A 112,323-nucleotide genomic window follows, 5' to 3' on the forward strand; every position below is an offset into this window, starting at 1 on the left:
GTTGATCCCGCTGACGGGTATGGCGATGCCGTTCCTGGCGCAGGGCGGCTCGTCGGTGGTCACCAACTGGATCATCGTGGCGCTGCTGATCCGGGTCAGCGACTCGGCCCGCCGCCAGGACGACGAGGGGGCCTCCGAGTGACCCGATACATCCGGCACACGGCGGCGTTCTGCTCGCTGCTGCTCGCCGCGCTGCTGCTGAACGCGGCCCGTGTCCAGGTCATCCAGTCGGGTTCCCTGAACGACAACCCGGCCAACCGCCGCCAGGCCATCGCCCGTTACGGAGTGCCGCGCGGGGACGTCGTCGTCGGCGGCCGTCCGGTCACCGGCTCCACTGACACCCGGGAGCAGCTCCGGTACGAACGCACGTACACGGATGGCCCGTTGTACGCGCCGGTGACCGGTTTCGCGTCGCAGGTGTACGGGACGACGTTCCTGGAGCACGCCGAGGACAAGGTCCTCTCCGGCACCGATCCGATGCTGGCGCCGCTGCCGCTGTGGAACGACGTGACGCGGGGGCGCAGTCCGGCGGGCAAGGTCGTCACGACGATCGACGCGAAGGCGCAGCGCGCGGCGTACGCGGGCCTCGCCGGGCGCCGGGGCGCGGTGGCGGCGATCCAGCCGACCACGGGCAAGATCCTGGCGCTGGTGTCGGCGCCCTCCTACGATCCGCAGCGGCTGTCCGGGACGGGCGACGCGGTGGAGGGCGAGTGGGAACGGCTGAACGCGGATCCCGGGAAGCCGATGCTGAACCGGGCGATCCGGCAGACGTATCCACCGGGTTCGACGTTCAAGGTGGTCACCGCTGCGGCGGCCCTGGAGTCCGGCGTGGTGCGGAACCTGGACCAGCCGACGTCGTCACCTGACCCGTTCCGGCTGCCCGGGACGACGACCACGCTCAGCAACGAGGTGGACGGCTGCAAGGACGCGTCGCTGCGGTTCGCGTTCTCCTGGTCGTGCAACACGGTGTTCGCGAAGCTCGGCGCGGATGTGGGGCTGAAGGCGATGACGGGCACCGCGCGGGACTTCGGGTTCAACGACAAGGAGCTGCGGATCCCGTTCTCGGTGGCGGCGAGCAGTTTCGACCGGCACATGGACCAGGCGCAGTTGGCGCTGTCGTCGGTGGGGCAGTTCGACACCCGGGCCACGCCCTTGCAGATGGCGATGGTCGCGTCGGCGGTCGCGAACGGCGGCACCGTCAAGTCCCCCTATCTGGTGGACCGTACGACCTCGCCCGACGGGGTCCCGCTCCGCACCACGGGCTCGAAGACCCTGCACCAGGCGATGAGCGCGTCCACGGCGTCCCAGCTGCGGGACATGATGAGAGACGTCGTCGAGGAGGGCACCGGCACCAACGCGGCCATCCCCGGCGCCACGGTCGGCGGCAAGACGGGCACGGCCCAACACGGCATCGGCAACGCCGGCACGCCCTACGCCTGGTTCATCGCCTGGGCCCAGGACAACCACGCGATGGACCCGGCGGTAGCGGTGGCGGTGGTGGTGGAGGACGCCTCGGCCATCCGAGGAGAAATCAGCGGCGGCGGCACAGCGGCCCCCATCGCAAAAGCAGTCATGGAATCAATCCTCAAACACCCTGGGAACGACCCGAACCGGACGGGCCGCTCACGCTGAGGTCGGTCCGTGGTGTGGCAACAAGTGGTGTTTGAGGGATTGACGGGCTTGCTGACAGGGAGTCTCATAAGGGGTGACCGCCGGTAACTCGTGCGTCTCTTCCGGGGCGTGCGGTGATGACGACAGGGGGACTCGCCATGACGACCACGAGGGAACCGGGGATGGCGCGGGACGCGCTCGGTCCGCTCAAGGACCGGGAGCAGGTGGCCGAGCGGCTGCTCGAATCCTCCGCCAAGCACTCCTTCGACCCGGACAAGGAGCTGGACTGGGACGCTCCGGTCGAGGACGGCAAGTGGTTCTGGCCGCCGGAGCTGGTCTCGCTCTACGACACCCCGCTGTGGAAGAAGATGTCCGATGAGCAGCGCCAGGAGCTGGCGCGGCACGAGGCCGCCTCGCTCGCCTCGCTCGGCATCTGGTTCGAGATCATCCTGATGCAACTACTGGTACGGCACATCTACGACAAGTCCGTGACCAGCGCACATGTGCGGTACGCGCTCACGGAGATCGCCGACGAGTGCCGGCACTCCATGATGTTCGCCCGCATGATCAAGAAGGGCGGGGCACCCTCGTACCCCGTGTCGCGGCTGAACCACAATCTCGCGCGGATCCTGAAGACGGTGTCCACCACACCCGGCTCGTTCGCGTGCACGCTGCTCGGTGAGGAGATCCTCGACTGGATGCAGCGGCTGACCTTCCCGGACGAGCGCGTCCAGACCCTGGTGCGCGGCGTGACCCGCATCCACGTCGTGGAGGAGGCCCGCCATGTGCGGTACGCGCGCGAGGAGTTGCGGCGCCAGATGGTCACCGCGTCCCGCTGGGAGCGCGAACTGACCCGGCTCAGCTGCGGCGAGGCGGCCCGCGTCTTCTCCATCGCCTTCGTCAACCCGCAGGTCTACGCGGATGTCGGCCTGGACCGCCGCGAAGCCGTCGCCCAGGTCAAGGCCAGCGGCCACCGCCGCGAGGTCATGCAGACCGGCGCCAAGCGCCTCACGGACTTCCTCGACGACATCGGCGTCCTCCAGGGCGCGGGACGTCGGCTGTGGCGGTCGTCCGGGCTGCTCGCGTAACCCGCCCGTCCACCCACCCGGGTTACGCTGCCGATATGACCTCGGCAGCCGGCACCCGCGCGTACCGACGCCTCAGCGTCGAGGAGCGGCGCCGCCAGCTCCTCGACGCGGCCCTGTCGCTCTTCGCGCAGCGCGCCCCCGAGGAGGTCGCGCTGGACGATGTCGCGGAGGCGGCCGGCGTCTCCCGGCCCCTGGTCTACCGCTATTTCCCGGGCGGCAAGCAGCAGCTCTACGAGGCGGCCCTGCGTTCGGCCGCGCACGAGCTGGAGCAGTGTTTCGCGGAGCCCCAGGACGGCCCGCTCACCCGCCGCCTGTCCCGCGCCCTGGACCGCTATCTCGCCTTCGTGGACGAGCACGACGCCGGATTCAGCGCGCTGCTCCAGGGCGGCAGCGTCGTGGAGACCTCCCGTACCACCGCGATCGTGGACGAGGTACGCCGCTCCGCCGCCGAGCACATCCTCGCCCACCTGGGCACCGAGGACCCGGGCCCCCGGCTGCGGATGACCGTACGGATGTGGATCACGGCCGTCGAAGCGGCCTCGCTCATCTGGCTGGACGAGGAGAAGCAGCCGCCGCTCGACGAGCTGCGGGACTGGCTGGTCGAACAGTTCGTGATGGCTCTCGCGGCGACGGCGACCCGCGACGAGCGGGCCGCGGAGGTCGTCCGGTACGCACTGTCCCTGGAGACCTCCGACGGCCCGCTCGGCGCCCTGGTCCGCCGGATGCTTCCGCTGGCGGGGGACGCGGCGCACCTCCTGTGACGGGTGCGCCCGGGTCCGGGCGCTCAGAGCAGCCGCACCAACTGGTCGCTGAGTTCGTACCGCGCGCCCACCACACCGAGCTTGCCCGAGGCGATCAGCGGGGCGAGATCGGGCTCGGCGGCGAGCCGGGACCGTACGAGCCGGGTCTGCGCGCTGATCGTGGCGTCGATCCGCGCGTTCCCGGTCTGGCCGTGGTCTATGGCCGGGCGTATCTGGTCCGCCAAGTACTGGATGTGCGCGGGCAGATGAGCGCCGGACTCGTCCGCCTCGACGGCCGCCTTGACCGCGCCGCAGGACTGGTGACCGAGCACGAGGACGAGCGGGATCCCGAGTTCGAGCACCCCGTACGCGACGCTGCCGAGTACGGCCTCGTCCAAAACCTCGCCCGCCGAGCGGACCGTCAGCAGATCGCCGAGCCCCTGGTCGAAGACCAGCTCGGGCGGCACCCGCGAGTCGACGCAGCTCAGCACCACCGCGAACGGGTGCTGCCCCGCGACCAGTTCCTGCCGGGTCACCCCGCTCTCGTGCGGATGCCGCTGCCGGAAGTCGTGCCAACGCTTGTTGCCCCGGACGAGTTCCCGCAGGGCGGCGTCGGGGGTGCTGACGTCCACGGGCGCGGGCCGGGACCCCGCACTCGCCGTGCCGGTCCCGAGGGCGGTGGCCGCGCCGACGGCGGCGGTCCCGCCGAGCGCGGCGCGCAGAAGGGTACGGCGCCTGGTGTCGCCGGAGCCGGAGGGGGCGTCGGATCGGCCGCCGCTCCGGAGAAGTTCACGGTTGAGGCTCACGGCCCGTGACCGTAGTCCTGGTGCTCCGGGGGCCTGATCCAACTTTGCGGCCCGATGGGAAACCTTTCACCAATGCCTGACTGTGCGTTGTGTCGACGGACCGCATATGACCCGGTACGCGCGTCCGGGCGCCGGTGCCCTGGGGCGGGTGGGTCTGGGTGACACTGGAGGGGTGAAGAGCGAAGACACCCCGTTCGTCGGAGGCCCCCTGGACGGTCGCGTCCTGCCCGTGCTGCTCGGCCCGACCGGACACCCGCCGAAGGTGTACCGGGTCCCGGTCCCGGACGCCGACGGCGGCCCGCCGACCGTGCTCGTCTACCGCAGGGTGTCCGTCACCGCGGGCCGCCGGTTCGCACTGCACCGGGGCTGGACGTACGAGTACGACCCCGAGGGCGACTCCGGCGGCGGCCTCCGCTGGCCGTGGTCGAAACCGCGACGTAGTCCTGCCGGACCGCCTCCGTAAGCGCTCGGCCGGAAGTGCCGCGCTATGCCGTCGATCGTCCGCGGCGCCGTCGTGGCCGGTCGCGCAGTTCCCCGCGCCCCTTCGGGGCACTGACCTCACCCCCGGCCCCCCGGTCGGACAATCTGCCCACCCGTATACCCGGACGAGTGAGGTCCTTGGGCCGAACCGCCCAGCGACAGGAGTGGACACGGCACGGTCCGGCCGATGCTCACCTTGCGGGGCCCACCCGGTGCCCCACGGCGGAGGTGACGACATGTCAGGCAGGCTGGTGCGCAAGGCGGGTACGGCGGTCGTGGCAGCGGTGACGGCGGGCACACTCCTCGCGTCGGGTACGGCGATGGCGGCGCCCGGACCCGGGGAGCGGCTCGAAAAGCGGTCCGTACCCAAGCTTCTGACCGATCTTCAGACGCTGTACCGGCAGACCGAGGAGGCCACCGAGCGGTACAACGGCACCGAGGAGAAGCTGAGACGGCAGCAGGAGCAGGTCGGCCGGCTGAACGCCCGGCTGGCCAAGGCACGGGTCGCGCTGCACGACAGCCGGGGCGCGGCGGGGCGGCTCGCGCGGCAGCAGTATCAAGGCAGCAGCGACTTCTCGTCCTATGTACGGCTGCTGCTCGCCCGTGACCCGCAGCAGGCCCTCGACCAGACGCATGTCCTCCAACGGGTCTCGCTGAATCGCGTCGAGACCGTGGACCGGCTGGCCGACGGCGAGAAGGAGGCGAACACCCTGGCGGCCTCGGCCCGTAAGGCGCTGGACGACCAACTCACCCTGGCCGAGCGGCAGAAGAGGGAACGGGACGATGTCCAGAAACGGCTGGGGGAAGTCGAGAAGCTGCTCGCCTCACTGACCGCAGGGCAACTCGCCGAACTGGCCCGTCTGGAGGCCGCCGGCACCGCCGAGGCCCAGCGGAAGTTCGTCGCGTCCGGCGCCCTGAGCAGCGCCCGGCCACCGTCGAGTGCCGGGAACGCGGCGCTGCGGTACGCGGTGGAGCAGATCGGGAAGCCGTACGAGTGGGGGGCCGAGGGGCCCGGAGCGTACGACTGTTCCGGGCTCACCTCGCAGGCGTGGGCGCATGCGGGGCAGGAGATTCCGCGGACCAGTCAGGAACAGTGGGATTCGCTGGAGCGGGTGCCGCTCGGGGAGCTTCGGCCCGGGGATCTGGTGCTCTATTTCCCCGGGGCCACGCATGTGGGGATCTATCTGGGGGACGGCATGGTGGTACAGGCACCCAGGCCCGGTGCGGCGGTGAAGGTGTCACCGATCGCGGCGAATCCCGTGCTGGGGGCTGTGCGGCCGGATCCCTCTGCCGAGGGGATGTCGGGGTACCGGCCGCCGGTGTTGCCCGCGGGGGCGCGGGACGGGTCTGACGCGGGGTACGGGTTGGATGTGGCACCGTCACCTTAGGCCGCACCCGGCACTTGGGGCTGTGCCCACCCGTCCCGCCCTGCGGGACACCTGCCCACAGCCAGGCAGGGTGAGGCGAGGGCTAGCCCGTGATGCTTGCCAAATATGCTTCCGTCTTCGCCGGGTCGTAGAAGAAGTTCTCGAAGTCCGACGGGTCGTTGAAGCCGTTGGCGAAGCGGTTGGCGGCCGGCTGGAGGGCGCCTGCCGCGCCGATGAGGTTGAGGACGTGCTCCGGGGGGACGCCCAGCATGGCGTTGGTCCACTTCGTGACGTGCTGGGCAGTCTCCCAGTAACCGTCGAAGGTGGCTCGCATCCACGCCTCGTCGAACGGCTCGTCACCGTGTTTGACGATCGACTCCAGATACGCGGCGGCACACTTGGACGCCGAGTTGGAACCCTGCCCGGTGATCGGGTCGTTGGCGACGACGACGTCCGCGACCCCGAGGACCGCTCCCCCGCCGGGCAGCCGCCCGATCGGATTGCGGACGGTCGGCGCGTACCGGCCCGAGAGCGTCGCCTGGGCGTCCGTCAGCTCGACCTTCGTGGCGCGCGCGTACTCCCACGGAGTGAACCGCTCCATCAACTCCAGTGTCAGGGACAGGTGTTCCGCCGGGTCCTTGACGCCCTGGAAGACATCGAGCGGGCCGCCGGGAACGCCCTCCCAGAACAGGATGTCGGCGCGGCCCGACGTGGTCACCGTCGGCATCACGAACAGCTCGCCGACCCCGGGCACCAGGTTGCAGCGGACCGCGTCGTAGTCGGGGTGCTCGGGCCGGACGCCGAGCCCGTGGACATAGGCGACGGCGAGTGCGCGCTGCGGCTGGGCGTACGGGGAGCGCGAGGCGTCACGGCCGAACATCGACACCAGCTCGCCCTTGCCCGCCGAGACCATCACCAGGTCATAGGTGCGCGAGAAGAAGTCCAGGTCGGAGACGGCGGCGCCGTGGATGACGAGCTGGCCGCCGCGCTGCGCGAACGTCTCCATCCAGCCGGCCATCTTCACACGCTGGTCGACGGACTGCGCGTAACCGTCGAGCTTGCCCACCCAGTCGATGACCCGCTGCGACTCGGGACCGGCGACGGAGACCCCGAGGCCCTCGATCTTCGGGGCCTGGGACTCCCAGAAGTTGATCTGGAGGTCACGCTCGTGCTGGAGCGCGGTGTGGAACATGCACTGGGTCGACATGACGCGGCCCGACCGGATCTCGTCGGCCGTGCGGTTGGACATCAGGGTGACCTCGTACCCCCGCGACTGGAGGCCGAGGGCGAGCTGGAGCCCGGACTGGCCGGCTCCGACGATGAGTATCTTCCGCATGCGGGTGCTCTCCTGTGGACTTATTCGGGACTGACGTGGAGGGCGTGACCGACCAGGGCGAGCAACGCCTCGACCACCGAGATCCGCTGCCGCGCGTCCATGATCAGCACGGGGACGTGCCGGGGCACCGTCAGGGCCTCGCGTACGTCGTCGGTCGCGAACCGCTCACTGCCGTCGAAGTGGTTGACGGCCACGACATACGGCAGCCCGCAGCTCTCGAAGTAGTCCAGGGCCGGGAAGCAGTCGTCCAGGCGACGCGTGTCCGCGAGGACGACGGCGCCTATCGCGCCGCGCACCAGGTCGTCCCACATGAACCAGAACCGCTGCTGGCCCGGCGTACCGAACAGATACAGCACCAGATCGTCATCGAGGGTGATCCGGCCGTAGTCCATGGCGACCGTGGTGGTCGTCTTCTCCGGGGTCGCCGTCAGATCGTCGGTGCCCTCGCTGGCCTCGGTCATCAACGCCTCCGTCTGGAGGGGCTCGATCTCCGAGACGGCGCCGACGAGCGTGGTCTTGCCGACGCCGAAGCCGCCCGCCACCACGATCTTCGTGGCGATCGGCGCGCGCGTCCGGTCCATCTGCCACGCCTGGAGCCGCTCCCCGGGCTTGGCCGCCCCTACGGTTCGGGCCATGTGATCCGCACGTGCCGCGTGATCGGACGGCAGCGGTTCAGAGACGACGGAGTCCACTCAGCACCCTTTCCAGCAGCGCGCGGTCCGGCTGTCCCGGGCCGTGACCGGTTCCGTATACACGGATTTTTCCCTGGTCCGCCAGATCACTGAGGAGTACGCGGACCACGCCGAGCGGCATCTTCAGCAGCGCGGCGATCTCGGCCACCGTGCGCATACGGCGGCAGAGTTCGACGATGGCCCGCATCTCGGGCATGACCCGGGTCGACAGCGAGCCGTTGGGCAGTTCAAGGCGCTCGTCCGGTGCCTCCAGGGCGGCGACGAACGTCTCGACCAGCAGGACGTGCCCGAACCGGGTGCGTCCGCCGGTGAGCGAATAGGGCCTGACCCGGGCGGGTTTTCGGTCGCCGCCGCGTACCGGCAGCCTGCCCGTGCCGTAGGGGGCCTCGGCGTTCGGCGTACTCACTGGGTGCTCTCCATCGACTGGCGCAGTTCGCTGCGGAGTTCGGGGGTGAGGACATGTCCGGCCCGGCCGACGAAGAGGGCCATGTGGTACGCGACGATGGTCATGTCGCAGTCGGGCGTGGCGTACACGCCGAGGAGGGAACCGTCGCTGATCGACATGATGAAGAGGGCACCTTCCGCCATCGCGACCATGGTCTGCTTGACACCGCCACCGTCCATCAGCTTGGCGGCGCCGATGGTGAGGCTACCGATCCCGGAGACGATGGTGGCGAGGTCGGCCGCCGAACCCTTGGGGCCCGTGATCCGTTCGGCGGGGCGCTCCGATCTGGTCCCGGGGTCGGAGGAAAGGATCAGCAGTCCGTCGGAGGAGACGACCGCGACCGAGAGCAGGCCGGGCACCTCCTCGATCAGGTTCGTCAACAGCCAGTGCAGATTGCGTGCTTCACTGCTCAGTCCACAAGTACTGGGCGCAGTCAACTGCTTGCCTCCTCGACAATGTCCCCCTCGACTTCCTCGGTGAGTTCGGCCGCCACATCGCGCCGCCCCGCCTTCGCCCCCTGATGAAACCCACCGAGCTTACGTCGCAACGCCTCGGCATCGACGCCACCGGCTCGCGGCGCGGGCACGGCTTCCGGTTCGGAAACCTTGGGCGTCCGCTTGGGCAACCCTTTGTCGGTGACGCGCGGAGCCTCGTCGGCGGCACGGTGATGAGCGTCGCCTTCCGGTTCCTGTCGGTCCGCGGCGGGCGGCGCCGTGAATTCCAGCGTCGTCTCGGACTCATGCTGATGAACGGCCCGTTCAGCCGCGGCGATCAGCGGATCAGGGCTCCTGCGCACAGGAAGAACGTTCGAGTTGGCCTCGGCCTCGGACCCGGGAAGACCGACCAGGGGAGCCGCCCCCGCGACCGGCGGAGCACTCCGCTGAGGCGCCATCGCGGCGGCGGGCTCGGCCGCCAGCAACGCCTTCGGCAGCACCGCTACAGCCGCCACCCCACCCTGCTTCTGCTCCCGCAACTGCACCCGCACCCCGTGCCGGTGCGCCAGCCGGGCGACCACGTAAAGACCGAGCCCGAGCCCGTTGTCGTCGTCCCGTGCCCCGGGCTCGCAGCCGGGGTCGTCGGGGTCGAACTCGGAGAGCCGTACGTTGAGTTCACGCAGCCGCTCCGAGGTCATCCCGATGCCCTCGTCCTGGACGGAGAGCATCACCTCGCCGTTCTCCAGGAGCCACCCGGAGACCTCGACGGTCGCGTCCGGCGGGGAGAACGAGGTGGCGTTCTCCAGGAGTTCGGCGACGAGATGGCTGAGGTCGTCGGCGGCGAAGCCGACGACATGGGCGTGCGGCGGCAGCGAGGTGATACGGACCCGCTCGTAGCGCTCGATCTCGCTGACGGCGGCCCGCGCCACATCCACGAGCGGTACGGGTCCCGCGTGCTGGTGGACATGCTCGGCACCGGCGAGGACCAGCAGGTTCTCGCTGTGCCGACGCATGACGGTCGCGAAGTGGTCCAGCTTGAACAGGGTGGCGAGCCGGTCCGGGTCCTGCTCGCGGTCCTCCAGGTTCTCGATGACGGCGAGTTGCCGCTCCACGAGCCCGAGGGTGCGCAGGGCGAGGTTCACGAAGGTGCCCTCGATGCTGCCGCGCGCCCGCTCCAACCGCTCGGTGGCGTCGGCGAGTTCGGCCCGCATCTCGGCCCGTTCGTCGGCCATGCCCGAGCGCTGGCCGACGAGGTGCTTGCGGTCGGACTCCATCGTGGTGAGCCGCTCGTGCAGGGACACGGCGTACGCGTGCAGGGCGTTGACGGAGCCGATGACCTGGGCGAACTCGTCGTTGCGACCGGTGAAGCGGATCGGCTCCTCGGTGCCCGGGTCGGCGGCGACGCGTGCGGAGCCGAGGCGCAGCACGGCGAGCGGACGGGTCAGCGAGCGGGCCATGCCCATGGAGACGCCGACGGCGAGCAGGAGCAGCGCTCCGGTGAGCGCGATCCGGATCTCAAGGGCGGTGACCGCGTCGTCGCGGAGCTGTTCGAGGTGCTTGACCCGCTGGGTGCCCAGCGACGCCTCGACGCCGCGCATCAGGTCGACCCGGGCGGTGAGCGCGGCGTCGATCTTCTGCGCGCTCAGCTCCAGGTCGTCGTCGCTGAGCGCGGGCTGGTCGGTGAGGTCGGCGAGGTACTTCTCGGCGGCGGTGACCGAGGGGCCGTTGACGGTGGAGTCGTACGACGCGGCGTCCGCGGTGGGCGCGGAGTCGTGGAAGTCGGCGAGCGCCGCCCGCTCGCGGACGTGGGCCTCCTGGGCGGCGGCGCTGAGCTGCCCGCGGGCGCGTTTGTCGGCGGCGGACTCGTTGGAGACGGTGACCGGGAGTCCGGTGATCGGGTCGATCGTGGTGGTGGTGCCGGTGGTGTGCGGCACGGCGTAGGCGGCGAGCAGCAGACCTCGGGCGGCGGACGCCTGTTCGACGGCCCGGTCGAGGTCGCCGAACGCGCGGATCCCGGCGCCGGCGTCCGGTGGCGCCAGTTCGGCGAGGTCCTCGGTGAGCTGGTGGAGCGCGGTGATGACCTTCGCGTACGCCTGGTGGGCCGCCAGGGCGCCACCCTTGCCGGTGAGGGCGGCGCGGCGGGCGGTGGCGACGGCGTCGAGGTCGTCGCGCAGCGGCGCGGGGGCCTCGACGCGGAGTTCCTGGACGCGCCGGTCGACGCGGGCGCTGCGCTGCTCGGACAGTCCCTTGCCGTCGGGGCGTCCGACGGCGATCCAGGCGGTGACCTCGTCGCGTTCGTCGGCGAGCGCGTTCGCGAGGGTGACGGCCTGCTGGGTGCGCTCGGCGAGCGTCACCAGGTTCTGGGCGTCGTTCACGTCCCCGGAGGCCGCCACGATCGCCGGGGCGCCGGCGCCCGCGATGGCGGCGGCCACCACGGCTACGGAGATGATCAGACGGTTGCGGACCCGCGCGCGGCGGGCCCGGGGCCCCGGCCGCGGTGACCCGCCCGACCCGCCGGGCGCGGCGGCTGTGCCGTCCGCTGCCCCTTCCGTGGCCGACTTCCTGCCCTTGCGCCGAGGCCGCAGTTTCTGCACCGGTGCTCGCATTCCTGACTCGTCATACCCATGGGCCCGGGTGACGATCCGTCAACTCAGGCGTCCCACCCGGTACGGCTCCAGACCATTCCAGTGCCGGTGAGCAGTGGTCGCGCATCGCCTCGCCCGCCACCCGAAGGAGTGAACATCGACGGGGAGTTGGGCGGCAAGTTCCCGTGGCACGCGCAAAGCGACCGTACGGGGCGCCGGTTGGACGTGATCGTCAGGCTTTGGCAGGATGCCCCGCCACGCCTCCCCCCGAGTTGATCATTACCGTCCAAAACCGGCGGGTGACCAGCAGGTACGGTCCAATGTCCGAGGGACACGCCGATGCTCCCGAGAGGCGCCGGGGGCTCGGGCAGACTGGCGGCATGCGCATCGACATCGCCACCGCTCCCGGTGACCCCGACCGCCCCAACGAGGACTTCGCATCGGTGGCGGTTCCGGCCTCCGGCCAAGGGGGATCGCTGGTCGTCCTGGACGGGGTGACACCGCCGTCCGGGGACGACGGATGCCGTCATTCGGTTCCGTGGTTCACGGCACGGCTGGGGGGCGCGCTCGGCGAACTGTCCGTTTCGCGGCGAGATCTGACGCTGCGGGAGGCCCTTTCGGCGGCGATTGTGCGTACGGCGGATGCACATCGCGCCACATGTGACCTTTCTCACCCGAGGACGCCTCAGGCAACGGTGGTCCTGGCGCGGTGGGACGCGGAGCGGGTGGAGCATCTGGTCCTGTCCGACTCGGCGCTGCTCCTGGAGCGGCCGGACGGGGGCGTGGACGCGGTGCTCGACGACCGGCTGGCGCGCGTTCCGAGGGCCGCGCTGGCGTCTGCGGCAAGTGTGGACACGACGCTGCGGAACCGTGAGGGCGGGTTCTTCACGGCGGCGGCGGATCCCTCGGTGGCCGGCCGTGCGGTGGTGGGGGTCGCGTCGCGGGACGAGGTCCGGTCCCTGACCGCCCTGACGGACGGCGCCACGCGCTGGGTGGAACGCTTCGCCTCCGGCGACTGGCAGGACTGCCTCACCGTCATCCGAAAGGAGGGCGCCCAGTCCCTGATCGACCGGGTCCGGGATCTGGAGTCCTCACCGGAGGGACGGGCGGTACTGGGCCGGAGCAAGCCGCATGACGACGCCGCGGTGCTGTACGTGGAGTTTTAGGCACCGTCACCTTTCACGGCACCCGGCGGTCCGCTCACTGCTCGGCGCGAGCGTTGAGGTGGTGCAGGAGGCGGGCCAGCTCCGCCACCTCCCCCCGGTCCCAGTCCGCCAGTTGGCGGACATACCGCGCGCGCCGGGCGTCCCGTACCGCGCGGAAGCGGGTGCGGCCCTCGTCCGTGAGCTGGATCAGATAGGCGCGCCCGTCCGCCGGATCGGGTTCGCGGGCGACCAGGCCGAGGTCTTCGAGGGCCCGCAACTGCCGGCTCATCGTGGCCTTGCCGACCCCGAAGTACGCGGCGAGTTCGGTGGCCCGCTGCCGCCCGTGTTCCTCCAGACGGACCAACAGCCCGTAAGCGGCCGGTTCAAGGTCGGGATGGACCTCGCGGGCGATCTCCCCGGACGAGGCCCGTGCCCTCCGCAGAAGGACCGTCAACTCCCGTTCGAGGGCGAGGAATTCGTGGTCCACACCACTTCCCGACGCGTCGATTTCGGCGATCTGCCGCTCTCCGTTCCCGCCCTCGTGCACGTCAGCAGCCATGACCCGGTTTCCCACCTCTGAAAGTTTCTTTCAAACGCGGCCATCGCCGCAGCTCCGTCAGTATTTCGTAGGAGTAGACCAACGGCAGCCATCGGACCCTCTTCCCACCCACCCGTTTACGTGCGTAGCTTCGGTACCAGTGACATGCATCCGACAATGTGACACATCGTCGGCCGCGCCCGCACCGCACCGCACCGCACCGCACCGCACCGCACCGCACCCACACCGTGCACCGTCACACACGGCACCCGCACTCCTCGCACCTGATCCCCCCACCCAGCCACATCAGGCCATCGGAGGCACGATATGCCCGTGCACAGATCCTTAACCGCCCGCCGTTCCCGTCTGTCCGTGATCGGAATCCTTCTCGCGGCGCTCAGCCTGCTGTTCGCCCTGCCCTCGGCCGCGCAGGCCGCCGACACCGACGCGACCCCGTCCCCCTCGACTCCCCCGCGCGGCTCGGCCCACTTGGGCATGGGCGTCATCGAACACGACGGCCAGGGCGGACTTCCCCGTGACAACCGCGCCGTCCAGACCGAGGGCGTGGACGTGAGCAGCCATCAGGGCAACGTCGCCTGGTCGACGTTGTGGGGCAGCGGCGTCAAGTGGGCCTACACGAAGGCCAGCGAGGGGACGTACTACACGAATCCCTACTTCGCGCAGCAGTACAACGGCGCCTACAACGTGGGCATGATCCGGGGCGCGTACCACTTCGCGACCCCCGACACCACGAACGGCGCAACGCAGGCCAACTACTTCGTGGACCACGGCGGCGGCTGGTCCCGCGACGGCAGGACCCTGCCGGGCGCGCTGGACATCGAGTGGAATCCGTACGGCGCCGCGTGCTTCGGCCTCTCGCAGAGCGCGATGGTGAACTGGATCCGGGACTTCGTGAACCAGTACCGCGCCCGTACCGGCCGTGACGCCGTCATCTACACGGCGACCAGCTGGTGGACGCAGTGCACGGGCAACTCGGCGGCGTTCGGCGCGACCAACCCGCTGTGGATCGCCCGCTACGCCACCGACCCGGGCGCTCTCCCGGCCGGCTGGGGCTTCTACACGATGTGGCAGTACACGTCGTCCGGCCCGACGGTCGGCGACCACAACAAGTTCAACGGCGCCCTGGACCGCGTCCAGGCCCTCGCCAACGGCTGACCCTCCGTAGGCACTCCGACGCGCGGAAGGCCCGGCACCCTCGCGGGTACCGGGCCCTTCCTCATCTCCCGTTCGCGTCCGTCACGCCGCGACCGGAAGCTCCGCGCCGTTCGTCGCCGGGGCGAGGGCGATGTCCAGGACCTGGCGGACGTCCGTCACCGGGTGAACGTCCAGCTTCGCCAGGACCTCGGCCGGCACATCGTCCAGATCGGCCTCGTTCCGCTTCGGGATCACGACCGTCGTGACACCGGCGCGGTGGGCGGCAAGCAGCTTCTGCTTCAGACCACCGATGGGCAGCACCCGGCCGGTCAGCGAGACCTCACCGGTCATCGCCACATCCGTACGGACCAGGCGTCCGCTGAGGAGCGAGGCGAGGGCGGTCGTCATGGTGATGCCCGCGCTCGGACCGTCCTTGGGTACCGCGCCCGCCGGGAAGTGGATATGCGCTCCCCGGTCCTTCAGATCGCCGACCGGCAGTTCCAGTTCGGCGCCGTGCGAGCGGAGGAAGCTCAGCGCGATCTGCGCCGACTCCTTCATCACGTCGCCGAGCTGACCGGTCAGGGTCAGTCCGGCCGCGCCGGTCTCCGGGTCGGCGAGTGACGCCTCCACATAGAGGACGTCTCCACCCGCTCCGGTGACCGCGAGCCCGGTGGCGACACCGGGGACGGCGGTGCGCCGCTCGGCGGGGTCCTGCGCGGACTCCGGCACATGGTGCGGCCGTCCGATCAGAGCGCGCAGATCGTCGTCCGTGACGGTGTACGGCAGTTCCCGCTGGCCCAGTTCGTGCTGGGCCGCGACCTTGCGCAGCAGCCGGGCGATGCCCCGCTCCAGGTTCCGTACGCCCGCTTCCCGGGTGTACTCGCCCGCGAGCCTGCGCAGCGCGCTCTCGGCGAGGGAGACCTCGTCCTGGGCCAGACCGGCCCGCTCCAGCTGACGCGGCAGCAGGTGGTCCCGGGCGATGACGACCTTCTCGTCCTCGGTGTAGCCGTCGAGGCGGACCAGCTCCATACGGTCGAGCAGGGCCTCCGGGATGGCTTCCAGGACGTTGGCCGTCGCCAGGAAGACGACGTCGGACAGGTCGAGTTCGACCTCCAGGTAGTGGTCGCGGAAGGTGTGGTTCTGCGCCGGGTCGAGGACTTCGAGCAGGGCCGCGGCGGGGTCGCCGCGGAAGTCGGAGCCGACCTTGTCGATCTCGTCGAGCAGGACCACCGGGTTCATCGACCCGGCCTCCTTGATCGCGCGCACCACCCGGCCGGGCAGCGCGCCGACGTACGTACGCCGGTGGCCGCGGATCTCCGCCTCGTCCCGGACACCGCCGAGCGCGACGCGGACGAACTTGCGGCCCATGGCGTGCGCCACGGATTCGCCCAGCGAGGTCTTGCCGACGCCGGGCGGGCCGACGAGCGCGAGCACCGCGCCGCCGCGCCGTCCGCCGACGACTCCGAGGCCCCGCTCGGCGCGCCGCTTGCGCACCGCCAGGTACTCGGTGATCCGTTCCTTCACATCGTCAAGACCGGCGTGCTCGGCGTCGAGCACGGCACGGGCGCCCTGGATGTCGTAACGGTCCTCGGTCCGCTCCTGCCACGGCAGTTCGAGGACGGTGTCGAGCCAGGTGCGGATCCAGGAGCCCTCGGGCGACTGGTCGCTCGCGCGCTCCAGCTTCTCGACCTCCTTGAGCGCGGCCTCACGGACGTTCTCGGGAAGATCGGCGGCCTCGACACGGGTCCGGTAGTCGTCGGACTCGTCCTCTTCCCCCTTCTCCCCGTTCAGCTCGCGCAGTTCCTTGCGTACGGCTTCGAGCTGGCGGCGCAGCAGGAACTCGCGCTGCTGCTTGTCGACGCCTTCCTGGACGTCCTTGGCGATGGACTCGGCGACGTCCTGCTCGGCGAGGTGCTCGCGGAGCTGCTCGGTGGCGAGCTTCAGCCGGGCCACCGGGTCGGCGGTCTCCAGCAGGGTGACCTTCTGTTCGACACTGAGGTAGGGCGAGTAACCGGAATTGTCGGCGAGCTGCGACACGTCCTCGATCGCCTGTACGCGGTCGACGACCTGCCAGGCACCGCGCTTGCGGAGCCAGCTCGTGGCGAGCGCCTTGTATTCCTTCACGAGCTCGGTGACGGCACCGGGCAGCGGCTCGGGCACGGTCTCGTCGACCGCGGTGCCCTCCACCCAGAGGGCGGCACCGGGTCCGGTCGTACCGGCACCGATCTTCACGCGGCCACGGCCCCGGATCAGGGCGCCCGGGTCCCCGTCGGCGAGTCGCCCCACCTGTTCGACGGTGCCGATCACGCCGGTGCCCGCGTACGTCCCGTCGATACGGGGGACGAGCAGCACCCGTGGTTTGCCGGGCGCCGAACGGGCGGCGGCCTGGGCGGCCTCCACCGCGGCGCGTACATCGGTGTCGTTGAGGTCGAGCGGAACCACCATTCCGGGCAGCACGACCTCGTCGTCGAGCGGCAGCACGGGCAGGGCGAGCGGTGTGGACTCAGCAGCCATGATCTCCCCTTTGGCAGTCAAGTTGAGCTATACCGACTCAATGCCAATCGCTCCGCGAATGTTCCCGAGCCTCTGTTCGCCCAGAGCGATAGCCCGCGGGGACACCCCCACACCCCTTCGAAACGACCCCGAGGCCGTCGCCCATTCCGCCGGACACACACCGTCGTGGCGCACCACCGCTGCGGCGGCAAAAGAGGTCCCCGCCTGCCCCCCCCTCGCCCCCCGGCCGGCGTCAGGTCCGGTAGTCCGGGGACACTCGGTTCAAGAGGCGGAGCATTGCTGACCAGGCCAGGGTGTAGGCGTCTGGGTCCTCCAGGTCTGTTTCCGCTTCGCCCGTTAGTTGGCGGGCCGTGTAGTCGCAGATCTCGGCCGGAGGGATCACCAGGGCGGCGCCGCCCGACTGTGCGGTGACCTGGATCTCGCATGCCTTCTCCAGGTAGTACATGCGCAGAAACGCCTGCGCCGCACTCTCCCCGACCGTCAGCAAACCGTGGTTCCGCAGAATCAGCGCCGGATGCCCCCCGATGTCCGCGACCAACCGCTTCTGTTCGTCCAGGTTGAGCGCCACGCCCTCGTAGTCGTGGTAGCCGACCCGCCCGTAGAACTCCATGGACATCTGGTTGAGCGGCAGCAGCCCGCCCTCCTGCGCGGCCACCGCGCACCCGGCCTTGGTGTGCGTGTGCAGCACGCACTGGGCGTCCTCCCGCGCGCGATGGATGGCGCTGTGGATGACGAACCCCGCCGGATTCACCGGATACGGGCTCGGCTCCACCGCCTTCCCTTCGAGGTCGATCTTCACCAGGTTGGACGCGGTGATCTCCTCGAAGAGGAGGCCGTACGGATTGATCAGGAAATGGTGGTCCGGCCCCGGCAGCCGCAGCGAGATGTGCGTGAAGATGAGGTCGGTCATCCGGAAGTGCGCCACCAGTCGGTACACGGCGGCCAGTTGGCACCGCAGTTCCCACTCCTCGGCACTCACCGGGACGGTCGGCTCCGCGGTACTCGTGACGGACGTCATGCTCGTACTCCTCACTCGGGTCAGGCGGTCGGATCGACAACGGGGGTCAGCGGACGGCCCGTGCGCTGCCAGGCCAGGATGTTCTCGGCCGGCCCCGTGACATAGGCGCGACGCGAGGCGTCGGAGAGGAACGCGCTGTGCGGGGACAGTTGGATACGCGGATGGGTGAGCAGCGGATCACCGGCGGGCGGCGGCTCGACGGGCAGTACATCGAGCGCCGCACCGGCCAGCCGCCCCTCGTCCAGCGCGGCGAGCAGCGCGCCGGGCTCGACGAGTTCCCCCCGGGACACGTTCACCAGGAAACCGCCAGGCCGCAGGCGCGCGAGGAGGGCCGCGTCGACCAGCCCCCGGGTCCCGTCGGTGAGGGGCACGTGCAGCGAGAGCACATCGGTGCGGGACGCCAACTCGTCCAGGGTGTCGACGCGTTCGACCCCGTCGGGCCAGTCGGCGGCCCGAGGGTCGTACGCCAGGACGGTCCCGAAGACGGGGGCGGCGAGTCGGGCCAGGGTGCGGGCGATCCTGCCCATGCCGACCAGCCCGAGCGTCACCTCGCTCGCACGCCGCGGCACCTCCCGGAAGTCGCCGCTCCAGCCCCCGCCGCGCACCACGGCGTCGGCCTGCGGCAGCCGGCGGATCAGCGACAGCGCGGAGGCGAGGGCGTGTACGGCGACGTCCTCGGTGGCCGCGCCCGGCAGATTGGCGAGCCAGCACCCCCGGTCCCGTACCGCGCGGGTGTCCACCATGTCGTGGCCCGCGGACATGGTGGCGATCACGCGCACCCGGGGCAGCCGGTCGAGGAGGGCGGCGTCCACGCGCGCGTACCCGACGACCAGCGCGTCCGCGTCGTGCGCGACCGACGCGATCACGTCCGGGTCGCCGCTGTTCGCGACCCTGACCTCGAACCCGGCGTCCCGGAGCAGCCGGACACCGGGGCCCGGATCCAGTTCCGCCGGGTCCGTGAACACCGCCACCGGACGACCCACAGCAACCTCCCACACAGACAGAACAACGGCCGATTCGTCTGCGAATAGTACCCTGCGCTTACGTTTCGACTGTACCGGCCTACGCTAGGAGACCCGTCCGGTGGATCTGGACCAGACCGACCTGTCCGTCGTCCGTGAACTCCAGGAGGACGGCAGGCTCACCTACGAGACGCTGGCGCAGCGCGTGGGCCTGTCCCGGCCCGCGACCCGCGCACGGGTGCAGCGGCTGCTGGCGTCCGGCGCGGTCCGGGTGGTCGCGATCGTGCACCCGGCGGTACGCGGACTGACCGCCTCCGCGCATCTGTCGATCGACGTCGAGGGCGCGGCGGCACCGGTCGCACGGGCCGTCGCGGCGCTGCCGCAGGCCCCGTTCGTCACGCTCACGGCGGGACAGCGCCCGATCATGGCGGAGCTGCGGACGGCGGGCTTCGGCGCCCTGGACCAGGCGATCGAGTCCGTACGGAGCCTGCCGGGCGTCACCTTCGTGGACCCCCTCCTCTCCACCGGCCAGGTCAAGGACCCCTATCTCCTGCCCGACGAACCGGACGCGCTCGACCTCGACGCCACGGACCACCGTGTCCTGGCGGAGCTGGAGCACGACGGGCGGCTGCCGTTCGCGGAGCTGGCCGAACGGGTCGGCCTCTCCCCCGGCGCCACCCGCTCCCGCACCCTGCGCCTCCTGGACGCCGGGGTCGCCAAGGTCGTCGCGCTGGTCAGGCCCGAGCTACTGGGGCTCGGCCACCTCTGCGGCTTCGCGGTCCGCCTGGACGGTCCGGCCGCACCGGTGGCCCGGCGCCTCGCGCGCTGGGAGCGGGTGTCGTTCCTTTCGACGTGCATCGGCCGCGCGCAGCTCGTCGGCACGATCACGGCGGAGTCGCTGGGCGCGGTCCTGGAGACCCAGGAGCGGATGCGGGGCGTGGCCGGGGTGCGGGGTGTGGAGAGCTGGCTGCACATGGAGCTGGTCAAGGAGCGGTACGACATGGGCACGCCCCACGCGCCGGGCACCTCAGACGATACGTAGGCGGGTACGCAGGAAGGGCCACGCGCAGATTCCCAACGTCAGGGCCAGCGGATGGCCCCAGTTGGATATGGGGTCCGAAAGGGTGACGAGGTCCTCCAGGAGGTACCAGCCGGCGACGGCCAGTACCGGCCACCTCAGCCATGGCCGGAGCAGACCCGCGAGGGCGCCGACACTGGCCGCGACGCCGAAGCTGATCCCGTAGTCCAGGCGGTGCAGTGAGGTGTCGGGCAGGTCGCCGGTGAGGACCGAGACGCCGACCGGCACCTCCGTCGCGAGGGTCGCGACCACGTGTCCCAGCAGGAACACTCCGGCCGTCCACCATGCCCCCACCCGCCGTTCGAGTGCTGTGAGCACCACCAGGAACGCGATCGTGTACGGCGAGGTGATCCCCCCGGCGATCCACAGCGCGCTGGATATCAGGACAAGCCCCGGCCGGGCCGCCAGATGCGCGACATCCGTACTGGAACCGTGCAGCAGCGCCGACACCAGCGACGGTTCCGCGTACTCCACGAAGAGGGAGGTCAGGACGAGTACGACGCCGTAGAAGAAGGTGAAAGGGGTGCCCGTGGGGGTGGGGAACAGGTGGCCGACCGCTCGGACCAGGGAAGGTCCCGTCGCCCCGGACGCCCGTACGGATCCCCGTACCGATCCCCGCGCAGGCGCCGCCACGGCACCCGCACCGGTGCCCATGGGCCCGGCCTGGCCCGGGATCGCGTCGAGGACCGGGATCGCGTCGAGGACCGGCACGCGCGCCCCCGATTCCTCCTCGGGTTCCGTCGCCGTGTCCGCCGCAGAGACAGTCGTCACCGTGAAGGACTCCTTCCGTTCAGGCCACCCTTCGCCTCCGTACCGCCCGGTGTCTATGACCGGCGCCACGCGCGAGGCGATTCACAGCAACCTCACAGACCACCCCCGCGTCCGCGCCGGGCCACCGTTCCCCCAGGATGAACCCCATGCCCACCCCGTACCACATCGAAGTCAGCGGCCAGGAGACCACGGGACCCGTCGTCCTCGACCGGCGCGAGGGGCCCTACGGCGAGGTCGTGCTGCGGCGCCACGGCGACCTGCTCCAGATCATCGCCAACGGATGCTTCCTGATGGACACATCGGACGGCCGCTCCGAACGGCTGCTCGTGGACGCCGCGCTGACCGCCCTGGACGACCGCCCCGCCCCGTCGCTCCTGCTCGGCGGCCTGGGCGTCGGATTCTCGCTCGCACACGCCATCGCGAACCCCCGCTGGGGCCGTGTCACCGTCGTGGAACGCGAGGCCGCCGTCATCGACTGGCACCGCACGGGCCCCCTGGCCACCATTTCCGCCGACGCCCTCGCCGACCCCCGTACCGAGATCGCGCACACCGACCTCCTCGCCCACCTGCACGACCCCGCGCACACGTACGACGCCCTGTGTCTCGACATCGACAACGGCCCCGACTGGACCGTCACCGACGACAACGGCGGCCTGTACACGCCGGCGGGACTCGCGGCCTGCCGGGCGAGGCTCACCCCGGGCGGTGTCCTCGCGGTCTGGTCCGCGCAGCCCTCGTCTCTTTTCGAAAGAACATTGCAGAATGCCGGATTCCAAGGGGTCCGTACCGAAGAGGTCCCGGTTGCCCGGGGCGTTCCGGACGTCGTGCATCTCGCGGTAAGACCTGGATAGCCTCCGCATGCCCCCTGCCCTTACGCTGCTGACCGGCACGCGGATCTTTCCCGTGCCGTGCGCAGCCATGGGATCACCCCACGGATTCCGGTACAGCACAGTAGGGGCGGGGCGATGGAGCAGACACACACCAGTACGTCGACAGCGACGGCGGGCGCGCAACGGCGGGTCCTGGTGGTCGAGGACGATCCGACGATCGTGGACGCCATCGCGGCCCGGCTCCGGGCCGAGGGATTCCTGGTGCAAACGGCCGTCGACGGCCCCGCGGCCGTCGACACCGCCGAGGCGTGGCAGCCCGACCTGCTGATTCTCGACGTGATGCTGCCGGGCTTCGACGGCCTGGAGGTCTGCCGCCGCGTCCAGGCACAGCGCCCGGTCCCGGTACTGATGCTGACGGCCCGCGACGACGAGACGGACATGCTGGTCGGCCTCGGTGTCGGCGCCGACGACTACATGACGAAGCCGTTCTCGATGCGGGAGCTGGCGGCCCGGGTGCACGTCCTGCTGCGCCGCGTGGAGCGCGCCGCGCTCGCCGCCACCACCCCGCGCAGCGGCATCCTTCGCCTCGGCGAGCTGGAGATCGACCACGCGCAGCGCCGGGTACGGGTCCGCAGCGACGATGTGCATCTGACACCGACGGAGTTCGACCTCCTGGTGTGTCTGGCGAACACCCCGCGCGCGGTGCTCTCCCGTGAGCAGCTCCTCGCCGAGGTGTGGGACTGGGCGGACGCGTCCGGCACCCGGACCGTCGACAGCCACATCAAGGCCCTGCGCCGGAAGATCGGCGCCGAGCGGATCCGTACCGTCCACGGTGTGGGATACGCACTGGAGACGCCGACGCCATGAGCGCGCAGGTCGGGCCCGACGGCACCGGGAGCACGGTCGGCGGCCCCCGGGGACACACCGGTGCGCGCGGCGCCCGTACCGCGCCGCCCGGCCGCCCGCACCGCCTGCGGCCGTTCTCCATCAAGACGAAGCTCGGCACGCTCGTCGTGGTGTCCGTCTTCATCACCACCGGTCTGCTGATGATCGCGGTGCGCACCGAGACCGAGCTGCGGTTCATCACCGTCTTCTCGGTGATCGCGACCCTGCTGATCACCCAGTTCGTCGCGCACTCGCTGACCGCGCCGCTCGACGAGATGACCACGGTGGCCCGCTCCATCTCGAACGGCGACTACACGCGCCGGGTGCTCGGCGCCGACCGCCGCGACGAACTGGGCGACCTGGCGATCACGATCAACCGCATGGCGGACGACCTGGAGGCCCAGGACCGGCAGCGCAAGGAGCTGGTCGCGAATGTGTCGCACGAACTGCGCACCCCCATCGCGGCCCTGCGGGCGGTCCTGGAGAACGTCGTGGACGGGGTCTCGGCCGCCGACCCGGAGACCATGCGGACCGCGCTGAAGCAGACGGAACGCCTGGGCCGCCTGGTGGAGACCCTGCTCGACCTGACCCGGCTCGACAACGGCGTGGTGCCCCTCAAGGCCCGCCGTTTCGAGGTGTGGCCGTATCTGTCGGGGGTCCTGAAGGAGGCCAACATGGTCGCCTCCTCGCGCGCGGGGATCGCGTCGGGCTCCGGCAGCCACACCCGTACAGACGTCCATCTGCATCTGGACGTGTCACCGCCCGAGCTGACCGCGCACGCCGACCCCGAGCGCATCCACCAGGTCGTCGCGAACCTCATCGACAACGCCGTCAAGCACAGCCCGCCGCACGGCCGGGTCACCGTGAAGGCGCGCCGGGGCGCCCACCCCGAGTCCCTCGACCTGGAGATCCTGGACGAGGGTCCGGGCATCCCGGAGTCGGAGTGGCACCGGGTCTTCGAGCGCTTCAACCGGGGCACCTACTCGAACACGGCACCGGGCGCCACCGCGTACCCGCACGGGCCCGGCAGCGACGGCGGTACGGGCCTCGGTCTCGCCATCGCGCGGTGGGCGGTCGATCTGCACGGCGGACGGATCGGCGTGGCCGAATCACCCAAGGGTTGCCGGATTCAGGTCCTCCTTCCGGGTCTGCCGCGTACACAGGGTTGACGCCGGACGGACACGTGGTGGACGTAGGGTTCCCGGTGAAAGGTCCGTGAACCGACGTACAGCTGTGTCCTGGCACGCCCCGACGCGCCCGAGCCGCACGGAACCCCGCTTGTTTCCCGCCAAATCCCGGCGCGAAACGCGGGATCCGATGTGACTTACGCGACGGAAGCCCGGCCCGGTCTGCATCTCCAGGCCAGGTGGGCGTAGCCTTGATTCCCGCTGTCCATCACCTTGTGAAGCGGAAGAGGGCGGTTGCCGCCGTGTCGCCACAGTCCCCCAGTAATTCGAGTCTCTCGACCGACCGAGCAGGGCAGGGCCAGGACCCTGCCGCGGCCTTCGGTCCCAATGAGTGGCTCGTCGACGAGATCTATCAGCAGTACCTCCAGGACCCGAATTCGGTAGACCGCGCCTGGTGGGACTTCTTCGCCGACTACAAGCCGGGCGGCGCGGTCGCCCCCGCCAAGCCGGGTGCCGCTGCCGCGGGGGTTGCGGCCACCACCGCGGGTACCTCTGCGGGCACCGGCGCGGGCACCACCGCGGGCGCCTCCGCGAACGGCGCGGGCAGCATCGCCCCCGCCGCCCCTCCGACCCCCCAGGCCGCTCCGGCCGCTCCGGCCGCGCCCGCCGCTCCGGCACCCAGCGCCCAGGCCGCCCCGGCGGCCCCCGCACCGGTCGCGCCCGCGGCCCCGGCCGCCCCCGCGCGGCCCGCGGCACCGGAGCGCCCTGCCGCGCCCGCCAGGCCCGCCGCCGCGGTCGCCCGCCCGGCGACCGCCGCTCCCGCCCCGGCCGCCACGACGGCCGCGGGTCCCGAGTACGTGACGCTGCGCGGCCCGTCCGCGGCCGTCGCGAAGAACATGAACGCCTCGCTCGAACTGCCCACGGCGACATCCGTGCGCGCGGTCCCGGTGAAGCTGCTGTTCGACAACCGCATCGTCATCAACAACCACCTCAAGCGCGCCCGGGGCGGGAAGATCTCCTTCACGCACCTCATCGGGTACGCGATGGTGCAGGCCATCAAGGCCATGCCGTCGATGAACCACTCCTTCGCGGAGAAGGACGGCAAGCCGACCCTCGTCAAGCCGGAGCACATCAACTTCGGTCTCGCGATCGACCTGGTGAAGCCCAACGGCGACCGCCAGCTGGTCGTGGCGGGCATCAAGCAGGCCGAGACGCTGAACTTCTTCGAGTTCTGGCAGGCGTACGAGGACATCGTCCGCCGCGCCCGGGACAACAAGCTGACGATGGACGACTTCACGGGCGTCACCGTCTCGCTGACCAACCCCGGCGGCCTCGGCACCGTCCACTCGGTGCCGCGTCTGATGCCCGGTCAGTCGGTCATCATGGGCGTCGGCTCGATGGACTACCCGGCGGAGTTCCAGGGCACCTCGCAGGACACCCTGAACAAGCTCGGCATCTCCAAGGTCATGACGCTCACGTCGACGTACGACCACCGCGTCATCCAGGGCGCCGCGTCCGGTGAGTTCCTGCGGATCGTGGCGAACCTCCTGCTCGGCCAGGACGGTTTCTACGACGAGATCTTCGAGGCGCTGCGGATCCCCTACGAGCCGGTCCGCTGGTTCAAGGACATCGACGCCTCGCACGACGACGACGTCACGAAGGCCGCCCGCGTCTTCGAGCTGATCCACTCCTACCGGGTCCGCGGCCATGTCATGGCCGACACCGACCCGTTGGAGTACCGCCAGCGCAAGCACCCCGACCTGGACATCACCGAGCACGGGCTCACGTTGTGGGACCTGGAACGCGAGTTCGCCGTCGGCGGTTTCGCCGGCAAGGCGATGATGAAGCTGCGCGACATCCTCGGTGTGCTGCGTGACTCGTACTGCCGCACCACCGGCATCGAGTTCATGCACATCCAGGACCCGAAGCAGCGCAAGTGGATCCAGGACCGGGTGGAGCGTTCGCACGCGAAGCCGGAGCGCGAGGAGCAACTGCGCATCCTGCGCCGGCTGAACGCCGCCGAGGCGTTCGAAACGTTCCTGCAGACGAAGTACGTCGGCCAGAAGCGGTTCTCGCTGGAGGGCGGCGAGTCCGTCATCCCGCTGCTCGACGCGGTCATCGACTCGGCGGCCGAGTCCCGCCTCGACGAGGTCGTCATCGGCATGGCCCACCGCGGCCGGCTGAACGTCCTGGCCAACATCGTCGGCAAGTCGTACGCGCAGATCTTCCGCGAGTTCGAGGGCAACCTCGACCCGAAGTCGATGCACGGCTCCGGCGACGTCAAGTACCACCTGGGCGCCGAGGGCACCTTCACGGGCCTGGACGGCGAGCAGATCAAGGTCTCCCTGGCGGCGAACCCGTCGCACCTGGAGGCGGTCGACCCGATCCTTGAGGGCATCGCCCGCGCCAAGCAGGACATCATCAACAAGGGCGGCACGGACTTCACGGTCCTGCCGGTCGCCCTGCACGGTGACGCGGCCTTCGCGGGCCAGGGTGTCGTCGCCGAGACGCTGAACATGTCGCAGCTGCGCGGCTACCGCACGGGCGGCACGGTCCACATCGTCATCAACAACCAGGTCGGCTTCACGGCGGCTCCCGAGTCGTCGCGCTCCTCCATGTACGCCACGGACGTGGCCCGCATGATCGAGGCACCGATCTTCCACGTCAACGGCGACGACCCCGAGGCCGTCGTACGGGTGGCGCGTCTCGCGTTCGAGTTCCGTCAGGCGTTCAACAAGGACGTCGTGATCGACCTCATCTGCTACCGCCGCCGCGGGCACAACGAGTCGGACAACCCGGCGTTCACGCAGCCGCTGATGTACGACCTGATCGACAAGAAGCGCTCGGTGCGCAAGCTGTACACCGAGTCCCTGATCGGTCGCGGCGACATCACCCTGGAAGAGGCGGAGCAGGCGCTCCAGGACTATCAGGGCCAGCTGGAGAAGGTCTTCACGGAGGTCCGTGAGGCCACCTCGCAGCCGTCCGAGGTGCACAGCCCGGACCCGCAGGCCGAGTTCCCGGTCGCGGTGACCACGGCGGTCTCGCAGGAGGCCGTCAAGCGGATCGCCGAGTCCCAGGTGAACATCCCGGAGCGGGTCACCGTGCACCCGAGGCTGCTGCCGCAGCTCCAGCGGCGCGCGGCCATGGTCGAGGACGACACCATCGACTGGGGCATGGGCGAGACCCTCGCCATCGGCTCGCTGCTGATGGAGGGCACCCCGGTCCGGCTGTCCGGGCAGGACTCGCGCCGTGGCACCTTCGGCCAGCGGCACGCGGTCCTCATCGACCGCAAGACCGGCGAGGACTACACGCCGCTGCTGTACCTCTCCGACGAGCAGGCCCGCTACAACGTCTACGACTCGCTGCTCTCGGAGTACGCGGCGATGGGCTTCGAGTACGGCTACTCGCTGGCCCGTCCCGAGTCGCTGGTGATGTGGGAGGCGCAGTTCGGCGACTTCGTCAACGGCGCGCAGACGGTCGTCGACGAGTTCATCTCGTCGGCCGAGCAGAAGTGGGGCCAGACCTCCGGCGTCACGCTTTTGCTTCCGCACGGCTACGAGGGCCAGGGCCCGGACCACTCGTCCGCGCGCCCGGAGCGGTTCCTCCAGCTCTGCGCGCAGAACAACATGACGGTCGCGATGCCGACCCTGCCGTCGAACTACTTCCACCTGCTGCGCTGGCAGGTCCACAACCCGCACCACAAGCCGCTGGTCGTCTTCACACCGAAGTCGATGCTGCGTCTGAAGGCGGCGGCGTCGAAGACGGAGGAGTTCACCACCGGCGGCTTCCGCCCGGTGATCGGCGACAACAGCGTGGACGCGGCGGCGGTCCGCAAGGTCGTCTTCTGCGCGGGCAAGGTCTACTACGACCTGGACGCCGAGCGGAAGAAGCGCGGCATCACGGACACGGCGATCATCCGGATCGAGCGCCTGTACCCGCTGCCGGGCGCGGAACTCCAGACGGAGATCTCCAAGTACCCCAACGCCGAGCAGTACCTGTGGGCGCAGGAGGAGCCGGCGAACCAGGGTGCCTGGCCGTTCATCGCGCTCAACCTGATCGACCACCTGGACCTGGCGGTCGGCGCCGACATCCCGCACGGCGAGCGGCTGCGGCGCATCTCGCGCCCGCACGGCTCGTCCCCGGCGGTCGGCTCGGCCAAGCGCCACCAGGCGGAGCAGCAGCAGCTCCTCGACGAGGTGTTCGACGCCTGATCCCGACCGTCCCCCCGCGCGCGGGGAGGTCGTTGTACGCGGTGGCCCGGTGCCCTCTTCGGAGGGTGCCGGGTCACCGGCTTTTCCGCCTACGCTGGGAGGAGAAGCCGATTCGTATCAGGAGCGAGAGTTGTACTTCACCGACCGTGGCATCGAGGAGCTGGCGAAGCGGCGCGGCGAGGAGGAGGTCACCTTCGAGTGGCTCGCCGAGCAGTTGCGTACCTTCGTCGACCTCAACCCCGACTTCGAGGTCCCGGTGGAGCGGCTCGCCACCTGGCTGGCACGGCTGGACGACGAGGACGACGACGTGTAGCGGGTCCGTGCGTCAGCGCGCGGACGCGTGCGTACGCGATCAGCGGTGCCGGTCGTCGCGGAAGCTGTCGCGGGCGAGGCCCAGCACACCGTGGGCGACGAGGATCAGTCCGGCGACGGCCCAGCCGGGACTGCGGCGGCGGGCGGCCCACACGGTGAGCGGCACTCCCACGGCGAGCTGCGCGGCGGCCAGGGCGGGGACGTGGGGGCCGGGGAGCCAGGGGCCGAGCGGGGTGCGGGCGACGACGTCGAGTTCCGTACGGGCGGTGTCCCGCCGGCTGGTCCATTCGGCCTGCCGCTGGTGCGCGTGCGTGCGGGCGGCCTCGCTCAGCCGCCCCGCCGGTTCACCGGGGGCCAGTCCGGGCGGCAGGTCCAGGCCCGTACGGGCGAGGACGGCGAGCAGGGCGACCAGGCGGGCGCGCGCGTCGGCGCGCGGATCGGGCCGGGTCAGCGCGTCCAACGAGTCCAGGGCGAGTACGGGGTCGAGGCCGAGGCGGGCCGCGAAGGTCCGCATCGCCTCGTCCTCGCCGACGGGTGTGCCGTTCGCCAGCCATACGTAGCCGACGGTGCGACGGAAGCCGGAGGCGAGCGTGTAGCCGCTGTGGCCGGTGTCCCACCACAGGGCGAGGACGGGCCAGGAGGCGCCCACGGCGAGCGCGCTGGCCCAGCCGGTGAGGACGCGGTCGACCGGTTCGCCGTCGTCCAGCCAGGGCCTGCCCTCGGGGACGAGCGCCGTCCACTCGGGGCCCGCCGGTGCGACCAGCATCCGCTCCCGCAGGAGATGGGCGGCGGGCGTGACCGTCGCGGGGGTCGCGCGGCACAGCAGCAGGGCGCCGGCGTCACGCGCCGATGCGCTGCGGGGGGTGGCGGTGGCGTCGGACGACATGGCCCCACGCTAGGACAATTCGGCACGATCGGCGCGCAGATCCGGTCCGGGACGGTACGGGTCTCGGATATGTCTTGACTTCCCGTATCCGCGATATATCGTGTATCTCGGGAGTCGCGATATGGCGCGTCACCCCGCAAGCAGCCCCGCACAGGGAGGTCGCACCATGTCCGAGTGGTCCGTCGCAGAGCCGAGGAAGCTCACCTTCGACGCCCCGGTGACGGCACTCCATGTGCGCATCGTCAACGGAACGGTGAACGTGGTGGGTACGGACGAGAGTTCCGCCCGCCTGGAGGTCTCACAGATCGAGGGCCCGCCCCTGGTCGTGACCCACCAGGACGGCACCCTGACCGTGGCCTATGAGGACCTGCCCTGGAAGGGCTTCCTGAAGTGGCTGGACCGCAAGGGCTGGCGCCGCAGCGCGGTGGTCTCACTGGCCGTACCGGCGCACACCCGTGTCGAGGTCGGCGTGGTGGGCGCGGGCGCGATGCTCTCGGGCATCGAGGGCCGCGCGGAGGTCAAGGGCGTCACGGGCGACACGACCCTGGTCGGCCTCTCGGGCCCGGTCCGCGCCGACACGGTCTCCGGCAACATCGAGGCACAGGCGGTCATAGGGGATCTGCGGTTCAACTCCGTGTCCGGGGATCTCACCGTCGTCGAGGGCTCGGGCTCGTCCGTGCGGGCCGACTCGGTCAGCGGTTCGATGATCGTGGACCTGGACCCGACGGCAGGGCCCACCGATGTCAGCCTGACGAGTGTCTCGGGCGAGATCGCGATCCGGCTGCCGCACCCGGCGGACGCGGAGGTGGAGGCGAACACCGCGAGCGGCGCTGTCTCGAACGCCTTCGAGGATCTGCGGGTCAGCGGTCAGTGGGGCGCCAAGAGGATCACGGGCCGCCTGGGCGCGGGGAACGGCAAGCTGAAGGCCACCACGGTCTCCGGCTCGATCGCCCTACTGCGCAGGCCGCAGACCGATCCGTACGACGCCCCGCCACCCGAGCCGCCCACGACCGCGGACGCCCCCAGCGGCCCGTCCGACAGGAAGGTGCTGTGACATGCCTCCCGTCTTCGCCCATGGCCGTCTGCGCCTCTACCTCCTGAAGCTCCTGGAAGAGGCCCCCCGCCACGGGTACGAGGTGATCCGTCTCCTGGAGGAACGCTTCCAGGGGCTGTACGCACCCTCGGCCGGCACCGTCTACCCCCGGCTCGCGAAGCTGGAGGCGGAGGGGCTGGTCACCCACACCACCGAGGGCGGCAGAAAGGTCTATTCGATCACCGACGCGGGCCGCGCCGAACTGGCCGACCGCAGTGGCGAACTGGCCGATCTGGAGCTGGAGATCCGCGAGTCCGTGGCGGAGCTGGCGGCCGAGATCCGCGACGACGTGCGCGGCGCGGCCGGTGATCTGCGCCGCGACATGCGGGCGGCGGCCCAGGCGGCACGCACCAAGACCGGGGAGAACGGGACGGCGCACGCCGAGGCCGCGGACTATCTCGACGGAAGCTGGGGCGACAAGGAGTCGTGGCGCCAGGCCAAGGAGGAGCTGAAGCGCGCCAAGCAGGAGTGGAAGGAGCAGGCCCGGCGGGCGAAGGACGAGAGCCGCCGCGCCCGCGAGGAGGCCCAGCGGGCCCGCCGCCAGGCCAAGGAAGCCACGGAGAACGCCCGGGTACTGGCCCAGGAGGAAATGCAGCGCATCGCCCAGAAGGTCCAGGACCAGGTGCAGGACCACTTCCAGCGGGGCGACTGGCCGACGGGCGTACGGGAGGGGCTGTCCGAACTCGCCAAGGAGTTCGGCGACTTCGGAAAGTTCTTCGGCAAGGACGCCCCCAAGGACAAGGCCACCCCCGCCACCCCCCAGGGCGCCGAACGGCCCGCGCCGGAGCCGGAGTTCACGGTCACCCCGGACGACTTCCCCGCGGGGTACGAACCGTCGTGGGCCCATGAGGACCCCACCGGCAACCCGTCCCGCGACCTGGACCGCCTCCTGGACCGCTTCCGCGACGACATCAGGGACGCGGCACGGGACGGCGGCGTCACGGACGACCAGCTACGGGAGACCCGCCGCCACTTGTCGGAGGCGGCGGCCCATATCGGAGTGGTCCTCCGCATGCCGAAGGCGTAAGCCCCGACCCGCAGCCCCGGGTGGGGTCTCTCACGGAGGGAGACCTCACCCGGGGTGTGCGTATCAGCTTGCCGCACGGCCCTCCCCCGGGGTGCCGTGCAGAACACGGTCCACCGAGGCCAGGGTCACACCGTGGTCGGCCAGGATCTCGGCGACCACTCCCCCGCGCGCGGACAGCGCCAGCAACAGGTGTTCGTCGCCGATGGAGCGGTGGCGCCGGCCGATGGCCATCCGCAGGGACGCTGACAGGGTGTCCTTGGCCTCGCGCGAGAAGGGCACCCCGCCACCCCACCGAGCGCGCCCGTTGGTACCACGGGCCCCGGCCATCGCACCGGCACCGTGCACCTCCTCCACCCGGGAGACGATCTCCGTGAGGTCGATACCGATCCCGGCGAGGGCGTCGGAGTCGGCCTGCGAGAGTCCACCGCGCCGCCGGACCTCCTCCAGTGCCCGTTCCACGGACTCGCGGCGATCCGCGGCCCCAAGAGCGGCCAGGGCGAAGGACCCGCGCGTGCCCTCCTGATCGAACAGGGCGAGCAACAGATGCCCGTCGTCCACCGAATCGGCGCCGAGCCGCTGTGCGTGCAGCACCGCACCCTTCACCACCGCGCGGGCACCCTGAGTGAACCGTTCGAACATCACTGCCTCCCGTACTTCTTGTGCACGGCCTGCCTGCTCACGCCCAGTTCGGCGGCGATCTCCTGCCACGACCAGCCCTGCACACGCGCACTGCGCACCTGCACGGCCTCAAGCTGCTCCAGCAGCCGCCGCAAAGCGGCGACGGCCCGCAGCCCGATCCGTGGATCACGATCACCCGCACGCTCGGCGAGATCCGTTGCCTCGGTCATGCATGTCAATGTACGTTGACACCGCCACGATGTCAACCACAGTTGACATGACAGCAGCGCGGAGGACGACTCGGACGATCAAACGGTGAGGACGATCTTCCCGAACTGCCCCCCGGACTCCATCCGTTCGAACCCTTCCCGGGCCCGGTCCAGCGGCAGCGTCTCGTCGATCACGGGCCGTACGCCGGTCGCCGCACAGAAGGAGAGCAGGTCCTCCAACTCGTCCTTGGACCCCATGGTGGAGCCGACGATCTTCAGTTCGAGGAAGAAGACGCGGGTGAGTTCGGCGTGCGAGGGCTGGTCGCCGCTGGTCGCGCCGGAGATCACGACGGTGCCGCCGGGCCGCAGGGACTTGATGGAGTGCGACCAGGTGGCCGCGCCAACGGTCTCGATGACGGCGTCGACCCGCTGCGGCAGCCGCGCCCCGGTCTCGACGGCCTCGACGGCACCGAGTTCCAGGGCGCGCTTGCGCTTGGCCTCGTCACGGCTGGTCGCGAAGACACGCAGTCCCGCGGCCTTGCCGAGCACGATCGCCGCGGTGGCCACGCCCCCGCCGGCGCCCTGCACGAGAACGGAGTCGCCGGGCCGTACGCCCGCGTTGGTGAACAGCATGCGATACGCGGTGAGCCAGGCGGTAGGCAGGCAGGCGGCTTCCTCGAAGGACAGCTCGGCGGGCTTGGGCAGCACGTTCCAGGTGGGCACGGTGACCTGCTCGGCGAAGGTGCCCTGGTACTTCTCGGTGAGGATGGAACGGCCCTCGCGCGGACCGACGCCGTAGCCGGTCTGGCCGATGACGGAGTGCAGGACGACCTCGTTGCCGTCCTCGTCGACTCCGGCGGCGTCACAGCCGAGGATCATCGGCAGCTTGTCCTCACCGAGCCCGACCCCGCGCAGGGACCACAGGTCGTGATGGTTGAGGGAGGCGGCCTTGACCTTCACGGTCGTCCAGCCGGACCGCACCTCAGGGGCAGGACGCTCCCCCAACTCAAGGCCGTTCAGAGGCTGATCACGGTCAATTCGGGCAGCGTAGGCAGCGAACATGCCCTTGACGATAGTGGGACGCGACACCAGCGCCCCGTGAGGGGCGCGGCGAACTGCACAAGCAGTGACCCGCACCCGACCACAAACCCACACCCCGAAAGGGGCGCGGCGAACTGCGCAATCACTGACCCACACCCGACCACGAACCCGCACCCCGCCAGGGGCGCGAGGAACTGCGCAAACAGCGACCCGCACCCCACCAGGGGCGCGGGGAACTGCGCAATCATTGACCGCACCCGACCACGAACCCGCACGGGTGGGCGGGTGGGAAAAACGGCGGGGCCCCGCCGCCAGGCGGGACCCCGAGGCAAGGGCGCGTTAGCGCCGAGCCACTCCCTCGGCACGCGCGGCCGCGGCAACCGCCGACGTCACCGCCGGTGCCACCCGCTCGTCGAACGGCGACGGAATCACATAGTCCGCGGCAAGATCGTCACCCACGACATCCGCCAACGCGTTCGCCGCCGCGATCTTCATGCCCTCGGTGATCCGCGACGCCCGCACCTGAAGGGCGCCGGCGAAGATCCCGGGGAACGCGAGGACGTTGTTGATCTGGTTCGGGAAGTCCGAACGCCCGGTCGCGACCACGGCCGCGTACTTGTGGGCGATGTCCGGGTGGACCTCCGGGTCCGGGTTGGCCATGGCGAACACGAAGGACCGGGGGGCCATCGAGGCGACGGCCGGCTCGGGCACCGTACCGCCGGAGACGCCGATGAAGACGTCGGCACCGGCCAGGGCGGACTCCAGGGAGCCGCTGACCCCGGCCCGGTTGGTGATCTCGGCGAGTTCCCGCTTGACCGGGTTCAGGTCGTCGCGGTCACGGCTGACGATGCCCTTGCGGTCGGCGACCGCGACATCGCCGATACCGGCCTCCAGGAGGAACTTGGCGATGGCGACCCCGGCCGCGCCCGCCCCGGAGATAACGGCCCGCAGATCGCCCAGGGACCGCCCGGTGAGCCGGGCCGCGTTGCGCAGCGCAGCGAGGGTGACCACGGCGGTGCCGTGCTGGTCGTCGTGGAAGACCGGGATGTCCAGGCGCTCCTGGAGCTTGCGCTCGATCTCGAAGCAGCGGGGCGCCGAGATGTCCTCCAGGTTGACCCCGCCGAAGGAGGGCGCGAGCCGCACGACGGTGTCGATGATCTCGTCCACGTCGGTGGTCGCGAGCGCGATCGGCACCGCGTCGACGCCGCCGAACTGCTTGAAGAGGATCGCCTTGCCCTCCATCACGGGCAGCGACGCCTCCGGGCCGATGTCGCCGAGTCCGAGGACCGCGGTCCCGTCGGTCACGACGGCGACGACCTGCGACTTCCAGGTGTAGTCGTGGACCAGTTCGGGCTGTTCGGCGATGGCGCTGCACACCTTGGCGACGCCGGGTGTGTAGGCGAGGGACAGGTCGTCCTTGTCACGGATGGGCACGGTGGCCTGGATGGCCATCTTGCCGCCCCGGTGCAGCGCGAACGCCGGGTCGAACGAATCGAGGGGTTCCGCGCTGCCCTCGGCTCCCGTGGTTTTGCCGACGGGTCCCGTGGTCCCGGCCGCCGCACCACCGGTGACACCCCCCGTCACGCTGTCCGTCGTGCTGTCGCTGCGAGGATTGACGATCTCCGCTGCCACTGGTTTACCCCTTAAATCTTCAAGGTTGAGGGTGACCACTCCTGGTTGAGGGGTGGGCGGGCACCGCGCGGGTCCCTGGGGTCCGATACGTAGCGGATCCTCGCGCGATGGGCGCGCCGCACACGCGCCCTGAGCCCCGGATGAGGGGTGTAAGGAACCTTCTTACCGGACGGACGGCGCCGCGGACGAGTCCGTATCGCCGCGGTGACATGACTCATAGCCGAATATCTGGACAAGTCATGGATAAATCCATGGAACGCCCGGTGTATACGACTTGGAGCGCCCGCATCCTGAGACACACCGTAGATCTTCCGGTACGCGGCGCCTCACCCCGCAGAAGGTCCGGCCTCAAGGGTCCGGCGTGTCGGGGTCCGGGGATCACCCGTTATCCGATTTTGACATAGCAGGCCCACTGAATGCGTCCGTCCGAATGGCAAGATGCCGTAATCACACGTGGTCGCGACACCCGAAGGTGTGTGCCCGCCGACCACCGGCATTTCCCTTACCCGCCGGAGGAAACCACCATGACCGCACGCTCCACCCGACGCCCGTTCGCCGCGAGGTCCGCGCAGTCCCGGCTCGCCGCGATCGGCGCCATCGCGGTCGCCGGCTCACTGCTGCTGGCCGGCTGTGGTGACCAGACGAAGAAGGACACCGGCAGCAGCGGCGGCAGCGGCGACTCCAGTGCCTCGGGCGCGCCGCTGGCGAGCAAGCTGCCCGCGGACATCCGTGACAAGGGCACGATCAAGGTCGGCTCGGACATCGCGTACGCGCCGGTCGAGTTCAAGGACAAGGCCGGCAAGACCGTGGGGATCGACCCCGATCTCGCGGACGCCATGGGCAAGCAGCTCGGTGTCACCTTCGAGTTCGAGAACGGCACCTTCGACACCCTGATCACCGGTCTGCGCTCGAAGCGCTACGACATCGCGATGTCGGCGATGACGGACACCAAGGACCGGCAGGACGGCGTCGACTCCACCACCGGCAAGAAGGTCGGCGAGGGCGTCGACTTCGTGGACTACTTCAACGCGGGCGTCTCGGTCTACACGCCGAAGGGCAAGACCCAGAACATCAAGACCTGGGAAGACCTCTGCGGCAAGAAGATCGTCGTGCAGCGCGGCACGGTCTCCGACGACCTCGCCAAGGCGCAGGCGAAGAAGTGCCCGGCGGGCAAGAAGCTCTCCATCGAGGCGTTCGACAACGACCAGCAGGCCCAGACCCGGCTGCGCTCCGGCGGCGCGGACGCCGGTTCGTCGGACTTCCCGGTCGCGGCGTACGCGGTGAAGACCTCGGGCGGCGGCAATGACTTCGAGATCGTCGGCGAGCAGGTCGAGGCGGCTCCGTACGGCATCGCGGTGGCCAAGGGCAACACCCAGCTGCGGGACGCCCTGCAGGCGGCGCTCGACGCGATCATCAAGGACGGCACGTACGACAAGATCATCGCCAAGTGGGGCGTCGAGGCGGGCGCCGTGAAGTCGGCGACGGTCAACGGCGGCAAGTGATCCGCAGACAACCGGTGGCGGGAAGTGATCCGCAGACACCCGGTTCGGCCCGTCCGCCGTGTGGCGGACGGGCCGTGGACTCACCGCCGGACAGACCCCAACTGTCGGCCAGACCCCAGCCGTTGAAAGGCAACACCCGTGTCCGTTGACATCGAGAAGGCGGGCGGCGTACCCGAAGACGCGCCGCCGTCCGCGCGACCGGAGGCCATCAAGGCCGTGCCGGTCCGCCACTACGGGCGGTATCTGGCCGCGGTGATCGCGATCGGCGTCCTGGCCGCGATCGTCTACGCCTTCGCCCAGGGCAAGATCAACTGGGGTGCGATCCCCGACTACTTCTTCGACGACCGCATCCTCAAGGGTGTCTGGAACACCCTCCTGCTGACCGTCATCTCCATGGTGATCGGCATCGCGGGCGGTGTGCTGCTCGCCGTGATGCGGCTGTCGAAGAACCCGGTCACGTCGTCCATCGCCTGGTTCTACATCTGGTTCTTCCGGGGTACGCCGGTCCTGGTCCAGCTCTTCGTCTGGTTCAACCTGGGTCTGGTCTTCGAGTACATCAACCTCGGCCCGGTCTACAAGGACTACTGGTCCTCGTTCATGACGCCGCTCCTGACGGCGCTGCTCGGGCTCGGCCTGAACGAGGCCGCGTACATGGCGGAGATCTGCCGCGCCGGTCTGCTCTCGGTCGACGAGGGTCAGACCGAGGCGTCCCACGCGCTCGGCATGAGCCACTCGAAGACGCTGCGCCGCGTCGTCATCCCGCAGGCCATGCGCGTGATCGTGCCCCCGACGGGCAACGAGGTCATCAACATGCTGAAGACGACCTCCCTGGTGTCGGCGGTGCAATTCGCGGAACTCTTCAGATACGCCCAGGACATCGGACAATCATCGGGCGCACCGGTGGAGATGTACTTCCTGGCCGCCGCCTGGTATCTGGTCATGACGTCGGTCCTGAGTGTGGGCCAGTACTACGTCGAGCGGTACTACGCGCGTGGCTCCAGCCGTCAACTGCCGCCCACGCCCTGGCAGAAGGTCAGAAGGAACGTGCTCTCCCTGTCGAGCCGGAAGGGGGCCACGGCATGACCGCGATGGTGAAGTCCGAGGGTGTCCACAAGTCCTTCGGTCCGGTCGAGGTGCTCAAGGGCATCGATCTGGAGGTCCAGCAGGGCGAGGTGTTCTGCCTGATCGGCCCGTCCGGCTCCGGCAAGTCGACCTTCCTGCGCTGCATCAACCACCTGGAGAAGATCAACGCCGGGCGGCTGTACGTGGACGGGGAGCTGGTCGGCTACCGGCAGAAGGGCGACAAGCTCCACGAGCTGAAGGACAGCGAGGTCGCGCTCAAGCGCCGTGACATCGGCATGGTGTTCCAGCGCTTCAACCTGTTCCCGCATCTGACGGCCGTCGAGAACGTCATGGAGGCGCCGGTCCAGGTCAAGGGCGTCAGCCGGGCGGCGGCGCGGGAGCGGGCGGCGCAACTGCTGGAGCGGGTGGGCCTCGCGGACAAGGCGGCCAGCTATCCCTCGCAGCTCTCCGGCGGCCAGCAGCAGCGGGTGGCGATCGCCCGCGCGCTGGCGATGGACCCGAAGCTGATGCTCTTCGACGAGCCGACGTCGGCCCTGGACCCGGAGCTGGTCGGTGATGTCCTGGACGTCATGCGGGACCTCGCCGAGTCCGGTATGACGATGATCGTGGTCACCCATGAGATGGGTTTCGCGCGTGAGGTCGGTGACTCGCTGGTCTTCATGGACGGCGGTGTGGTCGTCGAATCCGGCCATCCCCGCGAGGTGCTGACCAACCCTCAGCACGAGCGGACGCAGTCCTTCCTGTCGAAGGTGCTGTAGCGCCGGCGCGCGGGACGAGGGATGCGCGCGGAGGGGCGGTACGGGATGTTCCGTACCGCCCCTCCGACATGTTCCGTACCGCGTACGAGCTGTGGGGTGCGGGGGAGGCTACTTGATGGCCAGGACCAGCGCGTCCGACGGTGAGCGCCAGACCGGTCGGGCCTCCGCGAAGCCGTGTTCGCGCAGGACGCGGGCGTGCCACGCGGCCGAGGGGGTGTCGCCGTCCGCGTGCTCGCCGTAGATCTCGAAGCGGCGGGCCGTGGGCGCGGCGAGCAGCGGGTCCTGGGCGGCCAGCTCCCACCATTCGGCCCAGTCGAGCGCGCCCGCCGCCTTGGCCCGATCCATCTGGAGGTGCCGGTGCGCGCGCTCGGCGGCATTGATCCGGGGCGTGGACTCGTCGATCATGTGGTCGGCGTTCATGAAGACCCCGCCGTCCCGGACGACGGTGGCGAGCCGCCCGTACAGCGCGGCGAGCGGTTCCTGGTGCAGCCAGTGGAGGGCGGTGGCGGTGAGGACGGCGTCGTACGTGGGATACGGCAGCCGGTGCGTCCACTCCGGGTCGGCGAGGTCGGCGGTCACGAAGGAGACACGGTCATCCCCCGCGAAGGTGCCCTCGGCGATGGTGAGCAGCGCCGGGTCGAGGTCGACGCCGGTACTGACGGCGTTCGGGAACCTCGTCAGGAGGCGGTCCGTGATACTGCCCGTACCGCAGGCGAGGTCCAGTACGCGGGGTTCGGGGCCGACCGTCGCCTCGACCATGTCCAGCATGACCCGGAACCGCTCCTCGCGGTCCGGCATGTACCACTCCTGCTGGCGGTCCCAGCTCTCCTGCCAGGCCCGCCAGTCGGCACCGGCCGCCGCCTCGGTCGTCCCCGTCGTCTCCGTCATCGACACTCCTCATCCTCAGCACCTTGGGACCCGCTCGGCAGAACGCTCCACGTACTACGCTTGGCCACTCGGTAATACCCTGGTAGCAGATGCAGTCATTACTCACCGTTTTCCCGACGATAGACCGCCCCCGTAAGGACTACAAGTGGAACTGGCCTATTACTCGGACTACGCCGTACGTCTGGTCAACAGCGAGGAGCCGGGCCGGGGCAAGGACGCGCTGACGTCGGTCGACGCGGTACGTGACCTGTTCGGCGCCAATACGTCGGCGGCGCGGCGCACCACGGACGCCGATGTGACCCGCTTCCGCTCGGTGCGGGGACGGCTGCGGTCCGTCTTCGAGGCGGCGGACGGCGGCGACGAGACGCTCGCCGTGGACCTCCTCAACTCACTCCTCCTGGAGTTCCCGGTCAGCCCGCAGATCTCGGGGCACGACCACCGGGACGACGACGGTCGCCCGCTGTGGCACATGCACCTCGCCGACCACCCGTCGAACGCGACCGCCGGGTACGCGGCGATCGCCGCGATGGGGCTCGCCTTCCATCTCACCGAGTACGGCGTGGACCGGCTCGGCCTGTGCGAGGCAGCGCCGTGCCGCAACGCCTATCTCGACACCTCGACCAACCGGTCACGGCGGTACTGCTCGGACCGCTGTGCGACCCGTGCCAATGTGGCCGCCTACCGTGCGCGCAAGCGCTTGGAGGCGGACCGGGCGGACCGTGAGAACCAGGCGGATCGACCGGATCGTGCGGGGAGCGTCGGCCGGACGGCCGACACCGCCCACGTGACGACACCCGCCCACGGCCGCTGACCCGGCTCCCGGCGGCGCGGCCGGTAGCGGCCCAGGACCCGGCCCAGGACGAACTCCTCGGGCACGGAGCCGTACACCGTGCTGTCCGCGCCGGCGCCCGGATTGTCGGCGAGCACCCACCAGCCGCCGTCCCTGCGCTCCACCGCGCGTTTGACGATCAGCAGATTCTGCTGAAGCGGATGACGCAGGACGACCACGTCTCCGGGCTTCACCCGGGCGCCGTATCGCACGAGTACCTGGTCTCCCTGGTACAGCGTGGGCACCATGGACGGCCCCTCCACCTCAGCGATCCCGAACAGCGCGCGGACCTCCTGGTCTTCCGCTGTTTCCGGCATCAGCCACCTCCCGGTCCGTTCCTCCACCAGTCCCAGTCTCACCCTGGACTTTTGTCCTAAGCCCATGGGGGCACTCGCGAAAACCCGTCTCTCACGGAGTAATGTCCCACCTGAGAAGACGATCACGAGGAAGGACAGCTCAATGCTCTCCCGCCTGTTTGCCCCCAAGGTCAAGGTCAGCGCGCACTGCGACCTGCCCTGCGGTGTCTACGACCCGGCCCAGGCCCGCATCGAGGCGGAGTCGGTGAAGGCCGTGCAGGAAAAGATGGCCGCCAACGACGACCCGCACTTCCAGGCCCGCGCCACGGTCATCAAGGAGCAGCGCGCCGAACTGGCCAAGCACCATGTCTCGGTGCTCTGGAGCGACTACTTCAAGCCCCCGCACTTCGAGAAGTACCCGGAGCTGCACCAGCTGGTCAACGACACTCTCAAGGCCCTCTCGGCCGCGAAGGCGTCCACGGATCCGGCGACCGGCCAGAAGGCCCTGGACCACATCGCCCAGATCGACAAGATCTTCTGGGAGACCAAGAAGGCGTGACCCTGACCGGGCGGCCTGACCCGGACATCCCCCGGGTCACATCGCCTACCGGCCCGCACCTGCCCCGCACACATGACGGGGCGAGTGCGGGCTTCTTTTGTGGCCGTGGTCCTGTGGCAGTGGTCCTCCGTCAGCGGTCCTCTGTCAGCGGTCCTGTGTCAGCGGTCCGTCGACGGCTCGTAGGTCAGGAGGGCCCTGTTGTCGTGGTCGAGGAAGCGGTTGGCGATGTTGCGGATTTCCTCGGGGGTGATGTCGAGGAGGTTGGCCACGGTGCCCTTGGCGAGTTGGGCGTCGTCGAAGAGGACGGCGTAGCGGCAGAGTTCGTCGGCGCGGCCGGCGACGGTTCCCAGGCGGTCCAGCCATTCGCGTTCCAGTTGTGCCTGGGCCCGCTCCAGTTCCGAGGGGGTGGGGCCGTCGATGGCGAAGCGGGTCAGCTCCTCGTCGACGGCGGCCTCGATGGCGTCCAGGGTCTCGATGCCCGGGTGGCCGGCGGCCTTGATGTCCAGCCAGCCGAGCGAGGGCGCGCCGACGAGCCGTAGCAGACCGAAGCCGGCTGCGACGGCGAGACGGTCGCGGCGCACCAGCCGGTTGTAGAGGCGGCTGGATTCGCCGCCGCCGAGGACGGTGAGCGCGAGGTCCGCGGCGTCGGCCGCGCGGGTGCCGTCGTGCGGCAACCGGTAGGCGGCCATCAGGGCGGAGGCCGGTACGTCGTCGACCAGGTGCTCGCGCCGCTCGCCGGTCATCGCGTGGACCGTCAGCTCGCCGGAGCGCGGTACGGGCCGGTGGCCGCTCGCCGGGATGGAGCCGAAGTACTTCTCCACCCAGGCGAGGGTCTGTTCGGGGTCGATGTCCCCGACCACGGAGAGCACGGCGTTGTCGGGCGTGTAGTAGCTACGGAAGAACGCGCGCGCCTCGTGCAGCGTGACCGCGTCCCGGTCGGCGTTCGAGCCGATGGGCGAGTGGTGGTACGGGCTGCCCTCCGGGTAGGACAGGGCGACCAGTCGCTCGAACGCGTTGCCGTAGGGCACGTTGTCGTAGCGCTGTCGGCGTTCGTTCCTGACGAGGTCGCGCGCCCATTCCATCGACTGCTCGTCCATGCTGTCGAGCAGCGAGCCCATACGGTCGGCCTCCAACCAGAGCACCCGCTCCACCTGGTGGGCGGGCACGGTCTGGAAGTAGTTGGCGCGCTCGAAGCTGGTGGAGCCGTTGAGTGAGCCCCCGGCCTCCTGCACCAGTTGGTAGTGGCCGTTCCCCTTGACCTGGCGGGAGCCCTGGAACATCAGCATGCAGAAGAGGTGCGCCAGGCCGGTGCGTCCCTCGGGGTCGTGCTGGGAGCCGGCGTCGTACCAGATGTTCACGGCGGCGACCGGGGTGTTGTGGTCCTCGGAGAGCACCACCCGCAGGCCGTTGGGGAGCCGGTGCTCGGTGACGTCGATGCCCAGGACGGTGGAGACGGGGGACCGCTCGGCGACGTCCTTGCGGAGTTCCGCGGCGGCCTGCTCCCGCGCGGCGTGGACGGCGTCCTGCGCCGCGGTGGCGCCCTCCAACTCATGTTCGGCGGTACGGAGTTGCTCGGCGTCCGGTCCGCTCCTGGCAAGCCGGGCCTGTTCCCGCAGCAGTCGCACCTCGCGGTTGCGCTCCTCGGCCTCCGCCTGGAGGGTGAGTTCCCTGGCCTCGATCTCGGCGACCCGCCGCCGTAATCGGGCCAGCTCCTCCTCGGGGTCGACGATCGTCTCCGGTGGGGCGGCGTTGCGGGCGAACACGAAGTCCCGGGCCGCGTCGACGCTGCGTTCCTGAGGGATGGGCCGGCCGTCGCGCACCAGGTTGTCGTGCAGCCGGGTGAACAGCGGATGCAGCTTCAGCCCGGCCGGCTGACCGGGGATCCCGGCCTCGACCAGATCGGCGAGGTACTTGGTGAAATAGGTCTGAGGTTCGGCCAGTTGGCCGGTGGACTCGAACCAGGCGGTGTTGTCGGCGCTGCTGGCGGTCATGGTGTAGGCGCCGGTCCGCGATGCCCGTTCGAGTACGTCCGCCGCCGACCCGGCGAGGGTGTGTTCGCGGTGGGTGGCGAGACCGGAGAAGCAGCAGTCCAGCATGACCACCTTGGTGGCGGCGGCGCAGTGCACCAGGGCCCGGCGTACGGCCGAGAACGGCAGGCTGGTGGTGGCCCGGCGGTGCGCCTCGCGGCGGGAGCCGACCAGGCCCAGACAGAGCTGGTCCTCGTCATCGAGCTGACCGTGCCCGACGTAGTAGAACAGCGCCACATCGGTGATGTTCTCGAACAGGTCGAGCAGCCGGTCGGGCAGGTCGCCGGGGCCCGGCTCATTGGGCACCACGGTCACCTGTCGGGACGGCCAGCCGCACCGCGGACCGGTGAGCAGCCGGTACATACGGTTCAGGCTGTGCTCCGCGGCACGGACCGTGGGGAGATGGTCGTAGACCGAGGTACCGATCAGCACGGCTCGGGACCGCTCGTAGTCGTACAGCGGCCGGTCGGTCAGCGGTCGGTCAGTCATCGAGGAGCCGCTCCAGGATCGGCATGACCTCCTCGACATTGCGGGCGTCGACCGTCAGCTTCTTTCCGCGCACCTCCACGGTGACGGAGACATCGCTGCGCCTCGCCCGCAGATACTGCGGCAGGATCTTGATCGCGGCGACCAGTCCGGTACTGGCGGCCAGCACGCTCAGCACATCGAACGCACCCTGCTCCCCGGGACCGGGCGTACCGGGGATCTGGCGGATCTCCGCTTCCGGAATCGAGGCGAGTGTCAGCCATTTCCGCAGCGAGCCCAGCTCGGTGTGCGGGTGAACCGCCAGCTCGACACCGCGCTCTTCCCCGGTACCACCGCCGGCTTCCTCGGTGCTCATGACGCCCCCGCCATCCATCCCGCGTCCCGCGTTCCGCGTCCGTACCGGCGCCGACCGCATCGGGTATCGCATTGAAGTCGATCAGCGTACAGGAGTAAGTGGTCGGTTTCGTAGGTGAGTTGAGGCGTGTCACGGGCCGGTTTCGAGCCTGTTCGGAGGCGCGGTTAGCCTCGGTCCCATGAGTAGCTTGGTGACGGTCCATGACGTGCCGGTTCTGATGTGCCCTGCCGACGGTGAGCCGATCGGCAGTGAGAGGGATGCGCTGGATCTGATCGGTGACGCCGGGTATCAGGGGGCCCGGTGGGTCGTCGTTCCCGTCGAGCGGTTCGATCAGGCGTTCTTCGAGCTGCGTACGCGTGTCGCCGGCGACATCGTCCAGAAGTTCGTCAACTACCGCATGGGGCTCGTGGTTCTCGGCGACATCTCCGCTCATACGGCGGACAGTTCGGCGCTACGGGACTTCGTCCGCGAGTGCAACCGGGGGCAGCAGACGTGGTTCGTCACGGACGACGAGGAACTGGCGGAGCGACTCAAGGGCTGACGGGCCACGCGGGGGGCGTCCGCTTCGTCACGAAGGCGCGTCCGCTTCGTCACGAGCGCCGCTCTGCCCCTCGACACCGCTCCGCCCCTCGACGGCCCCGCACGAACGGCAGATCCCGCTCGGGTACGTCCTCGCGGGGACCGGCGGCGCGCAGCACCGTGTCCAGGGCCCGGTCCGGGTCGGCGGCGTAACAGGCGCTGAACCACGCCATGTTGGCCTCCACCACCCCCCACGTGTCGGCGGCGCCGTGGTCCGGTGCGGACCTCGCCGTCTACGACGAACAGCCGGAACTCGGCCGCCCAGGTGACCACTTCGCTGACCTGTACCGGGAGAGCGGAAGGCAGGTCAGGGGGAGGCCGGCTCCCTCGCCCCCGTAAATGCCCGCGCCTCCGTAAATCCCCGCCGCCGCGCCGCCGCCGCCAGCAGGTCCCGGGTCGGGGTGTACTGGGGCGCCACGGCCAGGAACCCTCGTACGGTCCCTCCGGTCGGTCCGGTCGGTGCGGTCACAGGCGCCGACGATACCGGCGCGGCCCCGACTCCCTCACGCCGTCCGGCTGTACGTCCGTACCAGCACCCCGTTGGCGAACGTCCGCACCGAGTCCAGCGTGAACGCGTCGACCGCGAGCGGTGAGCCGAACATCGGCATGCCCGAACCGAGGATCACCGGGTACGTCTTGAGGACGAGTTCGTCGATCTCGTCGACCAGTTCGCCGGCGATCTTCGAGCCTCCGCACAGCCAGATGCCGAACTCGCTGTCCTTCGCCTTGAGTTCACGGACCCTGCCGACCAGGTCGTCGGAGATGATCTCGACATTCGGGTCGGGCGACTTCTCCAGGGTGCGCGAGGCGACATACTCGCGCAGATGTCCGTACGGGCTGGTGATGTCGGTGGCCAGGGCCAGGTCATAGCTGGCGCGGCCCTGGACGACGGTGTCGAAGTGGCGGTTCTTCAGGTCCTGGAGGCCGAGGATCCGGCGCCCTTCGGCGGAGATCGTCTCCGGGTACTCCCCCTTGAGGAACCCGAGGAACTCCTCGTCCACATACGGCATGAACATCCCCGCGTCACCGTCGGGACCCCCGATGAACCCGTCGATCGACACGGCCACGAAATAGGTCAACTTGCGCAAAACAGTTCCCTTCACCGGCCCGACACCGCCCCCGTTCGGACGCTTACCACTTCAGTTATAGTGGTACGAGTGCAGTGGTTACAAGGGAATTAAGTCGGCGCCCCGAACCGGCCCGCCCGCTCAGCCCTCCCGCTCAGCCCGACCGCGGGGCCCGCCACATCGGCCACATCGGGGGTCCGTCCGGCAGGTCCACGGTCCGGCCCATGAAGCGGAAGCCGAGCTTCTCGTACAGCTCGCGACTGCGCTCACTGCTCGCCTCCAGATACGCGGCAACGCCGTCCCGGTCGCACCGGTCGAACACCGGCCGCATCAGCGCGGTCCCCAGGCCCTCGCCCTGCCGGTCCGGATGCACCGCGATGAGCAGCAGATACTCGTGCGCGGCGCCCTCCGGGTGGATCTCGCCGGTCAACCGGGCCACGATTTCCACGCGTTCGTTGTCCGGGTCGACCGCCGCCCGAAACTGCGCCGGACCGTCGTCCTCCGCACCGTCCGCACCCCCCTCGGTGTCCGGTATCGACAGCCACAGCGCCACCGCGTCACCGTCCTCCGTGAGGTCGACCCGCCCCTCACTCAGCACGATGTCGAGGAACGCCCCCATCAGGAACTTGTGTGTCGTGCGCCGGTGCTCCGGGTCCGGGAACACCCAACTGCTCACCGGGTCGTTCTGGAACGCCACGTCCAGAAGTCTGGTCACGGCCTCCCGGTCCCTCTCCCCCGCCGTCCGGATCGTCAGGTCCCTGCCGTCCATCCGTCCACCTCTTGGTCCCCGGGCCCGGCCCTGTGCCGCAGCCCCGCGGCGTCGCAGCCTAGCCAGGGGACGGTGATCGCACGCCGAGTGGGCGGAACGGCTGGTTGCCGTCCCGCCCACTCGCCCCCCGACGCCCCCGGTCCGGAGCCCGCACTCCCCCCACTCCGGACCTGGCGCCCGTACTTCGGAACCCGCGGCTATGCCGTGCGGCGCGTCACGAATTCCGCCAAGGCGAGGAGTCCGCCCGCCGCCTCCGGATCGGGGACCGCGCGGGACAACTGGTGCACCGCGCGTGCCATCCGGTCCGCCGCGTGGAGCTGCGCCCAGTCCCGGCCGCCGGCCGCCTCCACGGCCTGCACGGTCCGTTCGAGATCGGCCTCGTCGGGCGGTGCCTCGTACAACTCGGCGAGTTCGGCCGCCGCCGGGGTGCCCGAGGCCAGCGCGGCGACCACGGGCAGGGATTTCTTACGGGCCAGGAGATCGGCCCCCGCGGGCTTGCCGGTGCGGCGCGGGTCCCCCCAGATGCCGATCACGTCGTCGATGAGCTGGAACGCGAGCCCCGCCTCCCGGCCGAACGCGTCCAGCGCTTCCACCTCCTCCTCTCCCGAGCCCGCGTACAGCGCTCCCAGGGCACAGGCGCAGCCGATCAGCGCCCCTGTCTTCGCCTCGGCCATGGCGAGGCTGTCGTCGAGCGTCACCTCATGCGGACTGCGACGCTCCATGGCGGTGTCGGCCTGCTGTCCCGCGCACAGTTCGATCACGCAGGCGGCGAGCCGGGCCGCCGCCGTCGAGGCCGCGGGGTGCGGGTCCTCGGCAAGCAGCCGGTGCGCCAGTGCCTGGAGCGCGTCCCCGGCGAGGATCGCGTCGGCGTCGCCGAACACGGTCCACGCGGTGGGGCGGTGCCTGCGGGTGGCGTCGCGGTCCATCACGTCGTCGTGCAGCAGGGTGAAGTTGTGGGTCAACTCCACGGCGGCGGCGGCCCGTACGGCCGTCGCGGGCTGTCCGCCGAGCGCGCGGACCGCGGTGAGGACGAGCGCGGGCCGGATCGCCTTGCCCGCGTTGCCCGCGGCCGGGCTGCCGTCAGCGTGCTCCCAGCCGAAGTGGTAGCGCGCGATACGGCGCGTCGAGCCCGGCAGGCCCTCGATCGCCCGCCGTAGCTCCGGATCGACGCCGGTCCTGGCCCGCTCCAGGATCGCCATGGCCTCGCCATTGCCGACGTCCACTCCCGCGCCGGCGCCGGCGCCGACACCCGCACCTCCCTCGGACGGTGTCCTTGGCGGTACGACATCCGGCCCGGTGTCGGTGTACGTCACCGCCAGCGGCCGATCTCTACGTTCTCCAGGACTCCCAGCGCGTCGGGCACCAGGACCGCGGCCGAGTAGTACGCCGTCACCAGGTACGAGATGATCGCCTGCTCGCTGATGCCCATGAAGCGGACGGACAGGCTCGGCTCGATCTCGTCCGGGATGCCCGACTGCTGGAGGCCGATGACGCCCTGCTCGTCCTGCCCCGTACGCATGCAGATGATCGAGGTCGTACGGGCGTCGGAGATCGGGATCTTGTTGCTCGGGAAGATCGGCACCCCGCGCCAGGTCGGGATGCGGCTGCCCGCGACCTCGATGCTCTCGGGGACCAGACCCCGCTTGTTGCACTCGCGGCCGAACGCGGCGATCGCCTTCGGATGGGCCAGGAAGAGTTTGGATCCCCGCCGCCGACTGAGGAGTTCGTCCAGGTCGTCGGGGCTCGGCGCACCGTCGTGCGGCTGGATCCGCTGCTCGTACTCACAGTTGTTGAGCAGGCCGAACTCGCGGTTGTTGATCAGTTCGTGCTCCTGGCGCTCCTTCAGTGCCTCGACCGTGAGCCGCAACTGGTGCTCGGTCTGGTTCATCGGCTGGTTGTAGAGGTCGGCCACGCGCGTGTGGATGCGCAGGACCGTCTGGGCGACGCTCAGTTCGTACTCACGCGGCGCCGCGTCGTAGTCCACGAAGGTGCCCGGCAGGACCGCCTCGCCGACATGGCCCGCCGAGAGGTCGATCTGCTTCTCGCCGTACTTGTTCGCGCGCTGCTCCGGCACCGACAGCAACTGCTGGAGGTGGTCACGGAGCGATTCGCTGCGCTCCGCCACCTGTTCCAGCTCCTGCCGGGGCAGCGCGAGCACGGTGCACGCCGTCGCCGCGCGCGCGGTGTACTCCCAGATCGCGTCCGGGTCGATGAGCGCCTGCTCCCCGAAATACGCCCCGTCGGCGAGGACGCCCAGGACCGCGTCATCGCCGTACGGCCCGGTGCCGACCTTCTCGACCCTGCCGTGCGCCAGCAGGAACACCGCGTCCGACGGACTGCCGAACGAGGTGATCACATCCCCCGCCGCATACTCCCGCTGGACGCAGCGCTCAGCGAGCCGGCCCAGCACCTCCTGGTCCCCGAAGTCGCGCAGCACGGGCAGTTCGCCCAGCTCCGCGGGGATGACCCGCACCTCGTCGCCGGTTTTCACAAACGTCACCCGGCCGTCACCTACGGAGTAGCTCAGCCTCCGGTTCACTCGGTACGTGCCGCCCTGAACATTCACCCACGGCAACATCCGCAGCAGCCAGCGCGAGCTGATCTCCTGCATCTGCGGTGCCGACTTGGTGGTGGTGGCCAGATTCCGCGCGGCCGATGTGCCAAGACTCTGCTGAGGCGTCGACTGCTCTGTGCGGATCTCTTCGCCTACCGACATGAATTCGCCCTCCCGATGCTGCACTGACCTGCGGGCAGAAGCCTTTCAGCACGGACCGTGCCGCTGCCATTACACAAACGAGCGGGAATGGAAGCCCCCGGACGGGGCACAGTGACGTTTTCTCTCGGCGCGGCGTACGCCTTTCGTCCGGGGGAACTCCATGATCTGTCCGACCGTTCACCGGGTACGCGCATCCGCCGTACTCGCACTCGCGAATCCGAACTCGCACGACCGACAGGAGTCGTTTCCCATGGCAGGTTTTCTGGACCGCGCGAAAGAGCAGGCCCAGCGCGGGCTCACGCAGGGCAAGCAGAAGATCGATGACGTCCAGGCACAGCGCGCGGGTGGCGATCTGCTGAAGAAGCTGGGCGCCGCCTACTACGCGGAGCGGCGGGGCAGCGGTTCGCCGGACGCCACGGCGCAGGCGCTCCAGGCCCTGGAGAGCCACATCGCGACGCACGGCGACAGCTTCCTGCGCGGCTGAACCACCGACCGGCCCAGCGTCCGGCCCGGCGGACGCACCGCCAGGCCGGACGCCGGACGCACCATCAGGCCACATGCCGGGCAACGCGCCTGACGCACCGCCAGGCCACGTGCCGGGCCACACGGCTGACGCATCGCCGGACCGCGCCGCCGACGCACCGCCGGGCCGGACCCCTCACTGACCGGATCTGACCGGATCGGCTCGCACGCCCGCCCGAACACGTACTGAATACGTGTGACGGGCGCGGCCGTTGCGGTACAAGCGCGATAGGAGGCGGTCCGCGTCCGGCGGCCGTCGCGCTCCGCGAAGGAGACGGTCATGGCCACTCCCTTGTCCGCGAGCAGTTTCCTGGACGCGTTGAAGGACGAGGGGCTGACCGTCGCCCAGGTGGGCGACTGGCGGCACCACAACCGCAATCACAAGGGCAAGTGGGGCCCGGTGCACGGCGTGATGATCCATCACACCGTGACATCGGGCAGCGCCCACACCGTCGACATCTGCCGCAAGGGGTACGCGTCGCTGCCGGGCCCCCTGTGCCACGGCGTCATCACCAAGAACGGCAAGGTCCACCTCGTCGGGTACGGCCGGGCCAACCACGCGGGACTCGGCGACGACGACGTCCTGCGCGCCGTCATCGCCGAGACCGCGCTCCCCAAGGACAACGAGGCCAACACCGACGGCAACGCCCGCTTCTACGGCTTCGAATGCGAGAACCTCGGCGACGGCAAGGACCCCTGGCCGGCCGCCCAGCTCGAAGCCATCGAGCGCGCGGCAGCCGCGATCTGCCGGCGGCACGGCTGGACGGAACGCTCCGTGATCGGCCACCTGGAATGGCAGCCGGGAAAGATCGACCCCAAGGGGTTCACGATGAACTCCATGCGGGGACGGATCCGGGACCGTCTGGGGTAGGGGTGCGGCCCTGGTCGCACCGGGGTTTCAATGGGGCGATGAGCACCACCCCGCCCGCCGATGCCGTCCCGCCCACCGATGCCGCCGCGCCCCTCCACGAGGCGCTGCACCCCCGGCTGCCCTCGCCCCTGCACCCCGTCGACGATCCCCGGTGGACCGCGCACGGGGTCCGGCTCGTGCTCAAGCGGGACGACCTCATCCACCCGGACATCGGCGGGAACAAGTGGCGCAAGCTCGTTCCCAGTCTCGCCGCCGCCCGGGGCCGCGCGGTGGTGACCTTCGGCGGGGCCTACTCGAATCATCTGCGGGCCACGGCCGCCGCCGGGCGGTTGCTCGGCGTGCCCACGATCGGTGTCGTCCGGGGCGATGAACTGGCCGGACGCCCGCTCAACCCGTCACTCGCGCGGTGCGTGGCCGACGGGATGCGGCTCTGTTTCATCGACAGATCGATGTACCGCCGCAAGGGTGAACCCAAAGTGCTGGCCGGGCTGCTGCGCCGGGCCGGTGCCGAGGACGCGTACGCCGTCCCGGAGGGCGGCAGCAACACCCTCGCGGTACGCGGCTGCACGGCACTCGGCACCGAACTGCGCGACGCCGCCGGTGCCGTCGGGGCCGCCGGTCCGGTCGATGTGGTCGCGGTCGCCTGCGGCACCGGCGGCACCCTGGCCGGACTCGCAGCGGGCCTTGGCCCCGGGCAGCGCGCCCTCGGTGTCCCGGTGGTCGGGGGCGGTTTCCTCGGCGAGGAGATACGGGCCATGCAACGGGCGGCGTTCGGCGGCCCGCGCGGCGACTGGTGGCTGGACGACCGGTTCCACGGCGGTGGCTACGCCCGTACCGACCCTGCCCTGGACGCGTTCGCCGAGGACTTCGAGGAGCGCCATGGACTCCCCGTGGAACGTCTCTATGTCGCCAAAATGCTGAAGGCACTCCTCACCCTCACCGAGGAGGGCGCCTTCGCCCCCGGCACCCGCGTCGCCGCCGTCATCACCGGCCGCCCCTTCCCCTCGGGCACGGACCGGACGGGTGCCGGTCAGGTCGACTCCTCGCGATAGGCCGCCGCCTCCTCCAGATCGAGCCGGCGCAGCAGCGTCCGCATCAGCTCGTCGTCGATGACCCGCGCGTCCCGCAGCCGGACGAACACCTCACGCTCGGACGCGATCATCTCCCGGGTGAGCCTGCGGTATGTGTCGTCGGCGGACTCGCCGGTCACCGGGTTGGACTGGCCGAGCCGCTCCCAGACGGCGTTGCGGCGCCGTTCCAGGACCGTCCTGAGCCGGTCCACGAGCGGTTCGGGCAGGGCGTTGCGCTCGTCCTGGAGGAGTTCGTCGAGGCGTTGGTCGGCGGCCCGGGACGCGGCGGCCTGGGCCTGCGCCTCGGCGAGGGTCTCGGCCTGCGCGTCACGCCCCGGCAGTTTCAGGAGCCGGATCAGACCGGGCAGCGACAGACCCTGCACGACGAGGGTCCCGATGACGGTCGTGAAGGTCAGGAAGAGCACCAGATTGCGGGCCGGGAAGTCCGATCCGTTGTGCAAGGTGAGCGGGATCGAGAAGGCGACGGCCAGCGACACCACGCCCCGCATGCCCGCCCAGCTGATGATGAGGGGCCGCCGCCAGTCCACGATCCCCTCGCGTTCCCGGATCCGTCTGGACATCCACAGCGGCAGATACGTCGCCGGGTACGACCACACGAAGCGGACCGCCACCACGACGACGAAGAGGGCAATGGCGTACCAGATGACGTCCGTTCCCCCGTAGGCGCCGAGTCCCTTGAGGACGACCGGCAGTTGCAGGCCGATCAGGGCGAACACCGACGACTCCAGGATGAACGACACCATTTTCCAGACGGCCGCCTCCTGGAGTCTGGTCTCGAAGTCGACCTGCCAGGACCGGTGACCGAGGTAGAGCGCGACGACGACCACGGCGAGCACGCCGGACGCCCCGACCTGCTCGGCGGCGGCGTACGCGGCGAAGGGCACGAGCAGCGACAGCGTGTTCTGGAGCAGCGCCTCCTTGAGGTGGGTGCGCAGCCAGTGGATCGGCACCATCAGGAGCAGCCCCATACCGACCCCGCCGAGCGCCGCCACCAGGAACTCCCGGATACCGCCCGCCCAGCTCGCGCCCTCGCCGATCGCTGCGGCCAGGGCGACCTTGTACGCGGTGATCGCGGTCGCGTCGTTCACCAGGGACTCACCCTGAAGGATGGTGGTGATCCGCGACGGCAGACCCGAACGGCGTGCGATGGCGGTCGCGGCCACGGCGTCCGGCGGCGCGATCACCGCGCCGAGCACGAGCGCGGCGGTCAGCGGCAGACCCGGGATGATCAGATACGCGAGCCAGCCGACGGCGAGGGTCGCGAAGAGCACGTATCCGACGGACAGCAGCGCCACCGGGCGGATGTTCGCGCGCAGGTCGAGATAGGAACTCTCCATGGCCGCGGTCTGGAGCAGCGGCGGCAGGATCAGCGGCAGCACGATGTGCGGGTCGAGCGTGTACTGCGGGACCCCGGGCACGTAGGACGCGATCAGGCCGACCGCGACCAGGAGCAGCGGGGCGGGTACGGGGGTCCTGCGGGCGGCGCCGGCCACGGCGGCGCTCGCCGCGATCAGTGCCACCAGTGACAGCGCGTCCATGGGACAGGCCCTCCTCGTTCCGTCGACCTACGGAGGGTCGCGAGCGGACGTAACCTGGCCATCATGAAGGAGTGCTCGCACGTCTTTGTGCTTCCGGAACCAGAGCCCACCGCGCTGAGCGAGACCTGCCTCGAATGCGTGGCCGCGGGCACCCATCCCGTACAGCTGCGCAAGTGCCTTCAATGCGGGCACATCGGCTGCTGCGACTCCTCGCCGCTGCGGCACGCGACGGGGCATTTCAAGGACTCCGGACATCCGATCATGCGGACGTTCGAGCCCGGCGAGAGCTGGCGCTGGTGCTTCGCGGACACGGTGCTGGTCTGAGCGGGCCACCGCCCGGTGCCGGGAGGCCGCCGCGATCAGGACGGTTCGGCCGTACAGTGCCTGGGTACGTCATCCCGGCGCGCGGACTTCCCTTCGAGGCCCGCAGACCCCTAGCCACTGTCCGTACTCATAGGCATACGATGAGTGACAGCGAGGGACGGGGTCCCCGGGACAGGTCTGTCGTCAGCGCGATAGCGTCACCGCTGAACCATGTTGCGCGTCACCCGGGGGACGACCCTCGGGGCCCCGAAAGAGTGTGTACCACCTTGGAGGTGAGGGTGTCCCAGATCGCAGGCGAGCCCGGGACCCAGGACTTCGTGGAAGTCCGGCTGCCCGCTGCGGGTGCCTACCTGTCGGTGCTGCGGACGGCCACGGCCGGACTCGCGGCGCGTTTGGACTTCACCCTCGACGAGATCGAGGACCTCCGCATCGCGGTGGACGAGGCATGCGCGATCCTGCTCCAGCAAGCCGTGCCGGGCTCGGTGCTCAGCTGCGTCTTCCGGCTCGTCGACGACTCGCTCGAAGTCACGGTCGCGGCCCCGACCACCGACGGCCGCGCACCCGAGCGGGACACCTTCGCCTGGACCGTCCTGTCGGCCCTCGCGGGCAAGGTCGACTCCACCGTCGCCGAGGACAAGACCGTCTCGATCAGCCTCTACAAACAGCGCGGCGCGGGACCCGGGCCGGCGTGAGGAACGGGGAAGGGCCGGTGCGGGACGAAGAGCGCGGCAACCGGAGCGGTTCAGGACGCACGCCGCACGGCATCCCCGAACAGCAGGCCAGGCCGCACCCCGAGGACACCTGCGGGGATGCGGCCGGTACGGCCGAAGCGTCGGAGCAGGCAGAGCCGAGTGAGCCGAGGAACCCCGGGCACGGACGCGAGACGGCGTCCGGCCGGGGCGACGGGCCGGGGGCACCTCCCAGCGGTGGCTGGGGGAGGGCGGGATACATGACTGAGCACGAACGATCCGGTGAGCGGGAAGTGGGCGCGCAGGGCGGCCAGAGCACGCCGGACGCACCGACGGGCGGTGCGATGGGCGGTGCGGCGGGCGGTGCGGTGCCGGGACAGGCCGACGCGTCCGGGCACGGCGACGAGCCCCAGCAGCCGGAGCGGGTGGACGTACCCGAGGTGGCCGACGTACCCGAGGACCTCGTGGTGCCCGAGCGGGCGCGGGGCGGGGCGCCGGACCGGACGGCCGCGCGGGCGATGTTCATCGAGCTGCGCAAACTGCCCGACGGCAGCACGGAGTACGCGGAGCTGCGCAACCAGCTCGTCCGGATGCACCTCCCGCTCGTGGAGCACCTGGCCCGCCGTTTCCGTAACCGCGGTGAGCCCCTGGACGATCTGACGCAGGTCGCCACCATCGGTCTGATCAAGTCCGTGGACCGTTTCGACCCGGAGCGCGGTGTCGAGTTCTCCACGTACGCGACGCCGACCGTCGTCGGGGAGATCAAGCGGCACTTCCGGGACAAGGGCTGGGCGGTCCGGGTGCCCCGGCGGCTCCAGGAACTGCGGCTCGCGCTGACCACGGCGACCGCCGAACTGTCCCAGCAGCACGGCCGCTCCCCCACGGTCCACGAACTCGCCGGGAAGCTGGCGATCTCCGAGGAAGAGGTCCTGGAGGGCCTGGAGTCGGCGAACGCCTACTCCACGCTGTCCCTGGACGTCCCCGACACGGACGACGAGTCACCGGCCGTCGCGGACACCCTCGGCGCGGAGGACGAGGCGCTGGAAGGCGTCGAGTACCGCGAGTCCCTGAAGCCGCTCCTGGAGGACCTGCCGCCCCGGGAGAAGAGGATCCTGCTGCTGCGGTTCTTCGGGAACATGACGCAGTCGCAGATCGCGCAGGAGGTCGGCATCTCGCAGATGCATGTCTCCCGGCTGCTGGCCCGCACCCTGGCCCAACTGCGCGAGAAGCTACTCGTGGAGGAATGAGGACCAGAGCCTACTTCGGGTCGCTGCCCGGTCCGCGGATGCCCAGTGCCTCGGTCGTCGTCGGATTGACCAGCAGGACAAGGGCTGTCACGGCGACCACCGCCAGGGCGATCCCGCCGGGAATGAGCATGCTGTCCGCCTGAAGCAGCGTCCAGGCCACCGGCAGCGCCATGATCTGAGTGATGATCGCCGGGCCCCGGCTCCAGCTCCGCCGCTTGAGCAGTCCGCGCGCGGCGAGCAGCGGAAGGAGCGCCAGGACGATGAGCGTGACCCCGCCGGTCTCCGCCTGCTGGGCGTTGTCCGGCTTGCCCGCGAGACCCATGACGAGCAGGTAGACACCGGCCGCGGCGAGCGCCAGACCCTCCAGGGCGGCGAGCGAGGCGGCGACCGTCAGCCGACCGGGCCGCGGACCTTCGGGCGCGTCAGGCGCGGTCTGAGCAGAGGCGGGGGTCCGATCGGAAGTCACCCCAGCAGGGTAGCCCGTGGGTCCGCCCGCCCCCACGCTTCCCCCCGGGAGCTTCCGACCCACAACCGCCACGCCCGGCGAGGAACTTCCAACCCGGACAACCCGCACCCCGGCGGGGGAGCTTCTTTCCCGCCGGCCCGCCCGCACGGCGAGAGTCCGACGGAATCTATGCCGCCGAGTCCCGTGCCCGAGCCGCAGCCTCGGAGAGAACCACCCCCCGCCAGGGGAACCCACGCTCCAGGCAGAAAGCCTCCTTACCGGGAAACGCCCCCCGGCGGGGAGTCTCCATACCGGCAACCCGCACGCACCCCGTTTCCCCGCCGCAGCGGCGGCCCGCACGCACGCACGGCTACGCTCCGGCGGAACGCCGACGACCAGCCCGACGCCCAAGCCACATCCTCGGAAGCAACCACGCCCCCCTCCAGGAGGGAAACCCCCACTCCCCGGCGGGCGCTTCCCTTCCGGGAAACCCGCACCCCCAGCGGGCAGTTTCTTTCCCGCCGGCCCGCCCGCACGGCGAGAGTCCGACGGAATCGATGCCGCCGAGCCCCGTACCCGAGCCGCAGCCTCGGAAAAGACCCCCCGCCAGAGGAACCCACGCCCCCGGCAGGGAACTTCCTTCCCGGGAACCCCGCACCCTCCTCACCGGCGACCCGCACGCCCCCAGCGGGCAGCTTCTTTCCCGCCGCGACGGCGACCCGCCCGCACGGCGACGTTCTGACGGAACGCCGACAACCAGCCCGGTGCCCGAGGCGCAGCCTCGGATAGAACCACGCCCCCCGCCAGGGAAACCCCCACCCCCCGGCGGGCACTTCCCCTCCCCGGAAACCTGCACCCCCGACGGGGCCCTTCCCCGGAAGCCCGCACCCCCGGCCGACAGCTTCTGTCCCGCCACGACGACGGCCCGCTCGCACGGCGAGGTTCTGGCGCCCCCCACCAGGGGAACCCCCCACTCCCCGACGGACGCTTCCCGTCCCGGGAAACCGCACCGCCCAGCGGGCAGCTTCTTTCCCGCCGCGGCGGGAGCCCGCCCGGTCGGTGAGGGTCCGGTGGAATCCGCGAGGGCGAACCCGGTGTCCGAGGCGCGGCCTCGGAAGGAACCGGTCTCGGGGCCCGCGGCCTTACCCGGGACTGGGCTCGGTACCCCCCGGTAGGTACTCTGCTTCGCATGCGTGCTCTCCTCGTGGTCAATCCCGCTGCAACCACCACAAGTGCGCGTACGCGTGACGTCCTGATCCACGCGCTGGCCAGCGAGATGAAACTCGAAGTGGTCACGACCGAGTACCGCGGGCACGCCCGGGACCTCGGCTGGCAGGCGGCGGAGAGTGACGATGTCGAGCTGGTCGTCGCGCTCGGCGGCGACGGCACGGTCAACGAGGTCGTGAACGGTCTGCTGCACCAGGGCCCCGACCCGGAGCGCCGCCCCCGGCTCGCGGTGGTCCCCGGCGGCTCGACGAATGTCTTCGCACGGGCGCTCGGGCTGCCGAACGACGCCGTGGAGGCGACCGGCGCCCTCCTTGACGCGCTGCGCGAGGGCCGCGAACGCACGGTCGGCCTCGGATTCGCGGCCGGCACCCCGGGCACCGACGACGAATCGGTGCCCTCGCGCTGGTTCACGTTCTGCGCGGGACTCGGATTCGACGCGGGCGTCGTCGGCCGGGTGGAGCAACAGCGGGAACGGGGCAAACGTTCGACACACGCTCTGTATGTACGTCAGGTGATGCGGCAGTTCCTCGACGAACCGAACCGCCGGCACGGCACCATCACGTTGGAGCGAACGGGTGAGGACCCCGTGGAGGATCTGGTCCTGTCCATAATCTGCAATACCTCGCCTTGGTCCTTCCTGGGGAATCGACCGCTCTACGCCTCACCCCGCGCTTCGTTCGATACCGGGCTCGACGTCCTCGGGCTGAAGAAGCTCTCGACCCCCGCAGTCGCCCGGTATGCCACACAATTGCTCACTTCGTCCCCCGAGCGGGGACCCCAGGGGAAGCATGCCCTCTCCCTGCACGACCTGAGTGAGTTCACCTTGCATTCGAAGGTCCCGCTCCCCCTTCAGATGGACGGCGACCACCTCGGACTGCGCAAGAGCGTGACGTTCACAGGCGTACGCCGTGCACTGCGTGTGATTGTGTGAGCGGAAGGGGCAAAAGTCCTTTCACTCGAACGTTTAGGCAAGGGTCCACCCCATGGAAGTACGGCTGTGACCTAGTCGACACCGAGGAATCAAAAAAAACTTTCCAGAAGGGGTTGTATCCGCAGCCGAGGTTTGCGAATCTCTAAGTGGCGCTCGGGACGGCCCGCGACATCGGCCCCCACGGAGAGCCCGAACCCCTCCTCAATCCACAGGACCACCCCAGAGATCTGGGTGTAGGCCCTTCACTTGTTGAGGGATTCGTGAAAGCGTTCACATTCACAAGCAATCCCGATGTAATACCCGAGAGAGGTAGCAGCCATGGACTGGCGTCACAACGCCGTTTGCCGCGAGGAAGACCCGGAGCTCTTCTTCCCCATCGGCAACACTGGTCCTGCGCTGCTGCAGATCGAGGAAGCCAAGGCCGTCTGCCGCCGCTGCCCGGTTGTCGAGCAGTGCTTGCAGTGGGCGCTTGAGTCCGGTCAGGACTCCGGCGTCTGGGGTGGCCTCAGCGAGGACGAGCGCCGCGCGATGAAGCGTCGCGCCGCCCGCAACCGGGCGCGCCAGGCCACCGCCTGACGCCTCCGCCCCACCAGCCTTAGCCCGGCGGCGCGTACAGCGAGTACGCATCTTCCCGCCCCCGAGCCGCAGCGCGCAGTACCCCCGAAGTGCTCAGCGGAGTGAACGAAGAGCCCCGGACCACCAGGTCCGGGGCTCTTCGCCGTACGCTCAACTCCCCACCCGGGAGGCCGAGTCGACGGAACGGCGAGTCGATACGACCGGAGTAAAGCGACCCCGTACCTCTCGGTCTACTCCTACTTCTCGGCGCGGACCGGAATGTCCAGCACGACCTGTGTCCCGCGCTCCGGCGCCCTGACCATGTCGAAGGTGCCGCCCAACTCGCCCTCCACCAGCGTCCGGACGATCTGGAGACCCAGATTCCCCGAGCGGTGCGGGTCGAAGCCCTCGGGCAGACCGACGCCGTCGTCCTGGACGGTGACGAGCAGCCGGATCTCCTGACTCGTGCCGCCCCGCACGGCGGAGACTTCCACGGTCCCGGTGTCACCGGGTCCGAAGCCGTGTTCCAGGGCGTTCTGGAGGATTTCCGTGAGGACCATCGACAGCGGGGTCGCGACCTCGGCGTCCAGGATGCCGAAGCGTCCGATGCGCCGGCCCGTGACCTTGCCCGGTGAGATCTCCGCCACCATCGCGAGGACCCGGTCGGCGATCTCGTCGAACTCCACCCGCTCGTCCAGAGTCTGAGACAACGTCTCATGCACGATGGCGATGGAGCCGACGCGCCGTACCGCCTCCTCCAGCGCCTCCCGGCCCCGTTCCGACTCGATCCGGCGGGCCTGGAGCCGCAGCAGCGCCGCCACCGTCTGGAGGTTGTTCTTGACCCGGTGGTGGATCTCCCGGATCGTCGCGTCCTTGGTGATCAACTCCCGCTCGCGGCGCCGCAGTTCCGTCACGTCCCGCAGCAGCACCAGCGAACCGATCCGGGTCCCCTTCGGCTTCAGCGGAATCGCCCGGAGCTGGATCACCCCGTCATTGCCCTCGATCTCGAACTCACGCGGCGCCCAGCCACTGGCCACCTTCGACAGCGCCTCGTCCACAGGACCGCGGGACGGCGCCAGTTCGGCCGTCGTCACCCCCAGGTGGTGCCCGACCAGATCGGCCGCGAGACCGAGCCGGTGGTACGCCGACAGGGCGTTCGGCGACGCGTACTGGACGACCCCGTCCGCGTCGAGCCGGATCAGCCCGTCCCCCACCCGGGGCGAGGCGTCCATGTCGACCTGCTGGTCCGGGAACGGGAACGACCCGGCCGCGATCATCTGCGCGAGGTCGGACGCGCTCTGCAAGTACGTGAGTTCGAGCCGGGACGGCGTACGGACCGTCAACAGATTGGTGTTGCGCGCGATGACGCCGAGGACCCGGCCGTCGCGGCGCACCGGGATGGACTCGACCCGTACCGGCACCTCCTCGCGCCACTCCGGGTCGCCCTCGCGCACGATCCGGCCCTCGTCGTGCGCGACGTCCAGCATGGGGCGCCGGCCACGCGGCACGAGATGCCCGACCATGTCGTCCTGGTACGAGGTGGGTCCGGTGTTCGGCCGCATCTGGGCGACGGACACATAGCGGGTGCCGTCCCGGGTGGGCACCCAGAGGACCAGGTCGGCGAAGGAGAGGTCGGAGAGCAGCTGCCACTCCGACACCAGCAGATGGAGCCACTCCAGGTCGGTGTCCGAGAGAGCGGTGTGCTGGCGTACGAGATCGTTCATGGAGGGCACGCCGCGAGCGTACCCGCGGGCCGCGGCGCCTGGGAGGGACCCTCAACCCTCCCGGCACCGCAGCCCGGAGTTGCATCGGCCTCGGGGTGTGCGGTCCCGGTCGGCCGAGGGAGAGGAGCCGGTGCGGTCAGGGCAGAGAGCGCCGGTTCCTCGGACCGTCCTCCTGTGCGGGGAGGACGGAGCCTTGCCCCCGGGAGTGTCCCGGGGAAGCCCAACGCTTGACATTGTGGACTAGACCATTCTCCGTGTCCATGCGTTGGCCAAACTTCTTGCCACCGCGGTCCGGACGCCGGTCAGTGGGTCTCCGTCACCTTGGCCAGGGCGCGAGGGGCGTCCGGGTCCTGGCCACGGGCGATGGTGACCTCGTACGCCAGGAGCTGGAGCGGGATGATCTCCAGGATCGGCTGGACCTCCTCGGCGACGTCGTCCGTCGGCAGCACGAAGCCCGCCGACGCCTGGTCGACCTGGGCCCGGGGGCCGATCACGACGAGGTCGGCGCCCCGCCCGCGCAGCCGGTCGAGCACCGGCTGGAGGGCTTCGCCGCCCTTGCCCGCCGTGACCACGGCGATCACCGGCGAGATGTTGTCGACCATGGCGAGCGGGCCGTGCAGCAGGTCGGCACCCGAGTAGGACAGGGCCGGGATGTAGCTGGTCTCCATCAGCTTCAACGCGGCCTCCTTCGCGGTCGGATAGCCGTAGCCGCGCGAGGTGATGACCATGCGCCCGGCGAAGCGGTAGCGGGCGGCGAGCGTCCTGATCTCGTCCTGGCGCTCCAGGAGCCGGGCCGCCAGTTCGGGCAGCGCCATCGCCGCGCCGCCGTCGCCGCCCGCCAGGCCCTCGACGAAGAGATAGAGGGCGAGCAGCGACGCCGTGTACGTCTTCGTGGCCGGCAGCGCCTTCTCCCGGCCCGCCATGATGTCGATGTGGTACTCGGAGACGGCCGCGAGCGGCGAGTCCGGGTTGTTGGTGACCGCCAGCGTGATCGCGCCGGCCTCGCGGGCCGCCCGGGTCGACGCCACCAGGTCGGGTGAGCCGCCGGACTGACTGACCGTGATCACCAGGACGTCCCGGAGGTCGGGGCGGGCGCCGTACGCCGTCGTCGTGGACATCGACGTCAGCCCGCAGGGCAGGCCGAGCCGGATCTCCAGAAGGTACTTGGCGTACAGCGCGGCGTTGTCGGACGTGCCGCGCGCGGTCAGCAGGACGAAACGGGGCTTCCGCGCGGCGACCTGCTCGGCGACCTCGCGGATCCGGGGGCCGCCGGTGTCCAGGATGCGGCGCAGCACCGCGGGCTGCTCGGCCATCTCGGCGGACATGATCCGGCCCGGCCGCTCGCTCTGCGGGTCGGGGGTCGTGGCGGTCATGCGGGTCCTCCTGGGTCGCCGTCGTGTCCGGGGCGCCTTCGCGTACGGAGTGCTCTTCGCGTAGGGAGTGCCTTCGCGTACGGGCGCCTTCGCTGGGTCCATTCCACCCTCCCCGGCCGCCGCGCGCCCGCCCGGGGTCCGGGTGCGTGGGTATCGGGGGTCCTGCCCCAGGGACTGACCGCTCTGCTAGATTGGTCTATACCACACATGGTACGTACGTCCTACGTGCCCCTCCCTCCCGTCCCGTCTCCAGATCGGCAGGCCCAGCGTGGAAGTTGTGATCGTCCCGGATGCCAAGGCAGGCGGCGAACTCGTCGCCCAGGCCCTGGCCGAACTGGTGCGTCGCAAGCCCGACGCGGTGCTCGGTGTCGCCACCGGATCGACCCCGCTGCCGGTCTACGAGGCGCTGACGGCCAAGGTCAGGGCGGGTGCGGTGGATGTGTCGCGGGTGCGGATAGCGCAGCTCGACGAGTACGTGGGGCTGCCCGCCGAGCATCCGGAGTCGTACCGGTCCGTGCTCCGGCGTGAGGTGCTCGCGCCTCTCGGGATCGACGAAGCGGCGTTCATGGGGCCGGACGGTGCCGCGTCCGACATCGTGGCGGCCTGCCAGGCGTACGATGCCGCGCTCGCCGGTGCCGGGGGTGTGGACCTTCAGATCCTCGGGATCGGGACCGACGGGCACATCGGGTTCAACGAGCCGTGTTCCTCGCTCGCGTCGCGGACCCGGATCAAGACGCTGACCGAGCAGACCCGGGTGGACAACGCGCGGTTCTTCGACGGCGACATCACCCAGGTGCCGCACCATGTGATCACCCAGGGCATCGGGACGATCCTTGATGCCCGGCATCTCGTTCTCCTCGCCTCGGGTGAGGGGAAGGCCGACGCGGTGGCGGCGAGTGTGGAGGGGCCTGTCGCCTCGGTGTGTCCCGCTTCCGCGCTCCAGCTGCATCCGCATGCCACGGTCGTCGTGGACGAAGGGGCCGCTTCCAAGCTGAAGCTGGGCGACTACTTCCGGTACACCTTCGCCAACAAGCCTGCCTGGCAGGGGATTTAGGTCGCCCCTCTCATGCGGCTGGGCGCCGGGCCTCCCCCTGCGGGGTCCCCGGCGCCCTTTCATCAGTTCGGACCATAAAAGGGTCAGGCCCTGGTCAGGACCTCCGCTGCCGCTGTGCCGCACACGCGGGCCGCTCCATGTGTCGCTACGTGCAAGGCTCCCTGGGGGGTCGATTGGGGTACTCCCATTTCGACTACCAGGGTGTCGGGGCGGGTCGTCAGGAGGGTGGTCAGGGCGTCCGCCATCCAGGGATGGCGGTGGACGTCGCGGACGACCGCGACGATCCGTCGGTCACCGGCCGCCTTCAGGGCCTCCTCGCCCGCCTCCGTACCGGCGAAGCTCGCGGTCTCGGTGCCGGGGAGCAGGCGGCGCAGTTCGGCGGCGACGCCCCAGGGGGTCTCGTCGCCGACGGCGATGTTCGCGACGGGGGTGAAGGCCGCGACGAACGGGGCGGCGGTCAGCGGTGCGACCGCCGGGTCCACGCGCGTCACACGAAGCGCGCGCCGCGCCGCGACCAGACCGATGCCGGTGTCGGCCGCGACGGGCACGGCCCCCCGCGACGACGTCGCGGTCCAGGCCGCCAGGGACCGGACCCGGGCCGCCGCGTCGGCGAGCCGTTCCTCGGGCAGTTCCCCGGCCCGTACCGCCGAGACGAGGGCGTCGCGGAGCTTCAGCACCGTGTCGTCGTCGGCGAGTCCGCCGCCCACACAGATCGCGTCGGCTCCCGCGGCGATGGCGAGGACGCTGCCCCGTTCGATGCCGTAGGTCCCGGAGATCGCCTGCATCTCCATGCCGTCCGTGACGATGAGCCCGGTGAAGCCGAGTGTGTCGCGCAGGAGTTCGGTGAGGATGCGCCGGGACAGCGTCGCGGGCCGCTCCGGGTCGAGCGCCGGTACGAGGATGTGGGCGCTCATCACGGCCCGCGTACCGGCGGTGATCGCCGCGCTGAACGGGGCGAGTTCCCGGGCGAACAGCGTCTCGGTGTCCGCGTCGATCCGGGGCACCGCGTGGTGCGAGTCGACCGCCGTGTCGCCGTGTCCGGGGAAGTGCTTGGTGCAGGCGGCGACGCCCGCGGCCTGGAGCCCTTCGACATAGGCGGCGGTGTGCCGGGCGACCAGGTCGGTGTCGGCGCCGAAGGAGCGTACGCCGATGACCGGGTTGTCGGGGTTGGAGTTGACGTCGGCGGAGGGAGCCCAGTTGAGGTTGACTCCGCACTCGGCGAGCCGGCGGCCGAGTTCACGGGCGACGGCACGGGTCAGGTCGGTGTCGTCGACGGCGCCGAGCGCGTGGTTGCCGGGGAACGAGGAGCCGGTGCGCACTTCGAGCCGGGTGACGTCGCCGCCCTCCTCGTCGATGGCGACCAGGACGTCGTCCCGCTCGGCCCTGAGCTGGGCGGTGAGCGCGGCGACCTGCTCCGGTGAGGTGATGTTGCGGCCGAACAGTCCGACGGACGCGAGTCCTTCGCCGAGCCGGCGCAGCACCCAGTCGGGGGCGCTGGTGCCGGTGAATCCGGGCTGGAGGACGGTGAGCGCGTCGCGGGTGAGGGTGTCGATGCCGCGGGCCAGTGTCGTCATCGGGTGGCGTTATCCCTTCACGGCGCCTGCGGTGAGGCCGCTGACGGCCCGGCGTTGCAGGAAGACGAAGACGATGAGGATCGGTACGGCGAAGATGGACGCTGCCGCCATGGTGGCACCCCAGTCGTCGCCGAAGGTCGTCTGGAAACTCGACAGCCACAGCGGCAGCGTCTGCGCGCCGATGTCCTTGTTGAGGATCAGGACGAGCGGGAACTCGTTCCAGGCGGTGATGAACCCGAAGAGCGAGGTGGCCATCAGCCCTGGCGCGAGCAGCGGGAAGATCACCTTGACGAACGCCTGCGGTCGGGTGCAGCCGTCGACCATCGCGGACTCCTCCAGCTCCTTCGGCACAGCGGCGACATAGCCGCGCAGCGTCAGGATCGTGAAGGGCAGCACCATGATCATGTAGAAGGCGGTGAGCGGGATCAGGCTGTTGAGCATGTCCGAGTCGCGCACCAGCATGTAGATCGCGATGACCATGACCTCCCAGGGGGCCATCTGCGCGATCATGAAGACGATGATGAAGCCGCGCCGCCCCTTGAACCGCATCCGCGCCAGGGCGAAGGACGCGACCAGGGCGATGATCAGCGAGAAGGCCACCGACAGGACGGTCACCGTCAGGGAGTTGCCGACCAGGGTCCAGAAGTGGTCGGCGTTCATCGCCTTCTTGAAGTGGGCGAGCGTGGCGTCGGTCGGGAACCAGACCGGGTCGTCGGAGATGATGTCGCCGGTCGGCTTGAAGGCCGTGGAGAACATCCAGTAGACGGGGAAGACGAACACGACGAAGAGGCCGACGGCCGTCGCGTTGGGCCAGAACCTGGCGAACAGGGAGCGCTTCACAGCTCGTCCTCCTCCTGCTTGATCACGGTGCGCAGGTAGTAGGCGGTCAGGGCCAGCAGGATCAGGATGGTGAGGAACGAGATCGCCGCTCCCATGCCGAAGTGCTGGTTGCCGACACCTTCCACGAAGGCGTAGACGGGCAGGGTCTCGGTCAGGCGGTTGGGGCCGCCCTGGTTCAGCGCGAAGAGCTGCGCGAAGGACTTGAAGACCCAGATGACCTCAAGGAAGGTCGTCGCCCACAGGAAGGGCCGCAGGAACGGGAAGGTCACCGAGGTGAAGCTTTTCCAGCCGCCCGCGCCGTCCAGTGAGGCGGCCTCGTACAGCTCCTTGGGGATGGTCGTGCTGGCCGCGTAGAGGTTGATCGCGACGAAGGGTATGGACTGCCAGACGATCAGGAGCGTCACCACGGAGAAGGTGGAGAACTGGGTGGCGAGCCAGTTGTGGTCGGCCATCGAGTGCCAGCCGAGCTTGTCCAGGACCCAGTTGATGACGCCGAAGCGCTGGGCGAACAGCCACTGGTAGACGGTGGTCGCCGCGATGACGGGCATCGCCCAGGCGAGTACGAGCCCCAGCAGGAGCCACAGTCGCATGCGCCGGCCGAGCCGGGCGAGCAGCAGTCCGATGAGGGTGCCGAGCACCATGATCAGGACGACGTTGGCGCCGGTGAAGACGATCGACCGGCCGACGACCTTCCAGAAGTCGCTGCCGCCGAGGACTTCCTTGTAGTTGTCGATCCCGTTCCACTCGGTGAGGTGGAGGATCAACTGCCGCGGGTTGAGGTTTTGGAACGACAGGATGCCGTTCTTCACCAGCGGCCAGCCCAGGAGCACCGCGGTGGCGAGCAGCGCGGGCAGCAGGAGCAGATACGGGGCGGATTTACCGCCCGCTCTTCTCCCCCGGCTCACCACATCGCGGGGCGGGGGCGCCCCGGTCTTCTGGACGTCGGACGCCCGCGCCGCGTCCGTGCGTTCGGTCTGCACTGACATGCTCGCCATCTCTTCCGTGGCCGTACGGTAGGACGCACCGGCGCCGGGGGACGGCGGCGAACCGTCCCCCGGCGCGTGGTGATCAGCTTGTCTGGGCGAGGCGCTTGTTGATCTCGGCCTCGACGTCCTTGGCCGCGTCGGCCGGCGACTTACCGTTGAGCACGGCGGTCATGTAGCTCTTGATCGGGTTCGGGTTGTTCTCCACCGCGGCCCACTCGGGGATCAGCGGGGTGGTGCCACCGCCGGCCGCGGCGGGAGCGGCGGCCTCGGCCGCGCCGTTGCCCGCGAGGTTGGACTGGAGCGACTCCTTGTTCGGGATGACGCCGTTCTCCTTGGCGAGCGCGCCCTCGAACTTGTCGGACAGCGCCAGCTTCAGGAACTCCTTGGCCAGGTCCTGCTTCTTGCTGCCCGCGGCGACCGCGAAGTTCGAGCCACCGAGGAACACGCCCTCGGGCTTGTCGGCGGTCTCACCCGGGATGGTGAAGTAGCCGATGTCCTTCTCGATCTTCTTGTTGGCGGCGATCGCCGTGCCGGCCTCCCAGCCCATGCCGATGAAGGCACCGACATTGTCCTTGGCGAAGACCTCGGCCTGCTGCGGGGTGGCCTCGTCCTTGTCCTTGGGGGCCTTGGAGTACGACTGGTACTTCTTGTAGATCTCCATGGCCGCGCCCACCTTGGGGTCGGCGAGGTTGGAGACGTACTTGTCGCCTTCCTTCTTCACGAGGTCGGCGCCCTGGCCGATGGTGATGCCGTCGAAGAAGTACCAGTTCTGGCCGGGCAGGTAGATCGGCTCGTTCTTGGTCTTCTTGCCGATGGTGTCGAGCGCCTTGTAGAACTCGTCACGCGTCTTCGGGGTGTCCTTCAGACCGGCGTCGGCCCAGACCTTCTTGTTGTAGATGACGACGCGGTTCGCGAAGTACCACGGGGCGGCGTACTGCTTGCCGTCGAAGACCGAGGACTTGTTGAGCGCCTCGGTCCAGTCGGTGCCGATCTCCGCCTTGAGGTCGGTCAGATCGGCGAGACCGCCGGTCGCGGCGTACGCGGGGGTCTGCGTGTTGCCGACCTCGATGACGTCCGGCGGGGTCGACTCGGAGAGCGCCGTGGTGATCTTCTGCTGGATGCCGTCCCACTTCTGGGTCTCGAACTTCAGCGTCGCGCCGGTCTTCTTCTCGAACTCGGCGGTGAGGTCCTTGGTCCAGTTGGGCGGCGTGGAACCGTCCATGGCCCAGACGGTCAGGGTCTGGCCCTTGAAGCCGTCCGCCCCGGCCTTCTTGTCCTTGGTGTCACCGCTGTCGTCCCCACCGCACGCCGCGATCGAGAACAACATTCCCGCGACGCCGATGGCCGCAATGAGCTTGCGCTTCACGTCACCCTCCTCAGGATGCCTGCATCCCCCCACCCACAGCGACGCTTACGACGAGAAACTGCCCGTGGGACTGGGACCTGGTCTTTAATGGTGTAGACCAGTACCCGGAGCTTGGCCTAGACCTTTAGGGGTGTCAAGGGTGTATAAGAAGGGCTGTCACGTCCGTTATCGGACCGACACCTGAGGGCGCGAGGCTCCCTCAGTTCGCGCCGTGCCACGATGTGAGCCGCGACAGACGGAGGAGCCGGTGACGGCAGCAGCACAGGAGCCGGGAAGGCGGACGATGGCCGGCGAGACGACCGAGGTGGGCACGTCCGCGACGGCGGACGCGGCGACAGCGGGCCGCACCGCGCGCGTACCCAAGTACTACCGGCTCAAGCGGCATTTGCTCGACATGACCGAAACTCTGCCCCCGGGCACACCTGTACCACCCGAGCGCACCCTCGCCGCCGAATTCGACACTTCGCGTACGACGGTCCGTCAGGCGCTTCAGGAACTGGTCGTCGAGGGCCGGCTCGAACGCATCCAGGGCAAGGGCACCTTCGTTGCCAAGCCGAAGGTGTCCCAGGCACTCCAACTCACCTCGTACACCGAGGACATGAGGGCCCAGGGCCTGGAGCCGACCTCGCAACTCCTGGACATCGGGTACATCACGGCCGACGACACCCTGGCCGGGCTGCTCGACATCTCGGCGGGCGGGCGGGTGCTGCGGATCGAGCGGCTGCGCCTGGCCAGCGGGGAGCCGATGGCGATCGAGACCACCCATCTCTCGGCGAAGCGCTTCCCCGCGCTGCGCCGCTCGCTGGTCAAGTACACCTCGCTCTACACGGCCCTCGCCGAGGTGTACGACGTGCATCTCGCGGAGGCCGAGGAGACCATCGAGACCTCGCTCGCGACCCCGCGCGAGGCGGGTCTGCTCGGTACGGACGTGGGGCTGCCGATGCTGATGCTGTCGCGGCACTCGCTGGACGGCGAGGACCGCCCGGTGGAGTGGGTGCGGTCGGTGTACCGCGGCGACCGGTACAAGTTCGTGGCCCGACTGAAGCGGCCCACGGACTGACCGACCGACTGACCGACCCGATGACCGGCTGACCGGCTGACCGGCTGACCGGCTGACCGGAGGGTGTCCGCCAACCGGCCTTTCGCCACGGCCGGTTCGGTGCGCGGTGTGGCGCGGGTCCTCTTCCTGTCCTACGGTCCTTCCGTCTCATCTTGGACGGGAGGACCCCCACCGTGCGTAGCACTTCTCCCCGGACCGTCGTCGTCTGGATACTCGTCGCCCTGGTCGGTGCCACCGGCTGGGCCGTCCTCGCCCTCTCCCGGGGCGAGGACGTGTCGGCGGCCTGGATGGTGGCGGCGGCACTCGGCTCGTACGCCATCGCCTACCGCTTCTACGCGAAGTTCATCGCGCGCCGCGTTCTGAAGGTCGACCGAACCCGGGCGACGCCCGCCGAACGGCTCGACAACGGCATCGACTTCCACCCCACCGACCGGCGCGTCCTGCTCGGTCATCACTTCGCCGCCATCGCGGGCGCGGGACCACTGGTCGGACCCGTACTCGCCGCACAGATGGGGTACTTGCCCGGCACCATCTGGATCGTCGCGGGGGTGATCTTCGCGGGAGCCGTGCAGGACATGGTCGTCCTGTTCTGCTCGACCCGGCGCGACGGGCGTTCCCTGGGCCAGATGGCCCGTGAGGAGATCGGCCCGTTCGGCGGCGCCGCCGCGCTGCTCGCCGCCTTCGCCATCATGATCATCCTGCTCGGGGTACTGGCCCTGGTGATCGTGAACGCGCTCGCCGAGTCGCCCTGGGGCACCTTCTCCATCGCGATGACCGTACCGATCGCCCTGCTGATGGGCTTCTATCTGCGGGTGCTGCGCCCCGGCCGGGTCAGCGAGGTCTCGCTGATCGGTATCGCGCTGCTGCTCCTGGCGCTCGTCGCGGGCCGCTGGGTCGCCGAGTCGTCCTGGGCCGAGGCGTTCACACTGGCCCCGTCCACGCTGGTGATCTGCCTGGTGGTGTACGGGTTCGTCGCCTCGGTACTGCCCGTGTGGATGCTGCTGGCGCCGCGCGACTACCTCTCCACCTTCATGAAGATCGGCACGATCGCGCTGCTCGCGCTCGGTGTGGTCTTCTCGCTGCCGACGCTGAAGATGGACGCGGTCACGGAGTTCGCCTCGCGCGGTGACGGCCCGGTCTTCGCGGGCTCGCTGTTCCCGTTCGTCTTCATCACCATCGCCTGCGGCGCCCTGTCGGGCTTCCACGCGCTGATCTCCTCGGGCACCACACCGAAGATGATCCAGAAGGAGTCCCAGATCCGGATGATCGGATACGGGTCGATGCTGATGGAGTCATCGGTGGCCGTGATGGCCCTGATCGCGGCCTGCATCATCGACCCCGGGCTGTACTTCGCGATGAACGCGCCGGCCGGGGTCATCGGCGACTCGGTGCAGTCCGCGTCGCAGGCGGTCGCCGGGTTCGGCTACACGATCTCGCCGGAGGACCTGGCCGCCGCCGCCAAGGCCGTCGAGGAAGAGTCGCTGCTGTCCCGCACCGGCGGTGCCCCGACGCTCGCGGTCGGCGTCTCGGAGATCTTCTCGAAGGTGACCGGGGACGGACTGCGGGCGTTCTGGTACCACTTCGCGATCATGTTCGAGGCGCTCTTCATCCTGACCGCCCTGGACGCCGGTACGCGCGTGGGCCGCTTCATGCTCCAGGACATGCTCGGCAATGTGTACAAGCCGTTCCGCAACATAAGCTGGAAGCCGGGGCTCGTCCTGACCAGCGCGATCGTGGTGGCGCTGTGGGGCTACTTCCTCTGGGTCGGCGTGCACGAGCCGCTGGGCGGGATCAACCAGCTCTTCCCGGTCTTCGGTATCGCCAACCAGCTCCTCGCGGCCGTCGCGCTCGCCGTCTGCACGACCCTCCTGGTGAAGTCCGGTCGGCTCAAGTGGGCCTGGGTGACCGGGGTTCCGCTGATCTGGGACGCGACGGTGACGCTCACCGCGAGCTGGCAGAAGGTGTTCTCCAGCGATCCGCGGGTGGGCTTCTTCCAGCAGCGCGCGAACTACCAGGACGGCATCGACGCGGGCAAGGTCCTGCCGCCCGCCAAGACCATGGACGACATGCACACGGTGGTCACCAACTCCACCGTGGACGGCGTCCTCACGGCCGCCCTCGCGCTGCTCATCGTGATCGTGATCGCCGACGCGGCATGGGTCTGCGTCCGGCACATCCGTAACCCTGAGGCGAGCCGGCTCAGCGAGACACCGTACGTCGAGTCCAAGCTGGTCGCCCCGGACGGCCTGTTCGCCACTCCCCAGGAGAAGTTGGAGCTGGCGGCGGAAGCGGAGCGGGTGCCGTGATGCTGGTGCGCGGAGTGCGGGTACTGCGCTGGATGCGGTGGTACGTACGGGAGTTGACGGACGAGTCAGCGTACGACCGGTATGTCGCACACGTACGGAAAGACCATCCGGACGCGCCCGCGCCGTCCCGGCGAACCTTCGAACGGGAGCGGACGGACCGTCAGGAGGCGGACCCCCGACAGGGGTTCCGCTGCTGCTGACCGCACCCCGGCGGCGCGTGGGAAGTCGTCACCCGGTACCCGGTGGCGCGGGCATGTCGTACAAGCGCTGTGCGACGCGCCGCGCCACCAGGGCCGCCCAGCGCTTCGCCTTCTCCTCGCCGGTGGCCTCGCCGACGCCGAGCAGCACCGTGCCGACCCGGGCCCACACCGTGTACCGGGGCCCGGTGCCGTCGGTGCCCAGGGTCTCCTCGCGGACCAGGATCGCCTCGTCGCCCAGTCCGCCCAGCCGCCGCACCTCGTGCCGCACGGGCGTGGCGGCCCCGTTCGAGTCGGCGTCGTACGCCGCGCAGTACGCGTACAGGTCGTACTGGAGCCGCAGATAGCGTCCGGCGTCCCGCACGGGCATCGAGATCAGCCGCTGGATCACCAGCGCATCGGGCGCCGCACCCGGCTCCCCCGCGTCCTCGGGCCGCGCCCAGGCGACGGCCGCGTCACGCGCGCTGCTCCCCCGGTACTCCGGCAACTCCTCGCGGTACGCGGTGATCCGGGGCCCGGGGTGCTGCTGGGCGCACTCCGACCAGACGCCGGGCCGGTATGCGGGGTTCGCGTCGAACCAGCCCTCGCGGGGGCCGTCGTCGTACGCCTTCAGGCCCCGGGCGAACTCCGCTCGCGGGACGAGCGCGCCGGCCAACTCCGTGTCCGTGAAGACGCGTTCCGGGTCGGCGGAAGCGTCCGCTCCGGGGGCGGTGCCGGCAGCCGCGCCGGGCGTCGTCCGTGCCGCCCCGGCGCCTCCCACGGGCCGCTCGCCGCCCCCGCAGGCCGCCGCCGTCATGGACAGTGCGAGCGCCGCCACAAGGGCCGCCACGGGCCGTCTCCGTGCCCCCACAGGCCCTCCCCACGCCGTCAGTTCCTGGCCTCCGGGACTCTATCCGACACAACATGTGGGGGTGCTTCCCGGACCCGGCACAAGATGTATGCTCATGCTCGCTGTCGCCGCAGGGGAATCCGGTGCAAGTCCGGAACTGTCCCGCAACGGTGTACTGGTCCGCATTCGCGCACCCGTGAGTCCGATGACCTGCCGACGGCGTACCCGGTCCGACCGGTCCGGGTACCGACATGACGTCCGGGCCCCGAGGAATGGGTCGGTGGACGCGGCGCGCCGCCGCACGCGGCCACGTCCGCGTGCCCCGCTCCCCCGTCCGAGGCCCAGAGCCGAGCGAGGGAGAGCTTCACGTGACCATCGCGCCAGCCGATCCGGCCTCAGTGACCGTTCCGGTGAATGCGACTGTTCCGGCGGACGACGGTCCCGGTGCCGCGCTGCTGCGCACCCTGACCGCCCTGACGGCCGACCTTCCCGGCGCCGACCCGGGACGCGTCGCCGCCGCCGCGCTCCGGGGACGCTCCGCCCGCGCGGACCGTGCCGAACTGCGGGAGCTGGCGACCGAGTCGGCCGCCGGTCTCATCTCCGAGGACCCGGTCTACTCCCGGCTCGCCGCCCGGCTGCTCACCATCGGCATCGCCGAGGAAGCCGCGTCGCAGGGCGTGCGCTCCTTCTCGGACTCGGTCGCGACCGGTCACCGCGAGGGCCTGATCGCGGACCGCACGGCCGCGTTCGTCACCCTGCACGCGAAGCGTCTCGACGCGCTGATCGACGTCCACGCGGACGACCGCTTCGGCTACTTCGGGCTGCGCACCCTGCACAGCCGCTATCTGCTGCGGCACCCGATCACCCGGAAGGTGGTCGAGACCCCGCAGCACTTCATGCTGCGCGTCGCGTCCGGACTCGCCGAGGACGACAGCGCCCGCGCGGTGGACGAGGTCGCCGCGCTCTACGGTCTGATGAGCCGCCTCGACTACCTTCCCTCCTCCCCCACGCTCTTCAACTCCGGTACCCGCCACCCGCAGATGTCGTCCTGCTATCTCCTGGACTCCCCCCTGGACGAGCTGGACTCCATCTACGACCGCTACCACCAGGTGGCCCGCCTGTCGAAGCACGCGGGCGGTATCGGCCTCTCCTACTCCCGGGTGCGCGCCCGGGGTTCGCTGATCCGCGGCACCAACGGCCACTCCAACGGCATCGTCCCGTTCCTGAAAACCCTCGACGCCTCCGTGGCCGCCGTGAACCAGGGCGGCCGGCGCAAGGGCGCGGCGGCGGTCTACCTGGAGACCTGGCACTCCGACATCGAGGAGTTCCTCGAACTGCGGGACAACACCGGCGAGGACGCCCGGCGCACCCACAATCTCAACCTCGCGCACTGGATCCCCGACGAGTTCATGCGCCGGGTCGCCGCCGACGCCCCCTGGTCGCTGTTCTCGCCGGCCGACGTGCCCGAACTGGTCGACCTGTGGGGCGACGCGTTCGACACCGCGTACAAAGCCGCCGAAGCCGCGGGCCTGGCGAGGAAGACGATCCCCGCGCGGGACCTGTACGGCCGGATGATGCGCACCCTCGCGCAGACCGGCAACGGCTGGATGACCTTCAAGGACGCCGCCAACCGCACCGCGAACCAGACCGCCGAGCCCGGCCACACCGTGCACTCCTCGAATCTGTGCACGGAGATCCTTGAGGTCACCGACGACGGCGAGACGGCCGTCTGCAACCTCGGCTCGGTCAACCTGGGCGCGTTCGTCACGCCGGGCTCCGGCGACGGCATCGACTGGGAGCGCCTGGACGACGCGGTACGGACCGCCGTGACCTTCCTGGACCGGGTCGTGGACATCAACTACTACCCGACCGAGCAGGCCGGCCGTTCCAACGCCAAGTGGCGCCCGGTGGGCCTCGGCGCGATGGGCCTCCAGGACGTCTTCTTCCGCCTGCGGCTGCCCTTCGACTCGGCCGCCGCCCGCGCCCTGTCCACCCGGATCGCCGAGCGGATCATGCTCGCCGCGTACGAGGCGTCGGCGGACCTCGCCGAGCGGAGCGGCCCCCTCCCTGCCTGGGAGAAGACACGCACCGCGCGCGGGGTGCTGCACCCCGACCACTACGGTGCCGAACTGACCTGGCCCGAGCGCTGGACGGCCCTGCGGGAACGTATCGCCACGACCGGGATGCGTAATTCACTGCTCCTCGCCATCGCGCCGACCGCGACCATCGCGTCCATCGCCGGGGTGTACGAGTGCATTGAGCCGCAGGTCTCCAACCTCTTCAAGCGCGAGACGCTGAGCGGGGAGTTCCTCCAGGTCAACGCCTATCTGGTGGAGGACCTGAAGCGGCTCGGGGTGTGGGACGCGCGCACCCGTGAGGCGCTGCGCGACGCCAGCGGCTCGGTCCAGGGCTTCGCGTGGATCCCCGCCGACGTCAGGGAGCTGTACCGCACGGCGTGGGAGATCCCGCAGCGCGGCCTCATCGACATGGCGGCGGACCGCACCCCGTTCCTCGACCAGTCGCAGTCCCTGAACCTGTTCCTTCAGACGCCGACCATCGGGAAGCTCAGCTCGATGTACGCGTACGCGTGGCAGCGGGGGCTGAAGACGACGTACTACCTGCGGTCGCGCCCGGCGACCCGGATCGCCCGCGCCGCCCAGGCCACCGCCCCCATCCCCGTACAGCAGCCGGCGCCCGACGCGGACGCGGTCGCCTGCTCCCTGGAGAACCCCGAGTCCTGCGAGGCATGCCAGTAATGACCACCGCTTCTGAACCCGCCGCCGAGAAGAACCTGCTGGACCCGGGGTTCGAGCTGACGCTCCGGCCCATGCGGTACCCGGACTTCTACGAGCGCTACCGGGACGCGATCAAGAACACCTGGACCGTCGAGGAGGTCGACCTCCACTCGGACGTCGCCGACCTCGCGAAGCTGTCGCCCGGTGAGCAGCACATGATCGGACGCCTGGTCGCCTTCTTCGCGACGGGCGACTCGATCGTGGCGAACAACCTGGTGCTCACGCTGTACAAGCACATCAACTCCCCCGAGGCGCGGCTGTACCTGAGCCGGCAGTTGTTCGAGGAGGCCGTGCACGTCCAGTTCTATCTGACGCTCCTGGACACCTATCTGCCCGACCCGGACGACCGGACGGCGGCCTTCGCGGCGGTCGAGAACATCCCGTCGATCCGTGAGAAGGCCGAGTTCTGCTTCAAGTGGATGGACTCGGTCGAGAAGCTGGACCAGCTGGAGTCCCGCTCCGACCGGCGCCGGTTCCTGCTCAACCTGATCTGCTTCGCGGCCTGCATCGAGGGCCTGTTCTTCTACGGGGCCTTCGCGTACGTCTACTGGTTCCGCTCGCGCGGGCTGCTGCACGGTCTGGCGACGGGCACCAACTGGGTGTTCCGTGACGAGACGATGCACATGTCGTTCGCGTTCGAGGTGGTCGACACCGTACGCAAGGAGGAGCCGGACCTCTTCGACGACCGGCTCCAGGAGCAGGTCACCGCGATGCTCAAGGAGGCGGTCGAGGCCGAGTTGCAGTTCGGCCGCGACCTGTGCGGCGAGGGACTGCCGGGCATGAACACCGAGTCGATGCGGCAGTACCTGGAGTGCGTCGCCGACCAGCGGTTGCAGCGGCTCGGGTTCGCCCCGGTGTACGGCTCGCAGAACCCGTTCTCGTTCATGGAACTCCAGGGTGTCCAGGAGCTGACGAACTTCTTCGAGCGACGCCCGTCCGCGTACCAGGTGGCGGTGGAGGGCTCGGTGTCGTTCGACGACGAGTTCTAGGCCGCCGGAGGTTACGCGGCCAGGTGGAGGGAGCGGTCCGGTGCTTCGGTGCCGGACCGTTCCGCCCCTCGGAGCTGGCGGTCGATCCGGCGTTCGTGCAGGAAGCCGTAGGCGGAGGGCGCGAGCAGGAGGAGGAAGACGGCGCCGACGGTCAGGTAGTCCAGGAGTGCGTTCATGCCGCTACTGTGCCGCGATCCCGACCCCACCGGCAGTGGCAGAATTGTCATACACCCTCGATTTACTGCCACCGCTGCGGCAGACTGTCCGGCATGCTGAAAAACGTGGTCGCGGTCCTGCTCGACGGGGTGCATCCCTTCGAACTCGGCGTGGTGTGCGAGGTGTTCGGCCTCGACCGCAGTGACCAGGGACTGCCGGTGTACGACTTCGCGGTGGCGTCGGCCGAGGGCCCGGTCCTGTCGACGCACGCCGGGTTCAGCCTGCATGTGCCGCACGGCCTCGAACGCCTGGAGACGGCCGACCTGATCGCGGTCACCCCGGCGGGTACGGACACCGCCCGTACGTATCCCCCGGAGCTGCTCGACGCGCTGCGCCGGGCGACCGAGCGGGGCGCGCGGGTGATGTCGGTGTGCTCCGGCGTCTTCGTACTCGGCGCCGCCGGACTCCTCGACGGCCGGCGCTGCGCCGTGCACTGGCGGCACGCGGACGAACTCGCCGTACGGCATCCGCGCGCCCGGGTGGAACGCGATGTGCTGTACGTGGACGAGGGCACCGTCATCACCTCGGCGGGGTCGGCCGCCGGGATCGACTCGTGCCTGCACATCATCCGGCAGGAGCACGGGTCCGAGGTGGCCAACGCGCTCGCCCGGCGGATGGTGGTGCCGCCGCACCGGGACGGCGGGCAGGCCCAGTACATCGAGCGTCCGGTGCCGGACGGGCCGTGCGACACCGTCGGCGAGGTCCTGGCCTGGATGGGGCGGCATCTCGACCGGGCGGTCACGGTGGAGGAGCTGGCGGAGCGGGCCCACATGGCGCCACGGACGTTCGCGCGGCGATTCCAGCAGGAGACCGGGACGACGCCGTACCGCTGGCTGCTGCGCCAACGGGTGCTGCTGGCACAGGAGTTGCTGGAGGGCACCGACGACACGGTGGACTCGATCGCCGGCCGCTCGGGATTCGGCAACGCCGCGACGTTGCGTCACCACTTTCTCCGGGTACTGAACACGACCCCGCACGCGTACCGCCGCACGTTCCGGGGTCCGAGCGCTCTGACCGCCCACTGAGCCCGTCACCCATTCCACCGGACCCAACCACTGCGGCGAGGGTCCGGCGGAATCAGCGACGGGCTCAGGCCGGACCGGCCCCCGGGACCTCTGCCCGAGCCTCTGCCCGGAGCCGCAGCCTCTTTGGCTGAAGCGTGATGCCTATCCGAGGGGTCGAGTCGGTTTCCGGCAGTACCCGCAGCCGCCAGCGCCGCGTCACCGTCGTCAGGATGATCGCCATCTCCGCGAGACTGAAGTGGTCACCGGGACACTTGCGGTTACCGACGCTGAACGGCATCATCGCCGACTGCCCCACGTCACCTGCCCGTTCGGGCATCCAGCGGTCCGGATCGAAGTCCAGATGCCGCACGAATGAACGTGGATCCCGCTGCATCGCATAGGGGCTGTAGACGATGTCCGCCCCGGCCGGAATGCGATACCCGCCCAGTTCGGTATCGGCCATCGCGCGGCGCGTCAGAATCCATACACCGGGCCGTATCCGCATCGCCTCGGTGATGACATTGCGCGTGTGCGTCAGCTTCGGCAGTGAGCCGAAAGTGACCGGTCCGTCACCGACGACGGCCGCCACCTCCGCGCAGAGCCGGTTTTCCTCTTCGGGGTGCTCGCTGAGCAAGTGGAAGGTCCACGTGAGGGTCGAGGCGACGTTTTCCGCACCGGCCACGAGGAGCGAGACCGCTTGGTCATGAACCTCTTGCTCGTTGAGCGTTTCACCATTCTCGTCCTTTGCCGCGAGCAATGCCGACAGCAGATCCCCGGGATCGGCGCCCGAAGCGCGCCGTTCGGCGATGATCTCGTCGACAAGCCGGTGCAGATCGGCCAATGCGTGCGCAAAACGCCGATTGGCAGGAAGCGGCAGTTTGTAGAACGGCCCGACGGAAAGGATCATCCGCCGGTACAGCCCGCCGAACACCTCGTGCAGCGAGCTGCTGAGCCGGTCCGCGCGCTCGTCGATCGAGTCGACCTGGAGCAGCGACCGCGCCACGATCCGTACCGCCGTGCGGAACACCTCGTCGGCGATGTCGACGGTGTCGCCGGCGCCCCAGCGGCCCGCCATGGCCTGTGCCTCCTCCTCCATGACGGCCGCGTGGTCGGCGATGCGGTCCGGCCGGAAGGCGGGCTGGATCATCCGGCGCTGGCGCCGGTGCAGCGACCCGTTACTGGTCGCCACGCCCTTGCCCAGAAGGATTTCCATGGTGTCCCACAGGGCGCCGCCGACCGCGAAGTCGGGACTCTTGAGGAGCGTCGCGACAAGATCCGGATCGCACACCGCGTACGCCGTTTTGGGGCCCAGCTTGATCCGGACCAGATCGCCGCTGTCGCGCAGCCCGGCCACGAAGGCCAGCGGGTCGCGCGCCAGATTCCAGGCGTGCCCGAGCAGCGGTGCGCCGCCCCGGGCGTAGGGCGGCGGTGGCGGTTCCCGGTCGGGGCCCGCCGTGGTGGAGAGGGTGGATTCGACGCTCATTCCTCACCTGCCTGATCGCTGATGTAGGGCGGTGTGGACCGGTCGTCCCAGCTGTCGACCCGGTACCGACCGGACTCGTGGTGGAACCAGTACACGGAACTGAACCAGTTCCGCATATTCGAGACGTTCAGCCGCACGGCTGCCGCCAGGGCGTCGCCGCGCTGGGTGCCGTCCGCCAACTCGTCCGCGAAAAGGCTCACTTCCTCTTCCGCCGCCAAGAATTCGGAAATGCAGCCTGTCACCCTGTGGTGCACTTCGACGACTGCCTCTTCCAGTGTCATTCCCTCGTGCTGAATGAGACTGATTCCGAGGTTGTGGTATTCGTCGCCCGCGAGTTCTTTGGGCAGCGAACAGAGGTCGTTGTACCAGGCCGCGAAATCCTGGCAGGCGAGTGCGGCCCGCCGGTACGCGGAATGTTCGCGGACACTCTCCGGTATTTCGTACCGCGCGGTCGGCTCAAGGAGGTCGAGCCATATCCAGTGCGCGAAGGTCAACCTGCGCAGCTCCAGATACTCCTTGACCGCGGGCACCCGTCCGGTCGTCCGGTTCCTGAACTCCTGGTCGTACGCCTCGATCACATCGTGGAAGTGCCGTGCGAAACGGGCGTTCCAGCTCTCGCCCAGGAACGAGTACAACCGCACCATGCTGTCCGCGAAGCCCGCGACCAGGGGATCTTCGTGGTGCAGATGGCGCCGGGGTGACTCCAGTGCCGCGTGCAGCAGCACACACAGCTCCCGCCACGCCTCGGGCCGGCCGTGCACGACGTCACGGTCGTGCCGGTCGTCCCAGACGAAGAACCACGCACTGTAGTCGGCGATGGCCTGGAGGACGTCGTCCGGTGCTTCCATGTAGTACCCGGCCATCAGATCCGTGTACCGCAGGTTGTCCGCGTACCGCGCGACCTTGTCGGGCGGCATCAAACGTTTTTCGAGTAGCCAGTCCCTGGTGTTCTCCTGAAGTTTGGGCCAATACGGATGCAGTTGACGAGGAAATGCACCCTCGATCACCGGAAGCGAGAGCGCCGGTGGGACCGCAGTCTGTGTCGGTGTGGTGCCGTGTGGGAAAGCAGGCACGAACAAACCCCTCTCAGCTGCCTGATGCGCGGACACCCCTTCCGCTGTGCCGGGCGCGCGCCGTTGCGTATCCCCGCGCTTTCCATTCAGCACTACAACTGACCGTTCAGGGAACAGATTTGCTCCATTCACTACCCCAGGGCGCCTGGAACGTCCCCTTAAGTGACTGATTTTGGATCATCAGTGACCTGATCCTTCCCCGCACACGGCCGCGGCGCCCTTCCGGAAGCCGTTCCCGGAGGGGCGCCGCTGTCATGTCACAGGGATGCTCGGGAGCAACTACCGTGCCACCAGGCCCAGTTGTCGTCCTGTCAGATGGTAGTCAGCCACTCAGTCGTTGGGGACGACGGGGTAGCGCGGAGTGCCCTCGGCCATCTGCCGCAGCGCGTCCTTGCGGTCCCGCTTGGAGAGCCGGTCGATGTAGAGATAGCCGTACAGGTGGTCCGTCTCGTGCTGGAGGCAGCGCGCGAAGTAGCCGGTGCCGCGGACCTTGACCGGGTGGCCCTTCTCGTCCTGTCCGGTCACCTCCGCGTAGTCGGGCCGGGCCAGCTCCGCGTAGGCGGTCGGCACGGACAGACAGCCCTCGTTCGAGTCGTCCAGGCGGCGCTGGTCGGCGGGCAGCTCCGTCAGCACCGGGTTGCACACCACGCCCACGTGCCGTGCGCCCTCGTCGTCCCCGCAGTCGTAGACGAAGACCTTCAGGTCGACGCCGATCTGGTTGGCGGCCAGGCCCACGCCCTCGGCGGTCCGCTGACTGGCGAACATGTCGGCGACCAGCCGCTCCAGCTCGTCGTCGAAGACCGTGACGTCCCGGCACTCCTTGTGCAGCACCGGGTTGCCCACGACGGTGATCGGGCGGGACGTGCCGCGCTCCACGTAGGCCGCCTCGCGCTCCTCGCCGTCCTGCGTGTCGATGACGAAGCCCTCGTCGTCCACGGGGAGCACCCCGGCCGGTGCCTGTTCGGTGTCCTGCTGCGCCATCTCCGCGGTATGCCTTCCTGGAAACCTTCGAATCGTGATGCCCGTACACCTTACGGCGCCCGGCACCCGGCCTCCGCCGGTTCCCCGTCCCCCGGCCCTGACGGAGTGCCCCACGAGGTGCCCCTACGAGGTGCTTCCACGAGGTGCTTCTACGGAGTCAGCAGACCTCTTCGAGATCGCGCCAGTCCCGGGAGTCCGGGCTGTCCGCGACCCAGCTGTCGAGGAGGCCGCGCACCAGGGACGCGGGCGCCGCGATGCCGCACTCGCGCTCGGGCACCCACTGCTGCCCGTCCGTGCGGTGGCCGAGCGGCCCGGGGTGGCCCGGCTCGCTGTGGTCGTGCGGGTCGAGGTGTTCCCCGTCGCCCTCGTCGCTGGGCATCCGGCTCTCGGAGCACATCCGGCACAGCAGCCGCACGGACGACGACCAGTCCTCGGCGGCGAATCCGGCGTCGGCCGCGAGCGTCTCCAGGGCGTCCCGGTCCTCCTCGTCGTCGGCCTCCAGGAGGACGACCCAGGTGGGCACGGGTGAGGGAGCCCACAGCTCGATCTCGTCGAAGACGGGGTAGGAGTGCCCGACGGCCGTGGTCCGCTCGCCGTGCGGGACGCCGTCGTGCAGGACGACCTCGCCCCAGCGGCGGCCCGATGACGGCAGCGGGATCGACAGGACCTCGATCCGGGCCGGGTCCAGGCGTCGGCCCCAGACGACCTCGGCCTCACCTTCGGGCGACAGGCGTACGGCCGCGCTGCCCAGGTCCATCCCGGACGGTTCACCCAGGGATCCGCCCTGCCCCGGGCGGCTGCCGGGCACCCGCAGGCCGTACGCCTGCCAGGCGCGGCGGGCCAGCGGCCAGTCCTGGAGTGCGGTGGCCGCGATGCCCACGTTCCACCAGTCGGGAGCGCCGGTCTCGCGGTCGAGCAGCGCGACGGCCCGCAGACCGGCGGCGCGCGCCTGCTCCCAGTCGTGCCGGAACTTGTGCAGCAGCGCGAGATTGAACCAGGACTCGGACAGCCAGGGTTCGAGATCGGCGGCCCGGGTCAGGAGCGCGCCCGCGTCCTCGTACCGTCCGTCGCCGATGAGTGTGAACGCGCGGTCCGTGGCCTGCCGCCATGAGGCGGAGGGTCGGTGCCGTCCCTTGCCGAAGATCCTCACGATTCCCGCCTGCCGTCCTCACCGGGGGGCGCGGATTCCTTCCCCACCCCGACACCGCCGTGGGCGGTGTCCCCGGACACCCTTCTCATCTGTTGTCGAACCGTTTCGTGCCGAACCGCTCGTCGAACCGTTCCTTCGCATCCAACCACGGACGGTCGGACGGCCGCTCATTACCCATGGGTTACCCAGTGGAGGGCAGCGTAAGACCGCCCCGGGCCAGTACCCGGGCCAGCGACTCCACCACCTCGGGCTGGTAGTCGTGGCCGGTGGCCAGGCGCAGCCGTTCCAGGGCCGTGAGCGGACCCCCGGGCCCCTCGTCGCGCACCATCTCGTCGTACGCGTTCGCCGCTCGCACGATACGGGCGGTCAGCGGCTGCTCGCGATAGGGGTCCGCCTGGTGTTCCACGACGACGGCGACCGCGGCGTCCACGCCGGTCTGCCGGACGACGGCGCCGCCGAGCAGCGCGATACGCCGCTGCTCGGCCTCGGGCAGCAGGGCGGTGGCGCCCGAGGGCACCGGGTCGACGAGCGAGAGCTGTCCGATGTCGTGCATCAGGGCCGCGTACTCCAGGACGGTCAGATCGGGTTCGGACAGGCCCAGCTCACGGCCGACGGCCCGGCTGAGTACGGCGACCCTGCGGGCATGCCCCTGGGGGGTGTATCCGGCGATCTCGGTGGCGCGGGCCAGCGAGGTGATGGTCTGCCGGTAGGTGGTGCGTACGGCCGCGTACCGGCGGAAGGAGAGCTGGGTGAGCAGCAGCGGCAGCGAGAAGACGGGCAGCGCCCACAGCCCCGCGACGGCGACGGCGAGCGCCATGACCACGCCGGACGCGCACACCGCGGACCCGACGCCGAGCATGGCGCGCAGCTCGTCCCGCAGCAGCGGTCCGAACGGCCAGCCGGTACGGGCGCGGGCCGAGGCGGCGGCGAGCACGGCGTCGCAGAGCGCGGTGAGAACGAGGACGCAGACGAGCCACAGCGCGTATCCAGGACCCGGGGGCAGGATTGCGTGCAACGTGCCCGCGTTGTAGAGGGGTTGGAAGCAGGCGGCGGCGAATCCGACGGTGAGGACGCGGCGCGTCATGTGGTCGAGCGAGGGTCCCCGACCGGCGGCGACATGCGGGACGGAGCCGATGAGACCACCGGCGACGGCGACGGCGGTGACCTGGAGGACGCCGTGGTGGGTGGGCAGGCCCGCGTTCTCACCAAGCAGCGCGTAGGCGAGGGCCCCGGCGGCGGCCAGCGGCGCGGGTTCGCGTTCGCCGTCCGCCGGGCCGCCCCAGCGGGCGGCCTCGCCGAGCGCGATGAGCAGTCCGAAGGCGAGGGCGGCGCCGCGCTGGTCGACGCCGTGCCAGAGGGTCGAGGCGACCGCGACGGCGCTGAGGGTGCCGGCGCCGCAGTGCAGCAGTGCGAGGGTGGCCCGGCCGGTGGCGCTGGTGCCTTCGCCCTCGCGCGGAGGCCCTTTCGTGGGGGGTTTTCGGCTCATGAGGGGCTTTCGGCATGGGACGCCCCGGACCGGGCGGCCGGTACGCCCGGCAGATTTCCGGACCCGACACGCGAACCGCCGCCCGGCCCGGCGCCCGTACCCTCACCCGCACTGCCGTGTGGTCCGCCGTCCGAACCGCCGTCCGGACCGTCGGCGGTGACCGTGGGATGCCAGCCGTGCCGGTCGAGCGCGCGGATCAGCGCCCCCACCATCCGGGGGTCGAACTGCGTGCCCGCGCACCGCTCCAGTTCGGTCACGGCCGTCTCGACCGGGCGGGCGCGCTGATAGGAGCGGGTCGACGTCATCGCGTCGAACGCGTCCGCGACGGCCACCACCCGGGCGAACTCCGGGATCTGACGGCCCGACAGACCGTAGGGGTAGCCGGTGCCGTCGAGGCGTTCGTGGTGGTGCAGGATCGCGGCACGCGCCTCGCCGAGGAAGCCGATGCCGCGCACCATCTCGTGCCCGTACTCGGGATGCAGCTCGATGACCCGGCGTTCCTCGGGGGTCAGCGGTCCGTCCTTGCGCAACAGCCGGGTGGGGACGCCGAGTTTGCCGACGTCGTGCAGGATGCCGGCGAAGCGCAGCGCCTCCACGCGCTCGTCGGCCAGGCCGAGTTCACGGGCGATCAGCACGGAGGCGCGGCCGACGCGTTCGCTGTGGCCGCGTGTGTAGCCGTCCTTGAGGTCGACGGCCTGCACCAGCGCGCGGATGGTGGCCTGGTGGGCGGCGCGCTCGCGGTGGTACTGCGCGAACACCCAGCAGGAGATGTACATCGGCAGCAGCACGAGCAGCGCGGCGAACGGCCCGTACGGGCTGCGCCACAGCACCGCCATCATCAGCCCGGCGAGCCCGTGCACGGCGACCGGCGCGAGGCAGCGCGGGAAGAGCCCGCGCCAGGCGGACCGCGGCGGAACGCGTTCGGCGACGACGAGGATCCCGCCGTCGAGGACGGTCAGTACCGCGCAGAACACCAGCACGGCGGCGCCGGCGGGTACCAGGGCGTACGGGAAGGCGGGTGCCGCGTGCGGGCCGCCGCCCGCGAGATCGTCCGCGGCGAGCGCGGCGGGCCCGCCGACCAGCCGGTACGCGTGCGCCGTCGCCCAGGTGGCGAGGGCGAGTTGGGCCGCGTGCCAGCCGCGCCGCAGCCGGGCGGGCGGCCGGTCGATCCGGGCGAGCAGGGCTCCGGGTACGGCGACGAGCGCGGCGGCGCCGGGCGGCAGCAGGAACGCCCCGGCGAGCAGCACGGGGAAGAAGGTGCCCATGCCCTGGGGCGCGTGGCGGCCGACGAACCGGCAGCGCGGCACCTGCTCGCAGCCCGCGTACAGAAGGGCGAGCAGGGTGACGGCGGCCCAGGGCGTGTGCGGGGTGAGGGCGGGGGCCGCGCAGAGAAGGGCTCCGAGGCCGGCGCAGAGGATGTAGGCGCGGGCCGACACCGGTACCGACCGCATGCGCTCTCCTCCGCTGGAGTCCCCTCGCCCGGCCAACTCAGGGGCCGGGCACGCCCGTTCAGGCTCCGGAGAATAGAACGGGCGGGAAGGCGCGGGGGCGGCATCGGCGGATTCGCCGGGTTTCCCGGGGGCGGATTAGCACCTTCGAGTGACGGTGCGTCGCGCCGGTTGGCGCGGTCCGCCCGGGGTGGGTCAGGCGCCCTCGGCGGAGGCCGTGATGTCCCGGGCGGGGGACGTGACGTCCCGGGCGGTGGCATCCCGGACCGTGGCATCCCGGGCGGTGACGTCCTGAGCGGTGACGTCCTGGTCGCACACGCTCTCCCCGGACCGGATCATGTCGATCCGGCCCATCACCTTGGCGCGCAGGTCGCTCGGTACGTCGTCATGGCCGCAGCACCGCTTGACCAGCTTCTTCACGGCCTGTTCGAGGCCGTACTTCTCCAGGCACGGAGAGCACTCCTCGAAGTGCGTCTCGAACTTGGTGCAGTCGCTGTCGGGCATCTCCCGGTCCAGGAACTCGTAGAGATGGTCGAGGACTTCAGCGCAGTCCGTCTCGTGCGGCTCTCCGCAACTCATGACCCCGAGCCTTTCGCTTCGTTCGACTCCCCGCCGGCACCGGCCGGGACCAGTCCGCGGTCACGCGCGTAGTCCTCAAGCATGCCGCGCAGTTGACGACGGCCCCGGTGCAGCCGGGACATCACCGTGCCGATGGGTGTACCCATGATGTCCGCGATCTCCTTGTACGCAAAGCCCTCTACGTCCGCGAGATACACGGCGATGCGGAACTCCTCGGGGATCGCCTGGAGCGCGGACTTCACATCCGAGTCGGGCAGGTGGTCGAGCGCCTGCGACTCGGCGGAGCGCAGCCCCGTCGACATGTGCGACTCCGCGCGCGCGAGCTGCCAGTCCTCGATCTCCTCGGCGGCACTGCGCTGCGGCTCGCGCTGCTTCTTGCGGTACGAGTTGATGAAGGTGTTCGTGAGGATCCGGTAGAGCCACGCCTTGAGGTTGGTGCCCTCGCGGAACTGGTGGAACGAGCCGTACGCCTTCGCGTAGGTCTCCTGTACCAGGTCCTCGGCGTCGGCGGGGTTGCGCGTCATGCGCAGTGCCGCCGAGTACATCTGGTCGAGGAAGCCCAGGGCGTCCCGCTCGAAGCGGGCGTTGCGCTCGGACGTAGTCTCCTCCGGTGTTCCTTCGGGCTGCTCCGCCTGGCCGTGTTCGGTCCCTGCGTCGGTCCCAGTGACCGGACCCACCTCCTCCAGCGACACGGCAGGACCGAAACCGGTCCCACTCGAATCGGAGGATAGTCGACCTCGCGTGGTCAGGGCCGGTCGATCAGCTCCCCCCACCGAGCGCAGCACGGACCACTCCAGCGCGGTGGCGCTGCTACGCCTGGGGCAGATGGTCGAACCCATGCGGCCATTCCTCTCGTACGAACGTCTGTACCGTCTGCTCCACACAACAGCGTCATGGGCCCCGGAATTCCCCCACGAGCCCGCAGTCGCCGACGGTGAACGCCCCGTGAAGTGTGGGTGAGATCACCCTCCGGTCACGTCACGTCAGGGACCCGGCCCAGTGCGTGACCGTGTCCGTCAGGAGCCGTAGCGTCTCGTCCTGCGTCAGAGCCGCCCGCTTGGGGACCGCGAAGGAATGGTCGGCCTCCGGCACCTCGGCCAGCTCGTACGGCCCCGCAGGGAACTCGGCGGGGCGGCCGAAGGGGTCGTTGCCGCCCTGGACGACGAGGGTCGGGACCCCGGCGCCGAGCAGCTCGTCCGCGCGGGACTTCTCGGGCCTGCCCGGCGGGTGCAGCGGGAAACTGAGCGCGAGCACGGCACGGGCGCCCAGCTCCGACGCCGTACGACAGGCGACGCGGGCCCCGGCGCTGCGCCCACCGGCGACCACCGGCGGGCCGGACTTCATCAGCGCGGGCCACACGCCGCGCCAGCCGACGTCCAGCGTCTTCGGCGCGGGCGCGAGCCTCTTGCCCGCCACCCGCCACGGCTGCTCGACCAGCGCGACGCTCACCCCGTGCGCGGGCAGCGCGGCGGCCAGGGCCACCAGGTCACGGGCCTCGATGCCACCGCCCGCGCCATGGCCGAGGGCGAGCACGAGACGGGCCGCGCGCGCCGGATGCCAGGTGATACGGGCGATTCCGGCGTCGGTGTCGACATTCTCGGTACGGGTCACGTACCCATCCTGCCGCGCGGCCGGGGCTCAGAGCCCGAGCATCCAGCGCCCGCCGCCTATCAGCGAGCACAGGGACACGGCGTGGAAGAGGAACAGCCACATCCCGGCGGGCACATGGGTGAGCCGGGACAGCTGGTCCGCGTCGGAGTCGCCGGCGCCGCCGTGCCGCCGCTTCCGCTGGAGTTCGAAGGCGGGCCGTACCCCGCCGAGCAGCAGGAACCACACCACGGCGTACGCGAAGGCGGCCTGTACCTGGGGTCCGGCGAGCCAGGACACCAGCAGGAAGGTGCCGCCCGCGACGACGACGGTGAGGGCGCCGTACGCGTTGCGGATCATCACCAACATCACGACGAGCAGCAGGGTCGCCAGCCACAGGAGCGCGGTGATGTGCCCGGCGGCGAGCAGTGCGGCGCCGCCGAGGCCGAGCAGCGGGGGCGCGGTGTATCCGGCGGCGGCGGTGAGGATCATGCCGATACCGGTCGGCTTGCCCCGGCTGACGGTCAGGCCCGAGGTGTCCGAGTGCAGCCGGATGCCGTCGAGGCGGCGCCCGGTGACCAGGGCTATGAGCCCGTGGCCGCCCTCGTGGGCGATGGTGATGGCGTTGCGGGAGAGCCGCCAGACGACATGCGGGACGGTCACGGCGAGCGCGGCGACCGCGGTGGCGACGACCACCCAGGTGTCCGGGTCGGGCTGGGTGCCGAAGACACGGTCCCAGAGGTCGGTGAGGCCGGCGGTGGCGAGGGTGTTCATGGGGCGGGCGGCTCCCTCAACGGGGTGGCGGTCTGGCAGTGTGGCACGTATGTGCGGACGGTATGCGGCGAGTCGTAGGCCCGAGGATCTCGTAGGAATCTTTGAGATCGAGAAGTGGGAGCCGGAGGAGACCCTGGCCCCGGACTGGAACGTGGCGCCGACGAAGGAGGTCTACGCCGTCCTCGACCGTCCGGTGAAAGACGCCGGGGACCCGCGTCCGGTTCGCCAGCTGCGGAAACTGAAGTGGGGCCTGGTCCCGTCCTGGGCGAAGAGCCCCGAGGGCGCGGCCCGGATGATCAACGCGCGCGCGGAGACCGTGCACGAGAAGCCGTCGTACCGCCGGGCCTTCACCTCGCGGCGCTGCGTCATCCCGGCCGACGGCTATTACGAGTGGGTGACCGGCACCGACGAGCGGGAGCTGGAGGTCGAGGGCAAGAAGAAGCGCCCACGCAAGCAGCCGTACTTCGTCACTCCGGCGGACGGTTCGGTGTTCGCGATGGCGGGCCTGTACGAGTTCTGGCGGGACCGTACGCTGCCGGACGACCATCCGCTGGCGTGGTGGGTGACGTGTTCGGTGATCACGACGGAGGCGGAGACCACTCCCCTGGCCGTCGCCCCGGCCGACGGCCCGTACACGCTGTCGGAGATCCACCCCCGGATGCCGCTGATGCTCACTCCCGACCACTGGGACGCCTGGCTCGACCCGTCCCGCACCGACCCCGACGACCTGCGGGACCTGCTGGCGCCGCCGCCGGAGGGGCTGATGCGGGCGTACCCGGTGTCGACGGCCGTGAGCAATGTCCGCAACAACGGCGCGGAGCTGCTCAAGGAGCTGGCGGGTCCGGAAGAGGAGACCCTGTTCTGAAAGGCGTCCGGAACGGCGTCCAGCGGCGTCCAGCGGCGTCCACGTCCGGAACGGCGTCTATCAGAGACCTGTTTCGACAGGGTTTCGCCTTATCTGATCAGGAATTGCGGTCGTGACCGGCCACTAAAGTGAAGGGCATGACCGTGAACCCAGCCTCCACCGCCCTCTGGCCCGCCCCGCACGCGAGCGGAGCCGTCGCCGCGACGGTGCAGGTGCCCGGATCCAAATCGGTCACCAACCGGGCCCTGGTGCTCTCCGCGCTCGCGGCCGAGCCCGGCTGGCTGCGCCGCCCGCTGCGCTCGCGCGACACCCTGCTGATGGCGGGCGCGCTGCGCGCGATGGGCGTGGGCATCGAGGAGACGGTGTCGTCCAGCTCGGCCGGAGCGGGCGCCCCGGAGGGCGCGGGTGAGGCGTGGCGGGTGATTCCGGCGGGGCTGCACGGCCCGGCGACGGTCGACGTCGGCAACGCGGGCACGGTGATGCGCTTCCTGCCGCCGGTCGCCGCACTCGCCGACGGTCCCGTCCGTTTCGACGGCGACCCTCGCTCGTACGAGCGACCTCTGAACGGTGTGATCGACGCGCTGCGGGTGCTGGGTGCCCGGATCGACGACGACGGGCGCGGCGCGCTCCCCATGACCGTGCACGGTGGCGGCGCCCTGGACGGCGGGGCCGTGGAGATCGACGCGTCGTCGTCCTCGCAGTTCGTGAGCGCGCTGCTGCTGTCCGGGCCGCGCTTCAACCAGGGCGTGGAGGTACGGCATGTCGGGGGCACGCTGCCGTCGATGCCGCACATCCGGATGACGGTCGACATGCTGCGCGCGGCCGGGGCGCAGGTTGACACCCCCGAGTCGGGCGGCGAGCCCAACGTGTGGCGGGTCACCCCCGGCGCCCTGCTCGGCATGGACCTGACGGTGGAGCCGGATCTGTCGAACGCGCAGCCGTTCCTGGCGGCGGCGCTGGTGACCGGCGGCCGGGTGGTCATCCCGGACTGGCCCGAGCGCACCACTCAGCCGGGTGACGCGTTGCGGGAGATCTTCACCGCGATGGGCGGCTCCTGTGAGCTGACGGAGCACGGACTGGTGTTCACCGGGTCGGGCAAGGTGCACGGCATCGACGTCGACCTCGGCGAGGTGGGCGAGCTGACCCCGGGCATCGCGGCGGTCGCGGCCCTCGCGGACTCCCCGTCGACGCTGCGCGGCGTCGCGCATCTGCGGCTGCACGAGACGGACCGGCTGGCGGCGCTGACCAAGGAGATCAACGAGCTGGGCGGCGATGTCACCGAGACCGCCGACGGTCTGCACATCCGCCCGCGCCCGCTGCACGGCGGGACCTTCCACACGTACGACGACCACCGGATGGCGACGGCGGGTGCCCTGATCGGTCTGGTGGTGGACGGCGTGGTCATCGAGAACGTGGCGACGACCGCGAAGACCCTGCCCGACTTCCCCGATCTGTGGACCGGGATGCTCGGGAACTGACGGGCAGAACGACGATGCGCCGCTACGGCAAGAACCCCGACGAGGACGACATCCGGGTCCGCCCCAACCGCAAGGGCAACCGACCGCGTACCAGCATCCGGCCGAAGCACGAGGACGCGGCCGAGGGCATGGTCCTGACCGTCGACCGGGGCCGGCTGACCTGTCTCGTCGACGGCCGTGCGGTCCTGGCGATGAAGGCCCGCGAGCTGGGCCGCAAGGCCGCCGTGGTGGGCGACCGGGTCGCCATCGTCGGCGATCTGTCCGGCAAGAAGGACACCCTCGCGCGGATCGTGCGGATCGAACCGCGCACCTCGGTCCTGCGTCGCACGGCCGACGACGACGATCCCTACGAGCGGGTCATCGTCGCCAACGCGGACCAACTCGCCATCGTCACCGCGCTCGCCGACCCGGAGCCACGGCCGCGCCTGATCGACCGCTGTCTCGTCGCGGCGTACGACGCCGGGCTCGAACCGCTCCTGGTGCTCACCAAGTCGGACCTCGCGCCGCCGGACAAACTCCTGGAGACGTACGACGCGCTGGGCATGCCCTATGTGGTGACGTCGCGTCAGGAGTTGGAGGACGGCACGGCGACGGGCCGGGTCATGGAGTTGCTGGCCGGCCGGATCACGGCGTTCGTGGGGCACTCGGGCGTCGGCAAGACGACGCTGGTGAACACGCTGGTCCCCGAGGAGCGTCGGCGGGTCACCGGGCATGTCAACGCGGTCACGGGCCGCGGCCGGCACACCACCACATCCGCGCTGGCGCTGCCGCTGAGCGGCGTCGACGGCTGGGTCATCGACACCCCGGGCGTACGGTCGTTCGGGCTCGCGCACGTGGATCCGTCCCGCGTCATCAAGGCGTTCCCCGATCTGGAGCCGGGTACGGAGGGGTGCCCGCGCGCGTGCAGCCACGACGAGCCGGACTGCGCTCTGGACGCGTGGGTGGCCGAGGGGCACGCCGATCCGGCGCGGCTGTACTCGCTGCGACGTCTGCTGGCGTCGCGGGAGGGTCACGACGTGGACTGAACACCCCGCCCCTATCCTGGTGTTTGCGAATCCGCCATCAAGGTAAGTGCATAATCGCACCAAGCTTGATCCAAGCCGGGACGAAGCCGGGACGAAGTGGCCACGGGACGTGGGGACTCGGGAGGACATCACATGGCGTGGCTGCTGGTCATCGTTGCCGGGATCCTGGAGACGGGTTTCGCGGTCTGCCTGAAGCTGTCGCACGGTTTCACCCGGCTGTGGCCGACGATCGCCTTCGCGTCGTTCGCGCTCGGCAGCTTCGGTCTGCTGACGCTCGCGCTGAAGCGTCTCGATGTCGGCCCCGCGTACGCGGTGTGGACGGGCATCGGCGCTGCGGGCACCGCGATCTACGGAATGATCTTCCTCGGGGACCTGGTCTCGACCCTCAAAATCGTGTCGATCTCGTTCGTGATCATCGGCGTGGTCGGTCTCCAACTCTCCGGCTCGTCGCACTGACCGGCTCGTCACACTGGTCGCACTGACCGGCTCGTCGCACTGACCGTACGGTTCACGCCCCGGGTATCGCCATGAGGCTCGGCAGCGCGGCCAGGGTCTCCCGTACGAGATGGGCCACTCCCCCGGCGCCGACGGGCGCGAGGATGCTCGACAGGGCCAGGCGCAGGGCGAGTTCGGCGCCCCGGGCGATGTCCACGGCGTCCGAGCGGGGGGCGCCGGGCGCCGTGAGCGTGCCGACCGCCTGATCGCGGACCAGGGCGAGCAGTTCGGCGGGCGAGGGCAGCGGACCGTCGGCGCGCCGCTGGGCGGGTACGGCGACGGACGACGGTACGGCGGTGAGGGCCGGGGCGGGCAGCCGCTCGCTCCACAGTCCGGTGAGCGCGGCGCGGATCAGCGGGTTGCTCCGGGCGGCGGTCACGGTCCACTCGGCGACGGCGGCGAGCCGTTCCCGGGGGTCGGGGTGGCCGGTGAGGGCGCGTTCGGCGCCGAGCAGATAGCTGTCGACCTCCCGGCGGACCAGGGCGCGGGCCAGGCCGTCCTTGCTGCCGAACTCGTTGTAGAGGGTCTGCCGGGAGACCCCGGCGACGGAGGCCACGTCGACCATCCGCACGGCGGACCAGGGGCGGCGGGCCAGCGCCGTCCAGGCCGCGTCCAGTAACGACTCCCGCGCCAAAGGCATCGTCGCCTCCCCTGCCGAACGGCCCCGGTGCCATCCCGCTGTCAGAGTTGACGCGGGCATCCGCACTGTCAAGGCCCGCCGCAGGACATTCCCTCCCGAGGCCCTGTGGTCGGTGCGGGAAGCGGATGGATACTGTTCGCCCATGCCCGACTATCACGATGACCTGCGTCTCGCCCATGTCCTCGCCGACGCCGCGGACGCCGCCACCATGGGGCGGTTCAAGGCACTTGACCTCAAGGTCGAGACCAAGCCGGACATGACGCCGGTGAGTGAGGCGGACAAGGCGGCCGAGGAGTTGATCCGGGGTCAGTTGCAGCGGGCGCGGCCACGGGACGCGGTCCTCGGCGAGGAGTACGGCATCGAGGGCACAGGTCCGCGCCGCTGGGTGATCGACCCGATCGACGGCACCAAGAACTACGTACGCGGTGTGCCCGTGTGGGCCACGCTGATCTCGCTGATGGAGGCCGGCGAGGGCGGTTACCAGCCGGTGGTCGGTCTCGTGTCGGCGCCGGCGCTCGGGCGCCGCTGGTGGGCGGCGCTGGATCGCGGCGCCTTCACCGGGCGCAGCCTGACGTCCGCGTCCCGGCTGCGGGTCTCACAGGTGCCGAGGCTGTCCGACGCGTCGTTCGCGTACTCGTCACTGACCGGCTGGGAGGAGCAGGGCCGCCTCGACGGGTTCCTCGACCTGACCCGGGCGGTGTGGCGGACCCGGGGGTACGGGGACTTCTGGCCGTACATGATGGTCGCCGAGGGCTCGGTCGACCTCTGTGCCGAGCCGGAGCTTTCCCTGTGGGACATGGCGGCGAACTCGATCATCGTGACGGAGGCGGGCGGCACCTTCACGGGCCTGGACGGCCGTCCGGGCCCGCACAGCGGCAACGCGGTGGCGTCGAACGGCCTGCTGCACGACGAGGTCCTGGGGTATCTGAACCAGCGCTACTAGCCGAGCGCGCGCCATTTGTCACATGGGGTGACTTATTTCCCCTGTCGCTTGACCCCTTGTTGACTCGGGCTTGGGCTGTCACTCTGGAGTTCCCCCCACTTGTGAACTTGTGAAGCACCCCTCACCGGGAGGTGGCTCCGACCATGCTCGTCCGCGACGCCATGAGCACGGTGGTCCTCACCATCGGCCCCGCACACACTCTCCGACAGGCCGCCCGCCTGATGGCGGCCCGCCATGTGGGCGCGGCCGTCGTCCTCGACCCCGACACCAGCGGCCTCGGCATCCTCACCGAGCGCGACATCCTGAACTCGCTGGGCACCGGCCAGAGCCCGGACGAGGAAGCCGCCCACGCCCACACCACGACCGACGTCGTCTTCGCCGCGCCCTCCTGGACGCTGGACGAGGCCGCCCGCGCGATGACCCACGGCGGCTTCCGGCATCTCATCGTCATGGACCGCGGCGAGCCCATCGGCATCGTCTCGGTCCGGGACATCATCCGCTGCTGGGCGCCCGCGCGGCGCCCGACCCCCACCCTGGTCGGCTGACGCACGACGACGGCGCCGTTGACAGTACCCACGGTGACGGCGCGCACACGGTGACGGCGCGCACACGGACGAGATCCGCGTGGGCGCCGTTCCGGCATCAGGACCCGATCAGGCGCGCAGGGCCTGAACCGCCGCTTCCAGACGCTTGCCGAGGTCGCCGTCCGCCTTGCGGAAGTTGTCGATCGCACGCTCGGCGATGCCGTCGTGCGACACCTGCGCGATGAACCCGGCGAGATTCTCGATCAGCCGGGACTTCTCGTCGTCGGACATCAGCCGGTAGAGGTCGCCGGCCTGCACGAAGTCGTTGTCCTCGACGTGGCTCGGCGCCTCGTGGTCACCGGTGGCTCCGGTGACCGGCGTCGACGCCCACAGCGGCCGGTCCGTCTGGGCGGGCCCGCCGAAGCTGTTCGGCTCGTAGTTCTTCGCGCCCTTGTGCCGGCCGTCGTACAGGGAGCCGTCCCGCCCGTAGGTGCGCGCCTCGGCGGCGTGCGGACGGTTCACCGGCAGGTGGTCGGCGTTGATGCCGACGCGGTACCGGTGGGCGTCGCCGTACGCGAAGAGGCGGCCCTGGAGCATCTTGTCGGGCGAGGGACCGATGCCCGGCACGAAGTGGGCGGGGCTGAAGATGGACTGCTCGACCTCGGCGAAGATGTTCTCCGGGTTGCGGTTCAGCTCCAGCGTGCCGATCTCGATCGGCGGATAGTCCGCGTGCGGCCAGACCTTGGTCAGGTCGAACGGGTTGAAGCGGTACGTCGCCGCGTCGGCCGCCGGCATGATCTGCACCTGCACGGTCCAGGACGGGAAGTCACCGCGCTCGATGGACTCCCGCAGGTCGCGCTGGTGCGAGTCCGGGTCCGCACCCGCGAGCACCGCCGCCTCGGCCGACGTCAGGTTCTTGATGCCCTGGTCGGTCTTGAAGTGGTACTTGACCCAGAAGACCTCACCGGCCTCGTTGTTCCACTGGTACGTGTGCGAGCCGTACCCGTTCATGTGGCGCAGCGTCGCCGGGATACCGCGGTCACCGAAGAGCCAGGTCACCTGGTGGGTGCTCTCGGGGCTCAGACCCCAGAAGTCCCATACGTTGTCGGCCTCCTGGGAGCCCGTGTACGGGTCGCGCTTCTGGGTGTGGATGAAGTCCGGGAACTTGATGCCGTCCTTGATGAAGAACACCGGGGTGTTGTTCCCGACGAGGTCGTAGTTGCCGTCCTCGGTGTAGAACTTCAGCGCGAAACCGCGCGGATCGCGCACCGCGTCGGCCGAGCCGAGGCTGCCCGCGACGGTCGAGAACCGCAGGAAGGTCTCGGTCTCCTTGCCGACCTCGGAGAGGAACGCGGCGCGCGTCCACCGGGACACGTCGCGGGTGAGCGTGAAGGTGCCGTACGCACCCGCCCCGCGCGCGTGGACGATGCGCTCCGGGATGCGTTCACGGTTGAAGTGGGCGAGCTTCTCCAGCAGCGCCTGGTCCTGCACCAGGACAGGACCACCGACGCCCGCGGTCTCGCTGTTCTGGTTGTCGGCGACCGGCGCGCCGGCCTCTGTGGTGAGCGGTCCCTGCGACGTCACGTGCGCCTCCTGCGTCCTCGCGGGCGAGTTCTGCCCCTCACCCGAAGCCGTACTCAATAGGCCGTAGTCAATAAGCCGTACTCGATCCTACAATGGACAATGTCTAAGTCAAGGTGACTTCCAAAGTCACACCCGTTCGGGAACTGGCTCCCCGGCTGTTAGGCTGGCTCGTATGAGTGACCTGTTGGAACGACTGCGCGGACGCGGCTGGCGGATGACCGCGCAGCGCCGCGTCGTGGCCGAGGTTCTCGACGGCGATCACGTCCATCTGACGGCCGACGAGGTGCACGCGCGCGCCGTGGTCAAGCTGCCCGAGATCTCCCGGGCGACCGTCTACAACACGCTCGGCGAGATGGTCTCGCTGGGCGAGGTGCTGGAAGTCGCGACGGACAAGCGCGCCAAGCGCTATGACCCGAACGCGCATCGCCCGCACCATCACCTGGTCTGCGCCCGCTGCGGCGCCATCAGGGACGTCCACCCGGGTGGCAACCCGCTGGCCGACCTCCCCGACTCGGAGCGCTTCGGCTTCACGATCTCGGACGTCGAAATGACCTACAAGGGCATCTGCCCCAACTGCGCCGCCTGAACGCTCCGCTGTAGGACCGGTACGGAAATCGGCGCTCCGCCGTGGGACCGGTACGGAATCCACGGGTCTTCCGGTGGCCGGTCGTGGGCCAATCCTGCCTGGATCCTGCCTGTACATCGTCCATGTTCAGCGGCTACTACCCCCTTCCCGAATCTGACGGTTCGTCATATCGTCGGCGGCGCCCACCCCCCGTACCGCCCTCCGCCAAGGAGAGACCGTGGGAGACCCGCACCCGATACCCACAACTCCACCCACCACCGGCCCCATCACTACGCCCACCACCCCACCCAAACTCCACGCCAAGAATCTCGCCCGTGTCTTCGGCCGGGGCCCCACCGCCGTACCGGCCCTGGGTCCCCTCGATCTGTCCGTCGCCCCCGGCGAGTTCACCTGTGTCGTGGGCCCGTCCGGCTGCGGCAAGTCGACGCTGCTGAGGATCGCCGCAGGGCTTCTGCGCCCCACCGCCGGTGAGTTGGAGATCCGGACCGGATCGCCGCGCCCGGCCGCGATGATCTTCCAGGACTACGGCATCTACGACTGGAAGACGGTTCTGGCCAACGTCCGCTTCGGCCTGGACATCCAGCGCGTACCCCGCCGCGAGGCGAACGCGCGGGCCACCGACTGGCTGACCCGGATGGGCCTGGCCGACTTCGCGGGCGCCTATCCGGCCACGCTCTCCGGCGGGATGCGTCAGCGCGTGGCCATCGCCCGCGCGCTCGCCGTGGAGCCCGAGATCCTGCTCATGGACGAGCCGTTCGCCGCGCTGGACGCGCAGCTCCGCACGATCCTCCAGGACGAACTCCTCGACCTCACCCAGACGACCCGTACGACGACCCTGTTCATCACGCACAGTCTCGAAGAGGCGATCGTGCTGGGTGACCGCGTGCTCGTCATGTCGGCGAGGCCCGGCCGCATCATCGCCGAGCGCCGTCCGCCGTTCACCCGTCCGCGTACCGGCGCGGTGCGTGCCGCACCGGAGTTCACCGCGCTCAGGAGCGAGCTGTGGGAGCTGCTGCGCGGCGAGGTCCGCGGCGGGGTCCGTGCCGAGGCGGTGCCGGTATGAGCACCGACCTGCGCGAGGAGCCCACGGCGACGGTGGACGGCGCCGCCGAGAAGATCCTGGTCCGCCGTCCCGGGCCACGGGAACTGCATCCCGTACGCACCCACCGCAGACGCCGGGCCCTGGAGGTGTCCCTCGCGGTCGCCGTCCCGCTGGTCCTGGTCCTGCTGTGGCAACTCGCCGCCGTCCAGGGCTGGATCGACGACCGGGTCTATCCGGCGCCCAGCACGATCCTCGCGGACGGCTGGGACCGCGCGGGCGACGGCGACCTGTGGCCGGATGTGTGGGCGACCCTGAAACGCGTCCTGGCGGGCTACGCCATCGGCACGGTCGCGGGCTACGCCCTGGGCCTCCTGATGGGCTCCCTCTCCCTCGTACGGGCCGCCCTGGAGCCGCTGCTCGACGCCCTGTACGTGGTCCCGAAGCTGGCGCTGCTGCCCGTGTTCCTGAACATGTTCGGGCTCGGCGAGGGTCCGCAGGTCGCCCTCGTCGCGGCGACGGTCTTCTTCTTCGTGTGGATCTCCACGATGGCGGCGGTGATCGCCGTGCCGGAGGGCCACCGGGACGCGGGCCAGGTCTTCGGCGCGTCCCCCTGGCAGATGTTCCGCCATGTGCTGCTGCCCGCGTCGCTGCCGGCCGTCCTGGTCGGGGCGCGGATCGCGGCCGGTGTCGCGGTCCTGGTGATCGTCGCGTCGGAGCAGATCGCGGCGACGAACGGCCTGGGGCATCTGATCTTCGACTCGCGCGCCCTCTTTCAGAACGACGTCATGTTCGTCGGCATCGTCTGTGTCGCCGTCCTGGGCGTGCTCTTCTCCGAACTGGTGCGGATCGTCGGCCGGTTGCTCACCCCGTGGGCTCCGCGCGACCGAGGACGCGGCCAGTCATGAACCGGCGGTACGGAGGCGGAATGCGTACACGCACCACTGCATGTCTCAGCACGCGCACCACCCTGCTCGGTCTGCTGACGGCGGGCGCCCTGCTCGCGTCGGCGGGCTGCGCGCAGCAGGACGACTCGGCGCCGGTCTCGGCGAAGCCGCGTACGGTCCAGGACGTGGCCGGCTGCGCGAAGGGCTGGACGGACCCGGCGGATCTCGCACCGGACCGTGACCCGGCGCGCTGCGACAAGGGCGCGCCCGCCCCGCAGCCGTTGACGAAGCGGAAGAAGCTGACGATCGTCGCCGGGACGCTCAGCGCCGAGTACGTCGCGCCGCTCGTGGTCGCCGCGGAGAAGGGCGAGTTCGAGAAGGAGAACCTCGACGTCACCCTGAAGGTACTGCCGACGCCGGACGCGTTGCCCCTGCTCGCCAAGGGGGAGATCGACGCGCAGTGGGCGGCGCCCGAGGCGGCCGTGATGAACGGTGTCAACGGCGGCTTCGACATCAAGTGGGTGAGCGGGAACTTCTCGCCCGACCCGGCGTCGAAGAGTGGCCTGTGGGTGCGGCTGAAGAAGGGCGAGAGCGCGGACCATGTGCCGATGGCGGGCCGCAGGATGGGCACGATGATCGGCAAGGGTTCGGTCATCGCGTATCCGATGGACACGGCCCTGAAGAAGCACGGCGGCGGTCTCGACAAGATCCAGTTCCAGCAGCTGGGTTCCGCCGATGTGCTCACGGCGCTGCAGAACGGCGGCGTGGACTCGGCCTGGCTCCTCGACCCGGTGTGGCGCAAGGTCGACGGCGACCCGTCCTACGCCTTCCTGGGCGGCCAGCCGCTCGGTGAGCCGCTGGGCGGCCTGCTGTTCGGGCCGAGCCTGCTGCACGACGACGTGGACGCGGGCGTGGCGCTGCTGCGCGCGTACATCCGGACCGTGAACACGTACTTCGCGGGCGACTACAAGAAAGACCCCGCGTTCGTCGACGAGTTGGCGAAGCTCCTGAAGACGGATCAGGCGGTACTGAAGTCGACGCCGTCGCTCCGGATGGACTGGGAGATCCGCGGGGGGACGACGGACCGGCTCCAGGATGCGTACCGCGCGGCGGGCGTGTCGGAGGGGGATCCGGTACCGGAGAAAAAGGCGGTGGACCGGTCCTTGTACGAGGAGGCCGTCGGCCATCAAGGGTGACGACGGGAAAGGGTGACGACGAAGAGTGACGACAAAGGCCCGGAAGCTGAGCTTCCGGGCCTTTGCCTTCAGTAGCGGGGACAGGATTTGAACCTGCGACCTCTGGGTTATGAGCCCAGCGAGCTACCGAGCTGCTCCACCCCGCGTCGGTAAACACGACTCTACGTGACCGAGAAGCAGGGAGCAAATCAATACCCGACGCTCAGGCGGACAGTTCCTCCCTCAAGGCGTCCCGCAACTTCGCCGCCCGCTCCGACACCTCAACTGGTCCAAGAGAAACGGCAAGATCGGCCCACCGCTGCCCCTCGGCCAACTCCCCGCGCCGGGCGTAGAGCAGCGCCAACCGCAACCCGGCACGCCCATGCCCCCCGTCGGCGGCCCGCTTCCACCACACGGCCGCCTCCGGCTCGCTCCCCTCCCGAGCCAACAGCAGCCCCAGATTGAACGCGCCGTTCCGGCTGCCGGCCTCCGCCGCCTTCCGGTACCACCCGGCGGCCTCGACCACGTCCCCGCGCGCGGCGGCGAGCATGCCGACCCGCACCTGGGCACGCCGGTGCCCCTGCTGTGCCGCCCGCTCGTACCACTCCTCGCACTCGGTCTTCTCGGTCGCGGGCTCGCCCAGCTCATGCGCGGGCGCCGGCGGGCGCCGCGCGTCGAGCACGGTCGCGAGCCGGTACGCGGCCTCCGCGCTGCCGCCGCCTGCGGCGCACCGCAGATGCCGCTCGGCGGCCTGGTCCTCGCCGTCCCGCAGCCGCGCGATACCGACCTGGAGGGCGGCCTCGGTGTGCCCGGCCGCCGCCGCCCGCTCGTACCAGCGCAGCGCGCCGCGGTGGTCGTCGCGGCCGGCGCAGAGGATGCCGAGGTTGAAGGCGGCGTCCACGCTGCCCGATTCGGCCGCCTTGGAGAACCACGGTTCGGCGCCCGCCGCGTCGCCGACCTGGAGCAGCAGCACGGCGAGTGCGTTGGCGGCCTCGCGGTGCCCGGCGTAGGCGGCACGGCGGTACCACTGCTCGGCCTGCGCGGTGCGGCCCTGCTGGGCGCAGAGCAGCCCGAGGTTGTACGCGCCGTTGACGTCGCCCGCGTCCATGGCCGCGCGGTACCAGCGCTCGGCGGTCTGCGGTTCGCCGCGCTCGGCGTGCAGGGCGCCGAGGGCGTTGGCGGCGTTGCCGTCGCCCTCCTGGGCGGCCCTGAGCCACCACACGGCGGCGCTCTCCTGGTCGCCGGCGTCCCGCAGCAGGAACCCGAGGGCGCACGCGGCCCGCGCCTCACCGTCCTTCGCGGACGTGAGGTACCAGCGGCCGGCCTCCTTGAGCTGGCCGCGCTTCTCCAGGATCGCGCCGAGGTGCAGCGCGGCCCGCCGGTGGCCGCGGGCCGCGGCCTGCCGGTACCACTGGGTGGCCTCTTCGGCGGCTTCCGTACCGTCGTCGCCCCCGCGCGCGTCGGCCTTGGCGGCGTCGGCCCTGTGGTCGAGGGCGCGGGCGAGCCGGTACGCGGCCTCGCGGTGGCCGCGCTCGGCGGCGGCGCGCATCCATGGCGCCGCGCCGGGGTCCCCGCGGTGCTCCAGGAGGTCGGCGAGGGCATAGGCGCCCAGCGCGTGGCCCTGCTGGGCGGACTGGCGCAGCCAGTACTCGGCCGCGGGCTCGTCGCCGCGCTCGCGGTGGTGGCGGCCCAGGGCGTGCGCCGCCGCGGCGGAACCGGCGACGGCGGCGATACGCCACCAGCCGGCCGCCTCGTCCGCGTACCCGCGCTGGTGGAGGAGGACACCGAGGTTGTTGGCGGCGGCACGGTCGCCGGAGGCGGTGGCGGCACGCAGCTGAGGCTCGGCTCCGTCGAGGTCACCGCGGCGCAGCAGCATCGCTCCGAGCACGCTCATCGCTTCGACGTCGCCCGCTTCGGCGGCGACGCGGTGGCGTACTTCGTCCGCGGCCGTCCCGGTTTCGTCCCGGTCGGCCGACTGCACAAACCGCCCTGTCTCCAACAGAGTTGCCTTGTCCCCCATAACGTCCATCGTCGCACCACCCGCAACCTGGGTACACCTGGTATACCGCAGCCAGTGAGGTCACTTCAGCGTTTTGTCGACATGCCCACAGAGAGATAAGTCAAACACAGATTTCCCAACTCTCCCCGTACGGCGCACTGTTCGCGCATGACGAAGGCCCGGAAGCTGAGCTTCCGGGCCTTCGTTTTATGGTAGCGGGGACAGGATTTGAACCTGCGACCTCTGGGTTATGAGCCCAGCGAGCTACCGAGCTGCTCCACCCCGCGTCGTTGTTCGGCAACCGTACCACGACGCGGGGTGGGCCTCTGATCAGCCGCTACCGCTGCTGTCCCCGCTCTTGCCGGCGGCTCTGTCCGGGCTGCTGTAGGCCGCCTTGTCGGCGTTCGCGTCCGCGCTCTTGTCAGCGCTCTTGTCCGCGTTGCCGTCCGCGGCCTTGTCGCCGTTCTTGTCGGAGGTGGCCTTGGACTGCGCCTCGTCCGCGAGCTTGAGCGCGTCCTGGAGCTTCTGCTGGGCCTCGCCGTACGCCTTCCAGTCGCCCTTCTTGAGAGCGGCCTGACCGTCGTCGAACGCCTTCTGGGCATCGTCCAGCGCCTGTTGCACGGTCGGGTTGTCGGAGGTCGGCGGTGGCGGCGTGGTCCCCGTATTCCCGTCGCCCGGTGGCACGGCCGGAGTCTCCTTCTCGGCCCCGAACACGACGTTCAGCGCCTTCTCCAGCGTGTCCTCGAACGCCGTCTTGCCCGCGTAGGTGACCAACACCTTGCGCAGCAAGGGGTACTTGAGGCCACCACCGCGTACGTAGACGGGTTCCGCGTAGAGCAGTTCTCCGTCGAGGGGCACCGTCAGCAGGTTGCCGTACTCGACTTCCGAGTCACCACCACGCAGCAGCCGGATCTTCTCGGCGATGGTCTCGTTGGAGTTGAACTTGCTCTGCACCTGTTTGGGTCCGTCGATGGTCTCGGCGGACGGCATCTTCAATATGTCGATCTTGCCGTAGTCGGACGTTCCCGCTTCGGCGTTGACGGCCATGAAGGCGCTGAGGTTGTCACGGCCGTTCGGTGTGAACGTCGTCGTCAGCGAGAACGCCTGCGCCTGGTCCCCGGGCATCCGCATGCTGAGGTAGTACGGCGGGACCGCGTTGCCCGACTTGTTCGTCGGGTCGCTCGGGACCTGCCACACCTCACTGCCGCTGAGGAACGTCTCCGCGTCCTTCACGTGGTAGCGGGTCAGCAACTCGCGCTGGACCTTGAACAGGTCCTGCGGGTACCGCAGATGCTCCATCAGCTTCGGCGAGATCTCACTCTTCGCCTTCACCGTGTTCGGGAACGCTTTCATCCAGGTCTTGAGGACCGGGTCCTTGGTGTCCCACTGGTAGAGGCTGACCTCGCCGGTGTACGCGTCGACGGTCGCCTTCACCGAGTTGCGGATGTAGTTGACCTGGTTCTGCTGGGCCACCACCGCGCGCTGGTTGTTCGCCGCGGTCAGCGAGTCGGCGGTGGTGTCACCGAGCGTCGTCCGGGAGGCGTACGGGTAGCCGTTGGTGGTGGTGTACGCGTCGACGATCCACTGGATCTTGCCGTCGACGACCGCCGGATAGGCGTCGCCGTCGATGGTCAGCCAGGGTGCGACGGCCTCGACCCGCTCTTTGGGCGTGCGGTTGTAGAGGATCCGTGAACCCTCGCCGATCGCGCCCGAGTAGAGGATCTGCGGCTCGCTGAACGCCACGGCGTAGGCCGCGCGGTTGATCGGGTTGGAGAGGTTGACCCCGCTGTTGCCCTTGTAGCTGGTGGTCTTCTCGCCGCTGTCGTCGGCGTAGTCGATCTCGGCCTGCGGGCCGCCGACGATCGAGTACTGCGAGGTCTTCTCGCCGTAGTAGATCCGCTGCTCGTAGTCGCCGAGGGAGCCCTTGGACGGCAGGTCCGACTCGGTGAAGACGGGACCGCCCTGGCTGTCGGCGTCGGTGCCCTTGGAGGCGACCACGCCGTACCCGTGGGTGTAGCGGAAGTGGTCGTTGATCCAGTTGTTCTTCGGAATGCCCTGGAGGTTCAGCTCCCGCAGACCGATGACCGTGTCCTGCAACTTGCCGGTGGCGGGGTCCTTGTACCGGTCGACGTCCAGGTTCGACGGGAACGCGTAGTAGTTCCGCATCTGCTGGAGCTGCTGGAACGTCGGTGAGACCACGTTCGGGTCGATCAGACGGATGCTCGCCGCTTCGTCGGCGTCCGCGCGCAGCTTGGTCTTGTCCTGCGTGCTGCTCTTGCCCGGGTACTCGCTGACCTTCGTCGTCGCGATGCCGTACGCCTCACGCGTGGCCTTCAGGTTCTTCTCGACGTACGGAGCTTCCTTGGCCTGCTCGTTCGGCTGGACCTGGAACTTCTGGACGATCGCCGGGTACAGACCGCCGATCAGGATCGCCGAGAGCACCATCAGGCCGAAGCCGATCACGGGCAGCTGCCAGGTGCGCCGCCACAGCGTCGCGAAGAACAGCACCGCGCAGATCACCGCGATGCAGAACAGGATCGTCTTCGCGGGCAGATACGCGTTCGCGTCGACGTACCTCAGGCCCGTCCAGTTGCCCGTCGCCTTGAAGTCGCTGGACTTCACCGCGAGGCCGTACCGGTCGAGCCAGTACGCGACGGCCTTCAGTGTGACGAACAGGCCGAGCAGCACCGACAGATGTCCGGTGGCGGCGGCCGTGGCCCGCGCCCCCGGGCTGGTGATGCGCAGCCCGCCGTACAGGTAGTGCGTGAGCGCGGCGGCGATCAGCGAGAGAACCGCCGCGGCGAAGCCGAAGCCGAGCAGGAAGCGGTACCAGGGCAGATCGAAGGCGAAGAAGGAGACGTCGAGGCCGAACTGCGGGTCCTTCTCGCCGAAGGGCACGCCGTTCACCCACATCAGCCAGGTGCGCCACTGGCCGGCCGCGGACGCGCCCGCGATCAGTCCGACCAGTGCCGTGACGGCCAGCAGGATCCACTTCTTGTAGGGCGCGACGCCCATGCGGTACCGGTCGAGGTTCTGCTGCTCCATCGACATGGCGCTCAGGGGCGGGCGCAGCCGGTGGGCCAACCAGATGTTCACGCCGACGGCGACCGCCATGAGCAGCCCGAAGACGAAGAACAGACCGACCTTGGTCCACAGAGTCGTCGTGAAGACGGACGAGTACTTGACCGACCGATACCAGAGCCAATCGGTCCAAAACCCCGCGAACATGACGAACGCCATGGCCAGTACGGCCAGGACGCCCAAGGTCATGAGCAGGGTACGGACCCGCCGGGACGGTCGGCCCACCCTCATCCGTGGCCCCGTCGGGCCTCCGCCGCGGTCCGGCATCTGGAAAGCCAAGGTGCGCACCTCGAAGTCGCTGTAGGTATATGGGCCCCGCGAACGCCGGGCCACACCTATGCAACTTACTGATGCTTTACTCGGTTCCCGCTTCCGGGGGTGAACGAGGCAGGATTGTGACCATGTCGAACCCCGCAACCCCCTCTTCCCCGTCTTCGTCCTCGTCCTCGCCGACGTCTTCGTCGTCGTCCTCGTCCTCCTCCTCGTCCGGCACTCCCGTGGCGGCCGGCCCGCTGACCCGGGCCGTACTGGAGATCGACGAGTACGTCGGCGGGCTCGGGTGGGACCAGCCCGCCCGTCTCTTCGCTCTGGTCGACACCGTCCGGCTGCGCTCGCAGGAGCCCGGTCTCGCGGACCGGCTCGGCCTCGCCGACGACGCGTCGGGCGGCGCCCTCACGCCGATCGAGCAGGACGAACTTCCGGCGGGCAGCCCGCTGGACGAGTTCCTGGGCACGATCGCCTGGCCCGAGTCGGTGGCGGGCTGCGCGCTCTCGGTGGAGCGGCTGATGTTGCCGCCGTCGGCGGAGGCGTCCGTTCCGGACGGTCTGGACGACGGTCAGCTCGCGAAGTGGGTCGCCGAGCACCCGGATCGCCAGGAGGTACGGATGACGGTCGCGGTGCTGCGTGACGGCGCCCGTGAGTCGGCGCTGCGGCTGCGCGAGAAGGACGCGGCGACCGACGTCCTCACGGGGGCGGATCTGGTGCCGGGTCTCGCGGAGGCGCTGGCGGCGACGTTCGCGGACTAAGGAGGGGCTGTTCGCGGACCGGAACGGGGGGCGTTCGCGGACCTCGCGGACCGGACCGAGGCGGGGCGGGGCGGGGCGGGCGTCAGCCCTTGGCGCCTTTCACCTTGTGATGCGTTTCTGTTGTGACGCGTTTCACCATGTGGTGCGTTTCACCTCTTGGCGCGTTCAGCTGTTGCCGCGTTTCAGCTCTTGGTGCACTTGGGCAGTTGGTCCGTCTTGCCGGAGCGGATGTCCTGGAGGGCGTTGGTCGCGTCGGCGATGGTGCCGATCTTGACGAGCGTGAGGCCCTTGGGGACGTCCCGCGCGGCGGCGGCGCAGTTGTCCTTGGGCGTCAGGAAGAACTGGGCGCCCTTCTCGCGCGCGCCGACGGTCTTCATCTCGATGCCGCCGATCGGGCCGACCACGCCGTTGTCCTCGATGGTGCCCGTACCGGCGATGAACTTGCCACCGGTGAGGTCCTCGGGGCTCAGCTTGTCGACGATGCCGAGCGCGAACATCAGACCGGCGCTCGGCCCGCCCACGTCGGCGAGCTTGATGTCGATGGTGAACGGGAAGGTGTGGTCGGTCCCGGCCTCGATGCCGACGATGGCGCGGTCGCCGTCGTCGGCCTTCCGCGTGGTGATCGTGATGTCCTCGGTCCGGGTGGCCTCCTTGCCGGACTTCTCGGCGGCGGCGGCCTCCTTCACGGGGACGACGGTGAACACGACCTTCTCGCCCGGCTTGTGCTTGGTCACCAGCTTGGCGACGTCGGTGGGGTCCTTCACGGCCGTACCGTCGACGCTTTTGATGACGTCGCCGGCGTGCAGGTTGCCCTGGGCGGGGCTGCCCTTGATGACGGTGGAGACGATCACCCAGGACTTCACGGGGATGTCCAGCTCCTTGAGCGCGGCGACCTTGGCGCTCTCCTGGGACTGGCTGAACTCCTCGGCGTTCTCCTGGTTGGACTGCTGTTCCGTCTTGCCGTTCGGGTAGAGCGTCTCGTGCGGCACCACGATGTTGTCGTGGGCGAGCCATCCGTACACGGCTTCGGCGAGGTTCATCCGGTAGTCCGCGCTGGTGACCCGGACGGTGGTCATGTTGAGGTGACCGCTCGTCGGATACGTCTTGTGTCCGGAGATCTGGAGCACCGGCTCGCCGTCGTGGTCGCCGAGGGTGTTCACGGTCGGCCCCGGGGACATCTCCGAGTAGGGCACGGTGATGAACACTCCCGCGCACAGCAGCGCGATCAGCAGCAGTGTGGAGGCGAGCATCGTCGCGGTGCGGCGTGGCATGGAACGACAGTACGGGACATGCCTGTGCTCGCACTCCCGGGGCGCCCGTGCGGTACACGCGCGCGGGGTGATCGAGTTCGGGCGGGGTACAGGAGCGGCGTACACGACAGGGGTGCCGCCGGGCCCGGCGCGCCGGGGTCGGGTCAGGTCAGGTCAGGTCAGGTCACGTCGGAGTGGGACTGCTTCTCCATGGCCTCACGGAAACGTGCGTATCCCGCCAGCTCCGGACCGTCCCCGATCCTGCTGCGGTTCCGTGCGGCCCAACTGCCCCACAGACCCGCGCCGAGCGCGGCGAGCAGCGGGATCAGCAACCAGGCAAGCGCCGCCATGTCGACCTCCCAACCAGGTGAGCGACAGAAACTGACTGATCAGCAGATTAATCATCCGCTTGGTCAACGCTCACGCGCGGGGTGGGGTTACGCAACCGGAGCGCCGCCCTGCGTGCGGGGGTGGCGCGTCCGCCTTTGCGGCCCGTCCGGTCAGCAGGCGCCGACCCATTCGTCGGTGCCGTCGGAGAACATCTGGTGCTTCCAGATCGGCACCTCGTGCTTGAGGTCGTCGATGAGCTTGCGGCACGCGGCGAAGGCTTCCGCGCGGTGCGGGCAGGACACGGCGACGACGACGGCGAGATCACCCACGGCCAGATCGCCCACCCGGTGGACGGCCGCCAGCGCGCGTACGGGGAACTCGGCGACGACCTTCTCGGCGACGCGGCGCATCTCCGCCTCGGCCGAGGGGTGGCAGGAGTAGCCGAGCCCGTCGACGTCATGGCCGCCGTCATGGTCGCGCACGGTGCCGACGAACAGGGCGATACCGCCCGCCGCGGGGTCGCCGACCACGCGGAACACCTCGTCGAGGGAGAGCGGACTCTCGCGGACGGCGATCAGCCGAACGGGGTCCTGCGCCGTCTGCTCACCGGGGTGGTCCTGGGTACCTGCCATGAGCCCATCGTGCCGCACGGAGTCCGCTTCGCGGAATACGGCTTCCACCCGGCACGCGCGCGGAGCCCTTGAAACGTCCTACAGGCGCGACAGGGCGCGACTCCCGGCGGGGCCGGTGCGGGTCAGATCCGGCGCCGGGCCTTGCGCGCCCGCCGTACCAGGGCCGCCGTACCGAGCAGGGCGACCGTCGCGCCCGCGGCGCCCGCGGCGGTGGCGTCCTTGCGGCCGAGGCGACGGCCGGCGACGGTGTGCCGTCCCGCGACCTCTTCGAGGAGTTCCGCGAGGACCTCCTCGTTGGTCCACTGAGGGCGCCACCCGGCCTCGTGCAGCCGGCTGACGCTCACCACCCAGGGGTACATCGTGTACGCGAGGTCGCCCGCCGGGGACGGCGTGAGCCCGATCCGGTGCAGGCGTGCGGCGGCCCCCAGGGCGACGGCCGAGGGCATCTCCATCCGGCGGATGCCGCTCAGCTCCTCGACCTCCTCCTGTTCCAGCCAGCCGTCGCAGCCGACGGCCAGCTCGCCGTCGACCTTCTCCAGGACGGCGTACTCCAGGGCGCTGCACAGGTCCTCGACGTGGCAGAACTGCCAGGCGGGCCGGGAGCCGGCGACGACGAGCAGCCGGGGCGACTCGAAGTAGCGGGTGAGCGCGGTGTCCGTGCCTCCGACCAGGACGGCGGGGCGGACGACGGTGACATTGAGGCCGGGGTGCGCGCGGGGCGCACGGCGCGCGAGGCGTTCGATCTCCAGCAGGTCGCCGACGCCGGTGGCCTCGGCGGTGGCCCGCAGTTCGGCGTCCTCGGACAGCGGCAGCTCGTTGTCGGCGAGCGCGCCGTAGACCATCGCGGAGGTGCACAGGACGACCCGGTGGACCCCGGCCGCCGCGGCGGCGGTGAGGACGGTCTGCGCGCCGCGCACGTTGTACGCGGTACGGGCCACCGCGTCGGTCCCCAGATCGAGGTCGAGCGCGAGGTGCACGACGACGTCCGCGCCGCGCAGCTTCTCGGCGATGGCCGGGTCGCGGACGTCCAGGATGTGCCACTGGGCCGCGGCGCACTCGCCGCGCCGCTCGTCGATGGCGACGACCTGTTTGATCTCCTCGCTCGCGGCGAGCCGCTCGACCAGCAGCGCGCCGATTCCGGACGCGGCACCGGTCACCGCGACGACGGGCCCACGCGAGGGAGGGCTGGTTGCGTGGTTTCGCGCTGCGCGAACCTGTGGATCTGGGGAACTCACCGGGCGTCTCCAGCGGTTGTCTTCAGTACGTACGGCGCAGAACGCGTACGTACCAGGTGGCATCCATCCTGCCGCAGGCCGGGAGTCGGCGAAGCATCGAGGCCCTAACAGGCTCGTGGTGTCTACGCTGGGTGGTGACGCAGGGCAGCCGCCGTCGGAAGAGTACCGGCGGCCCGACAAGCCGAGGAATCCCGTGAGTGACACCCCATTCGGATTCGGCCTTCCGCCGGAGGAGCCGGACGACGGCGACGAGGGCAAGAAGAAGGACCAGAGCGGTGGTGGTCAGGGACCTGCCAATCCGTTCGGTTTCGGGCTGCCCGGAGGCATGGGCGGCGGGGACAACCCGTTCGCCGCGATGTTCGGATCGATGAATCCGAACGATCTGGGCGCCGCTTTCCAGCAACTGGGCCAGATGCTCTCGTACGAGGGCGGCCCGGTGAACTGGGACATGGCCAAGCAGATCGCCCGCCAGACGGTCTCCCAGGGCACGTCGGACGGCACCAAGGACGCGAGCGTGGGCCCCTCCGAGCGCCAGTCGGTCGAGGACGCGGTGCGCCTGGCCGACCTGTGGCTGGACGGCGTGACGTCGCTGCCGTCGGGCTCCGGCTCGGCCGTGGCGTGGTCGCGCGCGGAGTGGGTCGAGGCCACGCTGCCGGTGTGGAAGGAGCTGGTCGATCCGGTCGCCGAGCGGGTCGGCGCGGCGATGGGCGAGGTGCTGCCCGAGGAGATGCAGGCCATGGCGGGCCCGCTGATCGGCATGATGCGGTCGATGGGCGGCGCCATGTTCGGCACCCAGATCGGGCAGGCCGTCGGCGTCCTCGCGGGCGAGGTCGTCGGTTCCACGGACATCGGCCTGCCGCTGGGTCCGGCCGGCAAGGCGGCGCTGCTCCCGGTCAATGTGGAGGCGTTCGGCAAGGACCTGAGCGTCCAGCGGGACGAGGTGCGGCTGTATCTGGCGCTGCGCGAGGCCGCCCACCAGCGGCTTTTCGTGCATGTGCCGTGGCTGCGGTCGCATCTGTTCGGTGCGGTCGAGGGGTATGCGCGCGGGATCAAGGTCGACACCTCGAAGCTGGAGGACGTCGTCGGCCAGCTCGACCCGTCGAACCCGGAGCAGCTTCAGGACGCGCTCCAGCAGGGCATGTTCCAGCCCGAGGACACTCCCGCGCAGAAGGTCGCCCTGGCGCGCCTGGAGACCGCTCTGGCGCTCGTGGAGGGCTGGGTGGACGCCGTGGTGCACGAGGCGGCGAAACCGCGTCTGGGGTCCGCTGACGCGCTGCGTGAGACGTTGCGGCGCCGTCGGGCGACGGGCGGGCCCGCGGAGCAGACGTTCGCGACGCTGATCGGTCTGGAGCTGCGTCCGCGCCGGCTGCGGGACGCCTCGCGGCTGTGGGCGTCGCTCACGGACGCGCGCGGTGTCGACGGCCGGGACGGTCTGTGGGCCCACCCGGACATGCTGCCGACGGCGTCCGACCTGGACGACCCGGACGGCTTCGTGCACCGTGAGCAGCTCGACTTCTCCGAGCTGGACAAGATGCTCGGCGAGGCGGCGAGCGGTGGTACGGCGAGCGGTGACGCGGGCAGGCCGAAGCTGACCAAGGACGACGAGCCCGACGAGAAGCCCGGGGACACCGACGGCGACAAGGGCGACGGCAAGGGCGGCACAGGCGGTCCGCGCGGCGAGGGTGACGACGGCAGGTGAGCCTTCATGACGACGCCGTCGCCGTCCTCAAGGAGTACGACGACCAGCGCGAGTTGCGGGACGCCTATGTGGAGCATCTGTCGGTGCATCCGGACGGCATGTGGAAGTCGTGCGGCGGGGGACACATCACGGCGAGCGCGCTGGTAGTCGACCCGGAGCGTGACCGGGTGCTGCTGACGCTGCACCGCAAGATGCGGATGTGGCTCCAGATGGGCGGCCACTGCGAGCCGGGCGACAAGACCCTCGCGGACGCGGCACTGCGCGAGGCCACCGAGGAGTCCGGGATCACGGGGCTGCGGCTGCTGCGGGGCGGCCCCGTGCGCCTGGACCGGCACGCGACACCGTGCGGGGAGCACCTGGACGTGGAGTACGCGGCGCTGGCCCCCTCCGGCGCCGTCGAGTCGATCAGCGACGAGTCGCTGGACCTGCGCTGGTTCCCGTACGACGCGGTGGCGGACGTCGCCGACGCCTCGGTGGTCCGGCTGATGGAGTCGACGCGCGCGCGGCTGTGACGGCCCCGGGTGGGGCCTGTGGCGATACGGGTGCGGCGGGGGGCACGGCACACGCGCGTGGCGTGAGCCGTGCCCGTTGAGGTTCTGGCCCGGGGCGCGGGCCTTGGGGCGACGACGGACTGGGGCAACGCCTGGAATTAGGGCCGGGCCGACCGTAGTTCCAGGTGTTGCCCTAGTTCCAGGTGTTCCCCTGGTTCTGGCCGTGGGCGCCCTGCTGGCCCATGCCGTACTGGGCGCGCAGCCCCTGCCCGATGACCGCGTTCTGCGGCGGCAGCAGCTCGCTGGGCTGAACCAGGGCATACCCCTGCCCCATGAAGCTCAGCTCCCAGCCCTCGCCGGTGTTGCCGCGGCGTCGCCACACGCCCGAGGAGTGCGTCTGCGCCTGCATCTGGACGCGCAGCCCGCTGGACCAGGCGACGATCGCGTCCGCGTCGGCGTTGACGTACCGGTCCGGCGTGACCTGCATCATCAGTGGCTGGCCCGACGTCATCAGGGCGACCTTGCCGCGCCCGGTGATGTTGAGCTGGTACTTGCCGGAGCCGGAGATGCCGTACTGGCTGTCGACGGCGATGACCTGATGGTTCAGTGCCGAGTCCAGCGCGAGGACATAGCTGCTGTCGACGGTCAGACCGTCCTGGTCGACGTCCACGACATGGATGTACTGCGCGAGGTTCGCGAAGTAGACCGTGCCCTGTCCGTGGCAGCGCATGAGGTCGAGTCCCTCACCGGTGTGCGCGCGGGCACGCCGCTCCCCGTGCGTCTGGATCTCACCGTCGAACTCGACAAGTCCCTGATAGGCGACCATCGCGCCTTTGCGCGCGAGGATGTCGTCGTGCCCCTCCAGGGTGACCCGCAGGAGTTGCGGGTTCTGCATCGAGTAGCGCTCCTGGACCTGGTTGTCCGCGAAGGAGAAAAGTGGGCTCTGCATGATGTGTTCGCTCCCCCTCAGCCCCGCGCCCGGAGACGGTCGGTGCTGTCCTCGCTGGGCTGCACGACGACGATGCCCTCGCCGGAGAAACCCATCTGGTACGCCTCGCCGCTGCCCCGCCCGATGAGCGAGCCCGCCTTGAAGCTCCGCTTGCCCTTCACCTTGAGATTCGGCGACCAGGCGATCAGCGCGTCCGGATCGACGTACGTCTCGTCCTCGCCCCGGCCGCAGTCGACCACGATCGGCGTCCCGCGCGAGGTCAGCGCGACCCAGCCCTGACCGGAGACCTTGATGTTCCACAGGCCCTGCCCCGCGAACTTGGCGAGCCCCTTGACCCGCTCGACGCCCCACTGGAGGTGCGCGTCGAAGGCGAGCAGATTGGTGCCGTTGACGGAGATCGCGTCGCCGCCGAGGTTGATGACGACGACGTCCGCGCCGTAGTCCGCGAGATACAGCAGGCCGTCGCCGCTGCACTTCATCAGGGGTGCGCCCTCGCCGGTGATCCAGTCGCGCGCGATCTGGCGCACGGCCGGCGGGTTGGGCTCGTACTGCACGAATCCCTCGTACGCGACCATGGATCCCACGCGCGCGAAGAGGTCCTGTCCACTCTGCATGGCCACCTTGAGCATGTGGGAGCCGTGGTTCTCCATGCGGGCGGCGACCGGGGTCGGGGCGAAGCCCGCGAGTTGCTGATTCATGACGGGCTCCCTCAGACCTCGAACGGCTGGACGACGATGAAGTTGCCGGGCGCGCCGCGGAACTGAAGATTGACGCTCTCCCCGCTCGCGCCCGCGTAGGCGTTGCTGCGCAGCCGGACCTGGCTGGACACGATCACCTGGGACGCCGCCGACCAGGCGACGACGGCATGGCAGTCGGCGAAGGTGGTCGGCGTGACCGGCAGGACGACGGGCACCCCATGGGTCTTCACGATGAGGGTGCCGGTGCCCTGGAACTGCATGGTGAACAGGGCGCCGCCGGGGATGCCGTGCCCCTCGATCCGCCGCACCTCGTACTGGAGGGACTCGTCGAAGGCGAGCACGCTGTCCGCGGAGACGCAGATCGCGTCACCCTGGAGTTCGATCGGGTGCAGATGGGTGGCGTCCTCGGCGAGGAACACCTGTCCATGGCCGGAGCAGCGCATCAGCTGCATCTCCTGGCCGGTCGCGTTGCCGGCGATACGGCCCGCGAACCCCGCGCCTTTGTAGCTGAATTCGACCTTGCCCTGGTACAGCACCATGCTGCCCTGGCGCGCGAGGACGGGCTGGCCGCCGGCGCCGAGGTCGACGCGTACGAGCTTCTTGTTCTGCTGGGTCCAGCGCTGGCCGGTCGGCGCCTCTTTGTAGAGCTGGAGCGCGGCGGCGACACCGGGCGCCTGCGGGGCGCCCTGGGGCTGCCCGTAGGGCGCGGGTGCGCCCGGGTGACCGGCGAACTGGCCCGGCTGGGGCTGCCCGTAGCCGGGGGGCGCGGTCGGGGCCTGCTGCTGGCCGTAGCCGGGGGGCGCGGTGGGCGCGCCCTGCTGCCCGTAGC

Annotated in this window: 104 protein-coding genes, 2 tRNA genes, 3 pseudogenes and 1 riboswitch (2 of these 110 only partly in view); of the genes and pseudogenes, 50 read left to right on the top strand and 59 right to left on the bottom strand. The window is 70.1% G+C overall.

Annotated features, from left to right (window positions below; translation table 11 throughout):
• From ACFVT5_RS30820 to ACFVT5_RS30835, 4 genes are all read left to right on the top strand, one after another.
• A protein-coding gene (locus ACFVT5_RS30820; RefSeq protein WP_389894743.1) for an FtsW/RodA/SpoVE family cell cycle protein crosses the window boundary here: on the top strand, positions 1-142 show its 3' portion. Its footprint begins 1,214 nt before the window's first position; the window shows 142 of its 1,356 coding nt (coding positions 1,215-1,356); its start codon lies beyond the left edge, outside the window; the stop codon is at positions 140-142.
• Complete coding sequence (locus ACFVT5_RS30825) at positions 139-1,632, top strand: peptidoglycan D,D-transpeptidase FtsI family protein (protein ID WP_389894745.1); 1,494 nt, start codon at positions 139-141, stop codon at positions 1,630-1,632. The genes ACFVT5_RS30820 and ACFVT5_RS30825 overlap by 4 nt, the downstream gene beginning before the upstream one ends.
• A 137-nt stretch (positions 1,633-1,769) precedes the next feature.
• Positions 1,770-2,699 carry a diiron oxygenase gene (locus ACFVT5_RS30830; RefSeq protein WP_389894747.1) on the top strand — a complete coding sequence of 310 codons (930 nt, stop codon included), beginning with the start codon at positions 1,770-1,772 and terminating at the stop codon, positions 2,697-2,699.
• Between the two features lie 35 nt (positions 2,700-2,734).
• The gene (locus tag ACFVT5_RS30835; protein WP_389894749.1) at positions 2,735-3,460 is read left to right on the top strand and encodes a TetR/AcrR family transcriptional regulator; all 726 of its coding nucleotides are present in this window, start codon (positions 2,735-2,737) and stop codon (positions 3,458-3,460) included.
• Between the two features lie 23 nt (positions 3,461-3,483).
• On the opposite strand, the gene ACFVT5_RS30840 is transcribed toward ACFVT5_RS30835, so the two are convergent.
• A complete protein-coding gene (locus ACFVT5_RS30840; RefSeq protein WP_389894751.1) occupies positions 3,484-4,245 on the bottom strand; it encodes a carbonic anhydrase in 762 nt (253 codons plus the stop codon).
• A gap of 172 nt (positions 4,246-4,417) precedes the next feature.
• Here ACFVT5_RS30840 and ACFVT5_RS30845 point away from each other — a divergent pair, with 172 nt between their 5' ends.
• Entirely contained in the window at positions 4,418-4,708 is a 291-nt protein-coding gene (locus ACFVT5_RS30845) for a hypothetical protein (protein ID WP_389894753.1), read from the top strand.
• Positions 4,709-4,961: 253 nt separating this feature from the next.
• Positions 4,962-6,113, top strand: a complete 1,152-nt coding sequence (locus tag ACFVT5_RS30850; RefSeq protein ID WP_389894754.1) for an NlpC/P60 family protein — start codon at positions 4,962-4,964, stop codon at positions 6,111-6,113.
• Positions 6,114-6,195: 82 nt separating this feature from the next.
• Here ACFVT5_RS30850 and ACFVT5_RS30855 read toward each other — a convergent pair whose 3' ends face one another.
• Genes ACFVT5_RS30855 through ACFVT5_RS30875 form a run of 5 tightly spaced genes read right to left on the bottom strand, consistent with a single transcriptional unit; the run spans position 6,196 to position 11,605 of the window.
• The gene (locus ACFVT5_RS30855; RefSeq protein WP_389894756.1) at positions 6,196-7,428 is read right to left on the bottom strand and encodes a styrene monooxygenase/indole monooxygenase family protein; all 1,233 of its coding nucleotides are present in this window, start codon (positions 7,426-7,428) and stop codon (positions 6,196-6,198) included.
• Between the two features lie 20 nt (positions 7,429-7,448).
• A complete protein-coding gene (locus tag ACFVT5_RS30860; protein WP_389894758.1) occupies positions 7,449-8,120 on the bottom strand; it encodes an ATP/GTP-binding protein in 672 nt (223 codons plus the stop codon).
• Complete coding sequence (locus tag ACFVT5_RS30865; RefSeq protein ID WP_389894759.1) at positions 8,101-8,526, bottom strand: DUF742 domain-containing protein; 426 nt, start codon at positions 8,524-8,526, stop codon at positions 8,101-8,103. Before ACFVT5_RS30865 ends, ACFVT5_RS30860 begins: the two co-directional genes overlap by 20 nt.
• On the bottom strand, positions 8,523-9,002 hold the full coding sequence (locus ACFVT5_RS30870; protein ID WP_389894761.1) for a roadblock/LC7 domain-containing protein: 480 nt from the start codon (positions 9,000-9,002) through the stop codon (positions 8,523-8,525). The genes ACFVT5_RS30865 and ACFVT5_RS30870 overlap by 4 nt, the downstream gene beginning before the upstream one ends.
• Positions 8,999-11,605: a nitrate- and nitrite sensing domain-containing protein gene (locus ACFVT5_RS30875; protein ID WP_389894763.1), complete on the bottom strand. Its 2,607-nt coding sequence runs from the start codon at positions 11,603-11,605 to the stop codon at positions 8,999-9,001. Before ACFVT5_RS30875 ends, ACFVT5_RS30870 begins: the two co-directional genes overlap by 4 nt.
• 359 nt (positions 11,606-11,964) lie before the next feature.
• On the opposite strand from ACFVT5_RS30875, the gene ACFVT5_RS30880 reads away from it, so the two are divergent.
• The gene (locus ACFVT5_RS30880) at positions 11,965-12,750 is read left to right on the top strand and encodes a protein phosphatase 2C domain-containing protein (RefSeq protein WP_389894765.1); all 786 of its coding nucleotides are present in this window, start codon (positions 11,965-11,967) and stop codon (positions 12,748-12,750) included.
• A gap of 34 nt (positions 12,751-12,784) precedes the next feature.
• Here the strand turns inward: ACFVT5_RS30880 and ACFVT5_RS30885 are convergent, their stop codons facing one another.
• The gene (locus tag ACFVT5_RS30885) at positions 12,785-13,288 is read right to left on the bottom strand and encodes a MarR family winged helix-turn-helix transcriptional regulator (RefSeq protein ID WP_389894767.1); all 504 of its coding nucleotides are present in this window, start codon (positions 13,286-13,288) and stop codon (positions 12,785-12,787) included.
• A 306-nt stretch (positions 13,289-13,594) separates the two neighbouring features.
• Between ACFVT5_RS30885 and ACFVT5_RS30890 the strand changes: the two genes are divergently transcribed.
• Positions 13,595-14,443, top strand: a complete 849-nt coding sequence (locus ACFVT5_RS30890) for a lysozyme (protein ID WP_389894769.1) — start codon at positions 13,595-13,597, stop codon at positions 14,441-14,443.
• An 81-nt stretch (positions 14,444-14,524) separates the two neighbouring features.
• Here ACFVT5_RS30890 and lon read toward each other — a convergent pair whose 3' ends face one another.
• The 3 genes from lon to ACFVT5_RS30905 all read right to left on the bottom strand — a co-directional run bounded on the left by lon (position 14,525) and on the right by ACFVT5_RS30905 (position 18,937).
• Positions 14,525-16,936: an endopeptidase La gene (gene lon / locus ACFVT5_RS30895; protein WP_389894771.1), complete on the bottom strand. Its 2,412-nt coding sequence runs from the start codon at positions 16,934-16,936 to the stop codon at positions 14,525-14,527.
• A 232-nt stretch (positions 16,937-17,168) separates the two neighbouring features.
• Positions 17,169-17,954, bottom strand: a complete 786-nt coding sequence (locus ACFVT5_RS30900; RefSeq protein WP_389894773.1) for a class II aldolase/adducin family protein — start codon at positions 17,952-17,954, stop codon at positions 17,169-17,171.
• 20 nt (positions 17,955-17,974) lie between these two features.
• Positions 17,975-18,937 carry a C-terminal binding protein gene (locus tag ACFVT5_RS30905; RefSeq protein ID WP_389894775.1) on the bottom strand — a complete coding sequence of 321 codons (963 nt, stop codon included), beginning with the start codon at positions 18,935-18,937 and terminating at the stop codon, positions 17,975-17,977.
• Between the two features lie 100 nt (positions 18,938-19,037).
• Here ACFVT5_RS30905 and ACFVT5_RS30910 point away from each other — a divergent pair, with 100 nt between their 5' ends.
• Complete coding sequence (locus ACFVT5_RS30910) at positions 19,038-19,958, top strand: Lrp/AsnC family transcriptional regulator (RefSeq protein WP_389894777.1); 921 nt, start codon at positions 19,038-19,040, stop codon at positions 19,956-19,958.
• On the opposite strand, the gene ACFVT5_RS30915 is transcribed toward ACFVT5_RS30910, so the two are convergent.
• Positions 19,944-20,765 (bottom strand): rhomboid-like protein, encoded by an 822-nt coding sequence (locus tag ACFVT5_RS30915; RefSeq protein ID WP_389894779.1) that lies wholly within the window; start codon positions 20,763-20,765, stop codon positions 19,944-19,946. The genes ACFVT5_RS30910 and ACFVT5_RS30915 overlap by 15 nt on opposite strands.
• A gap of 146 nt (positions 20,766-20,911) precedes the next feature.
• Here ACFVT5_RS30915 and ACFVT5_RS30920 point away from each other — a divergent pair, with 146 nt between their 5' ends.
• The 5 genes from ACFVT5_RS30920 to ACFVT5_RS30940 all read left to right on the top strand — a co-directional run bounded on the left by ACFVT5_RS30920 (position 20,912) and on the right by ACFVT5_RS30940 (position 28,131).
• Positions 20,912-21,616 carry a spermidine synthase gene (locus ACFVT5_RS30920; protein WP_389894781.1) on the top strand — a complete coding sequence of 235 codons (705 nt, stop codon included), beginning with the start codon at positions 20,912-20,914 and terminating at the stop codon, positions 21,614-21,616.
• Positions 21,617-21,730: 114 nt separating this feature from the next.
• The gene (locus ACFVT5_RS30925) at positions 21,731-22,462 is read left to right on the top strand and encodes a response regulator transcription factor (RefSeq protein ID WP_389894783.1); all 732 of its coding nucleotides are present in this window, start codon (positions 21,731-21,733) and stop codon (positions 22,460-22,462) included.
• Positions 22,459-23,649: an ATP-binding protein gene (locus tag ACFVT5_RS30930; RefSeq protein WP_389894785.1), complete on the top strand. Its 1,191-nt coding sequence runs from the start codon at positions 22,459-22,461 to the stop codon at positions 23,647-23,649. Before ACFVT5_RS30925 ends, ACFVT5_RS30930 begins: the two co-directional genes overlap by 4 nt.
• A gap of 260 nt (positions 23,650-23,909) precedes the next feature.
• Entirely contained in the window at positions 23,910-27,818 is a 3,909-nt protein-coding gene (locus tag ACFVT5_RS30935) for a multifunctional oxoglutarate decarboxylase/oxoglutarate dehydrogenase thiamine pyrophosphate-binding subunit/dihydrolipoyllysine-residue succinyltransferase subunit (protein ID WP_389894787.1), read from the top strand.
• Between the two features lie 130 nt (positions 27,819-27,948).
• On the top strand, positions 27,949-28,131 hold the full coding sequence (locus tag ACFVT5_RS30940; protein WP_389894788.1) for a DUF6104 family protein: 183 nt from the start codon (positions 27,949-27,951) through the stop codon (positions 28,129-28,131).
• A gap of 39 nt (positions 28,132-28,170) precedes the next feature.
• Here the strand turns inward: ACFVT5_RS30940 and ACFVT5_RS30945 are convergent, their stop codons facing one another.
• Positions 28,171-29,016, bottom strand: a complete 846-nt coding sequence (locus ACFVT5_RS30945; protein ID WP_389894789.1) for a hypothetical protein — start codon at positions 29,014-29,016, stop codon at positions 28,171-28,173.
• Between the two features lie 166 nt (positions 29,017-29,182).
• Here ACFVT5_RS30945 and ACFVT5_RS30950 point away from each other — a divergent pair, with 166 nt between their 5' ends.
• Positions 29,183-30,070, top strand: coding sequence for a DUF4097 domain-containing protein (locus tag ACFVT5_RS30950; protein ID WP_389894791.1), 888 nt, complete (start codon positions 29,183-29,185; stop codon positions 30,068-30,070).
• Position 30,071: 1 nt separating this feature from the next.
• Positions 30,072-31,136, top strand: coding sequence for a helix-turn-helix transcriptional regulator (locus ACFVT5_RS30955; protein ID WP_389894793.1), 1,065 nt, complete (start codon positions 30,072-30,074; stop codon positions 31,134-31,136).
• A gap of 63 nt (positions 31,137-31,199) precedes the next feature.
• On the opposite strand, the gene ACFVT5_RS30960 is transcribed toward ACFVT5_RS30955, so the two are convergent.
• The 4 genes from ACFVT5_RS30960 to ACFVT5_RS30975 all read right to left on the bottom strand — a co-directional run bounded on the left by ACFVT5_RS30960 (position 31,200) and on the right by ACFVT5_RS30975 (position 34,636).
• Positions 31,200-31,775 (bottom strand): Clp protease N-terminal domain-containing protein, encoded by a 576-nt coding sequence (locus tag ACFVT5_RS30960; protein WP_389894795.1) that lies wholly within the window; start codon positions 31,773-31,775, stop codon positions 31,200-31,202.
• A complete protein-coding gene (locus tag ACFVT5_RS30965) occupies positions 31,775-31,984 on the bottom strand; it encodes a sigma factor-like helix-turn-helix DNA-binding protein (protein ID WP_389894797.1) in 210 nt (69 codons plus the stop codon). The genes ACFVT5_RS30960 and ACFVT5_RS30965 overlap by 1 nt, the downstream gene beginning before the upstream one ends.
• 78 nt (positions 31,985-32,062) lie before the next feature.
• Positions 32,063-33,025, bottom strand: coding sequence for a zinc-binding dehydrogenase (locus ACFVT5_RS30970; RefSeq protein WP_389894799.1), 963 nt, complete (start codon positions 33,023-33,025; stop codon positions 32,063-32,065).
• Positions 33,026-33,343: 318 nt separating this feature from the next.
• Positions 33,344-34,636, bottom strand: a complete 1,293-nt coding sequence (locus ACFVT5_RS30975) for an NADP-dependent malic enzyme (RefSeq protein WP_389894801.1) — start codon at positions 34,634-34,636, stop codon at positions 33,344-33,346.
• 524 nt (positions 34,637-35,160) lie between these two features.
• On the opposite strand from ACFVT5_RS30975, the gene ACFVT5_RS30980 reads away from it, so the two are divergent.
• The 3 genes from ACFVT5_RS30980 to ACFVT5_RS30990 all read left to right on the top strand — a co-directional run bounded on the left by ACFVT5_RS30980 (position 35,161) and on the right by ACFVT5_RS30990 (position 37,979).
• Positions 35,161-36,138, top strand: a complete 978-nt coding sequence (locus ACFVT5_RS30980; RefSeq protein WP_389894802.1) for an ABC transporter substrate-binding protein — start codon at positions 35,161-35,163, stop codon at positions 36,136-36,138.
• Positions 36,139-36,276: 138 nt separating this feature from the next.
• The gene (locus tag ACFVT5_RS30985; RefSeq protein WP_389894804.1) at positions 36,277-37,221 is read left to right on the top strand and encodes an amino acid ABC transporter permease; all 945 of its coding nucleotides are present in this window, start codon (positions 36,277-36,279) and stop codon (positions 37,219-37,221) included.
• Positions 37,218-37,979 carry an amino acid ABC transporter ATP-binding protein gene (locus ACFVT5_RS30990; protein ID WP_389894806.1) on the top strand — a complete coding sequence of 254 codons (762 nt, stop codon included), beginning with the start codon at positions 37,218-37,220 and terminating at the stop codon, positions 37,977-37,979. Before ACFVT5_RS30985 ends, ACFVT5_RS30990 begins: the two co-directional genes overlap by 4 nt.
• Before the next feature lie 108 nt (positions 37,980-38,087).
• Here ACFVT5_RS30990 and ACFVT5_RS30995 read toward each other — a convergent pair whose 3' ends face one another.
• Positions 38,088-38,867, bottom strand: a complete 780-nt coding sequence (locus ACFVT5_RS30995; protein ID WP_389894808.1) for a class I SAM-dependent methyltransferase — start codon at positions 38,865-38,867, stop codon at positions 38,088-38,090.
• 145 nt (positions 38,868-39,012) lie between these two features.
• On the opposite strand from ACFVT5_RS30995, the gene ACFVT5_RS31000 reads away from it, so the two are divergent.
• Positions 39,013-39,678: a CGNR zinc finger domain-containing protein gene (locus ACFVT5_RS31000; RefSeq protein WP_389894810.1), complete on the top strand. Its 666-nt coding sequence runs from the start codon at positions 39,013-39,015 to the stop codon at positions 39,676-39,678.
• A gap of 44 nt (positions 39,679-39,722) precedes the next feature.
• Here ACFVT5_RS31000 and sodX read toward each other — a convergent pair.
• Positions 39,723-40,079, bottom strand: a pseudogene (sodX, locus tag ACFVT5_RS31005) (nickel-type superoxide dismutase maturation protease); the annotation flags it as partial.
• Positions 40,080-40,155: 76 nt separating this feature from the next.
• Here sodX and sodN point away from each other — a divergent pair.
• Complete coding sequence (sodN, locus tag ACFVT5_RS31010; RefSeq protein WP_151785818.1) at positions 40,156-40,551, top strand: superoxide dismutase, Ni; 396 nt, start codon at positions 40,156-40,158, stop codon at positions 40,549-40,551.
• Between the two features lie 158 nt (positions 40,552-40,709).
• On the opposite strand, the gene ACFVT5_RS31015 is transcribed toward sodN, so the two are convergent.
• From ACFVT5_RS31015 to ACFVT5_RS31025, 3 genes and pseudogenes are all read right to left on the bottom strand, one after another.
• Entirely contained in the window at positions 40,710-41,993 is a 1,284-nt protein-coding gene (locus tag ACFVT5_RS31015; RefSeq protein ID WP_389895039.1) for a M16 family metallopeptidase, read from the bottom strand.
• A 333-nt stretch (positions 41,994-42,326) separates the two neighbouring features.
• A pseudogene (locus ACFVT5_RS31020) lies at positions 42,327-43,106 on the bottom strand (caspase domain-containing protein); the annotation flags it as partial.
• The gene (locus ACFVT5_RS31025) at positions 43,060-43,419 is read right to left on the bottom strand and encodes a hypothetical protein (protein WP_389894812.1); all 360 of its coding nucleotides are present in this window, start codon (positions 43,417-43,419) and stop codon (positions 43,060-43,062) included. The gene ACFVT5_RS31025 and the pseudogene ACFVT5_RS31020, both read right to left, overlap by 47 nt.
• Before the next feature lie 178 nt (positions 43,420-43,597).
• Here ACFVT5_RS31025 and ACFVT5_RS31030 point away from each other — a divergent pair, with 178 nt between their 5' ends.
• The gene (locus ACFVT5_RS31030; protein ID WP_389894814.1) at positions 43,598-43,960 is read left to right on the top strand and encodes a DUF4180 domain-containing protein; all 363 of its coding nucleotides are present in this window, start codon (positions 43,598-43,600) and stop codon (positions 43,958-43,960) included.
• A gap of 49 nt (positions 43,961-44,009) precedes the next feature.
• Here ACFVT5_RS31030 and ACFVT5_RS31035 read toward each other — a convergent pair.
• From ACFVT5_RS31035 to ACFVT5_RS31055, 5 genes and pseudogenes are all read right to left on the bottom strand, one after another.
• Positions 44,010-44,325, bottom strand: a pseudogene (locus ACFVT5_RS31035) (DUF4343 domain-containing protein); the annotation flags it as partial.
• Between the two features lie 176 nt (positions 44,326-44,501).
• The gene (locus ACFVT5_RS31040) at positions 44,502-45,086 is read right to left on the bottom strand and encodes a dihydrofolate reductase family protein (RefSeq protein WP_389894816.1); all 585 of its coding nucleotides are present in this window, start codon (positions 45,084-45,086) and stop codon (positions 44,502-44,504) included.
• A 133-nt stretch (positions 45,087-45,219) separates the two neighbouring features.
• The gene (locus ACFVT5_RS31045; RefSeq protein ID WP_389894818.1) at positions 45,220-45,834 is read right to left on the bottom strand and encodes a GNAT family N-acetyltransferase; all 615 of its coding nucleotides are present in this window, start codon (positions 45,832-45,834) and stop codon (positions 45,220-45,222) included.
• A 197-nt stretch (positions 45,835-46,031) separates the two neighbouring features.
• Positions 46,032-47,057 (bottom strand): family 2 encapsulin nanocompartment cargo protein polyprenyl transferase, encoded by a 1,026-nt coding sequence (locus ACFVT5_RS31050; protein WP_389895041.1) that lies wholly within the window; start codon positions 47,055-47,057, stop codon positions 46,032-46,034.
• Between the two features lie 86 nt (positions 47,058-47,143).
• Complete coding sequence (locus ACFVT5_RS31055) at positions 47,144-48,550, bottom strand: family 2B encapsulin nanocompartment shell protein (protein WP_389894820.1); 1,407 nt, start codon at positions 48,548-48,550, stop codon at positions 47,144-47,146.
• Positions 48,551-48,800: 250 nt separating this feature from the next.
• On the opposite strand from ACFVT5_RS31055, the gene ACFVT5_RS31060 reads away from it, so the two are divergent.
• The 3 genes from ACFVT5_RS31060 (at position 48,801) to ACFVT5_RS31070 (ending at position 50,995) form a co-directional block, all read left to right on the top strand.
• Entirely contained in the window at positions 48,801-49,034 is a 234-nt protein-coding gene (locus ACFVT5_RS31060; RefSeq protein WP_389894821.1) for a hypothetical protein, read from the top strand.
• A gap of 318 nt (positions 49,035-49,352) precedes the next feature.
• Positions 49,353-49,943: an N-acetylmuramoyl-L-alanine amidase gene (locus ACFVT5_RS31065; protein ID WP_389894823.1), complete on the top strand. Its 591-nt coding sequence runs from the start codon at positions 49,353-49,355 to the stop codon at positions 49,941-49,943.
• A 38-nt stretch (positions 49,944-49,981) separates the two neighbouring features.
• Positions 49,982-50,995, top strand: a complete 1,014-nt coding sequence (locus tag ACFVT5_RS31070) for a 1-aminocyclopropane-1-carboxylate deaminase/D-cysteine desulfhydrase (protein WP_389894825.1) — start codon at positions 49,982-49,984, stop codon at positions 50,993-50,995.
• Here the strand turns inward: ACFVT5_RS31070 and ACFVT5_RS31075 are convergent.
• Positions 50,974-52,572: a Na+/H+ antiporter gene (locus ACFVT5_RS31075; RefSeq protein WP_389894826.1), complete on the bottom strand. Its 1,599-nt coding sequence runs from the start codon at positions 52,570-52,572 to the stop codon at positions 50,974-50,976. The two genes, ACFVT5_RS31070 and ACFVT5_RS31075, sit on opposite strands and share 22 nt — an antisense overlap.
• Before the next feature lie 63 nt (positions 52,573-52,635).
• On the opposite strand from ACFVT5_RS31075, the gene ACFVT5_RS31080 reads away from it, so the two are divergent.
• From ACFVT5_RS31080 to ACFVT5_RS31090, 3 genes are all read left to right on the top strand, one after another.
• Complete coding sequence (locus ACFVT5_RS31080; RefSeq protein WP_389894828.1) at positions 52,636-52,896, top strand: UBP-type zinc finger domain-containing protein; 261 nt, start codon at positions 52,636-52,638, stop codon at positions 52,894-52,896.
• A gap of 278 nt (positions 52,897-53,174) precedes the next feature.
• Positions 53,175-53,588, top strand: a complete 414-nt coding sequence (locus ACFVT5_RS31085) for an anti-sigma regulatory factor (protein WP_389894829.1) — start codon at positions 53,175-53,177, stop codon at positions 53,586-53,588.
• Between the two features lie 17 nt (positions 53,589-53,605).
• Complete coding sequence (locus ACFVT5_RS31090) at positions 53,606-54,832, top strand: RNA polymerase sigma factor SigF (protein WP_389894831.1); 1,227 nt, start codon at positions 53,606-53,608, stop codon at positions 54,830-54,832.
• A gap of 10 nt (positions 54,833-54,842) precedes the next feature.
• Here the strand turns inward: ACFVT5_RS31090 and ACFVT5_RS31095 are convergent, their stop codons facing one another.
• Entirely contained in the window at positions 54,843-55,298 is a 456-nt protein-coding gene (locus ACFVT5_RS31095; protein WP_389894833.1) for a hypothetical protein, read from the bottom strand.
• 1,168 nt (positions 55,299-56,466) lie between these two features.
• Here ACFVT5_RS31095 and ACFVT5_RS31100 point away from each other — a divergent pair.
• Together ACFVT5_RS31100 and ACFVT5_RS31105 are read left to right on the top strand one after the other, a co-directional pair.
• Complete coding sequence (locus tag ACFVT5_RS31100) at positions 56,467-57,435, top strand: diacylglycerol/lipid kinase family protein (protein ID WP_389894835.1); 969 nt, start codon at positions 56,467-56,469, stop codon at positions 57,433-57,435.
• Between the two features lie 318 nt (positions 57,436-57,753).
• Positions 57,754-58,011, top strand: a complete 258-nt coding sequence (locus tag ACFVT5_RS31105; protein ID WP_043443760.1) for a WhiB family transcriptional regulator — start codon at positions 57,754-57,756, stop codon at positions 58,009-58,011.
• Positions 58,012-58,247: 236 nt separating this feature from the next.
• Here ACFVT5_RS31105 and ACFVT5_RS31110 read toward each other — a convergent pair whose 3' ends face one another.
• Together ACFVT5_RS31110 and ACFVT5_RS31115 are read right to left on the bottom strand one after the other, a co-directional pair.
• On the bottom strand, positions 58,248-59,714 hold the full coding sequence (locus ACFVT5_RS31110; RefSeq protein WP_389895043.1) for a sensor histidine kinase: 1,467 nt from the start codon (positions 59,712-59,714) through the stop codon (positions 58,248-58,250).
• A gap of 302 nt (positions 59,715-60,016) precedes the next feature.
• Positions 60,017-61,087 carry an SIS domain-containing protein gene (locus ACFVT5_RS31115; RefSeq protein WP_389894837.1) on the bottom strand — a complete coding sequence of 357 codons (1,071 nt, stop codon included), beginning with the start codon at positions 61,085-61,087 and terminating at the stop codon, positions 60,017-60,019.
• Positions 61,088-61,355: 268 nt separating this feature from the next.
• Between ACFVT5_RS31115 and nagB the strand changes: the two genes are divergently transcribed.
• The gene (nagB, locus tag ACFVT5_RS31120; protein WP_389894839.1) at positions 61,356-62,141 is read left to right on the top strand and encodes a glucosamine-6-phosphate deaminase; all 786 of its coding nucleotides are present in this window, start codon (positions 61,356-61,358) and stop codon (positions 62,139-62,141) included.
• Between the two features lie 83 nt (positions 62,142-62,224).
• Here nagB and ACFVT5_RS31125 read toward each other — a convergent pair whose 3' ends face one another.
• The 4 genes from ACFVT5_RS31125 to ACFVT5_RS31140 form a co-directional block, all read right to left on the bottom strand.
• Positions 62,225-63,715, bottom strand: coding sequence for a glycoside hydrolase family 3 protein (locus tag ACFVT5_RS31125; RefSeq protein WP_389894841.1), 1,491 nt, complete (start codon positions 63,713-63,715; stop codon positions 62,225-62,227).
• Positions 63,716-63,724: 9 nt separating this feature from the next.
• The gene (locus tag ACFVT5_RS31130; protein ID WP_389894843.1) at positions 63,725-64,555 is read right to left on the bottom strand and encodes a carbohydrate ABC transporter permease; all 831 of its coding nucleotides are present in this window, start codon (positions 64,553-64,555) and stop codon (positions 63,725-63,727) included.
• Positions 64,552-65,541 carry a carbohydrate ABC transporter permease gene (locus ACFVT5_RS31135; RefSeq protein ID WP_389894845.1) on the bottom strand — a complete coding sequence of 330 codons (990 nt, stop codon included), beginning with the start codon at positions 65,539-65,541 and terminating at the stop codon, positions 64,552-64,554. Before ACFVT5_RS31135 ends, ACFVT5_RS31130 begins: the two co-directional genes overlap by 4 nt.
• 82 nt (positions 65,542-65,623) lie before the next feature.
• Positions 65,624-66,907, bottom strand: coding sequence for an extracellular solute-binding protein (locus ACFVT5_RS31140; protein WP_389894847.1), 1,284 nt, complete (start codon positions 66,905-66,907; stop codon positions 65,624-65,626).
• A 283-nt stretch (positions 66,908-67,190) separates the two neighbouring features.
• Here ACFVT5_RS31140 and ACFVT5_RS31145 point away from each other — a divergent pair, with 283 nt between their 5' ends.
• The 3 genes from ACFVT5_RS31145 (at position 67,191) to ACFVT5_RS31155 (ending at position 70,473) form a co-directional block, all read left to right on the top strand.
• Positions 67,191-67,967: a GntR family transcriptional regulator gene (locus tag ACFVT5_RS31145; protein ID WP_389895045.1), complete on the top strand. Its 777-nt coding sequence runs from the start codon at positions 67,191-67,193 to the stop codon at positions 67,965-67,967.
• A gap of 173 nt (positions 67,968-68,140) precedes the next feature.
• On the top strand, positions 68,141-70,273 hold the full coding sequence (locus ACFVT5_RS31150) for a carbon starvation CstA family protein (RefSeq protein WP_389894849.1): 2,133 nt from the start codon (positions 68,141-68,143) through the stop codon (positions 70,271-70,273).
• Positions 70,273-70,473 carry a YbdD/YjiX family protein gene (locus ACFVT5_RS31155; RefSeq protein ID WP_389894851.1) on the top strand — a complete coding sequence of 67 codons (201 nt, stop codon included), beginning with the start codon at positions 70,273-70,275 and terminating at the stop codon, positions 70,471-70,473. The genes ACFVT5_RS31150 and ACFVT5_RS31155 overlap by 1 nt, the downstream gene beginning before the upstream one ends.
• 28 nt (positions 70,474-70,501) lie before the next feature.
• On the opposite strand, the gene ACFVT5_RS31160 is transcribed toward ACFVT5_RS31155, so the two are convergent.
• Positions 70,502-71,299 carry a hypothetical protein gene (locus ACFVT5_RS31160; protein WP_389894853.1) on the bottom strand — a complete coding sequence of 266 codons (798 nt, stop codon included), beginning with the start codon at positions 71,297-71,299 and terminating at the stop codon, positions 70,502-70,504.
• A 63-nt stretch (positions 71,300-71,362) separates the two neighbouring features.
• Positions 71,363-71,532: riboswitch (cobalamin riboswitch) on the top strand.
• A gap of 135 nt (positions 71,533-71,667) precedes the next feature.
• Between ACFVT5_RS31160 and ACFVT5_RS31165 the strand changes: the two genes are divergently transcribed.
• Both ACFVT5_RS31165 and ACFVT5_RS31170 read left to right on the top strand, forming a co-directional pair.
• Positions 71,668-74,055, top strand: coding sequence for a ribonucleoside-diphosphate reductase subunit alpha (locus tag ACFVT5_RS31165; RefSeq protein WP_389894855.1), 2,388 nt, complete (start codon positions 71,668-71,670; stop codon positions 74,053-74,055).
• Positions 74,055-75,083, top strand: coding sequence for a ribonucleotide-diphosphate reductase subunit beta (locus ACFVT5_RS31170; RefSeq protein WP_389894857.1), 1,029 nt, complete (start codon positions 74,055-74,057; stop codon positions 75,081-75,083). Before ACFVT5_RS31165 ends, ACFVT5_RS31170 begins: the two co-directional genes overlap by 1 nt.
• Positions 75,084-75,094: 11 nt before the next feature.
• On the opposite strand, the gene ACFVT5_RS31175 is transcribed toward ACFVT5_RS31170, so the two are convergent.
• Positions 75,095-75,259 (bottom strand): hypothetical protein, encoded by a 165-nt coding sequence (locus tag ACFVT5_RS31175; protein WP_389894859.1) that lies wholly within the window; start codon positions 75,257-75,259, stop codon positions 75,095-75,097.
• A 93-nt stretch (positions 75,260-75,352) separates the two neighbouring features.
• On the opposite strand from ACFVT5_RS31175, the gene ACFVT5_RS31180 reads away from it, so the two are divergent.
• On the top strand, positions 75,353-76,324 hold the full coding sequence (locus ACFVT5_RS31180; protein WP_389894860.1) for a helix-turn-helix domain-containing protein: 972 nt from the start codon (positions 75,353-75,355) through the stop codon (positions 76,322-76,324).
• A gap of 64 nt (positions 76,325-76,388) precedes the next feature.
• Here ACFVT5_RS31180 and ACFVT5_RS31185 read toward each other — a convergent pair whose 3' ends face one another.
• From ACFVT5_RS31185 to ACFVT5_RS31230, 10 genes are all read right to left on the bottom strand, one after another.
• Positions 76,389-77,786, bottom strand: a complete 1,398-nt coding sequence (locus ACFVT5_RS31185) for a cytochrome P450 (protein WP_389894862.1) — start codon at positions 77,784-77,786, stop codon at positions 76,389-76,391.
• Positions 77,783-78,859 (bottom strand): epi-isozizaene synthase, encoded by a 1,077-nt coding sequence (cyc1, locus tag ACFVT5_RS31190; RefSeq protein WP_389894864.1) that lies wholly within the window; start codon positions 78,857-78,859, stop codon positions 77,783-77,785. The genes ACFVT5_RS31185 and cyc1 overlap by 4 nt, the downstream gene beginning before the upstream one ends.
• Positions 78,860-79,189: 330 nt before the next feature.
• Positions 79,190-79,840: a peptide deformylase gene (gene def, locus ACFVT5_RS31195; protein WP_389894866.1), complete on the bottom strand. Its 651-nt coding sequence runs from the start codon at positions 79,838-79,840 to the stop codon at positions 79,190-79,192.
• A 157-nt stretch (positions 79,841-79,997) separates the two neighbouring features.
• On the bottom strand, positions 79,998-80,990 hold the full coding sequence (locus ACFVT5_RS31200; protein ID WP_389894868.1) for a tetratricopeptide repeat protein: 993 nt from the start codon (positions 80,988-80,990) through the stop codon (positions 79,998-80,000).
• A gap of 181 nt (positions 80,991-81,171) precedes the next feature.
• A complete protein-coding gene (locus ACFVT5_RS31205; RefSeq protein WP_389894870.1) occupies positions 81,172-82,476 on the bottom strand; it encodes an HD-GYP domain-containing protein in 1,305 nt (434 codons plus the stop codon).
• Positions 82,473-83,927: an HD-GYP domain-containing protein gene (locus tag ACFVT5_RS31210; RefSeq protein WP_389894872.1), complete on the bottom strand. Its 1,455-nt coding sequence runs from the start codon at positions 83,925-83,927 to the stop codon at positions 82,473-82,475. Before ACFVT5_RS31210 ends, ACFVT5_RS31205 begins: the two co-directional genes overlap by 4 nt.
• A 192-nt stretch (positions 83,928-84,119) precedes the next feature.
• Complete coding sequence (rsrA, locus tag ACFVT5_RS31215) at positions 84,120-84,503, bottom strand: mycothiol system anti-sigma-R factor (RefSeq protein WP_389894874.1); 384 nt, start codon at positions 84,501-84,503, stop codon at positions 84,120-84,122.
• A complete protein-coding gene (gene sigR / locus ACFVT5_RS31220) occupies positions 84,500-85,180 on the bottom strand; it encodes an RNA polymerase sigma factor SigR (RefSeq protein ID WP_389895047.1) in 681 nt (226 codons plus the stop codon). Before sigR ends, rsrA begins: the two co-directional genes overlap by 4 nt.
• Positions 85,181-85,481: 301 nt before the next feature.
• Entirely contained in the window at positions 85,482-86,114 is a 633-nt protein-coding gene (locus ACFVT5_RS31225) for an alpha/beta family hydrolase (protein ID WP_389894876.1), read from the bottom strand.
• A gap of 27 nt (positions 86,115-86,141) precedes the next feature.
• Positions 86,142-86,864, bottom strand: a complete 723-nt coding sequence (locus ACFVT5_RS31230; protein WP_389894878.1) for a M50 family metallopeptidase — start codon at positions 86,862-86,864, stop codon at positions 86,142-86,144.
• Positions 86,865-86,913: 49 nt separating this feature from the next.
• Here ACFVT5_RS31230 and ACFVT5_RS31235 point away from each other — a divergent pair, with 49 nt between their 5' ends.
• The 4 genes from ACFVT5_RS31235 to ACFVT5_RS31250 all read left to right on the top strand — a co-directional run bounded on the left by ACFVT5_RS31235 (position 86,914) and on the right by ACFVT5_RS31250 (position 90,688).
• The gene (locus tag ACFVT5_RS31235; protein WP_389894880.1) at positions 86,914-87,729 is read left to right on the top strand and encodes an SOS response-associated peptidase; all 816 of its coding nucleotides are present in this window, start codon (positions 86,914-86,916) and stop codon (positions 87,727-87,729) included.
• A 137-nt stretch (positions 87,730-87,866) separates the two neighbouring features.
• Positions 87,867-89,207, top strand: a complete 1,341-nt coding sequence (aroA, locus tag ACFVT5_RS31240) for a 3-phosphoshikimate 1-carboxyvinyltransferase (RefSeq protein WP_389894882.1) — start codon at positions 87,867-87,869, stop codon at positions 89,205-89,207.
• A gap of 14 nt (positions 89,208-89,221) precedes the next feature.
• Complete coding sequence (gene rsgA / locus ACFVT5_RS31245) at positions 89,222-90,232, top strand: ribosome small subunit-dependent GTPase A (RefSeq protein ID WP_389894884.1); 1,011 nt, start codon at positions 89,222-89,224, stop codon at positions 90,230-90,232.
• Positions 90,233-90,364: 132 nt separating this feature from the next.
• Positions 90,365-90,688 (top strand): DMT family transporter, encoded by a 324-nt coding sequence (locus ACFVT5_RS31250; protein ID WP_389894886.1) that lies wholly within the window; start codon positions 90,365-90,367, stop codon positions 90,686-90,688.
• Between the two features lie 52 nt (positions 90,689-90,740).
• On the opposite strand, the gene ACFVT5_RS31255 is transcribed toward ACFVT5_RS31250, so the two are convergent.
• Positions 90,741-91,367 carry a TetR/AcrR family transcriptional regulator gene (locus ACFVT5_RS31255; protein WP_389894887.1) on the bottom strand — a complete coding sequence of 209 codons (627 nt, stop codon included), beginning with the start codon at positions 91,365-91,367 and terminating at the stop codon, positions 90,741-90,743.
• Between the two features lie 142 nt (positions 91,368-91,509).
• On the opposite strand from ACFVT5_RS31255, the gene hisN reads away from it, so the two are divergent.
• On the top strand, positions 91,510-92,310 hold the full coding sequence (gene hisN, locus ACFVT5_RS31260; RefSeq protein WP_389894889.1) for a histidinol-phosphatase: 801 nt from the start codon (positions 91,510-91,512) through the stop codon (positions 92,308-92,310).
• Between the two features lie 143 nt (positions 92,311-92,453).
• Positions 92,454-92,855 (top strand): cyclic nucleotide-binding/CBS domain-containing protein, encoded by a 402-nt coding sequence (locus ACFVT5_RS31265; RefSeq protein ID WP_389894891.1) that lies wholly within the window; start codon positions 92,454-92,456, stop codon positions 92,853-92,855.
• Between the two features lie 108 nt (positions 92,856-92,963).
• Here ACFVT5_RS31265 and ACFVT5_RS31270 read toward each other — a convergent pair whose 3' ends face one another.
• Positions 92,964-94,418: a catalase gene (locus tag ACFVT5_RS31270; protein WP_389894893.1), complete on the bottom strand. Its 1,455-nt coding sequence runs from the start codon at positions 94,416-94,418 to the stop codon at positions 92,964-92,966.
• Positions 94,419-94,590: 172 nt separating this feature from the next.
• On the opposite strand from ACFVT5_RS31270, the gene ACFVT5_RS31275 reads away from it, so the two are divergent.
• The 4 genes from ACFVT5_RS31275 (at position 94,591) to ACFVT5_RS31290 (ending at position 98,126) form a co-directional block, all read left to right on the top strand.
• Positions 94,591-95,004 carry a Fur family transcriptional regulator gene (locus ACFVT5_RS31275; RefSeq protein WP_389894895.1) on the top strand — a complete coding sequence of 138 codons (414 nt, stop codon included), beginning with the start codon at positions 94,591-94,593 and terminating at the stop codon, positions 95,002-95,004.
• Positions 95,005-95,221: 217 nt separating this feature from the next.
• Positions 95,222-96,067: an ABC transporter ATP-binding protein gene (locus ACFVT5_RS31280; RefSeq protein ID WP_389894897.1), complete on the top strand. Its 846-nt coding sequence runs from the start codon at positions 95,222-95,224 to the stop codon at positions 96,065-96,067.
• The gene (locus tag ACFVT5_RS31285) at positions 96,064-96,951 is read left to right on the top strand and encodes an ABC transporter permease (RefSeq protein WP_389894899.1); all 888 of its coding nucleotides are present in this window, start codon (positions 96,064-96,066) and stop codon (positions 96,949-96,951) included. Before ACFVT5_RS31280 ends, ACFVT5_RS31285 begins: the two co-directional genes overlap by 4 nt.
• Positions 96,952-96,971: 20 nt before the next feature.
• Positions 96,972-98,126 carry an ABC transporter substrate-binding protein gene (locus ACFVT5_RS31290; RefSeq protein ID WP_389894901.1) on the top strand — a complete coding sequence of 385 codons (1,155 nt, stop codon included), beginning with the start codon at positions 96,972-96,974 and terminating at the stop codon, positions 98,124-98,126.
• 72 nt (positions 98,127-98,198) lie between these two features.
• On the opposite strand, the gene ACFVT5_RS31295 is transcribed toward ACFVT5_RS31290, so the two are convergent.
• The 4 genes from ACFVT5_RS31295 to ACFVT5_RS31310 form a co-directional block, all read right to left on the bottom strand.
• Positions 98,199-98,272 (bottom strand) — tRNA-Met (locus ACFVT5_RS31295).
• A 56-nt stretch (positions 98,273-98,328) separates the two neighbouring features.
• Positions 98,329-100,134 (bottom strand): sel1 repeat family protein, encoded by a 1,806-nt coding sequence (locus ACFVT5_RS31300; protein ID WP_389894903.1) that lies wholly within the window; start codon positions 100,132-100,134, stop codon positions 98,329-98,331.
• Between the two features lie 180 nt (positions 100,135-100,314).
• Positions 100,315-100,391, bottom strand: a tRNA-Met gene (locus tag ACFVT5_RS31305).
• Positions 100,392-100,434: 43 nt separating this feature from the next.
• A complete protein-coding gene (locus ACFVT5_RS31310; RefSeq protein ID WP_389895049.1) occupies positions 100,435-103,452 on the bottom strand; it encodes a UPF0182 family protein in 3,018 nt (1,005 codons plus the stop codon).
• Between the two features lie 134 nt (positions 103,453-103,586).
• Between ACFVT5_RS31310 and ACFVT5_RS31315 the strand changes: the two genes are divergently transcribed.
• Positions 103,587-104,210, top strand: a complete 624-nt coding sequence (locus tag ACFVT5_RS31315) for a PPA1309 family protein (RefSeq protein ID WP_389894905.1) — start codon at positions 103,587-103,589, stop codon at positions 104,208-104,210.
• A 182-nt stretch (positions 104,211-104,392) separates the two neighbouring features.
• Here the strand turns inward: ACFVT5_RS31315 and ACFVT5_RS31320 are convergent, their stop codons facing one another.
• The 4 genes from ACFVT5_RS31320 to ACFVT5_RS31335 form a co-directional block, all read right to left on the bottom strand.
• Positions 104,393-105,481 carry a PDZ domain-containing protein gene (locus ACFVT5_RS31320; RefSeq protein WP_389894907.1) on the bottom strand — a complete coding sequence of 363 codons (1,089 nt, stop codon included), beginning with the start codon at positions 105,479-105,481 and terminating at the stop codon, positions 104,393-104,395.
• A gap of 158 nt (positions 105,482-105,639) precedes the next feature.
• Entirely contained in the window at positions 105,640-105,810 is a 171-nt protein-coding gene (locus tag ACFVT5_RS31325) for a hypothetical protein (RefSeq protein WP_389894909.1), read from the bottom strand.
• A 150-nt stretch (positions 105,811-105,960) separates the two neighbouring features.
• Positions 105,961-106,422, bottom strand: coding sequence for a molybdenum cofactor biosynthesis protein MoaE (locus ACFVT5_RS31330; RefSeq protein ID WP_389894911.1), 462 nt, complete (start codon positions 106,420-106,422; stop codon positions 105,961-105,963).
• 122 nt (positions 106,423-106,544) lie between these two features.
• On the bottom strand, positions 106,545-107,657 hold the full coding sequence (locus ACFVT5_RS31335) for an SDR family oxidoreductase (RefSeq protein WP_389894913.1): 1,113 nt from the start codon (positions 107,655-107,657) through the stop codon (positions 106,545-106,547).
• Between the two features lie 193 nt (positions 107,658-107,850).
• Between ACFVT5_RS31335 and ACFVT5_RS31340 the strand changes: the two genes are divergently transcribed.
• Positions 107,851-109,356, top strand: a complete 1,506-nt coding sequence (locus ACFVT5_RS31340) for a zinc-dependent metalloprotease (protein WP_389894915.1) — start codon at positions 107,851-107,853, stop codon at positions 109,354-109,356.
• Positions 109,353-109,868 (top strand): NUDIX hydrolase, encoded by a 516-nt coding sequence (locus tag ACFVT5_RS31345; RefSeq protein ID WP_389894917.1) that lies wholly within the window; start codon positions 109,353-109,355, stop codon positions 109,866-109,868. Before ACFVT5_RS31340 ends, ACFVT5_RS31345 begins: the two co-directional genes overlap by 4 nt.
• Positions 109,869-110,040: 172 nt before the next feature.
• Here ACFVT5_RS31345 and ACFVT5_RS31350 read toward each other — a convergent pair whose 3' ends face one another.
• The 3 genes in view from ACFVT5_RS31350 to ACFVT5_RS31360 are tightly spaced (at most 17 nt apart) and all read right to left on the bottom strand, a layout consistent with a single transcriptional unit that may run on beyond the window.
• Entirely contained in the window at positions 110,041-110,796 is a 756-nt protein-coding gene (locus tag ACFVT5_RS31350) for an AIM24 family protein (protein ID WP_389894919.1), read from the bottom strand.
• Positions 110,797-110,813: 17 nt separating this feature from the next.
• A complete protein-coding gene (locus ACFVT5_RS31355) occupies positions 110,814-111,494 on the bottom strand; it encodes an AIM24 family protein (protein WP_389894921.1) in 681 nt (226 codons plus the stop codon).
• Positions 111,495-111,505: 11 nt separating this feature from the next.
• Positions 111,506-112,323: the 3' end of a TerD family protein gene (locus ACFVT5_RS31360; protein ID WP_389894923.1), read on the bottom strand. It continues 952 nt past the right edge of the window; 818 of the gene's 1,770 nt are visible here — the last part of the coding sequence; its start codon lies beyond the right edge, outside the window; the stop codon is at positions 111,506-111,508.

Origin of the sequence: Streptomyces sp. NPDC058001 (assembly GCF_042886315.1) — a bacterium.
Classification (GTDB): domain Bacteria; phylum Actinomycetota; class Actinomycetes; order Streptomycetales; family Streptomycetaceae; genus Streptomyces.

Bases quoted from the DNA above. Each gene is read 5' to 3' on its own strand.
- ACFVT5_RS31125 (WP_389894841.1), bottom strand. From the start codon at position 63,715: ATGACGACACTGGCCCGCGGCATCGACACCCTCACCCGCGACGCGCTC.
- ACFVT5_RS30990 (WP_389894806.1), top strand. From the start codon at position 37,218: ATGACCGCGATGGTGAAGTCCGAGGGTGTCCACAAGTCCTTCGGTCCG.
- ACFVT5_RS30995 (WP_389894808.1), bottom strand. From the start codon at position 38,867: ATGACGGAGACGACGGGGACGACCGAGGCGGCGGCCGGTGCCGACTGG.
- ACFVT5_RS31030 (WP_389894814.1), top strand. From the start codon at position 43,598: ATGAGTAGCTTGGTGACGGTCCATGACGTGCCGGTTCTGATGTGCCCT.
- ACFVT5_RS31180 (WP_389894860.1), top strand. From the start codon at position 75,353: ATGCTGAAAAACGTGGTCGCGGTCCTGCTCGACGGGGTGCATCCCTTC.
- ACFVT5_RS31155 (WP_389894851.1), top strand. From the start codon at position 70,273: ATGCTGGTGCGCGGAGTGCGGGTACTGCGCTGGATGCGGTGGTACGTA.
- ACFVT5_RS31055 (WP_389894820.1), bottom strand. From the start codon at position 48,550: ATGTCGGTAGGCGAAGAGATCCGCACAGAGCAGTCGACGCCTCAGCAG.
- ACFVT5_RS30925 (WP_389894783.1), top strand. From the start codon at position 21,731: ATGGAGCAGACACACACCAGTACGTCGACAGCGACGGCGGGCGCGCAA.
- ACFVT5_RS30945 (WP_389894789.1), bottom strand. From the start codon at position 29,016: ATGTCGTCCGACGCCACCGCCACCCCCCGCAGCGCATCGGCGCGTGAC.
- ACFVT5_RS31060 (WP_389894821.1), top strand. From the start codon at position 48,801: ATGGCAGGTTTTCTGGACCGCGCGAAAGAGCAGGCCCAGCGCGGGCTC.
- ACFVT5_RS30855 (WP_389894756.1), bottom strand. From the start codon at position 7,428: ATGCGGAAGATACTCATCGTCGGAGCCGGCCAGTCCGGGCTCCAGCTC.
- ACFVT5_RS31255 (WP_389894887.1), bottom strand. From the start codon at position 91,367: ATGCCTTTGGCGCGGGAGTCGTTACTGGACGCGGCCTGGACGGCGCTG.
- ACFVT5_RS31230 (WP_389894878.1), bottom strand. From the start codon at position 86,864: ATGAACACCCTCGCCACCGCCGGCCTCACCGACCTCTGGGACCGTGTC.
- ACFVT5_RS30880 (WP_389894765.1), top strand. From the start codon at position 11,965: ATGCGCATCGACATCGCCACCGCTCCCGGTGACCCCGACCGCCCCAAC.
- ACFVT5_RS31175 (WP_389894859.1), bottom strand. From the start codon at position 75,259: ATGAACGCACTCCTGGACTACCTGACCGTCGGCGCCGTCTTCCTCCTC.
- ACFVT5_RS31065 (WP_389894823.1), top strand. From the start codon at position 49,353: ATGGCCACTCCCTTGTCCGCGAGCAGTTTCCTGGACGCGTTGAAGGAC.
- ACFVT5_RS31075 (WP_389894826.1), bottom strand. From the start codon at position 52,572: ATGGACGCGCTGTCACTGGTGGCACTGATCGCGGCGAGCGCCGCCGTG.
- sodN (WP_151785818.1), top strand. From the start codon at position 40,156: ATGCTCTCCCGCCTGTTTGCCCCCAAGGTCAAGGTCAGCGCGCACTGC.
- ACFVT5_RS31025 (WP_389894812.1), bottom strand. From the start codon at position 43,419: ATGAGCACCGAGGAAGCCGGCGGTGGTACCGGGGAAGAGCGCGGTGTC.
- ACFVT5_RS30965 (WP_389894797.1), bottom strand. From the start codon at position 31,984: ATGACCGAGGCAACGGATCTCGCCGAGCGTGCGGGTGATCGTGATCCA.
- ACFVT5_RS30955 (WP_389894793.1), top strand. From the start codon at position 30,072: ATGCCTCCCGTCTTCGCCCATGGCCGTCTGCGCCTCTACCTCCTGAAG.
- lon (WP_389894771.1), bottom strand. From the start codon at position 16,936: ATGGCTGCTGAGTCCACACCGCTCGCCCTGCCCGTGCTGCCGCTCGAC.
- ACFVT5_RS30950 (WP_389894791.1), top strand. From the start codon at position 29,183: ATGTCCGAGTGGTCCGTCGCAGAGCCGAGGAAGCTCACCTTCGACGCC.
- ACFVT5_RS30890 (WP_389894769.1), top strand. From the start codon at position 13,595: ATGCCCGTGCACAGATCCTTAACCGCCCGCCGTTCCCGTCTGTCCGTG.
- ACFVT5_RS30980 (WP_389894802.1), top strand. From the start codon at position 35,161: ATGACCGCACGCTCCACCCGACGCCCGTTCGCCGCGAGGTCCGCGCAG.
- ACFVT5_RS31330 (WP_389894911.1), bottom strand. From the start codon at position 106,422: ATGGCAGGTACCCAGGACCACCCCGGTGAGCAGACGGCGCAGGACCCC.
- ACFVT5_RS30930 (WP_389894785.1), top strand. From the start codon at position 22,459: ATGAGCGCGCAGGTCGGGCCCGACGGCACCGGGAGCACGGTCGGCGGC.
- ACFVT5_RS30900 (WP_389894773.1), bottom strand. From the start codon at position 17,954: ATGACGTCCGTCACGAGTACCGCGGAGCCGACCGTCCCGGTGAGTGCC.
- ACFVT5_RS31105 (WP_043443760.1), top strand. From the start codon at position 57,754: ATGGACTGGCGTCACAACGCCGTTTGCCGCGAGGAAGACCCGGAGCTC.
- ACFVT5_RS31355 (WP_389894921.1), bottom strand. From the start codon at position 111,494: ATGAATCAGCAACTCGCGGGCTTCGCCCCGACCCCGGTCGCCGCCCGC.
- ACFVT5_RS31070 (WP_389894825.1), top strand. From the start codon at position 49,982: ATGAGCACCACCCCGCCCGCCGATGCCGTCCCGCCCACCGATGCCGCC.
- aroA (WP_389894882.1), top strand. From the start codon at position 87,867: ATGACCGTGAACCCAGCCTCCACCGCCCTCTGGCCCGCCCCGCACGCG.
- ACFVT5_RS31285 (WP_389894899.1), top strand. From the start codon at position 96,064: ATGAGCACCGACCTGCGCGAGGAGCCCACGGCGACGGTGGACGGCGCC.
- ACFVT5_RS30960 (WP_389894795.1), bottom strand. From the start codon at position 31,775: ATGTTCGAACGGTTCACTCAGGGTGCCCGCGCGGTGGTGAAGGGTGCG.
- rsrA (WP_389894874.1), bottom strand. From the start codon at position 84,503: ATGAGTTGCGGAGAGCCGCACGAGACGGACTGCGCTGAAGTCCTCGAC.
- ACFVT5_RS31300 (WP_389894903.1), bottom strand. From the start codon at position 100,134: ATGGACGTTATGGGGGACAAGGCAACTCTGTTGGAGACAGGGCGGTTT.
- ACFVT5_RS31185 (WP_389894862.1), bottom strand. From the start codon at position 77,786: ATGAGCGTCGAATCCACCCTCTCCACCACGGCGGGCCCCGACCGGGAA.
- ACFVT5_RS30875 (WP_389894763.1), bottom strand. From the start codon at position 11,605: ATGCGAGCACCGGTGCAGAAACTGCGGCCTCGGCGCAAGGGCAGGAAG.
- ACFVT5_RS31310 (WP_389895049.1), bottom strand. From the start codon at position 103,452: ATGCCGGACCGCGGCGGAGGCCCGACGGGGCCACGGATGAGGGTGGGC.
- ACFVT5_RS31350 (WP_389894919.1), bottom strand. From the start codon at position 110,796: ATGCAGAGCCCACTTTTCTCCTTCGCGGACAACCAGGTCCAGGAGCGC.
- ACFVT5_RS31205 (WP_389894870.1), bottom strand. From the start codon at position 82,476: ATGAGCCGAAAACCCCCCACGAAAGGGCCTCCGCGCGAGGGCGAAGGC.
- def (WP_389894866.1), bottom strand. From the start codon at position 79,840: ATGGCGCAGCAGGACACCGAACAGGCACCGGCCGGGGTGCTCCCCGTG.
- ACFVT5_RS31045 (WP_389894818.1), bottom strand. From the start codon at position 45,834: ATGGACGGCAGGGACCTGACGATCCGGACGGCGGGGGAGAGGGACCGG.
- ACFVT5_RS31250 (WP_389894886.1), top strand. From the start codon at position 90,365: ATGGCGTGGCTGCTGGTCATCGTTGCCGGGATCCTGGAGACGGGTTTC.
- ACFVT5_RS31115 (WP_389894837.1), bottom strand. From the start codon at position 61,087: ATGACCGCCACGACCCCCGACCCGCAGAGCGAGCGGCCGGGCCGGATC.
- ACFVT5_RS30885 (WP_389894767.1), bottom strand. From the start codon at position 13,288: ATGGCTGCTGACGTGCACGAGGGCGGGAACGGAGAGCGGCAGATCGCC.
- ACFVT5_RS30970 (WP_389894799.1), bottom strand. From the start codon at position 33,025: ATGTTCGCTGCCTACGCTGCCCGAATTGACCGTGATCAGCCTCTGAAC.
- ACFVT5_RS31210 (WP_389894872.1), bottom strand. From the start codon at position 83,927: ATGCGGTCGGTACCGGTGTCGGCCCGCGCCTACATCCTCTGCGCCGGC.
- ACFVT5_RS31275 (WP_389894895.1), top strand. From the start codon at position 94,591: ATGAGTGACCTGTTGGAACGACTGCGCGGACGCGGCTGGCGGATGACC.
- ACFVT5_RS31320 (WP_389894907.1), bottom strand. From the start codon at position 105,481: ATGCCACGCCGCACCGCGACGATGCTCGCCTCCACACTGCTGCTGATC.
- ACFVT5_RS31145 (WP_389895045.1), top strand. From the start codon at position 67,191: ATGGCCGGCGAGACGACCGAGGTGGGCACGTCCGCGACGGCGGACGCG.
- ACFVT5_RS31110 (WP_389895043.1), bottom strand. From the start codon at position 59,714: ATGAACGATCTCGTACGCCAGCACACCGCTCTCTCGGACACCGACCTG.
- ACFVT5_RS30835 (WP_389894749.1), top strand. From the start codon at position 2,735: ATGACCTCGGCAGCCGGCACCCGCGCGTACCGACGCCTCAGCGTCGAG.
- ACFVT5_RS31080 (WP_389894828.1), top strand. From the start codon at position 52,636: ATGAAGGAGTGCTCGCACGTCTTTGTGCTTCCGGAACCAGAGCCCACC.
- ACFVT5_RS31315 (WP_389894905.1), top strand. From the start codon at position 103,587: ATGTCGAACCCCGCAACCCCCTCTTCCCCGTCTTCGTCCTCGTCCTCG.
- ACFVT5_RS31170 (WP_389894857.1), top strand. From the start codon at position 74,055: ATGACCACCGCTTCTGAACCCGCCGCCGAGAAGAACCTGCTGGACCCG.
- ACFVT5_RS31290 (WP_389894901.1), top strand. From the start codon at position 96,972: ATGCGTACACGCACCACTGCATGTCTCAGCACGCGCACCACCCTGCTC.
- ACFVT5_RS31325 (WP_389894909.1), bottom strand. From the start codon at position 105,810: ATGGCGGCGCTTGCCTGGTTGCTGATCCCGCTGCTCGCCGCGCTCGGC.
- ACFVT5_RS30830 (WP_389894747.1), top strand. From the start codon at position 1,770: ATGACGACCACGAGGGAACCGGGGATGGCGCGGGACGCGCTCGGTCCG.
- rsgA (WP_389894884.1), top strand. From the start codon at position 89,222: ATGCGCCGCTACGGCAAGAACCCCGACGAGGACGACATCCGGGTCCGC.
- ACFVT5_RS31100 (WP_389894835.1), top strand. From the start codon at position 56,467: ATGCGTGCTCTCCTCGTGGTCAATCCCGCTGCAACCACCACAAGTGCG.
- ACFVT5_RS30920 (WP_389894781.1), top strand. From the start codon at position 20,912: ATGCCCACCCCGTACCACATCGAAGTCAGCGGCCAGGAGACCACGGGA.
- ACFVT5_RS31235 (WP_389894880.1), top strand. From the start codon at position 86,914: ATGTGCGGACGGTATGCGGCGAGTCGTAGGCCCGAGGATCTCGTAGGA.
- ACFVT5_RS30850 (WP_389894754.1), top strand. From the start codon at position 4,962: ATGTCAGGCAGGCTGGTGCGCAAGGCGGGTACGGCGGTCGTGGCAGCG.
- ACFVT5_RS31135 (WP_389894845.1), bottom strand. From the start codon at position 65,541: ATGTCAGTGCAGACCGAACGCACGGACGCGGCGCGGGCGTCCGACGTC.
- hisN (WP_389894889.1), top strand. From the start codon at position 91,510: ATGCCCGACTATCACGATGACCTGCGTCTCGCCCATGTCCTCGCCGAC.
- ACFVT5_RS31265 (WP_389894891.1), top strand. From the start codon at position 92,454: ATGCTCGTCCGCGACGCCATGAGCACGGTGGTCCTCACCATCGGCCCC.